Source organism: Rhodococcus sp. Z6_132, from assembly GCF_058133635.1.
Genome location: NZ_JBYUNP010000003.1, coordinates 395380 through 506020, shown reverse-complemented (window position 1 = coordinate 506020; position 110641 = coordinate 395380). Strand labels below are relative to the sequence as shown.

113 protein-coding genes and 1 pseudogene (2 of these 114 running past the window's edge) are annotated in these 110641 nt (G+C 72.5%); 44 read left to right on the top strand and 70 right to left on the bottom strand.

Going from position 1 to position 110641, the window contains the following annotated elements; genetic code table 11:
• The 7 genes from AC3YO9_RS15540 to AC3YO9_RS15510 all read right to left on the bottom strand — a co-directional run.
• Window positions 1-105 carry the beginning of a RecB family exonuclease gene (locus AC3YO9_RS15540; RefSeq protein ID WP_489983811.1) on the bottom strand. It extends 801 nt beyond the left edge of the window, so the window shows 105 of its 906 coding nt (coding positions 1-105); its start codon is at window positions 103-105; its stop codon lies off the left edge, out of view.
• A complete protein-coding gene (locus tag AC3YO9_RS15535) occupies window positions 102-974 on the bottom strand; it encodes a PHP domain-containing protein (RefSeq protein WP_127782292.1) in 873 nt (290 codons plus the stop codon). Before AC3YO9_RS15535 ends, AC3YO9_RS15540 begins: the two co-directional genes overlap by 4 nt.
• A gap of 93 nt (window positions 975-1067) precedes the next feature.
• Window positions 1068-1571, bottom strand: coding sequence for a MaoC family dehydratase (locus tag AC3YO9_RS15530; protein WP_127782291.1), 504 nt, complete (start codon window positions 1569-1571; stop codon window positions 1068-1070).
• 165 nt (window positions 1572-1736) lie between these two features.
• The gene (locus AC3YO9_RS15525) at window positions 1737-2312 is read right to left on the bottom strand and encodes a suppressor of fused domain protein (protein WP_127782290.1); all 576 of its coding nucleotides are present in this window, start codon (window positions 2310-2312) and stop codon (window positions 1737-1739) included.
• 31 nt (window positions 2313-2343) lie between these two features.
• Window positions 2344-2859 carry a YflT domain-containing protein gene (locus AC3YO9_RS15520; RefSeq protein WP_127782289.1) on the bottom strand — a complete coding sequence of 172 codons (516 nt, stop codon included), beginning with the start codon at window positions 2857-2859 and terminating at the stop codon, window positions 2344-2346.
• A gap of 87 nt (window positions 2860-2946) precedes the next feature.
• A complete protein-coding gene (locus tag AC3YO9_RS15515) occupies window positions 2947-4146 on the bottom strand; it encodes an acyl-CoA dehydrogenase family protein (RefSeq protein WP_127782288.1) in 1200 nt (399 codons plus the stop codon).
• A gap of 215 nt (window positions 4147-4361) precedes the next feature.
• Window positions 4362-4919: a Dps family protein gene (locus AC3YO9_RS15510; RefSeq protein ID WP_127782287.1), complete on the bottom strand. Its 558-nt coding sequence runs from the start codon at window positions 4917-4919 to the stop codon at window positions 4362-4364.
• 180 nt (window positions 4920-5099) lie between these two features.
• On the opposite strand from AC3YO9_RS15510, the gene AC3YO9_RS15505 reads away from it, so the two are divergent.
• Genes AC3YO9_RS15505 through AC3YO9_RS15480 form a run of 6 tightly spaced genes read left to right on the top strand, consistent with a single transcriptional unit; the run spans window position 5100 to window position 10949 of the window.
• Entirely contained in the window at window positions 5100-6968 is a 1869-nt protein-coding gene (locus AC3YO9_RS15505) for a vWA domain-containing protein (protein WP_489983810.1), read from the top strand.
• 50 nt (window positions 6969-7018) lie between these two features.
• Complete coding sequence (locus AC3YO9_RS15500) at window positions 7019-7552, top strand: DUF4190 domain-containing protein (RefSeq protein WP_489983809.1); 534 nt, start codon at window positions 7019-7021, stop codon at window positions 7550-7552.
• A 13-nt stretch (window positions 7553-7565) separates the two neighbouring features.
• The gene (locus tag AC3YO9_RS15495; protein WP_127782283.1) at window positions 7566-7925 is read left to right on the top strand and encodes a hypothetical protein; all 360 of its coding nucleotides are present in this window, start codon (window positions 7566-7568) and stop codon (window positions 7923-7925) included.
• Window positions 7926-7967: 42 nt separating this feature from the next.
• A complete protein-coding gene (locus tag AC3YO9_RS15490) occupies window positions 7968-9266 on the top strand; it encodes a magnesium transporter MgtE N-terminal domain-containing protein (RefSeq protein ID WP_127782282.1) in 1299 nt (432 codons plus the stop codon).
• The gene (locus tag AC3YO9_RS15485) at window positions 9259-9777 is read left to right on the top strand and encodes a DUF1003 domain-containing protein (protein ID WP_127782281.1); all 519 of its coding nucleotides are present in this window, start codon (window positions 9259-9261) and stop codon (window positions 9775-9777) included. The genes AC3YO9_RS15490 and AC3YO9_RS15485 overlap by 8 nt, the downstream gene beginning before the upstream one ends.
• A 29-nt stretch (window positions 9778-9806) precedes the next feature.
• Window positions 9807-10949: an Mrp/NBP35 family ATP-binding protein gene (locus AC3YO9_RS15480; RefSeq protein ID WP_127782280.1), complete on the top strand. Its 1143-nt coding sequence runs from the start codon at window positions 9807-9809 to the stop codon at window positions 10947-10949.
• 73 nt (window positions 10950-11022) lie between these two features.
• Here the strand turns inward: AC3YO9_RS15480 and tatB are convergent, their stop codons facing one another.
• From tatB to sigE, 4 genes are all read right to left on the bottom strand, one after another.
• Entirely contained in the window at window positions 11023-11475 is a 453-nt protein-coding gene (gene tatB, locus AC3YO9_RS15475) for a Sec-independent protein translocase protein TatB (RefSeq protein ID WP_127782279.1), read from the bottom strand.
• Between the two features lie 25 nt (window positions 11476-11500).
• Window positions 11501-13009, bottom strand: coding sequence for a S1C family serine protease (locus AC3YO9_RS15470; RefSeq protein ID WP_489983808.1), 1509 nt, complete (start codon window positions 13007-13009; stop codon window positions 11501-11503).
• A 91-nt stretch (window positions 13010-13100) separates the two neighbouring features.
• A complete protein-coding gene (locus AC3YO9_RS15465; RefSeq protein WP_489983807.1) occupies window positions 13101-13730 on the bottom strand; it encodes an anti-sigma factor family protein in 630 nt (209 codons plus the stop codon).
• A gap of 89 nt (window positions 13731-13819) precedes the next feature.
• Window positions 13820-14449: an RNA polymerase sigma factor SigE gene (gene sigE / locus AC3YO9_RS15460; protein ID WP_489983806.1), complete on the bottom strand. Its 630-nt coding sequence runs from the start codon at window positions 14447-14449 to the stop codon at window positions 13820-13822.
• A gap of 238 nt (window positions 14450-14687) precedes the next feature.
• On the opposite strand from sigE, the gene AC3YO9_RS15455 reads away from it, so the two are divergent.
• Window positions 14688-15338, top strand: a complete 651-nt coding sequence (locus AC3YO9_RS15455; RefSeq protein ID WP_206518104.1) for an O-methyltransferase — start codon at window positions 14688-14690, stop codon at window positions 15336-15338.
• A gap of 92 nt (window positions 15339-15430) precedes the next feature.
• Here the strand turns inward: AC3YO9_RS15455 and glgC are convergent, their stop codons facing one another.
• On the bottom strand, window positions 15431-16654 hold the full coding sequence (gene glgC / locus AC3YO9_RS15450) for a glucose-1-phosphate adenylyltransferase (protein ID WP_489983805.1): 1224 nt from the start codon (window positions 16652-16654) through the stop codon (window positions 15431-15433).
• 95 nt (window positions 16655-16749) lie between these two features.
• On the opposite strand from glgC, the gene glgA reads away from it, so the two are divergent.
• Window positions 16750-17910 (top strand): glycogen synthase, encoded by a 1161-nt coding sequence (gene glgA, locus AC3YO9_RS15445; protein ID WP_489983804.1) that lies wholly within the window; start codon window positions 16750-16752, stop codon window positions 17908-17910.
• Window positions 17911-17920: 10 nt separating this feature from the next.
• Here glgA and AC3YO9_RS15440 read toward each other — a convergent pair whose 3' ends face one another.
• From AC3YO9_RS15440 to AC3YO9_RS15430, 3 genes are read right to left on the bottom strand one after another with little or no spacing between them, the layout of a single operon-like run.
• A complete protein-coding gene (locus AC3YO9_RS15440) occupies window positions 17921-18796 on the bottom strand; it encodes a putative RNA methyltransferase (RefSeq protein WP_489983803.1) in 876 nt (291 codons plus the stop codon).
• Complete coding sequence (locus AC3YO9_RS15435; protein WP_489983802.1) at window positions 18786-19121, bottom strand: hypothetical protein; 336 nt, start codon at window positions 19119-19121, stop codon at window positions 18786-18788. The genes AC3YO9_RS15440 and AC3YO9_RS15435 overlap by 11 nt, the downstream gene beginning before the upstream one ends.
• On the bottom strand, window positions 19067-20035 hold the full coding sequence (locus tag AC3YO9_RS15430) for an MFS transporter (protein WP_489983801.1): 969 nt from the start codon (window positions 20033-20035) through the stop codon (window positions 19067-19069). The genes AC3YO9_RS15435 and AC3YO9_RS15430 overlap by 55 nt, the downstream gene beginning before the upstream one ends.
• Before the next feature lie 113 nt (window positions 20036-20148).
• Between AC3YO9_RS15430 and AC3YO9_RS15425 the strand changes: the two genes are divergently transcribed.
• Complete coding sequence (locus AC3YO9_RS15425) at window positions 20149-20700, top strand: RNA polymerase sigma factor (protein WP_489983800.1); 552 nt, start codon at window positions 20149-20151, stop codon at window positions 20698-20700.
• Window positions 20693-22027, top strand: a complete 1335-nt coding sequence (locus AC3YO9_RS15420; RefSeq protein WP_489983799.1) for a VOC family protein — start codon at window positions 20693-20695, stop codon at window positions 22025-22027. The genes AC3YO9_RS15425 and AC3YO9_RS15420 overlap by 8 nt, the downstream gene beginning before the upstream one ends.
• Here the strand turns inward: AC3YO9_RS15420 and AC3YO9_RS15415 are convergent.
• The 10 genes from AC3YO9_RS15415 to dapE all read right to left on the bottom strand — a co-directional run bounded on the left by AC3YO9_RS15415 (window position 22009) and on the right by dapE (window position 29791).
• Window positions 22009-23529 (bottom strand): leucyl aminopeptidase family protein, encoded by a 1521-nt coding sequence (locus tag AC3YO9_RS15415; protein ID WP_489983798.1) that lies wholly within the window; start codon window positions 23527-23529, stop codon window positions 22009-22011. The genes AC3YO9_RS15420 and AC3YO9_RS15415 overlap by 19 nt on opposite strands.
• A gap of 132 nt (window positions 23530-23661) precedes the next feature.
• Window positions 23662-23829: a DUF3117 domain-containing protein gene (locus AC3YO9_RS15410; RefSeq protein WP_127782270.1), complete on the bottom strand. Its 168-nt coding sequence runs from the start codon at window positions 23827-23829 to the stop codon at window positions 23662-23664.
• Window positions 23830-24000: 171 nt separating this feature from the next.
• Entirely contained in the window at window positions 24001-24588 is a 588-nt protein-coding gene (locus AC3YO9_RS15405) for a DNA-3-methyladenine glycosylase I (protein WP_489984081.1), read from the bottom strand.
• Between the two features lie 32 nt (window positions 24589-24620).
• A complete protein-coding gene (locus AC3YO9_RS15400; RefSeq protein WP_489983797.1) occupies window positions 24621-25103 on the bottom strand; it encodes an SRPBCC family protein in 483 nt (160 codons plus the stop codon).
• Window positions 25100-25441: a DivIVA domain-containing protein gene (locus tag AC3YO9_RS15395; protein ID WP_127782268.1), complete on the bottom strand. Its 342-nt coding sequence runs from the start codon at window positions 25439-25441 to the stop codon at window positions 25100-25102. Before AC3YO9_RS15395 ends, AC3YO9_RS15400 begins: the two co-directional genes overlap by 4 nt.
• Window positions 25442-25489: 48 nt before the next feature.
• On the bottom strand, window positions 25490-26416 hold the full coding sequence (locus AC3YO9_RS15390; RefSeq protein WP_489983796.1) for a glucosyl-3-phosphoglycerate synthase: 927 nt from the start codon (window positions 26414-26416) through the stop codon (window positions 25490-25492).
• Entirely contained in the window at window positions 26413-27303 is an 891-nt protein-coding gene (gene folP / locus AC3YO9_RS15385; RefSeq protein WP_489983795.1) for a dihydropteroate synthase, read from the bottom strand. Before folP ends, AC3YO9_RS15390 begins: the two co-directional genes overlap by 4 nt.
• Window positions 27304-27311: 8 nt before the next feature.
• A complete protein-coding gene (locus AC3YO9_RS15380) occupies window positions 27312-27851 on the bottom strand; it encodes an LOG family protein (protein ID WP_489983794.1) in 540 nt (179 codons plus the stop codon).
• Complete coding sequence (locus AC3YO9_RS15375; RefSeq protein WP_127782264.1) at window positions 27848-28672, bottom strand: LOG family protein; 825 nt, start codon at window positions 28670-28672, stop codon at window positions 27848-27850. The genes AC3YO9_RS15380 and AC3YO9_RS15375 overlap by 4 nt, the downstream gene beginning before the upstream one ends.
• 30 nt (window positions 28673-28702) lie before the next feature.
• A complete protein-coding gene (gene dapE / locus AC3YO9_RS15370) occupies window positions 28703-29791 on the bottom strand; it encodes a succinyl-diaminopimelate desuccinylase (RefSeq protein ID WP_489983793.1) in 1089 nt (362 codons plus the stop codon).
• A 62-nt stretch (window positions 29792-29853) separates the two neighbouring features.
• Between dapE and dapD the strand changes: the two genes are divergently transcribed.
• Window positions 29854-30801, top strand: coding sequence for a 2,3,4,5-tetrahydropyridine-2,6-dicarboxylate N-succinyltransferase (gene dapD, locus AC3YO9_RS15365; RefSeq protein WP_241249858.1), 948 nt, complete (start codon window positions 29854-29856; stop codon window positions 30799-30801).
• Between the two features lie 104 nt (window positions 30802-30905).
• Here dapD and AC3YO9_RS15360 read toward each other — a convergent pair whose 3' ends face one another.
• The 10 genes from AC3YO9_RS15360 to AC3YO9_RS15315 form a co-directional block, all read right to left on the bottom strand.
• Window positions 30906-31421, bottom strand: a complete 516-nt coding sequence (locus AC3YO9_RS15360) for a DUF4333 domain-containing protein (RefSeq protein WP_489983792.1) — start codon at window positions 31419-31421, stop codon at window positions 30906-30908.
• 183 nt (window positions 31422-31604) lie between these two features.
• Window positions 31605-32717: a succinyldiaminopimelate transaminase gene (dapC, locus tag AC3YO9_RS15355; protein WP_127782261.1), complete on the bottom strand. Its 1113-nt coding sequence runs from the start codon at window positions 32715-32717 to the stop codon at window positions 31605-31607.
• Entirely contained in the window at window positions 32714-33040 is a 327-nt protein-coding gene (gene fdxA, locus AC3YO9_RS15350) for a ferredoxin (protein WP_489983791.1), read from the bottom strand. Before fdxA ends, dapC begins: the two co-directional genes overlap by 4 nt.
• A 70-nt stretch (window positions 33041-33110) precedes the next feature.
• Window positions 33111-33887, bottom strand: coding sequence for a hypothetical protein (locus tag AC3YO9_RS15345; RefSeq protein WP_489983790.1), 777 nt, complete (start codon window positions 33885-33887; stop codon window positions 33111-33113).
• The gene (locus AC3YO9_RS15340) at window positions 33887-36451 is read right to left on the bottom strand and encodes a bifunctional FO biosynthesis protein CofGH (RefSeq protein WP_206518102.1); all 2565 of its coding nucleotides are present in this window, start codon (window positions 36449-36451) and stop codon (window positions 33887-33889) included. Before AC3YO9_RS15340 ends, AC3YO9_RS15345 begins: the two co-directional genes overlap by 1 nt.
• Window positions 36448-36819, bottom strand: a complete 372-nt coding sequence (locus tag AC3YO9_RS15335) for a hypothetical protein (protein ID WP_127782258.1) — start codon at window positions 36817-36819, stop codon at window positions 36448-36450. Before AC3YO9_RS15335 ends, AC3YO9_RS15340 begins: the two co-directional genes overlap by 4 nt.
• A complete protein-coding gene (mshB, locus tag AC3YO9_RS15330) occupies window positions 36816-37700 on the bottom strand; it encodes an N-acetyl-1-D-myo-inositol-2-amino-2-deoxy-alpha-D-glucopyranoside deacetylase (RefSeq protein WP_489983789.1) in 885 nt (294 codons plus the stop codon). The genes AC3YO9_RS15335 and mshB overlap by 4 nt, the downstream gene beginning before the upstream one ends.
• The gene (locus AC3YO9_RS15325; RefSeq protein ID WP_489983788.1) at window positions 37697-39415 is read right to left on the bottom strand and encodes an ABC transporter family substrate-binding protein; all 1719 of its coding nucleotides are present in this window, start codon (window positions 39413-39415) and stop codon (window positions 37697-37699) included. Before AC3YO9_RS15325 ends, mshB begins: the two co-directional genes overlap by 4 nt.
• Window positions 39416-39545: 130 nt before the next feature.
• Window positions 39546-41462 (bottom strand): translational GTPase TypA, encoded by a 1917-nt coding sequence (gene typA, locus AC3YO9_RS15320; RefSeq protein WP_489983787.1) that lies wholly within the window; start codon window positions 41460-41462, stop codon window positions 39546-39548.
• 183 nt (window positions 41463-41645) lie between these two features.
• A complete protein-coding gene (locus AC3YO9_RS15315) occupies window positions 41646-42038 on the bottom strand; it encodes a (deoxy)nucleoside triphosphate pyrophosphohydrolase (RefSeq protein ID WP_127784661.1) in 393 nt (130 codons plus the stop codon).
• 456 nt (window positions 42039-42494) lie between these two features.
• Between AC3YO9_RS15315 and AC3YO9_RS15310 the strand changes: the two genes are divergently transcribed.
• The gene (locus tag AC3YO9_RS15310; RefSeq protein ID WP_489983786.1) at window positions 42495-42785 is read left to right on the top strand and encodes a 4a-hydroxytetrahydrobiopterin dehydratase; all 291 of its coding nucleotides are present in this window, start codon (window positions 42495-42497) and stop codon (window positions 42783-42785) included.
• Here the strand turns inward: AC3YO9_RS15310 and AC3YO9_RS15305 are convergent.
• Together AC3YO9_RS15305 and AC3YO9_RS15300 are read right to left on the bottom strand one after the other, a co-directional pair.
• Window positions 42727-43971 carry a mannosyltransferase gene (locus AC3YO9_RS15305; protein ID WP_489984080.1) on the bottom strand — a complete coding sequence of 415 codons (1245 nt, stop codon included), beginning with the start codon at window positions 43969-43971 and terminating at the stop codon, window positions 42727-42729. The genes AC3YO9_RS15310 and AC3YO9_RS15305 overlap by 59 nt on opposite strands.
• A 44-nt stretch (window positions 43972-44015) precedes the next feature.
• Window positions 44016-44450, bottom strand: a complete 435-nt coding sequence (locus AC3YO9_RS15300; protein ID WP_489983785.1) for a MarR family winged helix-turn-helix transcriptional regulator — start codon at window positions 44448-44450, stop codon at window positions 44016-44018.
• 92 nt (window positions 44451-44542) lie between these two features.
• Between AC3YO9_RS15300 and AC3YO9_RS15295 the strand changes: the two genes are divergently transcribed.
• Together AC3YO9_RS15295 and AC3YO9_RS15290 are read left to right on the top strand one after the other, a co-directional pair.
• A complete protein-coding gene (locus AC3YO9_RS15295; RefSeq protein WP_489983784.1) occupies window positions 44543-45103 on the top strand; it encodes a GNAT family N-acetyltransferase in 561 nt (186 codons plus the stop codon).
• 44 nt (window positions 45104-45147) lie between these two features.
• On the top strand, window positions 45148-46167 hold the full coding sequence (locus tag AC3YO9_RS15290; RefSeq protein WP_489983783.1) for a PHP domain-containing protein: 1020 nt from the start codon (window positions 45148-45150) through the stop codon (window positions 46165-46167).
• A gap of 12 nt (window positions 46168-46179) precedes the next feature.
• Here the strand turns inward: AC3YO9_RS15290 and AC3YO9_RS15285 are convergent, their stop codons facing one another.
• Both AC3YO9_RS15285 and AC3YO9_RS15280 read right to left on the bottom strand, forming a co-directional pair.
• Window positions 46180-47046: an MBL fold metallo-hydrolase gene (locus AC3YO9_RS15285; protein ID WP_489983782.1), complete on the bottom strand. Its 867-nt coding sequence runs from the start codon at window positions 47044-47046 to the stop codon at window positions 46180-46182.
• Between the two features lie 10 nt (window positions 47047-47056).
• Window positions 47057-47422: a PaaI family thioesterase gene (locus tag AC3YO9_RS15280; protein WP_127782249.1), complete on the bottom strand. Its 366-nt coding sequence runs from the start codon at window positions 47420-47422 to the stop codon at window positions 47057-47059.
• A 108-nt stretch (window positions 47423-47530) separates the two neighbouring features.
• On the opposite strand from AC3YO9_RS15280, the gene AC3YO9_RS15275 reads away from it, so the two are divergent.
• Complete coding sequence (locus AC3YO9_RS15275) at window positions 47531-47947, top strand: hypothetical protein (RefSeq protein WP_127782248.1); 417 nt, start codon at window positions 47531-47533, stop codon at window positions 47945-47947.
• A 201-nt stretch (window positions 47948-48148) separates the two neighbouring features.
• Entirely contained in the window at window positions 48149-49756 is a 1608-nt protein-coding gene (amt, locus tag AC3YO9_RS15270; RefSeq protein ID WP_489983781.1) for an ammonium transporter, read from the top strand.
• 140 nt (window positions 49757-49896) lie between these two features.
• Here amt and AC3YO9_RS15265 read toward each other — a convergent pair.
• The 7 genes and pseudogenes from AC3YO9_RS15265 to AC3YO9_RS15235 form a co-directional block, all read right to left on the bottom strand.
• Window positions 49897-50220 (bottom strand): annotated as a pseudogene (locus AC3YO9_RS15265) (monovalent cation/H(+) antiporter subunit G); the annotation flags it as partial.
• Window positions 50217-50477 carry a monovalent cation/H+ antiporter complex subunit F gene (locus tag AC3YO9_RS15260; protein ID WP_127782245.1) on the bottom strand — a complete coding sequence of 87 codons (261 nt, stop codon included), beginning with the start codon at window positions 50475-50477 and terminating at the stop codon, window positions 50217-50219. The pseudogene AC3YO9_RS15265 and the gene AC3YO9_RS15260, both read right to left, overlap by 4 nt.
• Window positions 50474-51025 carry a Na+/H+ antiporter subunit E gene (locus AC3YO9_RS15255; protein ID WP_489983780.1) on the bottom strand — a complete coding sequence of 184 codons (552 nt, stop codon included), beginning with the start codon at window positions 51023-51025 and terminating at the stop codon, window positions 50474-50476. Before AC3YO9_RS15255 ends, AC3YO9_RS15260 begins: the two co-directional genes overlap by 4 nt.
• Window positions 51022-52536, bottom strand: coding sequence for a Na+/H+ antiporter subunit D (locus tag AC3YO9_RS15250; RefSeq protein WP_489984079.1), 1515 nt, complete (start codon window positions 52534-52536; stop codon window positions 51022-51024). The genes AC3YO9_RS15255 and AC3YO9_RS15250 overlap by 4 nt, the downstream gene beginning before the upstream one ends.
• A gap of 56 nt (window positions 52537-52592) precedes the next feature.
• Window positions 52593-53120 (bottom strand): Na(+)/H(+) antiporter subunit C, encoded by a 528-nt coding sequence (locus tag AC3YO9_RS15245; protein WP_489983779.1) that lies wholly within the window; start codon window positions 53118-53120, stop codon window positions 52593-52595.
• Window positions 53117-56146 (bottom strand): Na+/H+ antiporter subunit A, encoded by a 3030-nt coding sequence (locus tag AC3YO9_RS15240; RefSeq protein WP_489984078.1) that lies wholly within the window; start codon window positions 56144-56146, stop codon window positions 53117-53119. Before AC3YO9_RS15240 ends, AC3YO9_RS15245 begins: the two co-directional genes overlap by 4 nt.
• 159 nt (window positions 56147-56305) lie before the next feature.
• Window positions 56306-56797 (bottom strand): VOC family protein, encoded by a 492-nt coding sequence (locus tag AC3YO9_RS15235; protein ID WP_127782241.1) that lies wholly within the window; start codon window positions 56795-56797, stop codon window positions 56306-56308.
• 214 nt (window positions 56798-57011) lie between these two features.
• Here AC3YO9_RS15235 and AC3YO9_RS15230 point away from each other — a divergent pair, with 214 nt between their 5' ends.
• Window positions 57012-58307, top strand: a complete 1296-nt coding sequence (locus AC3YO9_RS15230; protein ID WP_489983778.1) for a lipase family protein — start codon at window positions 57012-57014, stop codon at window positions 58305-58307.
• A 28-nt stretch (window positions 58308-58335) separates the two neighbouring features.
• Here the strand turns inward: AC3YO9_RS15230 and AC3YO9_RS15225 are convergent, their stop codons facing one another.
• Window positions 58336-58695 (bottom strand): winged helix-turn-helix transcriptional regulator, encoded by a 360-nt coding sequence (locus tag AC3YO9_RS15225; protein ID WP_489983777.1) that lies wholly within the window; start codon window positions 58693-58695, stop codon window positions 58336-58338.
• A gap of 78 nt (window positions 58696-58773) precedes the next feature.
• On the opposite strand from AC3YO9_RS15225, the gene AC3YO9_RS15220 reads away from it, so the two are divergent.
• Complete coding sequence (locus AC3YO9_RS15220) at window positions 58774-59394, top strand: malonic semialdehyde reductase (RefSeq protein ID WP_489983776.1); 621 nt, start codon at window positions 58774-58776, stop codon at window positions 59392-59394.
• A gap of 112 nt (window positions 59395-59506) precedes the next feature.
• Here the strand turns inward: AC3YO9_RS15220 and AC3YO9_RS15215 are convergent, their stop codons facing one another.
• Genes AC3YO9_RS15215 through AC3YO9_RS15185 form a run of 7 tightly spaced genes read right to left on the bottom strand, consistent with a single transcriptional unit; the run spans window position 59507 to window position 65760 of the window.
• Window positions 59507-60637 (bottom strand): acyl-CoA dehydrogenase family protein, encoded by a 1131-nt coding sequence (locus AC3YO9_RS15215; protein ID WP_489983775.1) that lies wholly within the window; start codon window positions 60635-60637, stop codon window positions 59507-59509.
• 1 nt (window position 60638) lies between these two features.
• On the bottom strand, window positions 60639-61856 hold the full coding sequence (locus tag AC3YO9_RS15210) for an acyl-CoA dehydrogenase family protein (RefSeq protein WP_489983774.1): 1218 nt from the start codon (window positions 61854-61856) through the stop codon (window positions 60639-60641).
• Between the two features lie 53 nt (window positions 61857-61909).
• A complete protein-coding gene (locus tag AC3YO9_RS15205) occupies window positions 61910-63118 on the bottom strand; it encodes a DegT/DnrJ/EryC1/StrS family aminotransferase (RefSeq protein WP_489983773.1) in 1209 nt (402 codons plus the stop codon).
• Window positions 63119-63159: 41 nt separating this feature from the next.
• Complete coding sequence (locus AC3YO9_RS15200) at window positions 63160-64344, bottom strand: lipid-transfer protein (protein ID WP_489983772.1); 1185 nt, start codon at window positions 64342-64344, stop codon at window positions 63160-63162.
• Window positions 64341-64769 carry a hotdog family protein gene (locus tag AC3YO9_RS15195; RefSeq protein ID WP_489983771.1) on the bottom strand — a complete coding sequence of 143 codons (429 nt, stop codon included), beginning with the start codon at window positions 64767-64769 and terminating at the stop codon, window positions 64341-64343. Before AC3YO9_RS15195 ends, AC3YO9_RS15200 begins: the two co-directional genes overlap by 4 nt.
• On the bottom strand, window positions 64766-65209 hold the full coding sequence (locus tag AC3YO9_RS15190; protein WP_127782232.1) for a Zn-ribbon domain-containing OB-fold protein: 444 nt from the start codon (window positions 65207-65209) through the stop codon (window positions 64766-64768). The genes AC3YO9_RS15195 and AC3YO9_RS15190 overlap by 4 nt, the downstream gene beginning before the upstream one ends.
• On the bottom strand, window positions 65206-65760 hold the full coding sequence (locus tag AC3YO9_RS15185) for an FAS1-like dehydratase domain-containing protein (RefSeq protein ID WP_489983770.1): 555 nt from the start codon (window positions 65758-65760) through the stop codon (window positions 65206-65208). Before AC3YO9_RS15185 ends, AC3YO9_RS15190 begins: the two co-directional genes overlap by 4 nt.
• Before the next feature lie 170 nt (window positions 65761-65930).
• On the opposite strand from AC3YO9_RS15185, the gene AC3YO9_RS15180 reads away from it, so the two are divergent.
• The gene (locus AC3YO9_RS15180) at window positions 65931-66545 is read left to right on the top strand and encodes a TetR/AcrR family transcriptional regulator (RefSeq protein WP_489983769.1); all 615 of its coding nucleotides are present in this window, start codon (window positions 65931-65933) and stop codon (window positions 66543-66545) included.
• A 20-nt stretch (window positions 66546-66565) separates the two neighbouring features.
• Here the strand turns inward: AC3YO9_RS15180 and AC3YO9_RS15175 are convergent, their stop codons facing one another.
• Together AC3YO9_RS15175 and AC3YO9_RS15170 are read right to left on the bottom strand one after the other, a co-directional pair.
• A complete protein-coding gene (locus tag AC3YO9_RS15175) occupies window positions 66566-68245 on the bottom strand; it encodes an AMP-binding protein (protein ID WP_489983768.1) in 1680 nt (559 codons plus the stop codon).
• Window position 68246: 1 nt separating this feature from the next.
• Window positions 68247-68939 (bottom strand): PaaI family thioesterase, encoded by a 693-nt coding sequence (locus AC3YO9_RS15170; protein WP_489983767.1) that lies wholly within the window; start codon window positions 68937-68939, stop codon window positions 68247-68249.
• 162 nt (window positions 68940-69101) lie between these two features.
• Between AC3YO9_RS15170 and AC3YO9_RS15165 the strand changes: the two genes are divergently transcribed.
• Window positions 69102-69440, top strand: a complete 339-nt coding sequence (locus AC3YO9_RS15165; RefSeq protein ID WP_127782228.1) for a hypothetical protein — start codon at window positions 69102-69104, stop codon at window positions 69438-69440.
• 1 nt (window position 69441) lies between these two features.
• Here AC3YO9_RS15165 and AC3YO9_RS15160 read toward each other — a convergent pair whose 3' ends face one another.
• Complete coding sequence (locus tag AC3YO9_RS15160) at window positions 69442-70377, bottom strand: SDR family NAD(P)-dependent oxidoreductase (protein ID WP_489983766.1); 936 nt, start codon at window positions 70375-70377, stop codon at window positions 69442-69444.
• A gap of 448 nt (window positions 70378-70825) precedes the next feature.
• Between AC3YO9_RS15160 and AC3YO9_RS15155 the strand changes: the two genes are divergently transcribed.
• Window positions 70826-71986, top strand: a complete 1161-nt coding sequence (locus AC3YO9_RS15155) for a multidrug effflux MFS transporter (RefSeq protein WP_489984077.1) — start codon at window positions 70826-70828, stop codon at window positions 71984-71986.
• 38 nt (window positions 71987-72024) lie between these two features.
• Here the strand turns inward: AC3YO9_RS15155 and AC3YO9_RS15150 are convergent, their stop codons facing one another.
• From AC3YO9_RS15150 to AC3YO9_RS15140, 3 genes are all read right to left on the bottom strand, one after another.
• A complete protein-coding gene (locus tag AC3YO9_RS15150; protein WP_489983765.1) occupies window positions 72025-73314 on the bottom strand; it encodes an MFS transporter in 1290 nt (429 codons plus the stop codon).
• Window positions 73315-73409: 95 nt separating this feature from the next.
• A complete protein-coding gene (locus AC3YO9_RS15145) occupies window positions 73410-74540 on the bottom strand; it encodes a polysaccharide pyruvyl transferase family protein (RefSeq protein WP_489983764.1) in 1131 nt (376 codons plus the stop codon).
• A 56-nt stretch (window positions 74541-74596) separates the two neighbouring features.
• The gene (locus AC3YO9_RS15140) at window positions 74597-75622 is read right to left on the bottom strand and encodes an MsnO8 family LLM class oxidoreductase (RefSeq protein WP_489983763.1); all 1026 of its coding nucleotides are present in this window, start codon (window positions 75620-75622) and stop codon (window positions 74597-74599) included.
• Between the two features lie 127 nt (window positions 75623-75749).
• Here AC3YO9_RS15140 and AC3YO9_RS15135 point away from each other — a divergent pair, with 127 nt between their 5' ends.
• The 4 genes from AC3YO9_RS15135 (at window position 75750) to AC3YO9_RS15120 (ending at window position 80083) form a co-directional block, all read left to right on the top strand.
• Window positions 75750-76169 (top strand): YciI family protein, encoded by a 420-nt coding sequence (locus AC3YO9_RS15135; RefSeq protein ID WP_489983762.1) that lies wholly within the window; start codon window positions 75750-75752, stop codon window positions 76167-76169.
• Complete coding sequence (locus tag AC3YO9_RS15130; protein ID WP_489983761.1) at window positions 76142-77443, top strand: RNA polymerase sigma factor; 1302 nt, start codon at window positions 76142-76144, stop codon at window positions 77441-77443. Before AC3YO9_RS15135 ends, AC3YO9_RS15130 begins: the two co-directional genes overlap by 28 nt.
• Before the next feature lie 606 nt (window positions 77444-78049).
• The gene (locus tag AC3YO9_RS15125; RefSeq protein WP_489983760.1) at window positions 78050-78553 is read left to right on the top strand and encodes a hypothetical protein; all 504 of its coding nucleotides are present in this window, start codon (window positions 78050-78052) and stop codon (window positions 78551-78553) included.
• A 594-nt stretch (window positions 78554-79147) separates the two neighbouring features.
• Window positions 79148-80083: a patatin-like phospholipase family protein gene (locus tag AC3YO9_RS15120; protein ID WP_489983759.1), complete on the top strand. Its 936-nt coding sequence runs from the start codon at window positions 79148-79150 to the stop codon at window positions 80081-80083.
• Between the two features lie 24 nt (window positions 80084-80107).
• On the opposite strand, the gene AC3YO9_RS15115 is transcribed toward AC3YO9_RS15120, so the two are convergent.
• A complete protein-coding gene (locus AC3YO9_RS15115; RefSeq protein WP_489983758.1) occupies window positions 80108-80704 on the bottom strand; it encodes a CGNR zinc finger domain-containing protein in 597 nt (198 codons plus the stop codon).
• Between the two features lie 95 nt (window positions 80705-80799).
• Here AC3YO9_RS15115 and AC3YO9_RS15110 point away from each other — a divergent pair, with 95 nt between their 5' ends.
• From AC3YO9_RS15110 to AC3YO9_RS15100, 3 genes are all read left to right on the top strand, one after another.
• The gene (locus AC3YO9_RS15110) at window positions 80800-81867 is read left to right on the top strand and encodes an LLM class flavin-dependent oxidoreductase (RefSeq protein WP_489983757.1); all 1068 of its coding nucleotides are present in this window, start codon (window positions 80800-80802) and stop codon (window positions 81865-81867) included.
• 44 nt (window positions 81868-81911) lie between these two features.
• Window positions 81912-82541: a cysteine hydrolase family protein gene (locus tag AC3YO9_RS15105; protein WP_489983756.1), complete on the top strand. Its 630-nt coding sequence runs from the start codon at window positions 81912-81914 to the stop codon at window positions 82539-82541.
• A gap of 68 nt (window positions 82542-82609) precedes the next feature.
• Window positions 82610-84073: a flavin-containing monooxygenase gene (locus AC3YO9_RS15100; RefSeq protein WP_489984076.1), complete on the top strand. Its 1464-nt coding sequence runs from the start codon at window positions 82610-82612 to the stop codon at window positions 84071-84073.
• On the opposite strand, the gene AC3YO9_RS15095 is transcribed toward AC3YO9_RS15100, so the two are convergent.
• Window positions 84066-85574, bottom strand: a complete 1509-nt coding sequence (locus AC3YO9_RS15095; RefSeq protein WP_489983755.1) for an MFS transporter — start codon at window positions 85572-85574, stop codon at window positions 84066-84068. The two genes, AC3YO9_RS15100 and AC3YO9_RS15095, sit on opposite strands and share 8 nt — an antisense overlap.
• Complete coding sequence (locus AC3YO9_RS15090; protein ID WP_489983754.1) at window positions 85567-86217, bottom strand: TetR/AcrR family transcriptional regulator; 651 nt, start codon at window positions 86215-86217, stop codon at window positions 85567-85569. Before AC3YO9_RS15090 ends, AC3YO9_RS15095 begins: the two co-directional genes overlap by 8 nt.
• Before the next feature lie 131 nt (window positions 86218-86348).
• Here AC3YO9_RS15090 and mftG point away from each other — a divergent pair, with 131 nt between their 5' ends.
• Window positions 86349-87878, top strand: a complete 1530-nt coding sequence (mftG, locus tag AC3YO9_RS15085) for a mycofactocin dehydrogenase MftG (protein WP_489983753.1) — start codon at window positions 86349-86351, stop codon at window positions 87876-87878.
• On the opposite strand, the gene AC3YO9_RS15080 is transcribed toward mftG, so the two are convergent.
• Complete coding sequence (locus AC3YO9_RS15080; RefSeq protein WP_489983752.1) at window positions 87879-88433, bottom strand: MarR family winged helix-turn-helix transcriptional regulator; 555 nt, start codon at window positions 88431-88433, stop codon at window positions 87879-87881. It lies immediately after the preceding gene.
• A 122-nt stretch (window positions 88434-88555) separates the two neighbouring features.
• Here AC3YO9_RS15080 and AC3YO9_RS15075 point away from each other — a divergent pair, with 122 nt between their 5' ends.
• The 3 genes from AC3YO9_RS15075 (at window position 88556) to AC3YO9_RS15065 (ending at window position 90685) form a co-directional block, all read left to right on the top strand.
• Window positions 88556-89188: an FMN-dependent NADH-azoreductase gene (locus tag AC3YO9_RS15075; RefSeq protein WP_489983751.1), complete on the top strand. Its 633-nt coding sequence runs from the start codon at window positions 88556-88558 to the stop codon at window positions 89186-89188.
• A gap of 256 nt (window positions 89189-89444) precedes the next feature.
• Window positions 89445-90074, top strand: a complete 630-nt coding sequence (locus tag AC3YO9_RS15070) for a class I SAM-dependent DNA methyltransferase (RefSeq protein WP_489984075.1) — start codon at window positions 89445-89447, stop codon at window positions 90072-90074.
• Between the two features lie 155 nt (window positions 90075-90229).
• Window positions 90230-90685, top strand: coding sequence for a hypothetical protein (locus tag AC3YO9_RS15065; protein WP_489983750.1), 456 nt, complete (start codon window positions 90230-90232; stop codon window positions 90683-90685).
• Between the two features lie 138 nt (window positions 90686-90823).
• On the opposite strand, the gene ychF is transcribed toward AC3YO9_RS15065, so the two are convergent.
• Window positions 90824-91903, bottom strand: coding sequence for a redox-regulated ATPase YchF (gene ychF, locus AC3YO9_RS15060; protein WP_489983749.1), 1080 nt, complete (start codon window positions 91901-91903; stop codon window positions 90824-90826).
• 115 nt (window positions 91904-92018) lie between these two features.
• On the opposite strand from ychF, the gene AC3YO9_RS15055 reads away from it, so the two are divergent.
• Entirely contained in the window at window positions 92019-92405 is a 387-nt protein-coding gene (locus AC3YO9_RS15055) for a hypothetical protein (RefSeq protein WP_489983748.1), read from the top strand.
• Window positions 92406-92409: 4 nt separating this feature from the next.
• Here the strand turns inward: AC3YO9_RS15055 and hrpB are convergent, their stop codons facing one another.
• On the bottom strand, window positions 92410-94911 hold the full coding sequence (hrpB, locus tag AC3YO9_RS15050; RefSeq protein WP_489983747.1) for an ATP-dependent helicase HrpB: 2502 nt from the start codon (window positions 94909-94911) through the stop codon (window positions 92410-92412).
• Between the two features lie 110 nt (window positions 94912-95021).
• Between hrpB and AC3YO9_RS15045 the strand changes: the two genes are divergently transcribed.
• From AC3YO9_RS15045 to AC3YO9_RS15025, 5 genes are all read left to right on the top strand, one after another.
• On the top strand, window positions 95022-95480 hold the full coding sequence (locus AC3YO9_RS15045) for a hypothetical protein (RefSeq protein ID WP_489983746.1): 459 nt from the start codon (window positions 95022-95024) through the stop codon (window positions 95478-95480).
• Window positions 95481-95566: 86 nt separating this feature from the next.
• Window positions 95567-96250 carry a GOLPH3/VPS74 family protein gene (locus AC3YO9_RS15040; RefSeq protein ID WP_489983745.1) on the top strand — a complete coding sequence of 228 codons (684 nt, stop codon included), beginning with the start codon at window positions 95567-95569 and terminating at the stop codon, window positions 96248-96250.
• 94 nt (window positions 96251-96344) lie between these two features.
• Entirely contained in the window at window positions 96345-98759 is a 2415-nt protein-coding gene (locus AC3YO9_RS15035; protein WP_127782206.1) for a phosphoketolase family protein, read from the top strand.
• Window positions 98756-99838, top strand: a complete 1083-nt coding sequence (locus tag AC3YO9_RS15030) for an acetate/propionate family kinase (RefSeq protein ID WP_489983744.1) — start codon at window positions 98756-98758, stop codon at window positions 99836-99838. Before AC3YO9_RS15035 ends, AC3YO9_RS15030 begins: the two co-directional genes overlap by 4 nt.
• Window positions 99839-99910: 72 nt before the next feature.
• On the top strand, window positions 99911-100603 hold the full coding sequence (locus AC3YO9_RS15025; protein ID WP_489983743.1) for a DUF2470 domain-containing protein: 693 nt from the start codon (window positions 99911-99913) through the stop codon (window positions 100601-100603).
• A gap of 10 nt (window positions 100604-100613) precedes the next feature.
• Here AC3YO9_RS15025 and AC3YO9_RS15020 read toward each other — a convergent pair whose 3' ends face one another.
• Both AC3YO9_RS15020 and AC3YO9_RS15015 read right to left on the bottom strand, forming a co-directional pair.
• Window positions 100614-103571, bottom strand: coding sequence for an AAA family ATPase (locus AC3YO9_RS15020; protein ID WP_489983742.1), 2958 nt, complete (start codon window positions 103569-103571; stop codon window positions 100614-100616).
• Window positions 103568-104707 (bottom strand): exonuclease SbcCD subunit D, encoded by a 1140-nt coding sequence (locus AC3YO9_RS15015; protein ID WP_489983741.1) that lies wholly within the window; start codon window positions 104705-104707, stop codon window positions 103568-103570. Before AC3YO9_RS15015 ends, AC3YO9_RS15020 begins: the two co-directional genes overlap by 4 nt.
• Before the next feature lie 79 nt (window positions 104708-104786).
• Here AC3YO9_RS15015 and AC3YO9_RS15010 point away from each other — a divergent pair, with 79 nt between their 5' ends.
• Both AC3YO9_RS15010 and AC3YO9_RS15005 read left to right on the top strand, forming a co-directional pair.
• Window positions 104787-105980 (top strand): DNA recombination protein RmuC, encoded by a 1194-nt coding sequence (locus AC3YO9_RS15010; RefSeq protein WP_489984074.1) that lies wholly within the window; start codon window positions 104787-104789, stop codon window positions 105978-105980.
• A 25-nt stretch (window positions 105981-106005) separates the two neighbouring features.
• The gene (locus AC3YO9_RS15005; RefSeq protein WP_489983740.1) at window positions 106006-106569 is read left to right on the top strand and encodes a DUF6542 domain-containing protein; all 564 of its coding nucleotides are present in this window, start codon (window positions 106006-106008) and stop codon (window positions 106567-106569) included.
• Here AC3YO9_RS15005 and AC3YO9_RS15000 read toward each other — a convergent pair.
• Complete coding sequence (locus AC3YO9_RS15000; protein WP_489983739.1) at window positions 106566-107546, bottom strand: 4-hydroxy-3-methylbut-2-enyl diphosphate reductase; 981 nt, start codon at window positions 107544-107546, stop codon at window positions 106566-106568. The genes AC3YO9_RS15005 and AC3YO9_RS15000 overlap by 4 nt on opposite strands.
• Before the next feature lie 75 nt (window positions 107547-107621).
• Between AC3YO9_RS15000 and AC3YO9_RS14995 the strand changes: the two genes are divergently transcribed.
• From AC3YO9_RS14995 to AC3YO9_RS14985, 3 genes are read left to right on the top strand one after another with little or no spacing between them, the layout of a single operon-like run.
• Complete coding sequence (locus AC3YO9_RS14995) at window positions 107622-108173, top strand: lipid droplet-associated protein (RefSeq protein WP_127782199.1); 552 nt, start codon at window positions 107622-107624, stop codon at window positions 108171-108173.
• Between the two features lie 42 nt (window positions 108174-108215).
• Window positions 108216-109487, top strand: a complete 1272-nt coding sequence (gene xseA / locus AC3YO9_RS14990; RefSeq protein ID WP_277601716.1) for an exodeoxyribonuclease VII large subunit — start codon at window positions 108216-108218, stop codon at window positions 109485-109487.
• Window positions 109484-109702 (top strand): exodeoxyribonuclease VII small subunit, encoded by a 219-nt coding sequence (locus AC3YO9_RS14985; protein WP_127782198.1) that lies wholly within the window; start codon window positions 109484-109486, stop codon window positions 109700-109702. The genes xseA and AC3YO9_RS14985 overlap by 4 nt, the downstream gene beginning before the upstream one ends.
• 16 nt (window positions 109703-109718) lie before the next feature.
• Here AC3YO9_RS14985 and AC3YO9_RS14980 read toward each other — a convergent pair whose 3' ends face one another.
• Window positions 109719-110288, bottom strand: a complete 570-nt coding sequence (locus AC3YO9_RS14980; protein WP_489983738.1) for a DUF4245 domain-containing protein — start codon at window positions 110286-110288, stop codon at window positions 109719-109721.
• 207 nt (window positions 110289-110495) lie between these two features.
• On the opposite strand from AC3YO9_RS14980, the gene glpX reads away from it, so the two are divergent.
• A protein-coding gene (glpX, locus tag AC3YO9_RS14975; protein WP_127784653.1) for a class II fructose-bisphosphatase crosses the window boundary here: on the top strand, window positions 110496-110641 show its 5' portion. It continues 844 nt past the right edge of the window; 146 of the gene's 990 nt are visible here — the first part of the coding sequence; its start codon is at window positions 110496-110498; its stop codon lies beyond the right edge, outside the window.

Genomic DNA, 110641 nt, shown 5'->3' with positions numbered 1-110641 from the left:
GGTGCCCAGCTTGGACGGGGTGACCTTGACCAGCCTCGTGGGCATCCCGTCGAGGCCCAGCTGGTCGCTGCCCCCGGGGCCCACCGCCCGACGGCGGCCGCTCACCGCCGCACCACCGTGGCGCCGGTGGCGGCATCCAGCAGCTGCTCGTAGTCCTGCGGCCCAGTGGTGTGCGTGCCGAGGCGCACCACCTTGTTGCGCCCGTGGTAGTCGCTGGAGCCGGTGGTGAACAGCCCCAGCTCGGCGGCCAGGCTGCGCAGGTGGCGGCGGTCACGGTCGTCGTGGTCCACGTGGTCGACCTCCACCCCGCCCAGCCCTTCCGGGACCAGCTCGGCGATGGCGTCGTCGGTGAGCATCGCGCCGCGGCTCTGCGCCCGGCAGTGGGCCAGCACGCTCACCCCGCCGGCGGCGGCCACCAGGTGCACCCCGCGCAGCAGCGGGGTGTCCTCCTTGTGCACGTAGTAGCGGCCACGGCTGGACAGCAGGTCGCTGAACGCCTCGCCCACCGAGGAGACCACCCCGGCCTCCATGAGTGCGCGGGCCAGGTGCGGCCGGCCCGCCGAGGGGCCCGCCGCCGACAGCACGGCGTCGGGGTCGACCGGCAGGCCGTCAGCAGCCATCCGCTCCGCCATCACCCGCAGCCGCCGGGTGCGCTCCCCGCGCAGCCGGAGCCGCTCGGCGGCCAGCTCGGGGTGCTCGGGGTCGAACAGGTAGGCCAGCAGGTGCACCGCGACCTGGCGCCCACCCGCGCCGGGCCCGAAGCCCTCGGCCGGGGAGGCGCAGGACAGCTCCATGCCCGGCACCAGGGTGAGGCCCTCCGGCAGCGCAGCAGCAGCCTCCGCCCACCCGGAGGTGGTGTCGTGGTCGGTCAGCGCCACCACGTCCAGCCCCGCGGCGGCGGCGGCGGTCACCAGCTGGGCGGGGGTGTCGGTCCCGTCCGAGACCTTCGAGTGGGTGTGCAGGTCGATGCGCACGCGTCCTCACTCCTTCCTGGTCCCTGGATCGGCTGTCCTACCCGGCGGGCACGTGCCCGTCGGGTAGGACAGAAAGCGACTGTCGCTGGTGCGCTAAGCCTTCGGCTCGGGGCGGCCGGGCTGCTCGCCGCCGCGCGCCTCGCCGTAGGAGCGCTTGGGCACCATCACCTTGCGGCGGAAGATGCAGACCACGGTGCCGTCCTGCTTGTAGCCCTTGGTCTCCACGTACACCACGCCGCGGTCGTCCTTGGACTTCGACGGGGTCTTGTCCAGCACCTCGGTCTCGCCGTAGATGGTGTCGCCGTGGAAGGTCGGCTTCACGTGGCGCAGCGACTCCACCTCGAGGTTGGCGATCGCCTTGCCGCTGACGTCGGCGACGCTCATGCCCAGCAGCAGCGAGTAGATGTAGTTGCCCACCACGACGTTCTTGCCGAAGTCGGTGGTCTCCTCGGCGTAGTTGGTGTCCAGGTGCAGCGGGTGGTGGTTCATGGTGATGAGGCAGAAGAGGTGGTCGTCGTACTCGGTGACCGTCTTTCCGGGCCAGTGCTTGTACACATCGCCGACCTCGAACTCCTCGTAGTACCGACCGAACTGCACCGTCTACCTCCAGGCTGGGTTCCACGGGGCGCAGTGCCCCGGTTGATCTTTGTCCGACGTGACGTCTCAGTGTGACGGAGTGAGCCAGGCCATCGTGCGGCGACCCGCGGGCGGCCGGCCCGCCGCGCTACCCGGTCGCGGGGAGCCCGAGGTGGCCGGGGGCCGTCACAGCGTGACTGCGGAGCGGCCGGGGTCGCGGACGTCCACGCCCGCCTCCTCCCACGCCTCCCGCAGCGCCTGGGCGCCGCGCAGCCGGACCCAGGCCGCCTCGGTGCCGGTCACCGGCACCACCTCGAGGAAGCGCACCGGGTCCATCGGCTCGGCCAGCGCCAACTCCGGGACGTCGCTCTCGCCCAGCACCACCGCGGTGAAGGCCGAGCCCTCCCAGAGCGGCTCGCGCAGGTCGATCAGCGCGTCGGGCTGCAGCACCAGTCCCTCGACGACGGGAGCAGCGGCCAGGATGGCCAGCGTGCGCACCACGCCGTCGACCCCACCCCGCACTGACAGCACCAGCTCGGCGCGGGGCCCGTGCACGCTGTCGGTCATGATCGCCTCGGGGTCACCCATGGGGTGGCGCGAGCAGCCCACGGTGGCGTAGCGAACCATCCGGTCGGAGTCGGGCCCGAAGCGCAGCACGTCCAGCGACTGCACCCCGAGAAAGGTCACCGACGCCCGCTCGGGAGCCGGCCCGACGATGTGGGTGCGCAAGTGGACGTCTACCTGGTCGAGCACCTCAGCCATTGCCCCATTGAACCAGTCGTGTCGTGCTGGCTCAGCCCTGGTTGCCCATCGACAGCTTGCTCAGCAGGTCGCGGGCCCGCTCGGCGGTGCGCGGCTCGCACAGCACGTCGTAGCGTCCCGCGACCAGCTGCATGGTGGAGGAGAAGTCCCGCTGGCCCTTGGTGGCGCCGTAGGTCATGGCTCCGGAGATGAGGCCGAACACCACACCCACGACGATGCCGGTGATCAGCGGCACCGCCAGGCCGCCCTCGCCGAAGAGGCTGAGCAGCAGTCCCACGAACACGCCGAGCCAGGCGCCGGAGGCGGCACCGGCCCCCAGCACCTTGGGCCAGGTCAGCCGCCCCAGCACCCGCTCGACCTGCATGAGGTCGACCCCGACGATGGTCACGTCCTCCACTGAGAACTCGCGGTCGGACAGGTAGTCCACCGCCCGCTGAGCCTCGGCGTAGGTCGGGTAGGAGCCGATGGGCCATCCCGTCGGTGGGGTCGGCATCGACAACCCCTTGCCCTGGTTGGACAGCGCACGGTTGGACATGGGGCTGGTCATCGGTTCAGCTCCTTATCGGGATACGGACTGCAGTCTCTCCGGTGCAACGAACCGAGCACGCGTTTCGTGCCCGGTTCGTCGTCCGGATCAGCGCCGCTGCGCGTACTCCTTCAGCAAGCCCCGACTGATGATCGTCTTCTGGATCTCGCTGGTGCCCTCACCGATGAGCAGGAACGGCGCCTCGCGCATGAGGCGCTCGATCTCGTACTCCTTGGAGTAGCCGTAGCCGCCGTGGATGCGGAAGCTCTGGGTGGTGACCTCGGCGCAGTACTCGCTGGCGAGCATCTTGGCCATGCCGGCCTCGACGTCGTTGCGCTTGCCGGTGTCCTTCAGCCGCGCGGCGTTCACCATCATCAGGTGCGCGGCCTCCACCTTGGTGGCCATCTCGGCCAGCTGGAAGGCGATGGCCTGGTGCTGGGCGATGGGCTTGCCGAAGGTCTCGCGCTGCTGGGCGTAGGCCACGGCGAGCTCGAAGGCGCGGATGGAGATGCCGCAGGCCCGGGCCGCCACGTTCACGCGACCGACCTCGACGCCGTCCATCATGTGGCCGAAGCCCTTGCCGGGCACGCCGCCGAGGATGTCGCTGGCCTTGGCCTGGTAGCCGTCGAACACCAGCTCGGTGGTGTCCACGCCCTTGTAGCCCATCTTCTCGAGCTTGCCGGGAATGGTGAGACCCGGCTTCACCTCGCCGAAGCCGGAGGGCTTCTCGATGAGGAAGGTGGTGAGGTTCTTGTACGGCTTGTCCGCACCCTCGTCGGTCTTCACCAGCGCGGCGATCAGGGTGGAGGAGCCACCGTTGGTCAGCCACATCTTGGCGCCGTTGATGGTGTAGTCACCATCAGCGTTCTTGGTGGCCTTGGTGCGAATGGCGGCGACGTCGGAGCCCAGGCCCGGCTCGGACATGGAGAACGCGCCGCGGACCTCGCCGGTGGCCATTCGGGGCAGGTAGTACTCCTTCTGCTCCGGCGTGCCGTGGTGGATCAGCATGTAGGCGACGATGAAGTGGGTGTTGATGACGCCGGAGACGCTCATCCAGCCCCGGGCGATCTCCTCGACCACCAGCACGTAGGTCAGCAGCGACTCGCCGAGGCCGCCGTACTCCTCCGGGATCATGAGGCCGAACAGCCCCATCTCCTTCATCCCGTCCACGATCTCCTGCGGGTAGGTGTCGGAGTGCTCGAGCTCCTGGGCACGGGGAATGATCTCCTTGTCCACGAAGTCACGGACGGTGGAGAGGATCTCCTGCTGGATCTCCGTGAGGTCCGCAGTCTGGGCGAGCCGTGCCATAGAGAACACCTTTCCAAGGGGTCGGACGCCGCAGCGTGGTGAGCGCTGCGACGGGTTGCCGGCGAACGTGTCGGAGCGCCGGCTGCACACCGGGTCCCGTACAAGTTACTCGCCAGTATGGCGGCTGCACCCACAACGCCGCGAGGGGGTGTGCTGATGCACACCCCCTCACGAGCACGCCACGGGTGGCGTGCGGAAAAGCCTTGTCGCCCAGGTCAGACCGCGTCGGCTGCGTCCTTGGCCGCCTCGGCCTCGCTGCTCGCACCGTCGGTGGACAGCTCGCCGCCGGCGCTCTCCAGGTGGGCGCGGATGAACCAGTGGAAGAGCTCCAGCTCGCCGGACTGGCCGGTGAGCAGGTCCTCGGTCACCGGGTCCAGCTCGCCGACCTCCTCCATCGCCTTGCGGTGGTCACCGATGACGCCGGTGTAGACCACGTCCAGGGCACCGAGGTGGGCGATGGAGCCCGCACGGTTGACGGAGTAGTCGTCCCAGGTGCGGTCGCGCACCAGCGCGCCCGGGGTGCCGTTGGGCGAGGCGCCCAGGGTCGCGATGCGCTCCGCGACCGCGTCGGCCATCGCACGGACCGCCTCGACCTGGGGGTCGAGCATCTCGTGCACGGCGATGAACTGCGGGCCCACCACGTTCCAGTGCACGTGCTTGAGGGTCAGGTGCAGGTCGTTGAGTGCGTAGAGCCGCTTCTGGAGGGTCGCGGCCACCGTCGCGCCGTCCTCTGGGTTCATTCCGGGAACTGTGTAATGAAGTGAATTGGCCATGCCTGCACCATACTTCTTCGCCACGACGCGCGCCGGAGGAGTCGACGGCCGAACGCATCTTCGCAGATGAGGCGGGACAAGGCCGCGCCGGTGTGCAAAGATCGCGACGCCCGAAATGCGTGGTTCCGCTGTGGCCAGACGATCGGGTTCATCAACTCTCGCTGATACCCAGGGAGCACGATGCGTTCACGGTTGCGCGGTCCACTCGGTCTCGTCCTGGCCGCCCTGCTCACCTCGACGCTGGGCCAGCTGACCGTGGCCCCGCCGGCCGGGGCGCAGGGCGCCACCGCCCCGGCTGCGCTAGTCGTGCTGGACGTCTCCGGATCGATGGCCGCGCCCGGCCAGGGCGGCGCCGCCCTCATCGAGCAGGCGCGCACCGCGGTGAGCAGCACCGTGGCCGCGCTGCCAGCCGGCTCGCAGGTGGGCCTGCGGGTGTACGGCTCGACGGTGGGCAGCGAGGAGTCCAACAAGGCCGCGGGCTGCCAGGACAGCAGGCTGCTGGTGCCGGTGGGCCCGGTGAACCCCGCTGCGATCAACGCCGCGCTGGGCAGCGTGCAGCCCAGCGGGTGGACGCCCATCGGGCTGGCCCTGCAGCAGGGCGCCAAGGACCTGCCGAGCACCGGTCCCCGCACCATCGTGCTGGTCTCCGACGGGCTGGACACCTGCGCTCCCCCGGACCCCTGCGAGGTGGCCAGGCAGCTCAGCGCCGACGGCGTGCCGGTGACCGTGGAGGCCATCGGCTTCAACCTGCCCGCCGGCGACCCGGCTCGCGGCCAGCTGCAGTGCATCGCCGGCGCCACCGGCGGCGAGTACCGCGACGCCGCCGACGCCGGCCAGCTCGCCGCGGCCCTGACCAGCTCCTCCCAGCGCGCCCTGCGGGGCTTCAACGCCGCGGGCGCCGCTGCCGGCGGTGGCGCCAGCCCCGTGGACGCGCCGTTCCTGCCCACCGACGGCAGCGCCGTGCGGGACACCATCGCACCGGGCCAGACCAAGTACTACGCCCTGCCCACCGCCGTGGACGACCGCCCGGAGACCTCCACCACCCTGGGCAACGACCAGCCCGCGACGGTGGCGGACAAGTCCTGCAAGGGCGAGCTGACCAGTGCCATCCTCAGCCCCACCGCGAGCACGGTGGACAACGCGTCCAAGTCCTTTGACGGCCGGCAGTCGGTGACCGCGGTGAACAACCTCAGCGAGCGCACCAACGCGGTGCCCCCGCTGAGCAAGGACGCCTCGTACCCCAACCACGTCGCCGGCACCTGGTACCTCAAGGTCGAGCTCACCCGGCAGACCTGCTCCGGCGGCCAGCCTCCGCTGCCCCAGCGCGACTACCAGCTCCAGGTGAGCGTCAAGGGCCTCAGCGCCGCCTCGCCCGCCCCCGCCACCCCGCTGGTGGCCGGCAGCGCGTCCACCAACGCGCCCAGGCTGAGCCCCGCGACCCCGGTCCGCGACACCCTCCGCTTCGGCGAGACCGCCTGGTACGCCGTCGACGTGGCCAAGGGCCAGCGCCTGCGCGGGCTGGTGCTGGTGGGTGGCGACCCCTCCGCCGTGGACAACGCCTGCACGGGCTCCGGCACCGTCCAGCTCGTCAACGGCCGCGGCGACCGGGTGGACACCGACATCTTCAGCTTCGACGGTCGCAAGCCCGCCTCGGCGGAGAGCGTCACCTCCAGCAACGAGGCCGTGGGCGAGACCAAGTCTGACTCCAGCAGCATCGCCGCGCCCGGCACCTACTACCTCACCGTCACCCTCGCCCAGGGCTCCTCCTGCACCGGCAAGCTGCCGGTGAGCGACCTGGAGTACCCGATCCGGGTGGAGGCCAGCACCGCCGCCTTCACCGCGCCCGTCACCGCCACCCCCACGCCCACCGCGGAGCCGGTCGCGGCCACCCCGGAGGCCGCCCCCGCCGAGCACGACTCGGGCACCAGCCCGTGGTTGTGGGTCGCACTCGGCGTGATCCTGCTGGGGGCAGCAGCGGTGGCCCTGGTCGTGGTCCTCGTGCGCCGGTCCGCCGCCGCCGGCCACCAGGGTCCCGGACAGCCGTACTGATTGACCCCGACGACTAGACGCGCTCCGCCCGGAACTGCTGAACTGGACCGATGAGCACCCCACGCGGCGACGACACCCCGCCCAGCGATCCCTTCGCCAAGGCGCCCCGCCAGGACCCCTATGCGGGTGGCGGGCAGGACCCCTACGCCGGCGGGGGCTACCCGGAGCAGCAGTCCTACGCCGAGCCCGGATACGGACAGCAGGAGTACGCCCAGCCTGGCTACGGGCAGGAGCACGGCCAGCAGTACGGGCAGCAGTACGGGCAGCAGTACGGGCAGTACGGCGCTGAGCCCTACGGCCAGCAGTACCCCGGCTACCCGCAAGCCGCCCGTACCAACGGGATGGCCATCGCCGCGCTGGTCACCGCGCTGGCCGCGATCCCGGTGACTGGGGGGCTGCTGTCGTTCGTCGGAGCAATCCTCGGCCACGTGGCCATGAGCCAGATGAAGCGCACCGGCGAGGAGGGACGGGGCATGGCCCTCGCCGGCATCATCATCGGCTGGTCGGTCACCGCGCTCTGGGTGCTGTTCGCCGGGTTCATCATCCTCGTCGCCATGGCCGCCTCCGACACCTCCACCTACTAGACGGCCTGCCCCGATGACCGCGACCGTCTCCAAGCCCCAGCTCGACGCCGCGCTGCGCAAGGCCGCGGCGGTGTGGGTGCAGCCCCAGGGCCACCCCAGCCGGCTGGTCTGGGGCGTGTGGTTCGCCCGCCCGCCGCTGGCGGGGTCGCTGCTGGTCGCCACCGGCGGCACCGAGCAGCAGGTCCCCGGCCTGGTCGACGGTGCTGAGGTGCAGGTGGTGGTGGCCGCTCCCGGCAGCCGCAGCCGCCTGGCCGAGATCTCGTGCACCGCCCGGCGCATCGAGCCCGACGCCGCCGCCGCCACGGCGCTGCGCACCGCCCGGCGCAACGGGGCGGCCCACTGGCACGAGGTGTTTCAGCTCCAGCTCGCCTGAGCGGGTCCGTGGCGTGCGGGGACCAGGCGATAACCTGGCCGCATGGCAGCCGTGAGCAAGGTCTTCGTCGCCCGGATGGCTGGGCTGCCCGTGCTGGGCCCCGACGGGGAGACCGTCGGCCGCGTGCGTGACGTGGTGATCACCATGCGCATCTCCCGGGAGCAGCCGCGCGTGCTGGGGCTGGTGGTCGAGCTGGCCACCCGACGGCGCATCTTCGTGCCGATGCTGCGGGTCACCGCGATCGAGCCCACCTCCATCAACCTCAACACCGGCAACGTCAGCCTGCGCCGCTTCGTCCAGCGGCCCACCGAGGTGCTGGTGCTGGCCCAGGTGCTCGACTCCCCGGTGCAGGCGGAGTCCCCCGAGCTCACCGGCGACGTGGTGGTCACCGACGTCGCCATCGAGGCCACCCGCACCCGGGACTGGGTGGTGAGCAAGGTGGCGGTGCGCCCGCGCCGGGCCCGGCTGGGCCGCCGTGGCGCGGTGACCGTGGTCAGCTTCGACGAGGTGGAGGGGCTCACCCGCAAGGCCCTGGCGCAGCCGGGGCAGAACACCGACCACCTGATGGCCCAGTTCCAGGACATGCGCGCCGCCGACGTGGCGCACGCGCTGCGCGAGCTGCCCACCAAGCGGCGCATGGAGGTCGCCGAGGCCTTCGACGACGAGCGCCTGGCCGACGTGGTGCAGGAGCTGCCGGAGAAGGACCAGACCGAGCTGCTCATGCACCTCAAGCTGGAGCGCGCCGCCGACGTGCTGGAGGCGATGGACCCCGACGACGCCGCCGACCTGCTGGGCGAGCTGCCCGACAGCGAGGCCGAGGCGCTGCTGGGCCTGATGGACCCCGAGGAGTCCGAGCCGGTGCGCCGGCTGCTGCAGCACTCCCCCGACACCGCCGGCGGCATGATGACCCCGCAGCCGCTGGTGCTCACGCCCAACGCCACGGTGGCCGAGGCGCTCGCCCGGGCCCGCAACCCCGACCTCACCCCCGCCCTGGCCAGCATCATCTTCGTGGTGCGCCCGCCGACGGCCACGCCCACCGGCCGCTACCTCGGGTGCGTGCACCTGCAGCGCCTGCTCCGGGAACCGCCGGCCAACCTGGTGAGCGGGGTGCTGGACACCGGCCTGCCCACCCTCTCGCCCACCTCCACCCTGTCGGAGGTCACCCGCTTCTTCGCCACCTACAACCTGGTGTGCGGCCCGGTGGTGGACGAGGAGAACCACATGCTGGGCGCGGTGGCGGTGGACGACCTGCTCGACCACCTGCTGCCGGAGGACTGGCGCCTCACCGAGACCCACCTGACCCGGCCCGACCTGAACGCGGAGGGAGCTCGCCATGCCTGACACCTCCGCCGCCCGCCAGCGCCTGGGCACGCCGCGCGGCAGCCGGCGCTTCCAGCTCAACGTCGACCCCGACTCCGTCGGCCAGGTCGGCGAGCGCTTCGCCCGCTTCCTGGGCACCGGCCGCTACCTGGCCATCCAGACCGCCGTGGTGATCGTGTGGATCACCATCAACGTCGTCGCCGTGGCCTGGCGGTTCGACCCGTACCCGTTCATCCTGCTGAACCTGGCCTTCTCCACCCAGGCCGCCTACGCCGCCCCGCTGATCCTGCTGGCCCAGAACCGGCAGGAGAACCGGGACCGGGTCTCGCTCGAGGAGGACCGGCTGCGCGCGGCGCAGACCAAGGCCGACACCGAGTTCCTGGCCCGGGAGATCGCTGCGCTGCGCATCGCCATCGGCGAGGTGGCCACCCGCGACTACCTGCGGCGCGAGCTGGAGGACCTCAAGACGTTGCTCGTCGAGCACGACCTGGACGCCGGCACGGCCACGGCACCACAGGGCGAGCGGGCCTGAGCGCGGCGGGCTCGGCGCGTCCCCCTACCATGGCGCCAGTGGAACCCAGTGAAGACGCCATCCGTACCGCGCTCTCCCGTGTGAACGACCCCGAGATCCGCAAGCCCATCACCGAGCTGGGCATGGTCAAGGACATCGTGATCGGCCCCGACGGGCGGGTCGACGTGGGCGTGTACCTCACCGTCGCCGGCTGCCCCATGCGCAGCGAGATCATCGATCGGGTGACCACCGCGGTCGCCGACGTCCCTGGCGTGGGCGCGGTGAACGTGGAGCTGTCGGTGATGGACGACGCCCAGCGCACCGAGCTGCGCAAGAACCTGCGCGGCGACTCCGCCGACCCGGTCATCCCGTTCGCCCAGCCGGGCTCGCTCACCCGGGTCTACGCGGTGGCCTCCGGCAAGGGCGGCGTGGGCAAGTCCAGCGTCACGGTCAACCTGGCTGCGGCGATGGCCGCCAAGGGCCTGTCCGTGGGCGTGCTGGACGCCGACATCTACGGCCACTCCATCCCCCGCATGATGGGCACCGACGCCGCGCCCACCCAGGTGGAGAAGATGATCATGCCCCCGCAGTCGCACGGGGTGAAGCTGATCTCCATCGCCCAGTTCACCCCGGGCAACGCCCCGGTGGTGTGGCGCGGACCCATGTTGCACCGCGCGCTGCAGCAGTTCCTGGCCGACGTGTTCTGGGGTGACCTGGACGTGCTGCTGCTGGACCTGCCGCCGGGCACCGGTGACGTGGCCATCTCGGTGGCCCAGCTCATCCCGGGGGCGGAGATCCTGGTGGTCACCACCCCGCAGCAGGCCGCCGCCGAGGTGGCCGAGCGAGCCGGCGCCATCGCGCTGCAGACCCGCCAGCGCCTGGCCGGCGTGGTGGAGAACATGTCGTGGCTGGAGCTGCCCGACGGCACCCGGATGGACGTCTTCGGCTCCGGCGGCGGCGCCGCGGTGGCCGAGCGGCTCACCCAGGCCGTGGGTGCCGACGTCCCGCTGCTGGGTCAGATCCCGCTGGAGACCCGGGTGCGCGAGGCCGGCGACGCCGGAGTGCCCATCGTGCTCAGCGCGCCGGACTCCCCCGCCGCGATCGCGCTCCAGTCGGTGGCCGACAAGCTGTCCCGCCGGGCCCGTGGGCTGGCCGGGATGTCGCTGAACGTGAGCCCGTCCCGCAGCGCCTGACACCAGCGCGTCCCGCCGGCACGCTGCTGGCCAGCCAACCCCGCGCCACCTGAGCCGCGCCTCGTGCGTGGGCTCAGGTGGCGTCGGCGTCGTAGGGCGGCCGCTCGTCCCTGGCCAGCGGCGCGGGGCGGGTCTCCGGGTTCACCCGGGTCTTGGTCAGGTCTGCGCCGGGCTTGGTCATGTCCACCGCGCCCCGGGCGTCCTGCACAGCCTCGGTGACCTGACCGGCCGGGGAGCTCGGCCCGAACAGGAACGACTCGTCGCCGTCGAAGAGGTGCTTGGTGATGGCAGTGCGGGGGTTGAGGTTGCGCAGCTCCTGCAGGTCGGCCAGCGGCTTGCGCAGGTCGTCGAACTCCGGGCCCAGCTCGTCCTTGAGCTGGTCACGCGCACCGGTGGCGTACTCGCGCACCTGCTTGAGGGTGCGGGCCAGCCAGGCTGCCGCCGACGGCAGGCGCTCCGGGCCGAGGATGAACAGGCCTGCGACCGCCAGGACGGCGAACTCGGCCCAGCCGATGTTTCCGAACACGGGCCCAGCCTACGGCCCGACGGGCTCAGTCGGAGTCCGGAGTGACCTGGATGTCGATGGTGCGACCGGCCCGCACCACGCGCAGGGGCACCGGCTCGCCGATGGTCCGCTCCTGGATGGCCACGGTGAGCTCCTCGGCGCCGGCGATGGCGCGGTCGCCCACCTGGACGATGACGTCGCCCTCGGCCAGCCCGGCCCGCGCGGCGGCGCTGCCGTCCTGCACGTTGGCCACCGCGGCCCCGTCGGTGGAGCCGTCGGTCACCGAGCGGACGTTCACCCCGATGGTGGGGTGGCGCATCGAGCCGGTGCGGATGATCTCCTGAGCCACGGCCGTCACCTGGTCCACGGGGATGGCGAAGCCCAGGCCGATGGACCCACCGGAGTCCCCGCCGGAGGTCCGGATGGCGGAGTTGATCCCCACCACCCGACCCTCGTAGTCCACCAGCGGACCGCCAGAGTTGCCGGGGTTGATGGCGGCGTCGGTCTGCAGCGCGTCGATCACCGCATCAGTGTCGGTGCCGTCGCCGGACAACCGCACCGGACGCTGCTTGGCGCTGATGATGCCGGTGGTGACGGTGCCGGCCAGGCCCAGCGGAGAGCCGATGGCGATCACCGGGTCGCCGACGTTGAGCTGGTTGGAGCGGCCCAGCTGCGCCACCGTGAGGTTGGGGGTGGTGGCGCGCAGCACGGCCAGGTCGGTCTTGGTGTCGCGACCGACGATCTGCGCCCGCTGCCGGGTTCCGTCGGAGAACACCACGTCCAGGGTGGCGCCGGAGGGGTTGGTGGCCGCCTGGGAGATGACGTGGTTGTTGGTGACGATGTAGCCGCCGCCGTCGATGACCACGCCGGACCCGCTGCCACCGGTGTCCCCGGCACGAACCTCCACCGACACCACCGAGGGCAGCACGGCGGCAGCCGTCGCCGCCACTCCGTTGGCCGGCGGTGCCGCGCCGTCGTCGACCTGGGCCAGGGTGACGTTGGCGTCGGTGAGCGCGGAGGTGACGTCGGCGGTGCCGCGCCCGACGAGGCCGCCGATCGCTCCCACCGCCAGCGCCAGGACCACCAGCGCGGCCAGGGCGCTCGGGCGGACTCGGGAGCCCAGCAGCAGCTCACGAGCACCCAGCTTCGCCGTGGGCGGGCCAGGTTCGGCCTCCGGCTCGGTGTCCTCGCCGAGCGCCGGTGGCCCAGGGCGCGCACCGGAGCGGGCGTCGCGCCAGGGGTCGCTCTCCGCCAGCTCGGTGGGCGCGACGGTCTCCGGGGCCCCGCGCTGCAGGCTCGCCTGCGCGCCGGGGGGACGGCCGAACGCCTGGGCGAGCGCCGGGTCCGGCGGCGGGGCGGACACCATCCGCGGATCGCGACGGCGCTGGGCAGCGCCAGCGAAGGAACCAGCCACGCCGTGGGGGCGGCCGAAGACCTGGGCCTGCTGCGGGTCGATCGGAGGACGCTGCACGCGGCGCGGCTGGAGGCGCGGCGGCTGGCTCCCCTCGGAACCGCGCTCGCCCGCACGAGGGGAGCTCACGCCCGGTTCGGTCATGTTCGGCGGATACCCCTCATCGGTGTCGACGGCGTCCGGGCGCCCTTGCAGAGTCCCGTGGCAGCCAGGATAGGGGGCTAGCCTGCCCGACCTACGGTGAAGTCCGCGTCTGCCCTGCCCAGGAGGTGGCGCTGACGCTGGCGCCGATCGCGCGTGCGGGGACCTTGGCCGACTGCAGGGTCGCGCCCACCACGGCCGGCGAGCTGCTGGCGCGCGGGGTCGGCGCGCTGCGGGGTCCGGCAGCAGGAGAAGTCACCACCATGGTGAGCGCGCCCACCGCCAGCGCGGACACCGTGGCCACGGCCAGCGGGACCGCGCCCCGGTTGCTGCGGCGCGGCGGGGGGGTGCTGCGCCGACCCGGGCTGTGCTCTCGGGTGACCTGCTGCTGGGGAACCTGGCGCTGGGAAACCTGCTGGGGACGGGTGCGCTGCTGGCTCTGCGGTATCCCGCACAGCAGGCTCTGCAGCCCGGCCGGCACCGCCAGCGGGGCCGCGGAGCGCACCGCTGAGCGCGCCCGCTGCTGGCCGTCCACCTCGGCCGCGCACTCCGGGCACGTCCCCAGGTGGGCAGCGGCACGCTGGTGAGCGGTCATGGTCAGCTCGCCGTCGACGTAGGCCACGACGGCCTCGGAGGCGAGGTGCTCGGTCGAGGATCGGCCGGCGGAGGCCCATGCGCTGCGCAAGCGGCTCGCGCCGCGAGAGCCGGGGGCGTCCTGGCTCATCCGCAACCTCCTCAGTGCTGTCTCTCGGTGCTTCTCTGGTCGTGCTCGGTGCTCTCACGACCCCGTGCCCGGGCCGAGCGGGGCAACGCTCAACCGGCGGCTGCCGAGTACGCGCCCATCCTGCCCTTGCGCTCCAGGGCGGCCCGCAGCGCTTGCCGGCCCCGGTGGATCCGGCTGCGCACCGTCCCCATCTTCACCCCCAGCGTCGCGCCAATCTCCTCGTATGACAACCCTTCGATGTCACAGAGCACCACGGCGGCCCGGAACTCGGGCGGGAGAGCGTCCAGCGCCTCCTGCAGGTCGGAGTCGAAGTGGGCGGAGGCGAACGCCTGCTCGGGGCTGGGCTCGTCGCCGGGAACCCGGTCGTAGTCCTCCGGGAGGGCCTCCATGCGCACGCGGTTGCGGCGGCGGACCATGTCCAGGAAGAGGTTGGTGGTGATGCGGTGCAGCCAGCCCTCGAACGTGCCCGGCTGGAAGCTGGACAGCGAGCGGAACACCCGGATGAAGGTCTCCTGGGTGAGGTCCTCCGCATCGTGCTGGTTGCCCGAGAGCCGGTAGGCCAGCCGGTACACCCGGTCGGCGTGGTCACGCACCACCTCGTCCCAGGTGGGCAGGACCCACTCGGTGTCCTCGGGGCTGAAGCCGGCAACGTGGGCGGTCGCAGCCGGCGAGCTGTCAGTGGACGGGACGTCCTGGCGGCGTTCGCTGGCGGGTGTCATGTGGTGGTGGCTGCCTCCGGTCAGTGCCTGGGGCCGTGTCGTGGACACCAGGCGTTCTGTTCAACACACATGAGGTTCGCGCTGTTCCGCTCGACCGGTTCGCCTCATGCCTGCGTCGAAGCCTCGAGCATTCCCGCTCCGGGTGAGACGACGATGAGAACCACCTGTGCGACACCTGAGAGTGGCGATGACAGCGCGCCTACACCTCTTGACCGCACCGTGACGATAACCTCGCTAGGTGACTTCTAGCGTGCCACCGAACCCAGCCGAGCGCACCTTTGCCCACGTGGAGAGCTCCGTCGTGGAGGACGAGGTGCTGCACTCGGCCCGGGAGCGCGCCGAGGACCTTGGCGCCAAGCCCGTGACAGCCTCGGCGGGCGCCACCTTGTCCTTCCTCGCCAGCGTCATGGCGGCCCGCACCGTGGTGGAGGTCGGCACCGGAACCGGGGTCAGCGGACTCTGGCTGCTGCGCGGCATGCGCCCCGACGGCGTGCTCACCACCATCGACATCGAGCCGGAGCACCAGCGGGCCGCGCGCCGGGCGTTCAGCGACGCCGGCTTGTCCTCGCACCGCTTCCGGCTGATCAACGGTCGCGCGCTCGAGGTGCTGCCGCGCCTCACCGACGGCGGCTACGACCTGGTGTTCGTGGACGCCGCTCCGGCCGACCACCCGCGCTACCTGGCCGAGGCGACCCGCCTGCTCCGTCCGGGCGGCGTGGTGGTGCTGCACGGCTCGCTGGCCGGGGGCCGCATCGCCGACCCGGCCCAGCGTGACCCGGCCACGGTGGCCCTGCGCGAGACCGAGCGCCTGATCGCCGAGGACGACCGCTTCGTCTCGGTCCTGCTGCCCGTGGGCGAGGGCCTGCAGGCCGCGATGCTCACCAGCTAGCCAGCTCCACCCCGCTTCCGACGAAGGCTGAGCGCACCCACGGGGCGCGCTCAGCCTTCGTTGTTCAGCCGTCGTCGTTCAGCCGTCGTCGTTCAGCCGTGGTCGACGCGCAAGCCCTTGCCCACCACCACGATGCCGCCGGGGCTGACGGTGTAGCGCTGCCTGTCGTGCTCGTGGTCCACCCCGATGATCACGCCCGGGTCGACCACCACGTTCTTGTCCAGGATCGCGTTGCGCACCACCGCGCCCCGGCCGATCCGCACGCCGGGCATCAGCACGCTGCCGTCCACGCTGGCGCCCTCGCTGACCACCACGTCCGAGCTGAGCACCGAGTTGCGCACCGTCGCACCGGAGATGATGCTGCCGGCACCCACGATGGACTCCTGCGCCAGGCCGCCGTGCACGAACTTCGCCGGGGGACGCATCTCCGTGGCCGAGCGGATCGGCCAGCGCTGGTTGTAGAGGTTGAACACCGGGTGCACCGACACCAGGTCCATGTGCGCGTCGTAGAAGGCGTCCACCGTCCCCACGTCGCGCCAGTAGCCGCGGTCGCGCTCGGTGGCCCCGGGCACCACGTTGTCGGCGAAGTCGTAGACGTGCGCGAGGCCCGCCTCCACCAGGGCCGGGATGATGTCCCCGCCCATGTCGTGGTCGGAGCCGTCCTGGCCGGCGTCGGCGTGGATGGCCTTGAGCAGCACCTCGGTGGAGAACACGTAGTTGCCCATGGAGGCGAAGGTGACGTCCGGGTCGTCGGCGGTCCCCGGCGGGTCCACCGGCTTCTCCAGGAAGCGGGTGATCTTGCCGTCGGCGTCGGCGTCGATGCAGCCGAAGGCGTGGGCCTCGCTGCGCGGCACCCTGATGCCCGCCACGGTGACGCCGGCGCCGGACTCGATGTGGCGCGCCACCATCTGCTCGGGATCCATCCGGTAGACGTGGTCGGCGCCGAACACCACCACGTGCTCCGGGCGCTCGTCGTCCACCAGGTTCCAGGACTGGTAGATGGCGTCGGCGCTGCCGGTGTACCAGCGCGGCCCGAGGCGCTGCTGGGCAGGGACCGGGGCGATGTACTCACCGGTGAGACCGGACAGCCGCCACGTCTGGGCGATGTGCCGGTCCAACGAGTGCGACTTGTACTGCGTGAGCACGCAGATCCGGGTGTAGCCGGCGTTCACCATGTTGGAGAGCACGAAGTCGATCAGTCGGTAGGCACCCCCGAACGGCACCGCGGGCTTGGCCCGATCTGCAGTGAGGGGGTAGAGACGCTTGCCCTCACCACCCGCAAGGACGATCCCGAGCACGTTCGGCTGACTACGCACAGCGCAAATCTAGCCGTTCCGCCCGCTTCGAGCCACACGGCGTCCACCCACGGTGCGGCGTGGCGTCTCGGCGGCGAGACGATACGGTTCGTGGTGTGCGAGTAGCTGTGTTGACCAAGGAGTACCCGCCCGAGGTGTACGGCGGGGCCGGCGTGCACGTCACCGAGCTGGTGACCCAGCTCCGGGCGCTGTGCGAGGTGGACGTGCACTGCATCGGCGCCCCACGCCCTGGGGCCGTCGCGCACTCCCCTGCGCCCGAGCTGGCCGGCGCCAACCCCGCCCTGGCCACCCTGTCGGCGGACCTCTCCATCGTCAACGCCGTGGCGGGAGCCGACCTGGTGCACTCCCACACCTGGTACACCGGCATGGCCGGCCACCTCTCGGCGCTGCTGCACGGGGTGCCGCACGTGCTCACCGCGCACTCCCTGGAGCCGCGCCGCCCGTGGAAGGCCGAGCAGCTCGGTGGCGGCTACCGCGTCTCCTCCTGGGTGGAGCGCACCGCCATGGAGCACGCCGACGCCGTGATCGCCGTGAGCGAGGGCATGCGCGCGGACGTGCTCGCCTGCTACCCGTCCCTGGCGCCGGAACGGGTGCACGTGGTGCGCAACGGCATCGACACCGAGGCGTACCACCCTGGGGCGGGCACCGAGGTGCTCGAGCGCCTGGGCGTGGACCCGGACCGGCCGGTGGTGGTGTTCGTCGGCCGCATCACCCGACAGAAGGGCGTGGGCCACCTGGTGGCGGCCGCCCACCACCTGCACCCCGACGCCCAGCTGGTGCTCTGCGCCGGCGCACCGGACACCCCTGAGCTGGCCACCGAGATCGAGCAGGCCGTCACCGAGCTGTCCGCCACCCGCAGCGGGGTGTTCTGGGTACGGGAGATGCTGCCCGCCGGCGACGTGCGCGAGCTGCTGGCAGCCGCCACGGTGTTCGTCTGTCCCTCGGTGTACGAGCCGCTGGGCATCGTGAACCTGGAGGCGATGGCCTGTGGCACCGCGGTGGTGGCCTCGGACGTGGGCGGCATCCCCGAGGTGGTCGACGACGGGCGCACCGGCCTGCTGGTGCACCACGACGCCGCCGACCCGGAGGCGTTCCGCCGCGACCTGGCCGCGGCGGTGAACGAGCTGGTCGCCGACCCCGCCCGTGCGGCCAGGATGGGTGCCGCCGGCCGCGAGCGGGCCATCGCCGAGTTCTCCTGGGCGTCCATCGCCGAGCAGACCCTGGCCGTGTACCGGACCGTGCTGCAGCAGCCCTAGCTCCCAACCCCTAGCCGTGCTGCGGGGCGGCGCTGCCCACCCGCACCAGCGGCTGGTACACCGAGACCACGGTGGACGCGGTCACGGTCAGCGGGTCCTCCAGCCCCGCCACCCGCTCCGCCAGCTCCGCGGCGCTGGTGTGGAAGGCCGACGGCCCCATGCCCACCAGGTCCTGCACGTCCTGGTGGCGCAGCGTCATCGTGAACTCGAGCATGGTGTGGCGGCGCCGGGCGAAGTAGCCCTGCATCGCCTGCTCCAGCCGCTCCGGCTTGCGCTCGTCCACGTGCAGCAGCCCCAGCGGCCCCACCAGCTCGGCCAGGTGGTTCGGGGTGGGGGTGACCACCACCAGCGACCCGTCGTCGGTGAGCGCGCGGTGCAGCTCGCCCGCGCTGCGCGGGGCGAACACCGTCAGCGCCACCGACACCGCGGCGTCGGCCACGGGCAGCTGGCGCCAGGCGTCGGCCAGCACCGAGCCGGCCCGGGGGTGCGCCCGAGCCGCCACCTTCGCGGCCGCCTTGGAGGCGTCCACCGCCACCCCGCAGGCCGCCGGCGCCTGCTCCAGCGCCGCGGCCAGGTAGTGGCCGGTGCCCGCCCCGACGTCGAGCACGCAGCCACCGGGGTGGCGCTGCTGCACCCGTGCCACCTCGCCGGCCACGGCGTCCATGATCGGCTGGTAGTGCCCGGCGTCGAGGAAGCGAGCGCGGGCGGCGACCATCGCGGCGCTGTCGCCGGTGGCGGCCTGGCCCCCACCGGTCAGCAGGGCCACGTAGCCCTGGCGGGCGAGGTCGAAGCTGTGGCCGGCCGCGCAGCGCAGCGCCGGCCCCACCTGCTCCAGGGATTGCGTGCAGTGCGGACAGGCGAGCACGGCAACGACGTCAGGGAGCACCGGCCCAGTCTCTCACCGGCCGTGGCCGCACCAGTCGGGCCGCCGCCCCCACGCACGCCAGCGCCAGCACCAGGAAGCCGAGCACCACCACCGTCAGCGCGGTCCAGCCGTGGTCGGTGAAGGGCACCCCCACCGCCCAGCCGCCGATGCTCGAGCCCGCGTAGTAGGCACACAGGTACAGCCCCGACGCCTGGGCCCGGGCCCGCCCCTGCGCCCGGGCGGCCACCCAGCCGCTGGCGGTGGCGTGCGCGGCGAAGAACCCGCCGGTCATCAGCACCAGCCCCACCAGCACCGCGGGCAGCGCCGCCACCAGCATGAGCAGCACGCCCAGCAGGGTCCCACGATCCACCCCGCCAGCACCGCGGGGCGGCCCAGGCGCACGGTCATCCGCCCGGCCAGCGGCGCGGTGAGCGAGCCGACGGCATAGGCCAGGAACAGCAGCGCCACCAGGGCCGGCGCCACGTCGAAGGGCTCGTCGGTGAGCCGGAAGCCGAGGTAGTTGTAGACCCCGACGAAGGTGCCCATGAGCAGGGCGGCGACGGCGTACATCCAGCGCAGCGCGGGGTCGGCGAGCGCGGCCCCCACCCCGCCGAGCAGCGGCCGCAGCCGCAACGGCTGCGGCCGGAAGCGCCGCGAGGCGGGCAGCAGCACCACGATGGCCACCGTGCAGACCACCGCGACCGCGGCGTTGGCCGCCAGCCCCACCCGCCAGGTGCTCACGTCCGCGACCAGTCCGGACACCAGGCGCCCCGTCATGCCGCCGATGCTGTTGCCCGCGATGTAGAGGCCCATCGCCCCGCCCAGCGCCCTGGCGGACATCTCCTCGCCCAGGTAGGCCATCGCCGTGGCCGGCAGCCCGGCGAGCGCCACGCCCTGCACGGCTCGCATGCCCAGCAGCGTGCCGAAGCTGGGGGCCAGCGGCAGCAGCACGCCGACCACCGCGGCCACCCCCAGCGCCAGCAGCATGGTGCGGCGCCGGCCCACCGCCTCCGACAGCGTGGCCAGCGGCAGCACCGCCAGCGCCAGGGCGCCGGTGGCGACGGAGACGCTGAGGCTGGCCTGGGTGGGCGAGAGCGCGAGGTCCGCGCCGAGCTGGGGCAGCACGGCCTGGGTGTCGTAGAGCAGGCCGAAGGTAGCCACGCCCGCCAGGAAGAGGGCCACGGAGATGCGCCGGTAGTCGCCGGTACCCGCCTCGACGGGGTCCGGGAGGTCGGTCCCGCGGCCCAGCGTCGACGTCATGCCTGCACGGTAGGAGCCCCCAACTCGTTAGTCCACCTCAGCACCTTGCGGGCAGGGCAGAAAACAGCGCTCCGGGGTGTCGGAACCTGGCCGTCCGGGACGACTATCAGGGCATGGGTGGCAGCACAGGTGCGTCGACGACAGCGGGCACGGCCCTGCTGGCGCTCTACGACGAGGCGCTGCCCCACGTCTACGGCTACCTGGTGTCGCGCTGCGGGCAGCGGGGCCTGGCCGAGGACCTCACCTCGGAGACGTTCCTCGCCGCGGTGGAGGCCACCCGCAAGCCTTCCGGTGCGCCGGCCCCGCTGACGCAGGCGTGGCTGATCGGCGTGGCCCGGCACAAGCTCGCCGACCACTGGCGCAGGCAGCAGCGCCTGCGCGAGCACCAGCAGAGCACCACGGTGGACCTGGCCGAGGACCTGACCGACGACCCCTGGGACGCCCAGCTGGACCGCCTGCTCGCCCGGCAGACCCTGCGGGGGCTGAGCCCCGCGCACCAGGCTGCGCTCACTCTCCGCTACGTGGACGACCTCCCCGTGCAGGAGTGCGCCGCCGTCCTCGACCGCACCGTGCACGCCACCGAGGCGCTGCTCGTCCGTGCCCGCCGGGCCTTTCGCGCTGCCTATCCCGCCGCTGCCACCGGAGAGGAGGGACCCCGTGCCTGACCCACGCCGCCCGGACCGCAGCAACGGAGCCGACCCGTTCGACGCCCTGGCCACCCCGATCGACGCGCTGTCCCCCGACCCGGACTTCGCCACCGCGCTGCGCGACCGCGTCGCCGCTGCTCTCGCCCGCCCGCAAGGAGCCACCATGTCCGACTCGTCCGAGCTCGACCTGTCCCCCGACCCCCCCGTGGAGGAGATGCTGGAGCCGTCGCTGGACCGGCGCGCCGAGGGCTTTCCCCGCCCCGGTGCGCTGCCGTACCTCACCGTGAGCGGCGCCCAGCAGGCCATCGACTTCTACGTCGAGGCGTTCGGTGCCCGACTGGTCGGCGAGCCCATCCGCATGCCCGACGGCCGCATCGGCCACAGCGAGCTGGCCATGGGCGGCGGCGTCGTCTACCTGGCCGAGGAGTACCCGGAGCTGGGCCTGCGCGCTCCGCAGGCCGGTGCGACGTCGGTGAGCCTGATGCTCCCGGTGGCCGACGCCGACGCGGCCCTGGCCCGCGCCCTGCGGGCCGGCGCCACGCTCGAGCGCCCGCCCGGCGACAACCACGGCCGGCGCGGCGCCGTGCTGGTGGACCCGTTCGGCCACCGGTGGATGCTCAGTGCCCCGGTCCCCACCCGTCGCTCCCCCACCGAGCCGGTGCACCAGGGCGACATCGTCGCCGTCACCTGGCGCACGCCCGACGCCGAGCGGGCGGAGCGGTTCTACCGCGCCGTCCTGGGCTGGAGCTTCTCCGCCACCGCCCCGCGGGTGCGCAACGTGACCCGAGCGCACGGGGTGGAGGGCGGCCACGACACCAGCACCCTGTACTGCTGCTTCGCCGTGGACGACGTGCAGGTCGCCGTGCGCACGGTCCGTGCCGCCGGCGGCACGGCCGAGGCCCCCGAGCACACCCCGGGTGGGCTGGTGGCCCGGTGCACCGACGTGCAGGGCGCCCCGTTCGCCGTGCAGGAGCAGTCCTCGCGCGAGGATCGCCCACCGTTGACCGGCACCGTCACCGGAGACCTCTGCTACGTCACCTTCCGGCCACGCGGAAGCTCCGCGCCGGTGCGGGACTTCTACCGCAGGGTGCTCGGCTGGACGCTCGTCCCTGGCCAGGCGCCGGACGGCTGGGAACCGGTGGGCGTGCACCCCATGGCCGGGATGGCCGGCGGCGGGGACGGCGCCACGGTGCCCATGTGGAAGGCCGTGGACGTGCCGGCCGCGGTGGACCGGGTGCGCGCCGCCGGGGGAACGGTGGTCGCCGGCCCCGAGCGCCAGCCCTACGGCGTCACCGCGGAGTGCCTGGACGACCAGGGTGGGCGGTTCTACCTGGGCGACGTCTGAAGCAGCCGCGGGCGGCTGGCGGTCGGCGCCATGGCCCGCACCAGCTCCACCAGGGTGCGCGCGGCGAAGCCGGTGGCCACCGGTGCCACCTCGTCGTAGCCCTGCTCCGCGCGCGCCGGGCCGGCGATGTCCAGGTGCGCCCACGGCAGCCCGGCGGTGAACTCTCGCAGGAACAGCGCCGCGGTGATGCCACCCGGCCCGGGCGGACCCTGTCGCAGGTCGGCGATGTCGCTCACCACCGCCTCTGCGTGGTCGGCCAGCAGCGGCATCCGCCACCACTGCTCCCCCACCCGGGCGCCGGCCGTGCTGATCTGCTGGGCCAGCTCGTCGGTGGTGGCGAACAGCCCGCCGGTGCGCAGCCCGAGCGCCACCTTCATGGCGCCGGTGAGCGTGGCGACGTCCACCATCGCGTCGGGGCTGAGCGTGTCGACGGCGTAGGCCAGCGCATCGGCCAGCACCATGCGGCCCTCCGCGTCGGTGTTGCTCACCTCGGTGGTGCGCCCGCCGTAGTGGGTGACCACGTCGCCAGGGCGGTAGGCCGAGCCCGAGACGTGGTTCTCCGCGCAGGGCACCAGCCCACTCACCCGGATGGGCAGCTCCAGCTCGGCCACTGCGCGCAGTGCCGCGATCACCGCAGCGCCACCGGACATGTCCGTCTTCATCAGGTGCATGCCCTCGGCGGGCTTGATGGAGATGCCACCGGTGTCGAAGGTGATGCCCTTGCCCACCAGCACCACGTGGGTGCTGGCACCAGCCGGCTGCCAGCTCAGCTCCAGCAGCCGCGGCGGGCGCGAGGACCCACCACCGACGGCGAGCACTCCACCGAAGCCGTTGTCGGCCAACCACTGCTCGTCGCGGACGATGGCGTGCAAGCCGCTCACCTCGGTGCACGCCCGCTCCGCGGTCTCCGCCAGCCACTGCGGGCTCTTCACGTCCGAGGGCATCCCGGCCAGGTCGCGGGCCAGGGCAGTGGCTCGGCCCAGCACCGAGCCCAGGCGCACGGCGTCGCGCAGCTCGTAGGTGGCGGTGGTGATGAGGGCGACCGAGCCCAGCCGCGGCCCGTGGTCGCTGCCGGTGACGCGCAGCTGGTGGCTGCCGAGCACCAGGCCGGTGACCAGCGCGCTCACCTGCTGCGGGTCGACGGTGGGGGGAAGCCACAGCTGCAGCGCCGCTCCGTGCCCCGCGCTGCCGGTGCGGGCGAGGCGGTCGTCGACTGCCCGCACCAGCCGGGCCCCCGCCGTGCGCCAGGCCCGCTCGTCGGCGTCGCCGGTGCCGAGCAGCCAGAAGTGGTCGGTGTCGGCTCCGGGCAGGGCCACCACCTGGGTGGCGCCGGCGTCGGCGGTGAAGCCCAGCTGTGCCAGCACCGTCGAGTCCTGCCGCGGCAGGTCGCCACCCTCGCCCACCACGACCGTGCCCGCGTCGCCGGGAGTGCAGGTGACCACCTGGGGCACCCCGTCCTCGGCGGCGCCGACCAGCTCCACCTGGACCAGGTCGGTGGGCACACGGGGATGGACGCTGGGAGGCACTGCTGCACGACCTTTCACCGGAGAACATGCACCGGACGACGCGGGACCCCACGGCCGTGCTCGACCGGGGGCCCCGTACGCGTGGCGAGCCGCTTGGCCCGTCAGGATCTAGCTGGTCACGCCCTTGAGCTCGTCACCGAGGGCTGAGGCCTCGTCGGGCGTCAGCTCGACGACCAGTCGGCCGCCGCCCTCGAGCGGAACGCGCATCACGATGCCCCGCCCCTCCTTGGTCGCCTCGAGGGGTCCGTCTCCGGTCCTGGGCTTCATGGCCGCCATCGTGTGCCCTCCGCATCGTTGCTGGCCTGCTGTGTACCGGCCGCCGCTCTCCTACCGTCCCATTGTCCCCTATTGGTGCGCTGGTGGGTAACTGAGGCCGCACGGCGCGGCGCGGCGCGGCGTGTGCACCACACCGCCCAGGAGCAGCCGGACCGGGCCCGGTCACCCGGGTCAGGCGTCCCGGGGCTGCCAGCGGGGGTCGGCGAGCCAGCAGCCGGGGTGGTGGTCGTTGACCATGCCCACCGCCTGCATGAGGCTGTGCGCGGTGGTCGGTCCGACGAAGCGGAAGCCACGCCGCTTGAGCTCCTTGGCCATGGCCACCGACTCCGGCGAGGTGGCGCGCGGGGTCCAGGTGGCCGGGTCCCAGGACTGGTCCGCACCTGTCGGCGCCGGCGCGAACGACCACAGCAGCGCGTCCAGGTCGTCCACGTCCAGCACCGCCCTGGCGTTGCTCACGGTGGCCTCGATCTTGGCCCGGTTGCGCACGATGGACGCGTCGGCCAGCAGCCGCTGCACGTCGGCGTCGCCGAAGCCGGCCACCCGCTCCGGGTCGAACCCGGCGAACGCCCGCCGGAAGTCCTCCCGCTTGCGCAGCACCGTGATCCAGGACAATCCGGCCTGGAACGCCTCCAGGCACAGCCGCTCGTAGAGCGCGTCGCGGCCGTGCACCACCCGGCCCCACTCCTCGTCGTGGTAGCGGCGGTAGATCTCCGGCGCATCCCCCCACGCGCAGCGCCGCACCCCGTCCTCGCCCTGCACCGACCCGGCGGGCAGCACCAGCGGATGCTCGCTCACCCTGGGCCCGCCTCCCCTGGGCCCGCCTCTCCTGGGCCCTCGCAGCGCCGGGCCAGCCGCCGCAGCGACGACCGCACCCCGGCGGTGAAGGGCGCGCGGACCAGCGGCCACCCCAGCGCGCCGAGCACCCCGAGGGGCAGGTCGAGCTCCTCGCGCCACACCACGGTGCACTCGTGGGCACTGCGGGGCACCACGGCGAACACGCCGGCTCCGCGGACCACCCGGCCGGTGTGGTCGACCACGCAGCGTCGCGGTGGGTCCCACTCGGTGATCACCATGGTGTCCAGGAAACCCAGCGGCCCCGCACCGCTGAAGGCCGCGAGCTGCGAGCCCACGCCGCGCCCGTCACCAGCGCTCACCCGTACCCGGGTGCCCAGCATCCACTCGTGCTGGCTCGGCCAGTCCACCAGCGCGTCCCACACCTTCTGCGCCGGGGCGGCCACGTCCTGGTGCAGCTGCAGGGCGGTCCGCGTGCTCACTCGCGCTCCGCCGCGGCGTCGCGGCTGCCGCCCTCGCGCCGGTCGCCGGCACCGCTGGGGCGGACCTGCGCGAGCTCGGCGCGCAGCTGGTCGACCTCGCCCGCGAGCCGGGCCAGCGCCCAGTCCACCTCGGCGGCCTTGTACCCGCGCAGCACCTGCTGGAACCGCAGCGCCCGCACGTCGTCGCCGCGGACGTCGTGCTCGGGCAGCTCGGTGACGGTGCGCCCCGGCGGCAGCGGCGCCAGCTCCTCACCGCGGCCGAACACCGTGGCGGCCACCCAGAAGAGCACCCCGGCGACGACCACCATGACCAGCAGGTAGATCAGCGCGGTACCCATGCTCCGATGATCGCACGGGCGCTGCCGCCCCGGGCTGGCGCTGGCGGCCTAGCGCTGCTGGGCGAGCACCTCGCGCATGGGTGGGCGGTCGGCGAGCGCCACCTCGTGGCCCACGCCGTGCCACTGGTGCTCGCGCTGCTCGAACTGGGTGAGCCCGTGCCCGGTGTCGGCCACCCCGCAGCGGCGCAGCGCGGTGCCCAGGATCTGCCTGCTCATCACACCCAGCTCCAGCAGCGAGCGGTTGCGGTGCTTGCGGACGCCGAGGTTGACCTGGGCGATGGCGTCGAGCCCGCAGCGGGCGTAGGTGTCCAGCAGCAGCCCGATCTCCACGCCGTAGCCGGGGGCGAAGGGCACGCTCTCCAGCAGCTCCCGGGTGGCGGCGTACTCCCCGCCCAGCGGCTGCACCACCCCGCTCAGCTCCGGGCGCAGCGCGGCCAGCAGCGGGCGCGCCATCAGCTCGGTGACGCGGCCGCCGCCGGACTCGCTGTGCTCGCCCTCCACCCGCAGCGGCCGGCGGTAGAAGCCCTTGACCAGGGCGGTGCCCGGCCGGGTGAGCAGCGGCCCGAGCAGCGCGGGCACGAAGCCGGGGTCGGTCTCCACCAGGTCGGAGTCCAGGAACACCACCAGGTCGCCGGTGGTGGCCGCGAGCGAGCGCCACAGCACCTCGCCCTTGCCCGGCACCGGGTCGACGCCGGGCAAGGCCTGCTCGCGGCTGACCACCCGGGCCCCCGCCGCGGCTGCCCGGGGGGCGGTGGCGTCGGTGGAGCCGGAGTCCAGCACCACCAGCTCGTCCACCAGCGTGCCCAGCAACGGGTGCACGGCAGCGACCACCGCGGCCACCGTCTCCTCCTCGTCCAGCGCGGGCAGCACCACCGACACCGTCCGTCCGGCCTTGGCGGCCACCAGCTCGGCAGCGGTCCACGGCGGCTCGTGCCAGGTGTGGGTGGTGAACCAGCCCGGCTCCGGCGCGCTCACGCCAGGCCCCGGGTGGTGCGGGCCGGCGGGCGCTGCCCAGCGATGGCCGCCACCATCTCCACCACGCGGCGGGTGGCACGCACCTCGTGGGCGCGGAAGACCCTGGCCCCGGCCGCGGCGGCCAGCGCGGTGGCGGCCAGGGTGCCCTCCAGCCGCTCGGTGAGCCCCACGCCCAGGGTCTCGCCGATGAAGTCCTTGTTGGACAGCGCCATCAGCACCGGCCACCCGGTGGCGACGAGCTCGTCGGTGCGTCGCAGCAGCTCCAGGCCGTGGAAGGTGTTCTTGCCGAAGTCGTGGGTGGGGTCGACCAGGATCGAGCCGGGATCGACCCCCAGCTCCTGGGCCCGGCGAGCCTGGGCGGAGACGTCGGCGATGACGTCAGCCACCACGTCGGCGTAGTGCACCCGGTGCGGACGGGTGCGCGGGCGGGCGCCGCCGGTGTGCGAGCAGACCAGCCCGGCGCCGTGCTCGGCGGCCACCTCGGCCAGGTGCGGGTCGTAGCCGGCCCAGGTGTCGTTGACCAGGTCGGCCCCCGCCTGGCAGGCCAGCCGGCCGACCTCGGCCCGCCAGGTGTCCACGCTGATCACCACGTCCGGGTGCCGCTCGCGCACCCGCTCGACGAAGGGCACCACGCGGCGCGCCTCCTCGGCTGCGTCCACCAGCACGCCGGGGCCGGCCTTCACCCCGCCCACGTCCAGGATGTCGGCACCCTCGGCCACCGCGCGATCAGCCGCGGCGAGGGCGGCGTCGTCGGCGAAGTGGGCACCGCGGTCGTAGAAGGAGTCGGGCGTGCGGTTGAGGATCGCCATCACCAGCGCGCGGTCAGCTGGCACCCGACGTCCGCAGAACCTGGTGGTCGGGGCTCCGGTGGTCGGCACAGGGGTCATCGACACCCTCAGGCTCGGGGCGCGCAGGCCTGCAGCGCAGTCTGCACGTCGCGGGTGACCACCAGGTGGTCCAGGCCGCGCTGGGACACGAAGCCGGCCGGCATGCTCCGCAGCCAGCTGAGCAGCCCGTCGTAGTGGCCGGTCGGGTCCAGCAGCACCACCGGGCGGTCGTGTATGCCCAGGTAGCCCGAGGTCCACACCTCGAACAGCTCCTCCAGCGTGCCCAGCCCACCGGGCAGGGCCAGGAAGGCGTCGGCGCGCTCGTCCATCAGCCGCTTGCGCTCGCGCATGGTGTCGGTGACCAGCAGCTCGTCGGCGGCGGCGTCGGCGTGCTCGGCGGCCATCAGCGCCTTCGGGATCACCCCCACGGTGGGCCCACCGCCGCGGCGGGTGGCCCGGGCGAGGGCGCCCATCATCGAGGTGTTCCCGCCACCCCACACCAGGCCCCAGCCGCGGGCGGCGATGCCGGTCCCCACCTGCTCGGCGAGGTCGAGGTAGCTGGGGTCGACCGGCCCGGAGGCGCAGTAGCCGGCCACGAACCGGGTCACGACTGCAGTCCGCTGGGCAGGTCGTCGGCGGAACCGGGCTCGTCCAGGTGCCGGGTGGTCAGCGCGCCGGTGCGCCGGGACTCCACGATGATGTCCACCACCTCGTCCACGTCGTCGGTGCAGTGCAGCAGGCTCATGTCGACCTCGGAGATGTTGCCCGCGGCCAGCACCGAGCTGCGGATCCAGTCGATCAGGCCCGACCAGTAGCTGGTGCCGAACATGATGATCGGGAACCGGGTGATCTTGCGGGTCTGCACCAGCGTGAGGGCCTCGAACAGCTCGTCCAGCGTGCCGAAGCCGCCGGGCAGGCAGACGAAGGCCTGGGAGTACTTCACGAACATCGTCTTGCGGGCGAAGAAGTACCGGAAGTTGATGCCCAGGTCGACCCACTGGTTGAGCTGCTGCTCGAACGGGAGCTCGATGCCCAGGCCGATGGAGCTGCCGCTGGCGTCGCAGGCACCGCGGTTGGCCGCGGCCATCACGCCCGGGCCGCCGCCGGTGATCACCGCGTACCCGGCGGTGGCCAGCGCCTTGCCGATGGCGCGGCCCTGGGCGTACACCGGGTCGTCCTCGGGGGTGCGGGCGGAACCGAACACGGTGACCGCGCTGGGCACCTCGGCGAGCGCGCCGAAGCCCTCCACGAACTCGCTCTGGATGCGCAGCACCCGCCACGGGTCGGTGTGCACCCAGTCGCTGGGGCCGCGGTGGTCCAGCAGGCGCTGGTCGGTGGTGCTGAGGTCGTTGTTGCGCTCACCCCGCACCTGCACCGGCCCGCGGTTGCGCACCCCGCGGGGCCCTGCCCCGTGATCCTCTGCTGCCATGGGGAAAGGGTAGCCAGGTGCCACCACGCGCTAGGTCAGGTAGGCCCGCAGCACGTCGGCACAGCGGGTGATCTGCTCCACGGGCACGTGCTCGTCCCGCTTGTGCGCCAGGTTGGGGTCACCCGCGCCGTAGTTCACCGCGGGCACCCCGAGGGCTGCGAAGCGGGAGACGTCGGTCCAGCCCAGCTTGGCCTGCGCCACGCCCCCGGCGGAGGTGACGAACTCGGCGGCGGCGGGTGCGGCCAGCCCGGGCAGCGCACCGGCGGCGGAGTCGGTCACCTCGAAGCCGAGGCCGTCGATGCCGGCGAACACCGCGCGGACGTGGTCCTCGGCCTGGGCCTGGCTGCGGTCGGGGGCGAAGCGGAAGTTGACGTCCACCTCGCAGCGGTCGGGCACCACGTTGCCGGCCACGCCGCCGCTGATGCGCACCGCCTGCAGGCCCTCGCGGTACAGGCAGCCGTCGATGTCCACCTGGCGGGCCGAGTAGGCGGCCAGGCGGTCGAGCACCGGCGCCATCGCGTGCACCGCGTTGCTGCCCAGCCACGAGCGGGCCGAGTGCGCCCGGGTGCCGGTGGTGCTCAGGCGCACCCGCATGGTGCCCTGGCAGCCGGCCTCCACCGTGCCGTCGGTGGGCTCGCCCAGGATGGCCAGGTCGCCCACCAGCCACTCCGGCAGCTCCCGCTCGATGCGGCCGAGGCCGTTGTGCACGGCCGCGATCTCCTCGCAGTCGTAGAACACCAGGGTGACGTCGCGAGCGGGCTCGGGCACGGTGGCCGCCAGGTGCAGGAACACCGCGTCGGTGGACTTCATGTCCACGGTGCCGCAGCCGTGCAGGAGGTTGCCCTCGCGGCGGCTGGGCACGTTGTCGGCGATGGGCACGGTGTCCAGGTGCCCGGCCAGCACCACCCGGCTGGGTCGGCCCAGCTGGGTGCGGGCTAGCACGGTGTTGCCGCTGCGCACGATCTCCAGGTGCCCGGCCTGGCTGCGCAGCGCCTGCTCGACGGCGTCGGCCAGGGTGCTCTCCTGCTGGGAGACGCTGGGGATGTCCACCAGCACGGCCGCGAGGTCCACGGGGTCGGAGCTGAGATCGAGAGCGGGAGTCACGTCACGGGGAGCCACCCATGCAGGTTATCGGTGCGCCGGTAGCGTTGTGCGGCGTGAGCACACAACTGGAGCCCGGCGTGACCGGAGCACAAGCAGACGGAGTGGCCAGCGTCCTCGCCGACGGGACCGTGCTGGACGTGTGGTTCCCGCAGCCGCAGCTGGGCGCGCACCAGGCGTCCGCGAGCGCCCGGCTCACTGCCGAGGAGCTCGACCCCGCCCTGGCCGCGATGCTGGGCACCGACGAGGCCCGCGGCGTCGAGGTGATGGGGGTGCGCACCACCATCGCCGACCTCAGCGCCGCGCCGATCGACGCGCGCGACGTCTACCTGCGCCTGCACCTGCTCTCCCACCGCCTGGTGCAGCCGCACGGAGTGAACCTGGACGGCCAGTTCGGGCTGCTGTCCAACGTGGTCTGGACCAACCACGGGCCCTGCGCGGTGGAGGGCTTCGAGCTCACCCGCGCCCGGCTGCGCGCCCGCGGCCCGGTCACCGTCTACAGCGTGGACAAGTTCCCGCGCATGGTCGACTACGTGGTGCCCTCCGGGGTGCGCATCGGCGACGCCGACCGCGTCCGGCTGGGGGCGCACCTGGCCGCCGGCACCACCGTGATGCACGAGGGCTTCGTGAACTTCAACGCCGGCACCCTGGGCTCGTCCATGGTGGAGGGCCGCATCTCCGCCGGCGTCGTGGTGGACGACGGCTCCGACGTGGGCGGCGGTGCGTCGATCATGGGCACCCTCTCCGGCGGCGGCACGGAGACCATCTCCCTGGGCAAGCGCTGCCTGCTGGGCGCCAACTCCGGCATCGGCATCTCCCTGGGCGACGACTGCGTGGTGGAGGCCGGCCTGTACGTCACCGCCGGCACCAAGGTCACCGGCCCGGACGGCACCGCGGTGAAGGCGCGCGAGCTGTCCGGGCAGAACGGGATGCTGCTGCGGCGCAACTCCGTCACCGGTGCGGTGGAGGTGGTGGCCCGGGAGGGCTCCGGCGTGGCGCTGAACGAGGCCCTGCACGCCAACGACTAGGCAGCCGCACGAGCGGCGCACCTGCCGCGACACAGCACCGCCCGGACGCACGTCGCGTCCGGGCGGTGCTGTCTGCGCTCGAGGTGGGCGCGGCGTCCGAGCCGCTACTTGGGCTCGATGTCGAAGAGCGCGGTGTTGCCGCTGACCGAGGTCACCCGGAGCCCAACCTCGACGTTCGTCTCGCCCCGCACCGTGCAGGTCATGGTCTCGCCGACCTCAGCCTTGAGGTCACCCGGGCAGGTCACCGAATCGGGGGTGCCCAGCCCGTTGGCCGCGAACTGCTGGCTGATCTGGGACTCCACGGAGTCGCGGTCCACCATCTTGGCGCCGCGCACTCCGACGAGCACGATCGCCAGCACGCTGAGCGCGAGTAAAACGAATCCCAGGATGACGGCGACGGTGGCGAGGGTGCGGCCCTTCTGCCCGGTGCGCTTGGTCTGCGCGCGCCCGACGAAGCCGAGCACGATGCCCACCGGGGAGAACACGAACGCGAAGACCATCGCGAGGATCGCCACGGTGTTGGTGCCGGGGGGAACCGGCGCCTGGCCCTGGTGGGACGGGAACGGCTGCGCCTGCGGCGGAGGGGGGAACGCGCCAGGGGTACCCGAGCTAGTGGTCATGAAAGCCTTCCAGGGCAGGGCTGCTCAAGACCCCACGACGGCCCGAGCAGCAACGACGCAGGGACGAGGTGCCCGTGCAGCGCACAGTAACTGCCATGTGCCGCTCTGTGTCAAGCAAGACTGTTCTGAAGTCTTGCCCGATCATGAAGCGCCGCAACGACACTGCCGCTGCGCAGGCGCCGGTCAGCCCTGCAGGCGAGCGACCGCGGCGTCGATTCGCTCGTCGGTGGCGGTGAGCGCGATCCGCACGTGCTGTCCGCCGGTGGGGCCGTAGAACTCCCCCGGCGCGACGAGCATGCCGCGCTCGGCGAACCAGGCCACGGTGGCGCGACAGTCCTCGTCACGGGTGGCCCACAGGTACAGCCCGGCCTCGGAGTGCTCCACCTGCAGCCCCGCGGCTCGCACGGCGGGCAGCAACCTCGCCCGCCGGCTGCGGTAGATCTCCCGCTGCGCCGCGGCGTGGGTGTCGTCGGACAGCGCCGCCTCCATGGCCGCCTGCACCGGCCGAGGCACGATCATGCCGGCGTGCTTGCGCACCTCCAGCAGCTCGGCCACCAGTGCCGGGTCGCCGGCGACGAACCCGGCGCGGTAGCCGGCGAGGTTGGAGGTCTTGGACAGCGAGTGCACCGCGAGCAGCCCGGTCAGGTCGCCGTCGTTGACGTCGGCGTGCAGCACCGACCGTGGCTCGGCGTCCCAGGCCAGCCCCAGGTAGCACTCGTCGGAGACCACGACGGTGCCCCGCTCGCGCGCCCACTCCACCACCTTGCGCAGGTGCGGCACCCCCAGCACCGCACCGGTGGGGTTGGACGGGGAGTTGAGGAACAGGACGGCCGGCTGCCCGGAGCCCCGGGTGGCCGGGCCGAGGCGGGTCACGCTGTTGGAGCGGACCACCTGGGCGCCGGCCAGCTGGGCGCCGACCTCGTAGGTGGGGTAGGCCAGCTCGGGCACCACCACGGTGTCCGCCGGCCCCAGCCCCAGCAGGGTCGGCAGCCACGCGATCAGCTCCTTGGAGCCGATGGTGGGCAGCACCGCGTCAGCGGAGACCCCGTGCACGTCGTGGCGGCGGGCGAGGGCCTGCACGACGGTCTCCCGCAGCGAGGTGGTGCCCCACGTGGCGGGGTAGCCCGGGATGTGGGCAGCAGCGGTCAGCGCGTCCTGGATGACCTCGGCGACCGGGTCGACCGGGGTGCCGACCGAGAGGTCGACGATGCCGTCGGGGTGCTCACCGGCGCGCTGGGCGGCGCCGGTGAGCGAGTCCCACGGAAAGCTGGGGAGGCTGAGGTGCTTCCTGCTCACTCGCCGTCATTCTGCGGCGGGAGGCTGGCCACCGGCTCCGGGTCGAAGTCGGTCTTGCCGACCTTGGCGGCGCCACCGGGCGAGCCGAGGTCGACGAAGAAGTCGGCGTTGACCTTGGTGTAGCCCGACCACTGGTCCGGCACGTCGTCCTCGTAGTAGATGGCCTCGACCGGGCAGACCGGCTCACAAGCACCGCAGTCCACGCACTCGTCGGGGTGGATGTAGAGCATGCGCCCACCCTCGTAGATGCAGTCGACGGGGCACTCTTCGATGCAGGCCTTGTCCAGCACGTCCACGCAAGGCTCAGCAATCGTGTAGGTCACTGCGGTTCTCCTGATCTCGCCGGGGGCTACTCGTGAGCAAGTATCCCCGAATGATCCTTCTGGTGTGAATTCACCCCGTCGTGTGTCGCGAGCTGCGTACCCACTTGTCCGCCTTGCGTACTGCGCGCTTGAGGGCGGAGTGCTCGCTGAGGTAGTCCCCCGCCAGCCCGACCACCGGCACCTTGCCCAGCGCCCGGTAGGGCAGGCGGCCCTGCGGGCGCTTGTCCAGCTCGCCCAGGATGCCTCGCAGCACCCGCGCGTAGCGCCACAGCGCCCGGGCCGCACCGACCAGCGCCCCCCGCTCGGGGGCGCTGCCCTTGCCCGGCTGCTCCTCCTGCTTCGCCGCGGTGCCCTCCACCAGGGCCCGGCTGACGTCGCGGTCGCACAGCACCCAGGCGAGCATGCGCACCTGCTCCACCTCGTCGGTGACGCCCCACTCGCGGGCCACCGCGCACAGCAGCATCGCCTGGCTGGCGCTGCCCAACGCCGGCTGCAGCGGCAGCCGGTCGGCCACCACCCCACCGAAGCCCGGGATGGCGACGATCAGCGTGGTGAAGCGTCCCACCCGGTTCATCCACCAGGTGGTGCGCTGCTGCGGCGTCATGGACTGCCACGCCGCCGTGCCGGGGAACTCCACCTGGTAGAAGGCGTCCACCGCCTTGCCCACCGCCCGGTTCTTGAGGCTGGTGCTGCGCACCTCGGCCACCTCGGGGTCGGGCCGCTCGTGGGTGCGCGCCTTGAGGTGGAACGGGTCGGTGTGGGTGAGCGCGTCCAGCACCGGTCCGCTGCCGTGCACCACCACCTTCAGTGCGCTGACCACGTACGCGTCGGTGATCGCCGGCGCCATCACTGCCCGCTCGCCATGGCGGGAACCTCGCGGCGGCCGTAGCCGGTGGTGCGCTCGTGGATGGGCCGGCCGATGCCCGCGGCGATCTCGGTCAGCTCCTGCACCGTCTTGGCCGAGCCGTGCTGCGAGCCCGCCATCCGGGAGATGGTCTCCTCCATCAGCGTGCCGCCCAGGTCGTTGGCCCCGCCGTTGAGCATCGCCTGGGTGCCGGCGGTGCCCAGCTTGACCCAGCTGGTCTGGATGTTGTCGATGCGCCCGTGCAGCATGATCCGCGCCAGCGCGTGCACCGCCCGGTTGTCCCGGATGGTCGGTCCCGGACGGGACGCCCCCGCCAGGTACAGCGGCGACGACTGGTGCACGAACGGCAGCGGCACGAACTCGGTGAAGCCGCCGGTCTGGTCCTGGATGCCGCGCAGCACGTTGAGGTGGCCCACCCAGTGCCGCGGGTGGTCGACGTGGCCGTACATCATCGTGGACGAGCTGCGCAGCCCCACCTCGTGCGCGGTGGTCACCACCTCGATCCAGGAGCTGGTGGGCAGCTTGCCCTTGGTGAGGATCCAGCGGACCTCGTCGTCGAGGATCTCCGCGGCCGTGCCGGGGATGGTGTCCAGCCCCGCATCGCGCAGCTCCACCAGCCAGTCCCGGATGCTGGCCCCGGAGTGCGCGGCCCCGTTGACCACCTCCATCGGACTGAAGGCGTGCACGTGCATGCCCGGCACCCGCTCCTTGACCGCGCGGACCAGGTCGGCGTAGCCGCCGGCGGGGATCTCCGGGTCGATGCCGCCCTGCATGCACACCTCGGACGCGCCCAGGTTCCAGGCCTCCTCGGCCCGGTCGGCCACCTCGGTGAGGCTCAGGGTGAACGCGTCGGCGTCGCCCTTGCGCTGGGCGAAGGCGCAGAAGCGGCAGCCGGTGTAGCAGATGTTGGTGAAGTTGATGTTGCGGTTCACCACGTAGGTGACGTCCTCGCCCACGGTCTCCCGGCGCAGGTCGTCGGCCAGCGCGCACAGCGCCTCCAGGGCCGGGCCCTCGGCGGTGGCCAGGGCCAGGTACTGCTCGTCGGTGCACCCGGCCGGGTCGTCGGCGGCGGCCCGCAGCGCGGCGGTGACGTCCCCACCCAGCAGGGCGGGGGCGTCGATGGCCAGCACCTGCTCGCGCACCGTCTCCCAGTCGCCGAAGGCCGAGCCCAGGTCGGAGCGGGTCTCGGTGTTGCGGCCGTCGGTGTCGATGGCGCTGTGCAGGTCGGTGCGCCCGCTGGACTCCCAGGAGGCGTCGGGCTCCTGCCACGGCAGCCCGGTGGGCACCGCTGCGGCGTCGGCCAGCCCGTCCGGTGCGGCCAGCGCGCGCACGTGCGCGCTGATGCGGGGGTCGATCCACGGCGAGCCGGCCAGCACGTACTCCGGCTGGGCGGCCAGGCGCTCGGTGAGGGTGAACCCGGCAGCCGTGCTCGCCGCGGCGAGGGCGTCCAGCTGGGGCCAGGGCCGCTCCGGGTTGACGTGGTCCGGCGTCAGCGGGGAGACACCGCCGAAGTCGTCCACGCCCGCACCCAGCAGGGCGGCGCAGTCGTCCAGGTCCACCAAGTTCGGCGGGGCCTGCACGCGCATCGCCGGGCCCAGCAGCAGCCGGGTGACGGCGATGGTGGCCCGGTAGTCGTCCAGCCCCGCGTCGGGCGCGGCGCGCATGGCCGTGTCGTCCTTGGCCCGGAAGTTCTGCACGATCACTTCCTGCACGTGCCCGAAGCTCTTGTGCGCCTTGCGGACGGCCAGGATGGAGTCGACGCGCTCGGTGAGCGTCTCGCCGATGCCCACCAGGATGCCGGTGGTGAAGGGCACGCCCAGGCGGCCGGCGTCGGTGAGGGTGCGCAGCCGCACCTCGGGGTGCTTGTCCGGGCTGCCGTAGTGGCACTCGCCCTTGGTGGTGTGCAGCCGCAGCGAGGTGGTCTCCAGCATCATCCCCATGGACGGCGCCACCGGCTTGAGCCGGGAGATCTCCTCCCAGGTCATCACGCCCGGGTTGAGGTGGGGCAGCAGACCCGTCTCCTCCAGCACCCGGACGGACATGGCCCGCAGGTAGGCCTGGGTGGAGTCGTAGCCGCGGGAGTGCAGCCACTCCTGGGCCTCCGGCCAGCGGTCCTCGGGCCGGTCGCCCAGGGTGAACAGGGCCTCCTTGCAGCCCAGCGCCGCACCCTGCGCGGCGATCTCCAGGACCTCGTCGGGGTCGAGGAACATGCCGTGCCCGGCGGCGGCGAGCTTGCCGGGCACGGTGACGAAGGTGCAGTAGTGGCAGCGGTCCCGACACAGCCGGGTGAGCGGGATGAACACCTTGCGGGAGTAGGTCACCACACCGGGCCGGCCGGCAGCGAGCAGACCGGCGTCACGCACGCGGGCCGCAGCCGCGCACAGCGTGTCCAGCTGCTCCCCGCGGGCGTGCAGCAGGGTGTGGGCCTCGGTGGCGTCCAGGGTCTTGCCGTCGGTGGCGCGCCGCAGCGCGCGCCGCAGCGCCGACTCCGAGGGCGTCACCTCGACCGGGGGTGGGGTCGGAAGATCCACGGGCTCAGTTGTCACGACCCCGATACTGCCCGTTGCCTCGCAGCCTCGCCCAGGTGGCCACCCAGTACCACCACCGCCGGCACCACTCCGAAGCCGAACAGCGCCATCAGGCGCCAGTCCTGCGGCGGAACCTGGTCGCCGCCGGGACCCCCGGTGGCCAGCGCCAGCACCACCAGCACCCACCCGACCAGCGGCAGGGCGGCCACGCCGGTTCGCGGCGTGAGCCTGCCCGCCAGCCAGACCAGCCCGGCGTTGGTGAGCGCCGCGGCGAACGCACCCACCGGCAGCGGGACCACACCGACGTACACCGGCAGGAAGAGGGACTCGAGCACCGCGAGCACCGCGGCGTAGAGGACCAGCAGGCCCAGGCAGAGCCGGGTCACGGGGTGATCCCCGCGAAGAGGTCGTGCTCCCGGCCGTCGGGGCCCAGCTCACCGGCCTCGCCGCGCACCCGCACGTAGTGCTCGGCGAGCAGCACCGGCTGGGCGATGTTGTTGGACAGGGCGAGCTCGGTGCCGCTCGGCGCCACGGTGACCTGCGTGGCGTGGGCGCGCATGGCCGCCAGCTTCGCCTGCCGCACCGCGTGCACGTCGATCACGGCGTCCACGTCGGCGTCGGGCACGCTGGGCAGCTCACCGGGCTCGGGCAGCCGCCAGCCCTGCGGCAGGTCGGTCATCCCGGCGATGCCCGCCGTCAGCGCGCGGTGCTCCACCACCGTCCAGTACACCTTGGGCACCTCCCACGCAGGCCCCGCGTCGGCGAACATCGCCGGGTCGGCGGCATGGTCGAGGGCGTCGGTGGTCAGTCGGTGCACCTGCACGTGGTCGGGGTGGCCATAGCTGCCGTGGGGGTCGTAGGTGACCACCACGTGCGGGCGCACCCGGCGGATCACCTCGGTCATCGCGTGCGCGCCCGCCAGCCCGGCGTGCACGAAGGCGCGGGGGTTCTCCGCCGACGGCGTGCCCGCCATGCCGGAGTCGCGCCACCGCCCGGCCCCGCCCAGGAAGTGCGGCCCGCCCACGCCCAGGGCGTGCAGCGCCCGGCTCAGCTCGCTGATGCGGTAGCCGCCCAGCTGGTCGGCCTCCCCGGCCACCAGCCCGGCCCAGCGCGCCCCGATCACCTCGCCCTCCTCGCCAAGGGTGCAGGTGAGCACCGTGACCTCCACCCCGCGTGCGGCGTAGTGGGCGATGGTGCCGCCGGTGGTCAGGGTCTCGTCGTCGGGATGGGCGTGCACCAGCAGCAGCCGCGGGCGCAACAGGCTCATCGGTCGTTCCGCGACCACGTGGCGGCGTCGGCGAACGGGCCGCCCCGCAGCCCGATGGGCTCGTCCACGCCGGTGACCTGCTTGCGCACGGCCAGCACGGTGCTGTCCTGGTACAGCGGCAGCACCGCGTGCAGCGCCCACAGGCGCGGCTCCAGCTCGGCCAGCGTGGCGGCCACGTCGACGGCGCCGCTCAGTGCGGCGTCGATCTGCGGCTGCAGCGAGGGGTCGCACACCCCGGAGACGTTGCCCAGCCGGGTGGTCGGCGTGCTGCGGGTGCCGGTGGGACCGGCAGCTGCGGTCGGGGTGGGCGCACCGGCGGGAGCCACACCAGCCGAGCCGGTGCAGCCGAACGTCGACGCCAGCGTGGTGGCCGGGTCCCCGCCGGCGGGCGCCCGGCCGACGAGCATGCCGATCTCGCCGCTGCCCAGGCGGTCGCCGTAGAGCTCGCTGGAGGTGACGATGGAGGCCTTGGCGTTGATGCCCGCGCTGGTGAGCTGGTCGGCCACGGCCTGCGCGACCGAGGTGGCGGCGCTGTCCTCCTTGGCCGCCCCCACCATGACCGTCAGCGGCGTGCCGTTCTTCAGGTAGCGACCCGCCTGCAGGCTGTAGCCGGCCCGGCCCAGCGCCTCCACCGCGGCGGTGACGGTGCCCCCGGCGGGGCGGGTGGCGATGTAGCCCGGCTCCGACGGCGCCAGCACCTGGGCGTCGGCGCGGAACTGCCCCACCGCCCGGCCCGCACCGATCATGCTCAGCGCGTCCACGTCCAGCAGCCCGAGCAGGCCCTCTCGGACGTTGACGTCGGACAACCCGCTGGCGCCCACGTCCACGGCCACCCGCATGGTGGAGGGCTGGGCCACGGTGAGGGTGCGCACGTCGGGGATGGCCGCCAGCTGGGTGCGGGTGGCGTCGCTGCCGTGCAGCTGGGCCATCTGCGCGTCCTTGGAGCGCAGCGACTCCGCCAGCTGGTTGGGGGTGCCGTCGCGGCGCAGCAGGATCGAGTCCAGGGCGGTGGGGGTGTCCCAGAAGCGGTCGTTGCGCTCCAGCAGCACCTCGCCGCGGTCGCGGTCGACGCTCTTGACCTTGAACCGCGAGCCCGACACCGGCAGCCCGTCGTCGAGGGCCGCGGTGAACCCCCCGGGCAGGTCCTTGAGCAGGTGCGCGGGCAGCAGCGAGCGGAACAGCTGCTGCCACGCCGGGTAGTCGGCGGCGAAGGACACCGTCACCGTCTTGCCGCCGGCGGAGGAGGCGACGTCGGTGATCAGGTCGTAGCCGGCCGCGTCGGCCACCCCGGGCTGGGAGATCATCTGCTGCCACAGGTAGCGGAAGTCCTCCGCCGCGATGGGAGCCCCGTCCGACCACTGCGCCTCGCTGCGCAGCACGTAGGTCACCTGGAACGGCGCCGTCGGCTTGGTGGTGGCGGCCGGGGTGGCCGAGACGGCGATGGAGGGATCCAGCGTCCACCCCGAGCCGGTGGCCTCCGGGAGGAACACCGAGGGCAGCACCAGGCCGCTGACGGCGTTGTTCACCGGGGAGAGGTCAGCCAGCTGGTGCGGGTTGAACCCCGGGCCCACCTCGTCGATGGCCACCACCACCGAGTTGGTCACCGTCGCCTTGGGCGGCGGCGTGACGGTGGTGGCCGTGCTGACCACCACCGGCGCCGGCTGGGCGGTGCAGGCCGGAGTCAGCGCGACCAGCGCAAGAGCTGCGGCCCCCACCCAACGCCCGCCTCGGCGGGCACCGTGCCGACCGCGCACCTGTGCATCTCCCTGCTCACCGTGACCGGCCCCCGCACGCGCGGGGGCCGCCTGCTGCACCGGTTCGCCCGGTGCGTCCGCCCAGACTAGATCAGCTGGCTGCCTTGTCACGGAGCTTGTCGCGGGAGCGGGTGCGGGCGCGCTCGTTGGCGTCCAGCACCAGCTTGCGCACGCGCACCACGTCCGGCGCGACCTCGACGCACTCGTCAGAGGCGCAGAACTCCAGCGCGCTCTCCAGGGTGAGCACGCGGGGACGGGCCAGCGCCTCGAAGGTGTCCGAGGACGACTGCCGCATGTTGGTGAGCTTCTTCTCGCGGCAGACGTTGATGTCCAGGTCCTCCGAGCGGGGGCTCTCGCCCACCACGTGACCCGCGTAGGTGGCCGTGCCCGGCTCCACGAAGAAGGTGCCGCGGTCGGAGAGCTGGATCATCGCGAACGGGGTGACCACGCCGGCGCGGTCGGAGACCAGCGAGCCGGTGTGGCGGCTGCGGATCTCGCCGGCCCACGGCTCGTAGCCGGCGGAGTAGGTGTTGGCGATGCCGGTGCCCCGGGTGTCGGTGAGGAACTCGGTGCGGAAGCCGATCAGGCCGCGGGCGGGGACGACGAACTCCATGCGCACCCAGCCGGTGCCGTGGTTGACCATCTCCTCCATCCGGCCCTTGCGGGCGGCGAGCAGCTGGGTGACCGCGCCGAGGTGCTCCTCGGGGACGTCCACGGTGAGGTGCTCGAAGGGCTCGTGCATCTTGCCGTCGACCATCTTGGTGACCACCTGGGGCTTGCCCACGGTCAGCTCGAAGCCCTCGCGCCGCATCTGCTCCACCAGGATGGCCAGCGCCAGCTCACCGCGGCCCTGCACCTCCCAGGTGTCCGGACGGTCGGTGTTGAGCACCCGCAGCGACACGTTGCCGATGAGCTCGGAGTCCAGCCGGCTCTTCACCAGGCGGGCGGTGAGCTTCTTGCCACCGTTGCGCCCGGCCAGCGGGCTGGTGTTGATGCCGACGGTGACCGAGATGGCCGGCTCGTCGACGGTGATGGGCGGCAGGGCGACGGGGTTGTCCACGTCGGCCAGGGTGTCGCCGATCATGATGTCCGGGATGCCGGCCACGGCGACGATGTCGCCGGCCTCGCCCAGGTCGGCGGCCACGCGCTCCACACCCTCGGTGCGCAGCAGCTCGGTGATCTTGACCTTGTGGGTCTCGGTCACACCCTCGGCGCTGGTGCGCATCCAGGCCACGGTCTGGCCCTTGCGCAGCTCACCGGCGTGGATGCGGACCAGGCCGATGCGGCCCAGGAAGGACGAGGCGTCCAGGTTGGTGACGTGCGCCTGCAGCGGGGCGTCCGGGTCGCCCTTGGGCGCCGGGACGTACTCCATGAGCAGGTCGAACAGGGCCTCCAGGCCCTCGGCGTCGGGCACCTCGCCGTCGGCGGGCTGGGTCATGCTGGCCTTGCCCGCGCGGGCGGAGGCGTAGATGACCGGCAGGTCCAGGGCGAGCTCGGCGGCGTGCGCCGCCTCGTTCTCCAGGTCCGAGGCCAGGTCGAGCAGCAGGTCGTGGACCTCCTCGACCACCTCGGTGATGCGGGCGTCGGGACGGTCGGTCTTGTTCACCACCAGGATGACGGGCAGCGAGGCGGCCAGCGCCTTGCGCAGCACGAAGCGCGTCTGGGGCAGCGGGCCCTCGCTGGCGTCGACCAGCAGCACCACGGCGTCGACCATGGACAGCCCGCGCTCCACCTCGCCACCGAAGTCGGCGTGGCCGGGGGTGTCGATGACGTTGATCACCACGTCGCCGTCGGGCGTGTGCCGACGCACCGCGGTGTTCTTCGCGAGGATGGTGATGCCCTTCTCGCGCTCGAGGTCACCGGAGTCCATGACTCGGTCGACGAGCTCCGCCCGCTCAGCGAAAGCGCCCGACTGACGCAGCATGGCGTCGACGAGGGTCGTCTTGCCGTGGTCGACGTGGGCGACGATGGCGACGTTGCGGAAGGCGGTGCGGGGCGCACTAGTCACTGGGTAGGTTCTCCTGAAAGCTCTAGAGTCCACGGTCCGAGAAGGGTCTCGATCCGTGGTCGGGGTGGCCGTCGACCTGGGCGCATGCGCGGACTTTTTGTGCTTCTCGTCCGTCGCGCACCACTCAGCCACTGCGGCGACAAACATCTTACCCGCTCACACGAACTTTTCCCGCACTGCAGGTCACTCGACCAGCAGCGGGGCCAGCTCAGCGCGCCAGCCCCGGTCGTTCACCACCAGGTCCAACCGGCTGAGCTCGCCGGCTCCCACCCACCGCAGCGCGGCGTGCTCCCTGGCCTCGGCGGGGCCCCGGACCAGCTCGGCGCGGTAGGCGCGCAGCACCCGACCGTCGGGCAGCAGCACGTCCGCGCCAACCTGCTCGCCCGGCTCCACCACCACGCCGAGCTCCTCGTCGAGCTCGCGGACCAGCGCCTGCTGCGGGCTCTCTCCCGGCTCCACCCCTCCGCCCGCCAGCTCCCACTTCCCGGCGAGCGCGGGCGGGCGTCGCCGCTGGGCCACCAGCAGCCGACCGTCGGCGACCACGGCACCGGCCACCACCTCCCGGGCGGCGGCCATCGCGGTGGCGGCGGCGCTCACGTGGTCCACCCACTCCCCCAGCACGGCCTGCACCCAGCCGCGAACCAGACCACCCGACGGACCCCGCACCTGGGCCACCAGGCGGGTGCCCGCCGTGGTGGGCGCGAGCGTGACGGTGACCTCCAGGGACGGCAGGGGGCCACGCTGCCGGCTCAGCCGCAGCTGGTGCAGCTCGGCGACAGCCACCCGCAGGCGGAGGGTGACCGGCAGGCGCCGGGGCCGCACGGCCACCACGTCCCCGGGGGCGAGGAGACCCTGTGCTCGCGGTACCTGCACCCGGGCGTGTCCGCCCAGCGCGGCGGCCACCACCACCGAGCGCACGGCGCCGGCCGTGGTGGCCAGCGGCGCCGCGACGTCGCGCTCCAGGCGTGCGGTGGTCACCGGCGCCGTCCGGGCTGTCCGTGCCGGCAGTGCCGGCCCGTGCCACCATCAACCATGGCGACCTTGCTGACCCAGGCGGAGATCGAGTCGGCGCTGCACGAGCTGCCCGGCTGGGCCTTCACCGACGACCGTCTGCAGCTGACCACCGAGCTGGCGAGCTTTCCCGCCGTGCTGGCGCTGGTGGCCGCGGTGGGCGAGGTCGCAGAACAGCGCAACCACCACCCGGACATCGACATCCGCTGGCGCACCGTGACCTTCGCGTGCACGACGCACAGCGCCGGTGGCGTCACGCAACGGGACGTGGAGCTGGCACAGCAGGTTGCGGCACTGCTGGCCGAGGCCTGACCAGACGCCGCTGCAACCCCATGAGCACCAGGATGAAGGCGGTGCCGGCCGGGTAGATCGCGCCGGAGATCGACTCCAGCAGGGGCCGCTCGAACTCCCAGATGCTGGGCTGCTGCAGCAGCAGCAGCGCGATCACCCCGATCAGCATGACCACCACCCACACCAGGCTCGCGACGAAGGCCAGCCTGGTCTGGCGCAGCGGGCCGTGGGCCAGCCACAGCACGGCGGGCACCAGCCACACCCAGTGGTGGCTCCACGAGATGGGCGAGACCAGCAGCCCGAACAGCTGGACGATCACCAGGGTGCCGAGCCGGTCGTCGGCGGCCAGGCCCCGCCAGGCCCACACGCACAGCGCCGCGGCCAGCAGCACCGCCACCACCCACACCGGACCGGTGCCCACGTCGTGGCCGGCGAAGCGGCTGAGCACCCCACGCAGCGACTGGTTGATGGCCGAGCCCACCGGGCCGATCCGGTCCGCCTTGCCCAGCAGCTCACCGAAGTAGGTGCGGGTGGCGTCCGGGATGGCCAGGAAGCTGATGGCGATGGTGGCGGCGAAGGCCACGGCGGAGAACACCGCCGCCAGGTAGCGGCGCTGGGCCAGGAAGTACAGGCCGGTGATCGCCGGCGTCAGCTTCACCCCGGCCAGCACGCCGACGATGCCGCCGGCCAGCCACCACCGGCTGGTGGTGGCCGCGGCCAGGCCCCCCAGCACCAGGAAGACGTTGACCTGGCCGTAGTCCAGCGTGGTGCGCACCGGTTCCATCCAGATCCCCACCGCGGCCCACAGCATGGCGGCGTTGCGCCAGAAGGGCTCGGCCGAGCGCTCCGCACCCAGCAGCAGCGTGAGGCTCAGGCGCACCACGCCCCACAGCGCCACCATGGTGACCACCAGCCACAGCACGGCCAGGGCGGTGATGGGCACGTAGTGCAGCGGGAAGAACAGCAGCGCCGCGAACGGTGGGTAGGTGAAGGGCAGCGGGAAGTTGGGGGTCATCTCCGAGAACGTGAAGGTGTAGAGCTCCCCGCGCTCGAGCGACTGCGCGCCGAAGCTGTAGACGCGCAGGTCCACCATGTTCAGCCCGGTGCGGGTGAGGAAGCTGAGCACCAGGCGCGAGGCACCGGAGACGAGGAGGACCAGCGGCGCCAGCCACCAGTGCGACTGCACCAGCGCGAGGGCCCGGGACATGACCTGCTGGAGTCGCACCCGCTCACCCTAGAGCCTCGTCGGCCTCAGTCCTGAATGCGGTTGAACTGCACCAGCAGCTCCCCGAACCGGCTCACGTCCTCCGCCGACCAGTCGTCCAGCAGCCGGGCGAAGCGCTGGCGCCGGGCGGTGCGGGCGTGCGCCAGCCGCACCAGTCCGTCGTCGGTCATCGACAGCTTGGCCGAGCGGCGGTCGGCGGCGTCCTCCATCCGCTTGATCAGGCCCAGCTTGAGCAGCAGCCCCACCTGACGGCTCAGCGTCGGCTTGCCCACGCCGTAGAAGGCGGCCAGGTCGGTGAGCCGGACCTCGCCCACCTCCTCCACCCGCTGCAGCAGCGCGTAGGCCGCCGGTTCCAGGCCGGGGTGCACCTCGCGGGCGAGCTCGCCAGAGAACGAGCGGGCCCGACGGAAGAGCACCGCCAGCTCGTGCTCCACGATGTCGTGCGGGTGCCGGACGCTCACCTCTCCAATGTATAGCGACTCAGGTCACACCGGTCGGGCCCGCGAACCCGCACGGGCCCGCTACATCCCGGTGGCGTAGGACTAGCACCGTGGTGACCGATTCCCCGACCTTCCGCACCGCCCAGGACACCGATGCCGAGGCGGTCGCGGCGCTGGTGCAGCTGGCCTACCGCGGCGAGCAGAGCCGGTCCGGGTGGACCACCGAGGCGGACCTGCTGCAGGGCCAGCGCACCGACGCCGGGCAGGTGCGCCAGCTGCTGGCCCGGCCGGGCACCCAGGTGCTGCTGCTGTGCGCGGCGGACGGGGCCCTGCTGGGCTGCTGCGAGCTGACCGGCCCCACGCCCGGGCAGGACACTCCCGGGCAGGCCTATTTCGGCCTGTTCAGCATCCGCCCGGGGCACCAGAGCGAGGGCCTGGGCCGGCTGCTGCTGGCGGAGGCCGAGCGCCGCGCCGTCACCGAGCTGGGCTGCGCCACGATGGAGCTGACGGTGATCACCCAGCGTGCCGAGCTGATCGCCTGGTACCTGCGGCGTGGCTACCGGCGCACCGGCGAGCGGCGCCCCTTCCCCTACGGCGACGAGCGGTTCGGCGTGCCGCTGCGCGACGACCTGGAGCTCGAGGTGCTCACCAAGGTCCTGGCGCCGAGCGGCTGATCTTCCTCTGGGCTAGCCCCGCCCACCTTGGCTAGCCTCACCCCATGAACGCGGTGACGGCCCTGCGACGGATCGCCTTCCTGCTCGAGCGTGCCCGCGAGGCCAGCCACCGGGTGCAAGCCTTCCGCAACGCCGCCGACGTCGTCACCCGGCTCTCCCCCACCGACCTGGACCGGAGGGTGGCGGCAGGGACGCTCACCGACCTCGGCGGCATCGGCCCCAAGACCGCCGCGGTGATCACCCAGGCGCACACCGGGCACACCCCCGACTACCTGGTCCGGCTGGAGGAGTCCGCCGGCCACCTGGTGGAGGGCGGGGAGAAGCTGCTGGCGCAGCTGCGCGGCGACCTGCACTGCCACAGCAGCTGGAGCGACGGCGGCAGCCCGGTGGAGGAGATGGCGGCGACGGCGGTCGAGCTGGGCCACGAGTACCTGGCCATGACCGACCACTCCCCGCGGCTGACCGTCGCCCGGGGCCTCACCGCCGAGCGGCTGCGCGAGCAGCTCGCCCTGGTGGCCACCGTCAACGAGCAGCTGGCCCCGTTCCGGCTGCTGTCGGGCATCGAGTGCGACATCAACGTGGACGGGACGCTGGACCAGACCGACGAGCTGCTGGGCGAGGTGGACGTGGTGGTGGCCTCCGTGCACTCCAAGCTGCGCACCGACCGAGCCGCCATGACCGCGCGGATGCTGGCCGCCGTGCGCAACCCGCACACCGACGTCCTCGGCCACGTCACCGGCCGGCTGGTCACCGGCGACCGGGGGGTGCGCCCGGAGAGCGACTTCGACGCCGAGGCGGTGTTCGCCGCCTGCGCCGAGCACGACGTGGCGGTGGAGATCAACAGCCGCCCCGAGCGCCTGGACCCGCCGCGTCGGCTGCTGCGCCAGGCGGTGGCCGCGGGCTGCCTGTTCAGCGTGGACACCGACGCCCACGCCCCCGGCCAGCTGGACTGGCAGGCCTACGGGTGTGCACGGGCCGAGGAGTGCGACGTCGACCCCGACCGGGTGGTGAACACCTGGCCGGTGGCGGACCTGCTGGCCTGGACCGGGCGCTCCCGCCCCTAGTCCGCCCCAGCGCTAGTCCGGCTCGTGCTCCAGCCGGGCCAGGTACCGCTCGGCGGAGCGCTGCACGGCCAGCTTGGCGTCACCGGTTACCACCCGCCGCCACCAGCCGCCGTAGATGGTGTCGAACGGCCACGGCTCCAGCAGCCGCAGCGCCCGGTCGATCACCGCGGGCGACTCGGGCACGTGGTTGGGGTAGCTGTACATGAAGGAGACGTAGCGCCGGTCCATCACCACGGTGAGGATGTCGCCGGTGCACAGCGCAGGCCCGGCGAGGGTGACGCCGCCGGCGTCGCGACCGTCCCAGTGCAGCACCGTGCCGCCGGCGAAGTGCACCCCGGCCCGCAGCAGGGTCCGACCCGGCAGCACCTCCAGGGTGTCGCCGGTCCACGAGACGATGTTGCCGTCGCGGCAGACCCACTCTGCGTCGGCGGCGTGCAGGTACACCGGCACACCACCGAAGGCCTCGCTCCAGGCGATCGCCGAGGAGTAGAAGTGCGGGTGCGAGACGGCCACCGCCGCGATGCCACCCTGCTCGGCCACCGCGGCCACGGTCTCCGCGTCGAGGTAGGACACGCAGTCCCACAGCAGGTTCCCGCCCTCGCCGGGCACCAGCAGGGCCCGCTGCCCGATGGCGAAGGACGGTTCGGTGCCGACGCCCCACAGCGCGCCCTCCTGGCGCAGCACCGTCTGGTGGCCCTGCTCGGCCAGCTCGGCCAGCGTGGTCCAGCGCTGGCCGTCCCAGCCCACGTACTGCCGCTCGTCCTCGCACACGACGCAGCGGCCGTCCACCACGAGCAGCGGGTCGTACTGCACCCCGCAGGTCACGCAGATCGGGTGGACGTCGTCGGTCGCGGGGTCACCGCCGCCGGGGCCGGACACGGGTCGGACCTCAGCGGTGCAGCAGGGCGAAGGTGGCCAGGGCGTGCACCACCGACTCCTCGCCCTGCAGCACCTCCGCCTCGCACACCATCAGGTGCTCGCCCTGGGTGCGGATCTTGCCGACCGCCCGCAGCTCCCCCGGCTTGGCCGGCCGCAGGTAGGTGATGGTCAGCTGGCTGGTCGCCGGGGAGTCGTCCTCGCCGGTGCGGCTGCGCACGGCCAGGCCCATCGCGGTGTCCACCAGGGTCGCGAGCACCCCGCCGTGCACGGCTCCGGCCGGGTTGAGGTGCTCCTCGGTCGCCGTGAAGTCCAGCTCCGCCCGACCGTCCTCGGTGGTGCCCGGCTGCAGTCCCAGCTGCTCCGCAAAGCCCGTCATGTGCTGCTCCTCGGTGTCGGTCGCGCTCCGGCCCGGTGGCCAGGCGCCCCATCCTTCCGGACAACCGGGGCCCGCGGCGCGCTCGGGGCCCGGCGATATCCTCGATCAGTGGCACGCAGGGACGACGACGACCAACGACCCGCGCTGGGCCGCTTCCGCGGGGCGCGCTACGCACGCACCTGGCTGACCATGCTGTTCGGCATGACGATGGCCTGGCTGGTCATGTTCACCATCGCCTCGCACAGCATCGCCTGGGTGGTGCTGGTGCCGCTGGCCGCGCTGGGCATCGCGGCCATCTGGCTGGTCCCGCTGACGGTGGTCACCCCGGACGGGCTGCGCCTGGTGATGCGGCGCATCTTCGTGCCGTGGTGGGAGGTCCGCTGGGTGCTCGACCCCCGTCCTGGCGACGAGCAGGCCCGCATCGAGCTGCGCGACGGCTCCGTGTTCAGCCTGCCCGGCGTGCCGCCGCAGGCGGTTCCTGGGCTGCGCATCACCTGGGCCCAGAACCGGGTGCGCCGCCGCTGAACCAAAACCCCGTCCGCCCGCCCGTTTGTGGTGAATTCCCACACTTTGGTTGCAATTTTTCTGCCGGTAGACTAATGAGGCCCGTGCAGCGCCGAGGCGGGGAGCGCTCGGCGACAGCTCCCGTGAACCAGACACGAAACTGGTGGTCGCCATGTACCGAAGCTGCAGCCCGTCACCGGCACTCGACCTCGGGACCTGGCGATGAACGCCGGCGACACCGCGTGGGTGCTCGTCTGCGCGGCGCTCGTCATGTTCATGACGCCGGGCCTGGCGCTGTTCTACGGCGGGATGGTGCGCGTCAACAACGTGCTCACCATGATCATGCAGAACATCATTCCGCTCTGCGTCATCTCCCTGACCTGGGTGATCGTCGGCTACACCCTGGCGTTTTCCAACGAGGGCAACTCCGTCATCGGCAACGTCGACGCCTTCTCGCTGCTGGAGGTGGACGCCCCGCAGTTCCACACCGTCGCCGGAGCGGTCACCATTCCGGCGCTGGCCTTCGTGGCGTTCCAGATGATGTTCGCGGTCATCACCCCGGCGCTGCTCACCGGCGCGGTGGCCGGGCGGCTCAAGTTCTTCGGCTGGGTGTGCTTCCTGGTGATCTGGTCCATCGTCGTGTACCCGCTCGTGGCGCGGTGGCTGTGGGCTCCACAGGGCTGGTTGGCCGACCTGGGCGCCCAGGACTGGGCCGGCGGGATGGTGGTGCACGCCTCGGCGGGCGCAGCCGCGATCGCGGTGCTGCTGGTGGTCGGCCGGCGCAAGGGGTGGTCCAGCACCGCCTCCTCCCCCAACAACCTGCCGCTCATGCTGGTCGGCGCCGGGATCCTGTGGTTCGGCTGGTTCGGCTTCAACGCCGGTGACGGCCTGCAGGCCGACGCAGTAGCCGCGCAGGCCATGATGAACACCCACATCGCCGCCTCCGCCGCCATGCTCACCTGGCTGCTGGTGGAGCAGCTCACCAGCGGCCACTCCACCCTGGTGGGCGCCGTCTCCGGCGCGATCGCCGGGCTGGCCACCATCACCCCGTGCGCGGGCTTCGTCAGCACCGGCGGCGCCGTCGCCATCGGGCTCATCGCCGGCCTGCTGTGCAACCTGGCGGTGCGGCTGAAGTTCCTGCTGCGCTACGACGACGCGCTCGACGTCATCGCCGTGCACTTCCTCGGCGGCGTGCTGGGCACCTTGCTGCTGGGGTTCTTCGGCAGCAGCGACATCAACCCCGTCGGCGCCGACGGGGTGTTCTACGGCGGTGGCGGCAGCCTGCTGTGGCACCAGGTGGTGGCCCTGGTCAGCGTGGTGGTCTTCTCGCTGGTGGTCAGCTGGATCATCGCCATGGCGGTGCAGCTCACCATCGGCCTGCGCGAGCCCCTGGACGAGCAGGACCACCTGGACGAGGTGCAGCAGGGCGCCACCGGCTACGCGCTGGGCGACGTCACCAGCCGGCTCACCGAGTCGGCGGTGCCGGCCCGCACCAACGGCCACCGGCTCACCCCCGCCGACGCCGGCGGCGACGGGCACGGGGCCCTGCGCCTGGTGACGGCCACGGTGCGCAGCGAGCAGGTCGACGAGCTGCGCGACGCCCTGCTGGCGGCCGGCGCCCAGTCGCTGGAGCTCACCAGCGCCGCGGTGTACACCGGTGAGCTGCGCTCGGCGATGTTCCGCGGGAGCCTGCAGCAGTCCAGCTTCCACGACCGGCTGCGGGTGGAGGTGCTGGTGGACCAGGCGCGGCTGCCGGAGGTGGTGGCCGCCCTCAACCGCGCCGGGGTGGAGCCGCGGTCCCTGCACCAGCAGGAGGTCAGCACCCTGTAGCCCGGCTAGCTCCGGCCCACTCCGTTGGGGGACTGGGCGTGCACGGGCTCCTCGCGCACGGCCGGCTCCGGGCGGGGCTGGGCCACCGGCGGCGGCACCTCGCACTCGCACATCGCCTCGCCGGCACCCTCGTCCTCGGCCAGCTCGTCGGCCACCAGCAGGTCGGCGCGCACGCAGCGGTCCCGCTCCCGGTAGGCCGCGCGACTGAGCCGGTGCGCGACCACCGAGGCGGTGATCAGCTGGAACATCCCGGCCAGCACCAGCATCCCCACGTCGACGTTGCCGCGCAGCCGGATGGTGGCGCCGGCCAGCACCAGCAGCAGGCCGAGCACCTGCGGCTTGGCGCCGGCGTGCATGCGCGACATGGTGTCGGGGAAGCGCACCAGGGCGATCGAGGCGGTCAGGGCTAGCAGCGCACCGCCGAGCAGGGCGATGCCGGCGATCACGTCGAGGAAGGTGCTCACTGGTCGTCCCTCACTCGGAAGCGGGCGACGCTCACGCTGCCGACGAAGCTCAGCAGCGACAGCGCCACGATGGCGGGCACCGTGGAGGAGTCCTTGGTGACCGCGGCCTGCGCGCCCAGCGCGCACAGGATGACGGCCACCAGCACGTCCACCGCCACCACCCGGTCCAGCGTGGTGGGGCCACGCACGATGCGGACCACGGTGAACGCACCGGCCAGGGTGAAGATCACGGCGAGCACGACGGCGAGCACGGTCATCGCACACCTCCCCCGCTCGGGGACACCGCGCTCGGCTCGTCCGGGGACTCGAACGCCGCGATGAATCGGTCCTCCAGGCGTCGGACCTGCTCCTTGAAGCGCCGGATGTCCTTCTCCGAGCGGACGTCGAGGACGTGCGAGTAGATCACCCGGTTGGTGCGGTCGATCTCCATCACGATCGATCCCGGCACCAGGGTGAGCGTGGTGACGGTGAGGGCCAGCACCAGCTCGGACTCCACCCGCATGTGCGTGCGCACCACGGCGCTGCGCGGCGGTGGTCCGGGGCGGATGGCCAGCAGCGCCACCTGGGTGCTGGAGACCACCAGGTCCCACACCACGTGGGCGACCAGCTTGACCAGCGCCCACAGGTGCACCCGGCTCTCCACCGGCACCGGGGGCAGCGGCAGCAGGGTGCGGATGACGATGGCCACGACGATGCCGCCCAGGATGTTCGCGGCGGAGATGTTGCCCCACAGCAGCACCCAGACGAAGGCGAGCCAGGCGACCACGGCGGCGCCGTGCAGGGAGTTGCGGCGCAGGATCTTCATCGGCCCGCACCCGGCCCCAGCACCGTCTCGACGTAGTGCGCCGGCTGGCGCAGGTCGGTGGCGGCGCGGTCGGTGATGCCCACCAGTGGGCCGGCGAGCACGGTGAGCAGCATGCTCACCCCGATGATGCCGACGGTGGGCACCAGCATGCTGGCGGGCATGGGCCCGACCTTCTCGGCCACCGCGGTGTCCGAGGCGGCGGGGACCTTGGCCAGCGGGCCGGTCTCGGCCAGCTCCCCCTCGGGAGCATCCTCGCGGGGCCGCCAGAACGCCTTGGTCCACACCCGGGCGACGGCGTAGAGGGTGAGCAGGCTGGTGAGCACGCTGCCCACCACCAGCGCCCAGGCGAGCACGCTGCCGTCGGCAACCCCGGCCTGCAGCAGCGAGGTCTTGCCGATGAAGCCGGAGAACGGGGGGATGCCACCCAGGTTCATCGCCGGGATGAAGTAGAGCACCGCCAGCAGGGGGCTGGCCACGGCCAGGCCGCCGAGGCGTCGCAGCGACGTGGAGCCACCTTGGCGCTCCACCAGCCCGGCCACCAGGAACAGCGAGGTCTGCACGACGATGTGGTGCACCACGTAGTAGATGGCGCCGGACAGGCCCGCCTGCGATGACAGCGCGATGCCGAACACCATGTAGCCGATGTGGCTGACCAGGGTGAAGCTCAGCAGCCGCTTGATGTCGTTCTGGGCCAGCGCGCCCAGGATGCCCACCAGCATGGTGAGCAGCCCGGCCACCATCAGCACCCGGTCCATCGCCCCACCCGGGAACAGCAGCGTCTGGGTGCGGATGATGGCGTAGACACCCACCTTGGTGAGCAGGCCGGCGAACACCGCGGTGACCGGTGCCGGTGCGGTCGGGTAGCTGTTGGGCAGCCACGCCGACATGGGGAACACCGCGGCCTTGAGGCAGAACGCCACCAGCAGCACCGCGAAGATGGCGTTGCGGGTTCCCTCCGGCACGTCGGGCATCCGCTGGGCGATCTGGGCCATGTTCAGCGTGCCGGTGGCGGCGTAGACGAAGCCGATGCCGGAGAGGAACACCAGCGACGACAGCAGGTTCACCGCCACGTAGGACACCCCTGCGCGGATCTGCTCCGCCGAGCCGCCCACCGTCAGCAGCACGTAGCTGGCCGCCAGCAGCACCTCGAAGCCCACGTAGAGGTTGAACAGGTCGCCGGCCAGGAAGGCGTTGCTCACGCCCGCCGACAGCGCCAGGTAGGTGGGCTGGAAGATCGACACCGGACGTTGCTCGTCGCCGTCGCTGACACCCTGGCCCACCGCGAACAGCAGGACGGCCAGCAGCACCACCGCCGAGACCACCAGCATCAGCGCGGAGAGCCGGTCCACCACCAGGGTGATGCCCACCGGAGCGGCCCAGCCGCCCACCTGCACCGCGGCCATGCCGTCGCGGTCGACGAGCACCAGCAGGGCCACCGCCACTGCGAGCACGGCGGTGAGCACGACGATGCTGATCAGCCGCTGCGCGCGGGGCCGGCGGCCCATGACCATGGTGGCGGCAGCACCGAGCAGCGACAGCAGCACCGGCAGCGGAGCGAGGGTGGCGATCACTGCGGCTCCCCCCGGGTGCGGCCGCCCGGCCCGGGCACGCCGTCGGCGCCCACCGGTTCGGGGTCCTCGACCTCGAACTCCGACGGGTCGAACTCCGACTCGTCCACCTCGGGGGCGGGCTCACCGGTGACGGGGTCGTCGGAGCGGTCCCGGTCCGGGGCCTCGGCCAGGCTGCGGCGGGAGATCTTCGCCGACTCGGGGTCGTTCTCCACCAGGTCCTGCCGGTTGAGCCGGAACGCGCGGTAGGTCAGCGCCAGCACGAACGCGGCGAGCCCCATGGTGATGACGATCGAGGTGAGGATCATGCCCTGGGCCAGCGCGTCGGTCATCGGGCGCTCACCAGCGCGGCCCACGATCGGGGCCGCCCCGGAGGGCCCGCCCGAGGTGAGCAGCAGCAGGTTGGTGGCGTTGCCGATGAGCAGCACCCCCAGCAGCAGCCGGGTGACGCTGCGCTCGATGAGCAGGTAGATCCCGCAGGAGTAGAGCACCCCGATGACGACGAGCATCCCCAGGTTTGCGGTCATCGGTTCCACTCCTTTCGCTGTGTGTGAGCCGTGGGGTCGCTGCCGGTCCAGTCCCCTGCGTTGGCCGCCTCCAGCGACTCGCGGTTGTCCGCGTCGCGGACCTCCTCCGCGGACTCCTCCTGCAGGTCCAGGCCGGCGCCGAGGCTGCGGAGCACGTCCAGCACCAGGCCGATGACGATGAGGTAGACGCCGATGTCGAAGAACAGCGCGGTGACCAGCTTGACGTGGCCCAGCACCGGCAGCGTCACCTCGATGATGGCCGAGGACAGCACCGGCGCACCCAGGAGCACCGAGGCTCCGGCGGTGATGCCGGAGATCAGCAGGCCCAGGCCGAGGATCAGCCCGGCGTCCACCGGCAGCGTCTCGCCCAGCTCGTAGCGGCCGCCGGCGAGGTAGCGCACGGCCAGCGCCAGCCCCGCGACCAGGCCACCGGCAAAGCCGCCGCCGGGGGCGTTGTGGCCGGCGAAGAGGAAGTACACCGACAGCACCATGATCGTGGGGAACACCAGCCGGGCGGTGATCTCCAGCATCAGCGAGCGGTAGCGCGGGTCGATCACGTCGCCACCGCGCAGCCAGGTGGTGCCCTCCTGCGAGCGCGGTGAGCTCTCCGGGAAGCCGGGCTCCTGCGGGGAGCTCGGGGTGGGCTGGTTCTCCGGGGCCGGCAGCGACCCGCCGTCGCTGTCGTCGACGTCCGACACCCGCGGCGCGGTGCCCACTCGACGGTGGCCGAACACCAGGCTGGCCACGCCGGTGGCCGCCACCAGCAGCACCGAGATCTCGCCGATGGTGTCCCAGGCGCGGATGTCCACCAGCAGCACGTTGACCACGTTGCGCCCGCCCGCCTCCAGGTACGACAGGTCGGGCAGCTGCACCGAGATCGGCAGGGCGCTGCGGGCGTTGAGCGCGTACGCCCCCAGCACGGTGAGCAGCGTGCCCACCGCGATCGACAGCGCGGCACGCGGCCCCCGGCGGCCGATGGAGTTGCTGTCCAGCATCTCCGGCGGCAGCTTGCGCAGCACGAGCACGAAGGTCACCAGCAGCAGCGTCTCCACCAGGAACTGGGTGAGGGCGAGGTCTGGGGCGCCGTGCAGCGCGAAGATGACGCCGCTGGCGTAGCCGGTGACGCCGACCAGCAGCACGCCGGCGAGGCGGTTGCGCACCTGGGTGGCCGCCAGCGCGGCCACCACCGCCAGCAGCCCGATCACCACCTGCAGCGGCGCGTCCCACAGCTTCAGCCGGAGACCGGTGTCGGTGCCGATGGCCAGGAACACCGAGGGCAGCACCAGCAGCACCAGCAGGATGGTGGTGAGGTGCAGCGGCAGCGAGCCGCGCTGCGTGGTGCCGGTGAGCTTCTGGGACAGCACGTCGGCCTGGCGCAGCACGCCGTCGTAGATCCGGTCGGCGTTGCCCAGCGGCGGGCTGGCCCACTGCAGGCGCACCACCTGCTCCCGCGCCACGAACAGCAGGCCACCCCCGAGGAAGGCCGCTCCGGTGAGCGCCAGCGCCGGGCCGAGGCCGTGCCACAGGGCCAGGTGGTAGGACTGGGAGCCGGGCAGGGTGTCGGCGTAGTCGGCGAAGATGTCGCTGATGAGGGGCGAGAACAGCCCGTCCAGCAGACCGGTCACGGTGAGCACGGCGGGTGCCACCAGGAACAGCGGGCTGGGGGCGTGCAGCTTGCGCACCTTGGCGCTGGGCTCCGCCTCGCCCTTGGCGCCGAACGCGCCCCAGACGAAGCGCAGGCTGTAGGCCACCGTCAGCGCCGAGCCGGCGACCAGGCCCACCAGGGTGACGGTGGAGGCCGTCGCGGCGCTCAGCCCCCAGGTGGCCGGCAGGCCGGAGTGCAGCAGCGCGTCGAAGGCGGCCTCCTTGCCCACGAAGCCGATGAAGGGCGGGACGCCGGCCATGCTCGCGGCCGCAGCGATGGCGATCACCGCCAGCAGCGGCTGCTTTCGGCCCAGCCCGCTGAGCTTGCGCAGGTCCCGGGTGCCGGTGGAGTGGTCGATGATGCCGACGACGAGGAACAGGGTGGCCTTGAACAGGGCGTGGGCCACCAGCATGGCCATCCCCGCCAGCGCCATGTCCCGGGTGCCCGCACCCACCAGCACGGTGAGGAAGCCGAGCTGGCTGACGGTGCCGAAGGCCAGCACCAGCTTGAGGTCGTTCTCCCGCAGCGACCGCCACCCGGCGATGAGCATCGCGGCCAGGCCGAGGGTGATCACCAGGGGCCGCCACGCGGCGGCGTCGGCGAAGCCCGGTGCCAGCCGCGCCACCAGGTAGATGCCGGCCTTCACCATGGCCGCGGCGTGCAGGTAGGCGCTCACCGGGGTGGGAGCGGCCATCGCGCCGGGCAGCCAGAAGTGCAGGGGGACGATGGCCGACTTGCTCAGCGCACCGACGAGCACCAGCACGATGCCCACACCGGTGAGCCAGCTGTGCGAGGTGATCAGCCCGGGGCCGGCGGCTACCACGTCGGAGAGCAGGTAGCTGCCGGTGAGCCGGCCCAGGATCACGATGCCCACCAGCATCGCCAGGCCACCACCAGTGGTGACCAGCAGCGCCTGCGTGGCGGCCCGACGGCTGCGGGCCTTGCTGGCGTAGTGACCCACCAGCAGGAAGGACAGGACGGTGGTGAGCTCCCAGAACATGTAGAGCAGGAGCATGTTGTCGCTCAGGACCAAGCCGTACATGGCCCCGGCGAAGGCCACCATCAGACCGGCGAACAGCCCGAGGCGCGGCTCGTCGTCGTCGAAGTAGCGGGAGCAGTACAGCAGCACCAGCGCACCGACCCCGGTGACCAGCACGCAGAGGATCGAGGCGAGCGGGTCCAGCCGGAGGACGAAGTTGAGGTCCAGGCCAGGTATCCACTGGTGGTAGATCTCCTGGACGGTGCCCATGGTGCGCACCGACCACACCAGGCCGGCGGCGGGAACAGCGGCCAGGACCAGGAACGCCCTGCGACCCATCCAGCGCACGAGCGCAGGCGCGAGCAGCGCCGCGGCGGCATGGATGATCAGCAGTACGAGCAGGGGGAGCTCCGTCAGTGAGTCACACAGCCGGACGCACACGGTCCGGCAGCACGGGCGGGAGGTTTATCCACATCTTACCGGTGGATGCTGCCCTGCTCACGGGCAGTGCTGATAAATCGGACACATCGGACCACGCCGACTGCTCAGCCGCGTGCCGCCTCAGCCCGGGTGCCGCACGGAGTCGAACAGCGCCACCATGTCCGGGGACAGGCGCAGCAGCTCGACGTGCGGGGCGCCGCCCGCGGTGCCGTCGAGGTAGGCGAACTCCATGCCGGTACCGGGGAAGGTGCCCGACTGGGTGACCGTCAGCCCCTGGGCACGGGCCTGCTCCAGCGCCGCGTCGAAGTCCTCGGGCACCCAGGCCACGTGGTGCAGCCCGGGGCCGCTGGTCTGCAGGTGCTCGGTGTAGAGGCTGGGCCCGGACACCGGCCGGATGAGCTCCACCTGCTGCTCCCCGAAGTAGCCCAGCGCCACGTCGATGACGAAGTCGGCGGGCTCCCCGCGGTACGTGGCGTGCTCGGGCCCGAACACCACGTTGGGAACCCGCATCCAGTGCGGCACCCCGAGCGTGTCCGTGAACCACTGCTCGGCGGCCTCGAGGTCCTCCACCACCCAGCAGATCTGGAAGATCGGTCCACTCACCAGGCTCATGCGCACCTCCGGCCACCGCCAAGGGCCTCGCTGGCCCCCGCCACCGTCCATCCAGCCACGTCGAGGTGAGCAGGACAAGGGCAGGTCACCGGCCACCGAGCGCGGCGGCGCCGTGGTGCGTGACTCAGGCCACTTGCTGTGTCACGGTGAGCCCGGGCAGCCCGCTGCCGCGGCAGTCGTCGCGCACCTGTCCCGCAAGGAGAGGTGAGGACCCATGCTCGCTCGGCACCGGTTGCGGACCATCCCCGTCATCGCCCTGGCCGCAGTGGGGCTGACGGTGCTGGCCACCACGCCCGCCGGCGCCGCCGCTCCCGGAGACGCTGCCCTGGGCGGGGCTGCGTTCTACACGCCACCCGCGGAGCTGCCCGCGACCAACGGCGACCTCGTCCGCCACCGGCCCGCCACCGTGGCCTACCTGGGCGTGCCCGCCACCACGATCATGTACAAGAGCACCGACGCGAACGGCGAGGCCGTGGCTGTCACCGGAACGGTGCTGCAGGCCACCGCCCCGTGGCGTGGCGGCGGCGACCGCCCGCTGATCAGCTACGCGGTGGGCACCATCGGCCAGGGCGACCAGTGCGCGCCGTCGGTGCTGCTCGGCCAGGGCTTGGAGTACGAGGCGATCACCCTGCCCTCGCTGCTGGCCGCGGGCGCCAACGTGGTGGTCACCGACTACCTCGGCCTGGGCACCCCCGACCGGGTGCACAGCTACCTCAACCCGGTGGAGGAGGCGCACGCCGTGCTCGACGCCGCCACCGCAGCGCAAAACCTGGGCCGCGAGGTGCCTGGCCTCGACGTCCCCGCCGACGGCCCGGTCGGCATCTACGGCTACTCCCAGGGCGGGCAGGCGGCGGGGGCTGCAGCCGAGCTGCACTCCACCTACGCCCCGCAGGTGAACCTGGTGGGCAGCGCGGTGGGGGCTCCCCCGGCCGACGTGGTCCCGGTGGCGATGGGCAGCGACGGCACCATCCTCTCCGGGGCGCTGGGCTACGCGATCAACAGCCTCGCCGCCAACGACCCCCAGCTGGCGGCCGCCTTCGACGCTCGGCTGAACCAGCGCGGGAAGGACTTCGTCCAGGCCGTGCGCACGCAGTGCCTGGGCGAGACCATCCTGCGGTTCGGCTTCCAGCAGTCCGGCCAGTACACCGTCGACGGTCAGCCGTTCACCTCCTTCCTGTTCACCGAGCCCTTCGCCTCGGCGCTGGCCGACCTGCGGGTGGGTCGGCACACCCCGGACGCCCCGGTCTACCTCTGGAGCGGCACCAACGACGACGTGGTCCCGATCGGGCAGGTTCGCCAGCTCGCCGCGGACTGGTGCGCCCAGCCGGGCACCCGGGTGCAGCTGCAGGAGATCACCCTGCCGGCGGTGTTCCCCGGGGTCGGCATCGGCCACGCGCTGCCGTTCGTGCTCGGTGCGCCCGACGCCCAGCGCTGGCTCTACGAGCGCTTCGTGGCTGCGGCCACCGGCAGCACCGAGCCGGCGCCGAGCACCTGCGTTCCGCAGGGCTGAGCTGCAGCAGGGCTGAGCCGCAGCGCGGTCAGCTGTTGGGGCAGCCGCCCTCGGGCAGGTTGTCCCTGGCCCAGGCGGTGAGCTCGCTCAGCGCCGGCAGCAGCGCCTGACCGGCGGGGGTGAGGCTGTACTCCACCGCCACCGGCGGGCCCTCCGCGACGGTGCGCTGCACCAGCCCGGCCTTGCTCAGCTCGCTGAGCCGCTCGGAGAGCACCGAGTCGCTGATGCCCCCCACCCCGCGGCGCAGCACGGCGAAGCCGGCCGGCCCGGCCAGCAGGGTGGCGAGGATGACGCCGTTCCAGCGCTTGCCCAGGAACCCGAACGCCCGCGCGAGCGCGGCGTCACAGACGCGCGGCTCGTGCAGGGGGGCACTCTCAGCTGGACTCACCACACCATCATAGGCAGGTGCTAGCGTCTCTCTTGTTGCTTGTTTTTTCGAAGCCAATAGGAAGTAGGTAGCACCCACGTGACCTCCACGACGAGCTCCACCGCCGGTACCGCGATCGACGAGCTCAGCCGTCAGATCCTGTTCACCGAGGCGCGCACCGCCAACGCCTTCACCGACACCCCCGTGACCGACGACGAGCTCGCCGGCATCTGGGACCTGGCCAAGTGGGCGCCCACCGCCGCCAACACCCAGCCGATGCGGGTGCTCTACGTGCGCACCGACGAGGGCAAGGCGCGGCTGCTGCCGCACATGGCCGAGGGCAACCAGGCCAAGACCGCCTCCGCCCCCGCGGTCGCCGTGCTCGCCGTGGACAGCCGCTTCCACGACCACCTGCCCACCGTCTTCCCGATCAACCCGGGGATGCGCGACGCCTTCGAGGCGGACGAGGCCATGCGCACCGGCATGGGCACGTTCAACGCCGCGCTGCAGGCCGGCTACTTCATCCTGGCCGTGCGCGCGGCCGGCCTGGCCGCAGGCCCGATGGCCGGCTTCGACCACGCCGGCATCGACGCGGAGTTCTTCGGCGACGGCCGCTGGCGCTCGCAGCTGGTGGTCAACATCGGCCACCCCGCCGCGGAGAACGCCTGGTTCGACCGGCTGCCCCGCCTGGAGCAGGCCGACACCCTCACCTGGGCCTGACTCCCCCGCTCCCCCCGGCGTTCAGGGCCCGCATCGCCGGCAACGGCCCCCAAGAAGGGCGTTGCGGGCCCTGAACGCCTCGAAGCTGAACGCCCGAAGGGGGACGCTGGGCTCAGGCTGGGGAGCCGATCGCGCCGCCGTGCTCGAGCACCTCGGCCAGCTCTGCCTCCACCGCGGCCGCGCTGCCCAGGGTGAAGGCGATCTGGCGGCCCCACAGGAAGTAGCGGTGGATCGGGTAGTCGATGTCCGCGCCCATGCCGCCGTGCAGGTGCTGGGTGGCGTGCACCGCGCGGAGCCCACCCTTGGCCGCCCACCACTTGGCCACCAAGGTGGCCGCCCGCGCCTCCTCCTCCTGCCCGGCGTCCATCAGCCAGGCCGCCTTCTGGGTGGTCAGCCGGATGCTCTCGGTGTCCAGGTAGGCATCCGCCGCGCGCACCGCCACGGCCTGGTTGGTGGACAGCGGCCGACCGAACTGCACCCGCTCGGACGTGTACCTGGCGGTCATCGCCAGCGCCTCCTCGCACACCCCCAGCTGCAGCGCCGCGAGCGCCAGCTGGGCCCGTCGGCGCACCCAGGCGGTGATCTCCGCGCCGTCGCCGGGCAGCACGTCCTCCTGGCCCACCGCCACCCCGGACAGGCTCAGCGCCGCCGCGCTCTCGTGGTTGGTGACGTGCACCGGGGTGACCGTGACGCCGGCGCGGTCGGTGGGCACCACCACCACCATCACCTCGCCGGAGGGCAGCAGCACCGGGGCGAGCACCGCGGCGGCGCGCTGCGCGGCGGGGACCACCGGCACCTCCCCGTGCAGGGTCCAGCCCTGCCCCGCCGGCTCGGCCCGCAGCACCGCCGCCACCCCGGCCGGCACGTCGAAGGCGCCGGTGACCAGGGTGGAGCCGTCCAGCAGCTGCGGCAGCCAGCGCTGCTGCTGCTCGGACGAGCCGTGCTCGGCCAGCGGCAGCACGGCCATGCTCAGCACCGCCCACAGCGGCACCGGGGCCACCCGGCGGCCCTGCTGCTCCAGCAGGGTGATCATCCCCAGCGTGCCCAGCCCGGCGCCGCCGTGCTCCTCGCCCACCGCGATGCCCACCAGGCCGGCCTCGCTGAGCACCCGCCACAGCTTCTCGTCGAAGCCGCTGCCGTCGCGCTCGGCGGCGCGGAGCCGGTCCACCTCGCCGAGGTCGGTGAAGATCTGCCCGGCCAGCTCGCGCACGGAGGCCAGGTCGTCGTCAAGCTCGAACTCCATGTCAGCTCTTTCCACTCGTGCTGGGCTGCTTCGGGTCCTCGCGGCGCCGGGCGGCCAGGGCCATGCCCAGACACTTGGCGGCCACGATCTCGCGCATCACCTCGTTGGTGCCACCGCCGAAGGTGTTGTTCTGCGCCCGTCGGGCCAGTGCCTCCACCCGGCCCTGGATGGCGGCGCCGTGGCTCTCGGCGCGGAGCAGCCCCTCGGCGCCCAGCACCTCCTGCAGCATCCCGTAGGCGTTGACCACGGCCTCGGTGCCGAAGATCTTGGCCGCCGCGGAGTCCCCACCGCCCAGGGTGCCGGCGGCCACGTCGGCCACCAGCCGCAGGTTCATCAGGTCGGCCGCGCTGAGCAGCGTGTAGACCTCGGCCAGCTTGGCGCGCACCCAGGGCTGGTCGTAGGGCCGCCGGCCGTCCGGGTGCGTCTCCTTGGCCCAGGCCAGCACCTCGGCGAACAGCTCGTTGGCCACCCCGCCGCGGGCGGCCAGCGCCACCCGCTCGTGGTTGAGCTGGTGGGTGATCAGCTGCCAGCCGGCGTTGAGCTCGCCGACCACGTTGGTCAGCGGCACCCGGACGTTGTCGTAGTAGGTGGCGGCGGTGCTGATGCCGCCCACGGTGTGGATCTCGGTGACCGAGAAGCCCGGGGCGCTGGTGGGCACCAGCACCACCGAGATGCCCTGGTGGCGCGGGGCGTCGGGGTCGGTGCGCACCGCCAGCCAGATCCAGTCGGCGAAGACGCCGGCGCTGGTGAAGATCTTGTTGCCGTTGATCACCAGCTCGTCGCCGTCGATGGTGGCCTTGGTCTGCAGCGAGGCCAGGTCGGTGCCCGCGCCCGGCTCGGTGTAGCCGATGGCGAAGATCAGCTCGCCGGTGAGGATGGGCGGCAGGAAGTAGTCCTTCTGCTGCTGGGTGCCGTGCTTCATCAGCGCCGGCGCCACCGTGTTCAGGGTGACCAGCGACAGCGGGGCGTTGGCCCGGATCACCTCGTCGTAGAAGACGTAGAGGGCCTCCGGGTCCTCCCCCCGGCCGCCGTACTCGGCGGGAAAGCCCAGCCCCAGCCACCCGTCCCGGCCCATCTGGCGCAGGATCCGGGTGAAGACCGGCCCGCCCTCGGTCTGGTGGACCAGCGCGCGGCGGTCCTCGTCGTTGATGGTGGCGGCGAAGTAGTCGCGCAGCTCGCGGCGCAGCTGCTTCGACTCGGCGGACAGGTCCAGGTGCATCGGGGTGGCTCCTGCGGGTGGTGGGGGAAGTGGTCAGGTCGTCCGGCGCGCGGCTACTGCCACTTCGCGGCGAAGCGGTGGATGCTCTCGGCGATGCGCTCCACCTCGGCGTCGGTGAGGCCGTGGCTCATGCCCAGCGTCATCCCGCGGGCGAACACCGCGTCGGCCTCCGGCAGGCCCTCCTCCGGCTGGCGGAAGTCGACGCCGCCCATCATCGGGTGGCGGGTGATGTTGCCGCTCCACACCGTGCGGGTGTCGATGCCGTCGCCCTCGATGGCCTCCTGCAGGTCGCTGCGGGTGAAGGGCGCGTCGGCGTTGATCATCACCGGGTAGCACAGCCAGGCGGTGTCCAGGCCCGGTGTCTGCACCGGGGTGGTGAACAGCTCCGGGTGGGCGCCGTAGGCCGCGGTGTAGGAGGCGAACGTCTGCTGACGACGCCGGTAGTTGGCCGGCAGCTTGTCCAGCTGGACCACGCCGTAGGCCGCACCCAGCTCGGAGGGCTCGAAGTTCCAGGACAGCTCGTCGAAGATGAAGTCGTTGTCATAGTCCACCCCGTCCAGCTCCTCGCGGAACACCCGGCCGGTGCCGGTGCTGCCGAAGAGGTTGGGCTCGGAGCGCCGGCCCCAGCGGCGCAGCAGGAGCGCGCGGTCGCGCAGCGCCACGTCGTCCACCATGACCATGCCGCCGGTGCCGGCGCAGGTGATGATGTGGGCCATCGAGAAGCTGGTCACGCTGATGTCGGCGCGGGTCCCGGTGGGGGTGCCGTGCAGGCGTGGGCCCAGCGCGTCGCAGGTGTCCTCGATGACCTTGAGCCCGTGCCGGTCGGCGACCGCGCGGATGGCGTCCCAGTCGGGGCAGTTGCCGGCCAGGTTCGGGATGAGGATGGCCCGCGTCTTGTCGCTGACCATCGCCTCGATCTTGGCCACGTCGACGTTGAAGGTGTTGGGCTCGACGTCGACGAACACTGGGACCAGCCCGGCCCGCACGATGGGGGCCACGTCGGTGGAGAAGGTCAGCGGCGAGGTGATGACCTCGCTGCCGGCGGGCAGGTCCAGCAGCTCGATGGCCAGGTACAGCCCCGAGGACCCGGAGTTGCACATCACCCCGTACGCCTTGCCGCTGAGCTCGGCGACGCGGGTCTCCATCTCGTGCACGTTCTTGCCGATGCGCAGCCCCTGGTGGCCGCTGCGCAGCACGTCCACGACCGCCTGGATCTCCTCCTCTCCGTGGGTGGCGCGGGCGTAGGTGATGCGCTCGGTCATGGTGGTGCTCCTTCAGGGGTCAGGGGTGCGGCGCGGGCGCCTCAGCGGTCGGCGGAGAGCACGATGGCGCTGTGCGGCACCGGCGAGCCGCCGGTGACCAGGACGTTGTCGAGGGACTTCGACGGCTGGTTGGTGGAGGTGCCGCGGATCAGCCGCACGCCCTCGGCGATGCCGTTGACGCCGTGGATGTAACCCTCGCCCAGCTGTCCGCCGTGGGTGTTGATGGGCAGGCGTCCGTCGAGGTCGGCGTGGCCCTCGCGGAGGAAGTCCTTGGCCTCGCCGCGCCCGCAGAAGCCGTACTCCTCCAGCTGCAGCAGCACCATCGGGGTGAATGCGTCGTAGAGGATCGCGGCGTCGATGCTCTCCGGGCCGCCGCCGGACTGCTGCCACAGCTGCCGGGCCACCAGCTCCACCTCGGGCATCCGGTCGATGTCGTCGCGGTAGTAGCTGCTCATGGAGATCTGCTGCGGCCCCACCCCCTGGGCGGCCCCGGCGATGAGCGCCGGCGGGTGCGGCAGGTCGCGGGCGCGCTCGGCGCTGACGATGACCAGGGCCTGGCCGCCGTCGCTCTCCTGGCAGCAGTCGAGCATCCGCAGCGGGTCGGCGATCATCCGCGAGGCCTGGTGGTCGGCGAGGGTGATCGGACGGTTGTGGAACCACGCCTTGGGGTTGTTGGCGGCGTGCTTGCGGGAGAGCACCGACACCCGCCCGAAGTCCTCGCTGGTGGCGCCGTAGCGCTCCATGTAGGTGCGCGCCAGGAACGCCTCCTGCTGGGCCGGGGTGAGCAGCCCGTAGGGGTTGATCCAGTTGCGGTACTCCTGGTCGGTGTTGGCGTTGTAGGCGAACGGCGGCGGGCCGGCGCCGAAGCGGTGGCCGGAGCGCTCGTTGAACGCGCGGTAGACCACCACCACGTCGGCCACCCCGGAGGAGACCGCCAGCGCCGCCTGCTGCACCGGGGCGCAGGCGCCGCCGCCGCCGTGCGGGATGCGGCTGAAGAACGTCAGCTCGGGGATGCCCAGCGCCCGGGCCACCGCGATCTCCGGGTTGGTCTCCATGGTGAACAGCGCGAAGCCGTCCACCTCCTCCACCCCGATCTGGGCGTCGGCGAGCGCGGCCAGCGTGCTCTCGCAGGCCAGCTGCCACTCGGAGCGGCCGCTGTTCTTGGAGAACTCGGTGGCCCCGATGCCGACGATCGCCGCGTCCCGGGAAAAACCTCGCGTGCTCATGCTGCTCCTCCTGCAGTGGGGACCACGGTGGCGGTGGCGGTGACGTGGACTCCGCGGCTGGTCTCCCCGCGGAGGGTGAGGGTGACGGCGTCGCGGTCCACCGCGGTCACCTCGCCGGTGAGGCGCAGGGTGTCGCCGGGGAAGCTGGGCACGCCCAGGCGCAGGGAGATCCTGGCGATCCGGGAGGCCGGGCCCGACCAGTCGGTGACGTAGCGGTCCAGGAAGCCGTTGGTGGAGTTGATGGACAGGAAGATGTCCGGGGTGCCGCGGTCCTGGGCCTTGCCCGGGTCGTGGTGGACGTCCTCGAAGTCCTGCGAGGCGATGGCCGCGGCGACGATGAGGGTGCGGTCCAGGTCCAGCTCGAGCACCGGCAGGGTGTCGCCCACCGCGGCCTCGGGAAAGCGGGCGGTGGTGGCGGCGCTCATGCCGCACCGCCGGCGGGCTTGCGCAGCTGGGGCAGGACCGCTCCGTGGGCGTGCTCGGCGAAGCCGATCTCCAGCTCCAGGCCCGGCCTGAGCTCGGCGTGGTCCACCCCGGCGATGTCGGCGACCAGCCGGGTGCCCTCGGGCAGGTCCACCAGGCCCACCGCGAGCGGGTACTCGAACGCGGGGTCCTGCGGGTGGTGGATGACGGTGTAGCTGTGCAGGGTGCAGCGGCCGCTGGCGGTCACGGTGTCCCAGTCGAAGGAGCGGCACTGCGGGCAGGCCGGCGCCGGGGGGTGGCGCAGCGTCTCGCAGCTGGTGCAGCGCTGGATCTCCAGGCGGCCCTGCGCTGCGGCGGTGAAGAAGAACTCGTTGTCCTGGGTGACCACCAGGTGCGGCACCGTGGTGGAGCGGGCGGGCGTGTTCTCGGTCGGTGCGCTCATGCCGCGCCCTCCTGGGTGCTGGGGTTGAAGCGGAGCAGGCGGAAGCGCTCCTCCACGAGGAGGTCGTCGTGCTGGTTGACGTACTTCTTCAGCAGGGTGATGAAGCAGCCCTCCCCCAGGCCGGTCTTCTTCACCGGCGAGATCGCCTCGATGGTGAAGTGCGTGGTGACGTGGTCGCCGGGGTGGATCTCCTGCAGGTACTCCTGCTCGAGGTTGGTGGCGACCACCGAGGTGAAGCCGGCGTCGTCCAGCAGCTGCAGCAGGCGGGAGTAGGCGAAGTCCTCCCCCACTCCCTCGCTGCGCATCCGCTGCACGTCGCGGTAGCGGCGGTAGCCCGACATCACCCAGGTCGAGGCCATGGCCGGTGGGCACACCACGTCCGGGCGCCCGGTGGCGCGCGCGGCCTCGGCGTCGACGTAGACGGGGTTGTGGTCGTCGTGCGCCTCCACCCAGTTGCGGATCATCGGGGCGTTGACCTCGTACCGGGCGACGCGGGGCGGCTCCGCCTCCACCCCCAGGAACTGCTCGAACTGCTTCTCCAGGCTCTGCACGGCGGACCCTTCTAGTTGAGCAAGCGCTTGATCAGACAGTAGCACCGGAGCAGGCCCGCCGGCGCAACCGCGCGCACCACGCGGTGGCACAGCACGCCAGGAGGGCGACCTGCCCTAGCATCAACGGCCGGCATCCTCAGCAGAGGTGCCGCAGACAGTGGGAGACACCGGTGGCCGCCACACCCGATCGACGCGCGATGATCCTGTCGTCCTCCGCGGAGCTGTTCGCGGAGAAAGGCATCGCCGCGACGACCGTGCGCGACATCGGCGAGACCGCCGGGGTGTTCTCCGGCAGCCTCTACCACTACTTCAAGTCCAAGAACGCCATCGCCAGCGAGATCCTGCGGCTGTTCATGGACGACATCCTGGAGCGCTTCGACCGCGTGGACCGGGGCACCAGCTCGCCGGCGGAGACCGTCCGCGGGCTGATCCGGGAGACGCTGCTGGTGATCGACGAGCACCCCCACCCCACCGCGATCTACCAGAACGACCGCCAGTACCTGCGCGACAACGGGCTGCTCGAGCCCATCGACACCGCCTCCCGCGGCGTGCGTGCCCACTGGCTCACCGCGATCGAGACCGGTGCCGCGGACGGCACCTTCCGCACCGACATCCCGGCCGAGGTCTTCTACCGCACGGTGCGCGACACCCTGTGGGCCACCAACCACTGGCCCAACCGGCGCGGGCACACCGTGGAGGAGTTCGCCGAGCTGATGACGACGTTGTTCTTCTCCGGCTTCGCGGTGCCGGGGAAGGGCTCCGCGGTGCCGGAGAAGCAGGGCTGACCCGGCACCGCGCCCGCTGCTCAGCCGACCTGCTGCTCCAGCGGGGCGGGCAGCAGCGCCAGCCGCCCGTGCTCGCGGAACTCCGCCTCGAGCTGGGTGCGCCGGGCGTCGTCGAGCGCCACGTACTCGCTGGTGCGCCCCACCCGCTCGAAGACGTGGTCGGCGGTGTTCCACGCCTGCGCCCGCAGCGGGGCCTTGTTCACCTTGTTGCTGCCGGTCAGCGGCACCTGCTGCACCACGCGGACGAAGCGGGGCCACCACTTGGCGCCCATCTCCGGCTGGTCGGCCAGGAAGGCGCCGAAGACCGCCGGGTCGAACGACGCCCCGGCGCTGAGCTCCACCGCGCACATCACCTGGTCGCCGGTGCGCGGGTCGGGCACGGCGTACACCGGCGCCGCCGTGACGCCGGGGACGCGCTGCAGGATGCGCTCCACGGGTGCGGCGGAGAAGTTCTCCCCGTCCACCCGCAGCCACTCCGAGGAGCGGCCGGCGAAGTAGAAGTAGCCGTCCTCGTCGCGGTAGGCGAGGTCGCCGGACCAGAAGTCCGCACCCTTGACGCGGTCGGCCATGGCACCCGGGTTCTGGTAGTAGCCCTCGAAGGTGTGGGCCAGCCCGACCGCCACTATCTGTCCGGTGGCCTCGGGGTTGAGCAGGCGCCCGGACTCGTCGAAGCGCGCGCGGGGGCACTCCTGCCCGCTGTTCTCGTCGTAGACGCGGATGTCGGCGTTGTTCTGCGGCAGGCCCAGCGCGCCGGTCGGGGTGTCCGGCGTCTTGCCGATGCGGAAGACGCCCTCGCTGAGCCCGTAGCCCTCCACCACGTCGCAGCCGAAGCGCTCCCGGAAGCGGGCGGTGTCCACCTCGGAGGCCTCGGTGCCGAACGCCAGCTGCAGCGTGCTGGTGCGGTCGCGCGGGTCCTCCGGCTGGTTGAGCACGTAAGACAGCGCCCGGCCCACGTAGTTGACGAAGGTGACGCCGTAGCGGTGGATGTCGGCGGCGAAGCGGGTGGCGGAGAACTTGCGGGTGAGCACCACGGTGCCGCCGACGGCCATGGCGGGGGCCAGGTTCAGCATCACCGCGTTGCCGTGGAACAGCGGCATGCACAGGTAGGCCACGGTGGAGCGGTCCATCCGCACCCGGTCCACCAGCGCCCCGGTGAGGCGACCGAGACGGCCCTGACCGACGATCACCGCCTTGGGGGCGCCGGTCGAGCCGGAGCTGAACATCAGCAGCGCCAGCTGCTCCGGGCCGGGCAGCGCCGCGGGCAGCGCGGCGCCCCGATGCGGCGCCAGCAGCTGCTGGTAGCTGGGGTCGTCCACGTCCAGCACCCGCTCGGCGGGCACCGGCTGACCGGTGCCGGTGACCAGGTGCTTGAGCCGGGACTCGGTGACGATGACGTCGATGTCGGCGTGGGCGATGTCGTGGGCGAGCTCGGGCCCGCTGCGGCTGGCGTTGATCCCCACCACCACCGCACCGGCCAGCGCCCCCGCGCCGAGCCAGAAGACGAAGTCCGGGACGTTCTCCAGCAGCACGCCGACGTGCACCTGCCGGTCCGCGGGCACCGGGGCCAGCGCCGCGAGCGCCGCCGCGCGGTCGGCGGACTCCTGGACCACCTGGTCCCAGGTCCACTGCTCGTCGCCGAAGCGCAGACCCACCGCCTGGTCGCCTGCTCGGGACCGAACGATCTCGGCGAACGTCTCCACGTCAAACCTCCACGTCGGGTGCGGTGAGCCGGCTGCCGGCGGCCGACCTGGCCGCCAGCTCGGCGCGGGTGATCTCGATGAACAGGCCACGAGCCTCGACGGTGCGCACCCCGTCCACCTCGATCCAGCCCTCGGCCACCGTCTTGCGGCCGCTGACGTCGAGGATGCGGGCGTGCAGCTCGACGCTGGCGTCCAGCGGGGTGCGGTGCAGGTAGCGCAGGTCCAGGGTGGCGGTGACCACGAGCTTGCCCTGGGCCTGCAGCAGCACCCCGAGCATGCAGTCCATGAGGTGCGCGCTGAAGCCGCCGTGCAGGTGGTCGGGCGGGCCCTCCAGCAGGGCGTCGGTGCGCAGGGTCGCCCGCGCGGTCGTGCCGTCGAAGAAGACGTCGATCGGGATGCCCTGCGGGTTGTACCGGAACAGCGCCCACGGCTGGTCCAGCCCGGCGGCCTTGGCGGCAGCGGGGCCGGGGAAGGGCGCGCGGATCACCCGGGGGCGGCCCTGGCCCCCCATGTCCGCGACAGCCGCCCGCAGCCGCGCGGCGTGCGCGCGCAGCTGGGCGGGCTCGGCCTCGCTGGTGGCCACGGCGAGCATCACCTCGCGGGCCGCGCGCACCAGGTCCTCGGCGGCCTCCCGGTGGTCGGCGTCGAGGGCGGGCGTGGTGGCCAGGCCCGGTGCGCCTGCTGTGGTCGTCATCAGGGCGGTGTGCTCCGTCGGTTCGGCCGGGGCCGGCGGCCCCGGGCTTGGTGCGGTGCGGGTGGTGCGGTTCCTGCTGTTGAGCAAGCGCTTGATCGGACCTTAGCACCGGCCCCGTCCGCGGCCCCGACGCCACTCCGTCTCCGGGCGCATACTCGAGAGATGAGCGATCCCGCAGAGCACGACCTCGAGCTGACGACGAGCGCGCTGAAGGCCGGCCCCACCGACCTGGGACTGGCCGGCGGAGTGCTGGAGATCGAGCGGTGGCAGAACCGCCTCGACGGTGTCGAGGGACCGCTCCTGGAGGAGATAGGCGGCATGCTGGCCGAGCTGCGCGGCGAGCTCGAGAGCGACGCACCCGACCCGGCCGTGGCCGCGGACCTGATGCGTCGCCTGGGCAACCAGTGCGTGCTCATCGCCGAGCAGATGCCGCCGGGCAACATGCACGCTCGCCTGCGGGAGCTGGGCAACGAGCTGATCGAGGGCGCTGCCGAGGTCTAGCTCAGCCGGGCACCGCCGGGGCGAACGGTCCCGGGTCACCGAGCAGCTCGGCGTAGCGGATCAGGTCGCCCTGCCCGCTGGTCGGCGTCTGCAGGTCGTGGCCCGCCATCACCTCGGCAAAGTGGTCCCGGAACGACTCCGGCGACGGGTCGTCCTCGAAGTGTCCGCGCGTGGTCGCGAACAGCACCCGGGACGCCCGCCCCGCCCCCACCAGGAACGTCTCCCCGGACACCGGGACCGAGCGGTGGCACAGCAGCAGCGCGAAGGCCGCCACCTTCTCCGGGGCGAACCAGCGCTGCAGCCAGTCGGTGTACACCGGGTCCGGCGCGGCCGCGGTCATCCGGGTGTGCGCCACCGGCATGAGGACGTTGATCGCGATGTCGCGGTCGCGGTTGTCGGTGGCCAGCACCCGGCTCAGCCCGATCACCCCACCCTTGGCCGCGGCGTAGTCGCCGGAGCCGGGAGTGCCCAGGAACGAGGAGGAGGCGGTGTTGACCACCCGGCCGTAACCGCGCTCCAGGAAGTGCGGCCACACCGCCCGCAGCACGTTCACCGTGCCCATCAGGTGGGTGGACAGCACCGCCTCGTAGACCTCGGGCGGCGAGAAGGCGCCGCGGCCGAAGATGCCCGCGTTGTTCAGCACGACGTCGACCTGGCCCCACTCCTGCAGCGCGTGGTCGACGATCGCCGCTGCGCCGTCGACGGTGGCCACCGAGTGGGTGTCCGCCAGCGCCTGCCCGCCCGCGGCCCGGATGGCGGCGGCCACCCGCTCCGCCGCACCAGGATCGCCGTCCCCGGCCACCCCCGGCGTGCCGAGGTCGTTGACCAGCACCCGCGCGCCGCGCTCAGCGAGCAGCGCGGCGTGCGCCGCCCCCAGCCCGCCGCCAGCTCCGGTGACGACGGCCACCTGACCGTCCAGTCGCAGCTCGTCCGACACGGGGCCTCCTGAGGTGGGTGGTGTTGTCCGAACGTAGGCCAGACCATCCCGAGAAGGAACATGTCGCACCGGCACACGCCGATCAGCGGGTGCGTTGGTAGCGACCAGGACTGCAGATCTCAAGCCGGGCAGGCGTGAGAATCAGCACCGTTGACGAGTTTCCGGACACCCGCTCGGCGGACCTACCATGGTGTTCCCGGCTCGGTTCCGCTGTAGACCGACGACGGGCGCACCCCCCGAGGTGCGCCTGTGATGAGTCCGGCCCCCGCCGACTCCGCTCCCGTGGTTCCTGCTTGTCCGGAAGGCACCCATGTCTGCGTCAACCTCGGCTGCGTCAACCTCTGCTGCGCCACCTACTTCTGCGCCAACCCGGCCGCGGAGCCCCGTCTCCACCCCACTCATCCTCATCCTGGCCCTGCTCACCGCGGTGTCCCCGCTCGCCACCGACATGTACCTGCCGGCGTTTCCCGAGATGGCGGACGAGCTGGGCACCAGTGCCACCAGCATCCAGCTGACCCTCACCGCGTTCCTGCTCGGCATGGGCGTGGGGCAGCTGCTGATCGGACCGCTGTCGGACTCCATCGGGCGTCGCAAGCCGCTGCTGGTGGGCTCGGTGGTGTGCCTGGTGGCCACGGTCGCCTGCGCGGTCGCCCCCAACGTCGAGCTGCTCACCGTCGCCCGCCTGGTGCAGGGCCTGAGCGGCGCGGCCGGGGTGGTGCTGGCCCGCGCGATCATCTCCGACACCGCGCGGGGCGCCGCCGCGGCCAAGCTGATCGGCGTGATGATGGTGATCATGGTGATCGCGCCCGTGGTCGCCCCGCTGGCCGGTGGAGCGATCGTGGCCAGCACCAGCTGGCGCGTGGTGTTCTGGGCGCTGGCCGCCCTCACCGCGCTGATGCTGCTCGGTGCGGTGACGCTGGCGAAGGAGACCCTGCCGCCGAGCGAGCGGCACCCGGGTGGCTTCGCGTCCGTCGTCCAGGGCGCGCGCACGGTGCTCGCCAACCGCAGCTACGTCGGCTACCTGCTCACCTTCTGCTTCTCCTTCGCGGCGCTGTTCGCCTACATCTCGGCGTCGCCGTTCGTGGTGCAGAACGTGCTGGGCTTCTCCGAGGGCCAGTTCTCCCTGGTCTTCGGTGGCAACGCCCTGCTGGTGGTGCTCACCAGCAGCGTCGCTGCGGCGCTGGCCGGCCGGGTGTCCTACCGCCGCATGGTCGTCGGTGGCGTCACGGTGATGACGCTGGCCTCCGTCGGCCTGCTGGTGTCCGCCCTGAGCGGGCTGCCCACCGTGCCGACGCTGGTGCTGTTCGCGATCTTCCAGGGCTCGCTCGGCTTCATCTTCTCCAACGCCACCGCCCTGGCGCTGGCGCAGGTCACCTCGCACGCCGGTACCGGCTCGGCGTTCCTCGGCTTCGTGCAGTTCCTCCTGGCTGCGGCCATCACCCCGCTGGTGGGCATCGGCGGGGAGCACACCGCGGTCCCGATGGCCGTGGCCATGCTGGTGTGCACCGTGCTGTCCATGCTGGCCTTCGCCACGCTCACCCCGAGGGCTGAGACGCCGGTGGTCGAGCAGACCGAGGCACTGCCCACTGATCGAGCACTGACCCACTGATCGAGCACTGACCACCGCCGACGGCGGGTGCCAGGGCGCTACCGCGCCTCGGTGCCCGCCGTCGGCAGGTACGGGCCTTCCTGCTCCTCCACGGGCGCCGCGTCCGCCGCCCACCGCCCGTGGCCGAGCACGGCCGCCAGCAGGCACCAGCCCAGGAACGCCACCGTCGCGCAGACCATCGCGGCGTCCACGTTCCACGCCGTGGTCAGCCCACCGATGCACAGCACCAGCACCCCGCAGAAGCCGTAGGAGGTGGAGGCGTACACCGAGGTGCGCCGTCCCTGCATCACCGGCGAGAGCCCCTGGGTGAGCAGGCGCAGGCCGAAGGCGTAGCAAAAGCCTTGGGCGGCACCCCAGAACAGGCAGCCCAGGATCATCAGCCACAGCGCGTCCGCCAGCAGGCCGGCGCAGCTGAGCACGGTGCCCACGGTCAGGATGGCCAGGGCCTGCGGAGCGGTGAACGCCCGGCCCAGCGCGCGCAGCAGGTGCGGCGTGGCCCAGGCCGCCGCGAGCAGCACCACGCCGGCCACCACCCCCAGCAGCAGCGAGTCGCTCGCTGACCCGGAGCGCAGCGCGGAGGGGAACACTCCCAGCGCGATGCCCCCCACGGTCCAGCCCGCGGCACCGAGCACGTAGCCCGCGGCGGCCCGCCGCCCGAGCCGGGGACGCGGCAGCACCGACGCGGTGTCCTGCGGTGCCGGCAGGTGCGCCAGCGCCACGGCGAGCACGGCGCGGTTGCGCCACAGCACCACGCTGAGCGACGTGGCGGCGAGCACCAGCAGCACCGCGTGCGCCTGGTAGATCAGCTCGGTGGGGCGCGGCAGCAGGTCGCCCACCAACGCGGCGAGCACCAGCCCCAGCAGCGACCCGGCGATGGCGCCGCTGGCGGCGATGGTGCGACCCCGCTCCCCCTTGCCCACCACCGCCAGCGTGGCCGCCGAGCCGGTCGCCAGCCCCACCGCCAGGCCGGCCGTGGCCCGCCCGGCGAAGAGCAGCCCGACGCTGTCCGCGCCGACGGACAGCAGCGCGTCGCCCACCACCCCGATCAGCAGGGCCACCGGCAGCAGCAGCCACGACAACCGCGCCAGGTGGGTGCGACTCATGAGCACGAAGACGGCGATGAGCGCGACGAAGTACATGACGAACAGCGCCGAGGTGGTCAGCGCGGACAGCCCGAGCCGCTCCTGGTACAGCGGCAGCAGCGGAGCAGGGATGTTGGAGCCGATCACCACCACGGTGAACGCCACTGAGGCCATCACCCCGAGCTGGGCACGGCGGCGGGCAGTGGCCGGCTCGGACAGCGGCGCCCCGACCAGATCGTTCGGCATGCGAAGGAGACTACGGTCGCGGCGCCGCCGGGGCGCGGCCGATGTGCTGGCGCGCCGCCGTGCTGGCGCGGCGCGCGGGGCCTGCGAGCGCCCCGCTAGACCCCGAGCACCTCGGGGGTGCGGGCCAGCGGGTAGAGCAGGTCGGCCTCGGCACGCTTGCGGGCGGCCAGATCCGGCAGCACCTCGGCGAGGCTGCCCGTCCCCTGCGGCACCTGCAGGGGGCCGGGACCGTCGGCCACTCCCCAGCCGCTGCCCAGCCGACGCAGCGAGTGGTGCTTGACGTCGTAGTAGCCGTGGCGGATGGGCACCGCGACCCCCCGGGCGCCGGCTGCGGAGGCCAGCAGGTGCAGGTGGAAGCGGGTGGTGATCCACTCCTGCTCGGCGGAGACGGGCAGTCCGCGGGTCCACACGTCGGAGAAGGGCACGAAGTGCTCGTCCGGGATGAGGTCGGCGAGCCGGTCGTAGGCCAGCCGGTCCACGCCGGGAATGGCCTCCACGTAGTGCACTGCCTTGCCCTGCCGGGCGGCGTGCTCGACGAGGGGACGAGCGGCCGTGACCACCTCGTCGAACCGTCCCTCGTCGGCCATGTCGCTCTGGATGCACACGTACAGCCCCGCCGGCGGGGCTGCGCGGCGCGCGATCTCCGCCTGCGCGCCGAGGAAGGCGTCGTCCAGTCCCAGCGGCAGGTGGTGCGCCTGGGCGCTGGCGTCGTCACGCACAGTGACGTGGTCGAAGTTCGCGAACAGCTCCGGGGCGGCGTCGACGGCCGCGGGCATGAGCCCCTGCCCCGTCGCGTACAGCGGGGCACCGGTGAGCTGCTTGACCGCCTTCATGCCCTCCACCAGGCCGGCGTGGTGCGGCCAGACGCCGTTGACGTAGCCACCGCCGATGAGGTGCATCGACCGGACGCTGCGCAGCCGCAGCAGACCCAGGTCGTAGTGCGGTGAGCCGAGGTCGTGGATCAGCGCCGCCACCCGCGGCCCGACCTCCTCCACCGGCAGGTGAGCGGCATCGCCGACGGCCCGCCACAGCGTGTTGGTGGTGCGCAGCCGTGGGTGCAGGCCCTCGAACAGGTTCTGCGCCATGCCCGGCTGCGGGCAGTCCAGCCAGACGTCCACCGCCGGGGCCACCTCGGCGAGGTGCCGCAGCCAGGACGCTGCGATCAGCTCGTCACCGAAGTTCGGGTATCCGGCGGAGCCGATCAGGTAGTACGGCGGTGCAAGCACCTGGTGATCGTAGATCCGGACATCCGTTACTCAGCGTCACCACGCCGAGGGGGACGTCAGCTGTTTCGCGGGGTCAGGCCGAAGGTCTCGGCCAGCAGCTGGTGTGAGCGGATCCGGTCGGCGGGGTCGGCGATGAGGTTCTGCACCATCACCTCGTCCGCCTCGCTCTGGACCATCATCTGCTCCAGCGTGGCGCGCACCTGGGCGGGGTCACCGGCGACGAACTGCGGCCACCGGCCGTCCACGATCGTCGTCGGCTGCGCCTTCTCCGTCGGGCTCAGCTCGCGGGCGGCCTCCTCGGCCGAGGGCAGGAGTGCACCGCCACCCACGGTGCGCAGCCGGGCGTAGTAGCCCTTGGCCGAGCCGACCAGGTGCTGCGCGTGCGCGGCGCTCTCCCCCACCGTGACGTTCACCGCGAGGATGGCCCGCGGCTTCTCCAGGCCGAAGCCCTGCGGCTGGAACTGCTCGCGGTAGTGCCGCAGCGCCGGGGCCGCGCCGGTGGGGTTGATGAACCCGGCGAAGGTGTAGCCGATGCCCAGGCCCGCGGCCAGGGCCGACCCGCTGGGGCTGGAGCCGAGCAGCCAGGTCTGCGGCTTGCCCGCCGGCGTGTGCACCAGCGGCTTGTCGGCAAAGGGGTGGTCGGACGGAAACGCCTCGTAGAGCCAGGCGAGGGTCTCCAGCACCTGCTGCTGGTGATCGGCCTGCGCGGGGTGCTGACGGTCCCGCTGCAGCGCCAGGTCGATCGCCGGACCCGCGGTGGCCCGGCCCATCCCGAGGTCCACCCGGCCGGGGAACATCGCCGCCAGCTGGGCGAACATCTCGGCCACCTTGAACGGGCTGTAGTGGTTCATCAGCACCGCGCCCGAGCCGATGCGGATGCCGCTGGTCTGCATCCCGGCGGCGGCGATGAGCAGCTCCGGGTGGTGGGAGGCGCCCATCCGGCTCAGGTGGTGCTCGGCGAACCAGATGCGGTGAAAGCCCACGGCGTCGGCGTGGCGCGCGACGGCCAGGGAGTCGGCGATGCCGTCCTGCTCGGTGGTGCCGGGCGCCACGGTGCCCAGGTCGACGATGGACAGCTTCACGGGGGGCTCCTGAGCGTGGACGGTGCGGCACCTGATTGTGCCGGGCCGGGTGTCGATCTGGGGGTTCCCCCGTTCGACCTGCAGGTGAGAGGGTCCACCCAGGGCCCTCCCAGGGAAGGGGATCACCATGAAGTACATGCTCATCATGCGCGGCACCGACGAGGGCTACGCCGCCATGCAGGACGTCGACATGAACGAGATGCTCGAGACGATGGGCCGCTTCAACGAGGAGATGATCGCGGCCGGGGTGATGGTCGCGGCCGAGGGCTTGGACGACCCGTCCACGGGGGTGGTCGTGGACTACTCCGCCCAGCCGCCGGTGGTCACCGACGGGCCCTACGGCGAGACCAAGGAGCTCTTCGGCGGATTCTGGATCCTGGACGTCGCGTCGCAGCAGGAGGCCGTGGAGTGGGCCAGGCGGGCCCCGATGGCGGGGGCGGGGATGAAGACCGAGATCCGGCGCATCGCCAGCATCGACGAGTTTCCGCAGGACAACGAGTGGGTCAAGCGGGAGCGGGCGTGGCGCGAGGAAACCGGCCAGCTCTGAGCCCGGCCGGCACCGGACGCCAGGCCGTGGAGGCGGTCTGGCGGATCGACTCCGCGCGGATCGTGAGCACCCTGGCCCGGTTCACCGGCGACTTCGCCCTGGCCGAGGACCTGGCCCAGGAGGCGCTGGCCGAGGAGGCGCTGGCCGAGGCGCTGGTGACCTGGTCCCGCGAGGGCACGGCGCGCAACCCCACGGGGTGGCTGCTCACGGTGGGGCGGCGCCGGGCGATCGACACCTACCGACGTCGCGCCGCGCTGGACGAGCGGTACGCCGTCCTCGCCCGCGAGGCCGGCGCTGCCGCCGGCTCGGCCTCCGAGGACGGGCTGCTGTGGGACCCCGATCGCGTCGACGACGACGTGCTGGCGCTGATGTTCCTCGCCTGCCACCCGGTGCTCTCCCGGGAGGCGCAGGTGCCGCTGACGCTGCGGGTGCTCGGTGGGCTGACCAGCGACGAGATCGCCCGGGCGTTCCTGGTGCCCACCGCCACCGTGCAGGCCCGCATCACCCGGGCCAAGAAGACCATCGCCGCCGCACAGGTGCCGTTCGTGCTGCCCGCGCCCGAGGAGCGCCGCGAGCGGCTGGGGTCGGTGCTCAGCGTGCTGTACCTGATCTTCACCGAGGGTTCGGCTGCCACATCCGGCGCGGAGTGGATCCGCCCGGACCTGGCCCACGAGGCGGTGCGCCTGGCCCGGGTGGTGGCACGGCTGACGCCCGAGGAGGCGGAGACGCACGGGCTGCTGGCGCTGCTCGAGCTCACCGCCGCCCGCTTTCCCGCGCGGGTGGGTGCCGACGGTGAGCCGGTGCTCCTGGCCGAGCAGGACCGGCGGCACTGGGACACCTCCGCCATCCGTCGCGGCCGGGCGGCACTGGCCCGGGCCAGCCGCACCGGCCGTGGCCTGGGCCCGTACGGGGTGCAGGCGGCGATCTCGGAGTGCCACGCGGTGGCACCCTCGGTGGAGGCGACCGACTGGGAGCGCATCGTGCTGCTCTACGAGGTGCTCGGCCGGCTGGGGCCTTCTCCGGTGGTGGAGCTGAACCGCGCGGTGGCGGTGTCGATGGCGCAGGGCCCGGCGGCAGCGCTCGCGATCGTGGACGAGCTGGCGGCGGCAGGCGCGCTGCCGGGCTCGCACCTGCTGCCGAGCGTGCGGGGTGAGCTGCTCACCCGGCTGGGGCGCACCGCCGAGGCGCGGCACGAGCTGGAGCAGGCGGTGAAGCGCTGCCGCAACGAGCGCGAGCGCGGCATTCTGCAGGGCAAGCTCGCGGCATTGCCCTGACCGATGCTTCCGAGCCGCCTTGGAGGGTGCACCGATACGGCTGAGAGCCGCAAAACGATCTGGAGTGCAGGTGGTCCACTGAAGGAGGCTTATGGCCAGCCGGTGCGGCGCGGCCCACTCTGGCGGTTCGTAGAGTGCCGCGAAGGGGCACACTGACCACGGAGCGAGAGTGAGATCGCCATCTTCTGCCACGAACTCGGCTTCAGCCAGATTTCCTCCGTAGGCAGTCGGCCTAGCATGCAAGGCGAGCACCGTATGCGGGTCGCACTACGATGCACGACCCGTATCGCGCCCTTCCCCCTCACCTGCACGACGGCGAGCCTTCGTGCACTTTGTTAAGCGTGTCGCTATTCAAAGTGCTTTAGTGCGGATTGATCGAACCCGTTGAGGATGAAACGCCAGAGGTCAACGCCCCAATCGGCCCTCTCCCCAACGTCGGGTCTGCTGGACATCGAGCGCCCCAGCGACCTCTTGCTAGCGCTCCCCGGGGTAAGGCGAGTTCGCGACGACGAGTCCAAGAAGCCTGCGATAGCACAGGCCGAGCCGAGCCCCGAGGCATACTGTGACCCCTACCGCAGCACGCGGACTTGAGCTGGAGGCATAACAGTGACCCTCATCGCCCTACAGCCCGCTGGTGGCGCGGCTGCTCAGCGAAACTACCAAAACACCGTCACCACCCCCGTTCCTCTAGTCGAATTAAGCGACTTGAACCGTACTGATCGATCAAGGCTCCAACGCGCGTTTCCCTCAGGGGCGGCCCGGCTTTGGGGCGTGACACCTGCGCTGAATAGGAGCAACATCAGCAAGCATGCCAAGTTGAGTGCTGGTGACTACGTCGTCTTCGTCGAGAATGGCCACGCCTTTGCGGGAGCATCCATTCGATATACGTTTCGCAGCGAAGTTGTCGCGGAGCGCCTGTGGAAGCGGGATGAGAAGGGTCAAACCTGGGAACTTATGTTCGCCATTGATGACATTCGTCAACTCGACGTGCCAGTCTTGGACATAAATCGTGCTGTAGGTTACAAGGAGAACAACAGTATCCAGGGATTTACGGTACTGGACGATGCCCGCAGCACTGCAGTGATAGACCTGCTTCGCCTACGGCACTGATTAATGGCACAGGGGCCGATGAAAGCACGAGCTGCGCCAGGAGCAGTTGCCGACCTCCAAGGTACTCAAGGCATATAACCACATCCAGGCGCCGCGGATCACCACCCACCGGTGGACCCGCGGGCACTCGCGGCCGGGTGCCGCTGTCCGCGCCCAGCGACTCAGCCCGACCCGCACCTGCTCGATGACGTCGGACTGGAGCTTGGTGCCGACTGCGACCGCTCGCCGGAGTCCACCTTTGGGTCGAATAGACCGAACCTCCATGTGCGGGCACCGTCCAAGACGTACCGCACGGCTTCGTCGACCGCCTTCCGGAGCAAGTGGCCCAGCGGCTGTGCCCTGAGCCACGCGTACGCCGCCGCTCGCTCGGCGTCGCGCCGCGATCCGAAGGGAGCGCAGCACAAGCTCACTTCAGGTCGCAGGTCTGCCAGAACGTTTCCGCAGCCATAAGCCGCCGGACTCCAAATACTTGAGTAAGCCTCTGTCCGTACGGTCAACACTCGAGCCGAGGGGGTCCATGACAGTGCAGCGCATCCGGGCCGCGCACCCGCAGTCCACAGTGGTCACCGTTGTCCGTTCCCAGGTACCCAGGCAATGACGAGGACAGCGCTGGTCCTCGGCTGCGGCGGCACGATCGGTGGCGCCTGGATCATCGCCACGCTCAAGGCGCTCGCCGACGAGTCGGGGTTCGACCCCGCCCAGGCCAGCGTCGTGCAGGGCACCTCAGCCGGGGCGGAGCTGCTCACCATGCTGGGCGGCGGAGCCACGGTCGATGACCTCGTGGCGATGCAGCGAAAAGAGAGCGACGATCCCCGTCTGCGTCGGCACCTCGACAACACCCCGTCCGGACGACCGCCTCTTCCACGGCTGCCCCTGCTGAACCCGTCCCTGCTCAAGACCCAGTCGGGCCTCGCCGCTCTCACCGGCCTGGTGCCGCGGGGCACGGGCAGCCAAGCCTGGCTGCAGCAGCTCGCCGACGACTTCACCGACTCCACCGGGCACCTCGCTCGGCCCGTCCGCATGGTGGCCTACGACTACCAGCGGGGTGAGCGGGTCGCCTTCGGTGCGCCCGACGCCCCGCCGGCAACCGTGTCGGAGGCCCTGCGCGCGTCCTGGGCGATTCCCGGCTGGATGCGACCGGTCACCATCGGTACCAGGAGCTTCGTCGATGGTGGCGCCGCGTCCACCGCGTCGGTCGACCTCATCTCCCCTGCCGACGCCGACCGCATCATCGTCATCGCCCCCATGGCGTCACCCCGGGGAGTCCGTGGCCCGGGACTCGGCGGCCTGGTCGAGGACCGCGCCCTGCGCCGCCCAATGTCGTCCAGCCTCGCCGCCGAGATCGCCCAAGCACGCGCGCGCGGCCAGCAGGTGGTGCCGATCCTGCCGACCGCCGCCGACCTCGCGGGCCTGGGCGCCAACTTCATGCGTCGGGGTCGGCGGCGACGCGCGTTCGAGTCGGCGATGCTCACCACGCCAGCCACCGTCCGCGCGGCGCTGGAGGCCGACAAAGCCGCCCATAACCGTTGAGCCCTGCAGACGGCCAGCGGCCGCTCAGCTGGTCTGCTCGCTGAGCACCGCGCGTCGGCGGGCATAGGCGCGCGCAGCACGCACGCGGTCTCCGCACCGGTTGGAGCACCACTGGCGTCGTGCGTGTGTGCGCAGGAAGAACCATTGGCAGGAGTCCGACTCGCACGCGGCGAGCAACGACGCCTCGTCGCCGGCCAGCAGGGCAGCGGCATCCTCGGCGATCACCGCCATCGCGTTCTCCACCACCTGCGTCGCCGGGTGGTCGGCGCCGCGGGAGAACCCTGACGTCGGGTCGTGACGCAGGAGCATCGCCCCCGGAGCGCTGGTCAGCGCCCGGTTGAGGGCAGCCACCGCCTCAGGCCTGGGCGGGCGCCCAGCGACGTGCGCGGTGAAGAGCTCGCGCAGCTCCGCGCGCAACTCGGCGAGCCGGCCGCGGCAGTGCTCGTAGAGCACGGCCTCCGGCGCGACCAGGTCGCGGTCGACCAGCCAGGCCGTCGCAGCCACCGGGTCGGCCAGGTCGTCGTGACGCCTGCCGCCGGGCTGGTCGGTGACGCTGTTCACCAGGGCGAGGCTGGGGTGCTCCTGCACGCCCGGCACCACCGGTTGTGAGTTCTCCACCATGCGTTACACGGTATCAGGTGGATTTTACCGTGATACTGCTGCTAGCCTCCGGCCACGTCAAACGTTAGACATTTCCATGAGATCTGAGGTCATGCATGCAGCTGCCACCCCCTTCCGGCACGGCGCCCGTCGCCCTGTCCGTGCTCGCCAGCGGCGGCACCGGCGTCGGGACCACCGCGACCCAGGGACTCGCCAGCACCGTCTCGCTGGCCCGGGCAGCAGACGTGCTCGGGTACCACCGGTTCTGGCTGTCCGAGCACCACGCGATGGGCGCGACGTCGGTGTCCTCCCCGCCGCTGATGGTCGCCCGGCTCATCGCCGAGACGGCGCGCATCCGTCTCGGCGCAGGCGGGGTGATGCTCCCCAACCACGCTCCCCTGCTGATCGCTGAGCAGTTCGGGATGCTCGAGGCGCTGGCCCCCGGCCGCATCGACCTCGGGCTGGGGCGCGCCCCGGGCACCGACGGAGCAACTGCCGCGGCCCTGCGCCGCGGAGCCGACGCCAACGACGGGTTCCCCCAGCAGCTGCTCGAGCTGCTGGGCTTCCTGGGCGAGGCGTTCCCAGCCGGACACCCGTACCGGAACGTCCACGCGGTGCCCGGTCCGTGGCAGGCCGCCCAGAACCGGGTGCCCTCGGACTCGGTCGGACCGGACGTGTGGGTGCTGGGCTCCTCGCCGTACTCGGCGCAGCTGGCCGCGCAGCTCGGCCGGCCCTACGCGTTCGCGCTGCAGTTCGGCGACGCCGACGTCGACACGGCCCTGCGCATCTACCGGGAGACCTTCCGGCCCTCCGACGTGCTCGATCACCCCCACGCCCTGGTCAGCGTGCCCGTCGCGATCAGCGATGATCCGGCCGAAGCACAGCGCCAGGCAGCGACGTCGGCGATGGCGATGCTCCGGATGTTCAAGGGCCAGGGTTACCTGCTCCTGCCGCCGGAGGAGGTCGAGGCGTACTCGGCCACATCGCAGGAGCGGCAGATCCTCGACGCCTACACCAGCCGCAGCTTCCACGGCACCCCTGCCGCGGTGGCCGACCGTCTCGAGCGCCTGCATGAACGCACCGGCGCCGACGAGCTGATGCTCGTCGTCAGCGGGCACTCGGCAACCCTCGACGAGCACGGGATCGAGCTCCTCGCCGACCACTACCACCTCCCGCGCGCGTGACGACCCGTCCGCTCGCACCCCACCCCGACACCCTGGAGAACGACATGACCACACCCCGCCGCGCCCTGATCGTCATCGATGCCCAGCAGGAGTACTTCGACGGGCTGCTCCGGATCCAGCACCCCGACCCAGACGAGTCCGTTGCGCGCATCCAGGTGGCGATGGACGCCGCCGAGCACGCAGGTGCTCCGGTCGTGCTCGTCCAGCACGGGCTCCCCGCCGAGGCCCCGGTCTTCGCCTCCGGATCGGCCACCTTCGCCAACCACCCCGACGTCGCCGCCCGCGAGAACCAGGTGTCCAAGCGCATCACCAAGCAGCTCTCCAGCGTCTTCGCCGGCACCGATCTGGAGGCGTGGCTGCGGGAGCGCGACGTCGACACGATCACCCTGGTCGGCTACATGACCAACAACTGCGTGCTCGCCTCCGCCGCCGGCTCGGAGGGCCTCGGCTTCTCCGTGGAGGTCCTCTCGGACGCCACCGGCGCGATCGACCTGACCAACGACGCCGGCAGTGTGCCCGCCCGGCAGGTGCACGAGACCCTCATGGCGCTGCTCCACTCGAGCTGGGCCGCGGTGGCCGACACCGACACCTGGGTTGCTGCGCTGCAGGCCGGCAAGCCGTTGCCCAAGAGCGACCTGGTCACCTCAGCGGCACAGGGCCGCGACGCACGCTGAGCCCCACGCTCCCAGAGCTGCCAGTAGCGTGGAGCCCCGTGACCTTCTGGCCGCGGGGCTCCACGCCCATGACCGTCGAGCGACCCCGCCCGCGCATCGTCATCATCGGCGCCGGACTCTCCGGCATCACCGCGCTGCACGTGTTCACCGAGCACGGGTTCACCGACGTGACCGTGGTGGACAAGGCCTCCGACGTGGGTGGGGTGTGGCACTGGAACCGCTACCCGGGTCTCACCTGCGACGTGCCGTCCCAGCTGTACCAGTTCCGCTTCGCGCCAAAGCCCGACTGGTCGCACGTCTGGGCCAGCGGCGCCGAGATCCAGCAGTACCACCGCGACGTGGTCAGCGACCTCCACCTCGACCGCCACCTGCGGCTGAACACCGAGGTCGTGTCCGCGCAGTGGTCCGAGGAACGCTCCTCGTGGACGCTCACCACCGCCGAGGGCGAGCACCTCGAGGCCGAGGTCGTCATCTGCGCGACCGGCATCCTTCATCACCCGGCCACCCCGGAGATCCCCGGCCTGGACACCTTCACCGGCCCGGTGGTGCACACCGCGCGCTGGGACAGCGAGCTCGACCTGCGCGACCGCACCGTCGCCGTGGTGGGCACTGGCTCCACCGGGGTGCAGATCGTCTCGGCCCTGCAGCCGGAGGCCGCCGCGATCACCCACTTCGTACGCACTCCACAGTGGATCCTCTGGGCACCCATGTCGCTGCGCCAGCTCGAGGCCGTCGGCACACTGCTGCGCCGGTTCCCTGCCCTGCACCACACGCTCTACGACACGCTGCTGCGCGGCTCGGGATTCCTGGCCGACGTCACCACGCGCCCGTCCTGGCGGCGCCGCCTCGTCCAGGCCTACGCACGGCTGTCCCTGCGCGCCCAGGTGCGCGACCCCCAGCTGCGCCGCCAGCTCACGCCCGACGACGAGCCGCTCTGCAAGCGGCCAGTGGTCTCCGGCACCTACTACCGCGCCATCCAGCGCCGCAACGCAGCGCTGGTCACCGAGAAGATCGTCGAGGTCACCCCTGCGGGCATCACCACCGCCGACGGCGCCCACCACCCGGCTGACGCCCTCGTGCTGGCCACCGGGTTCGACGCGCACAGCTACATGCGGCCGATGACGATCACCGGGCCCGGGGGCACCACCTTGGACGAGCTCTGGGCCCAGGGCCCGCGCGCGTACCGGATGACGGCGATCCCGGGCCTGCCCAACCTGTTCACGATCCTCGGGCCGAACTCGCCCACCGGGTCCATCTCGCTGCAGTACTCCGCCGAGCGCACCGCGCGGTATCTGCTGCACCTGCTCGAGCTGCTCGCCACCGGCACGGCGAGGTCCGTCACGGTGACCGAGGAGGCCACCGACGAGTTCAACCAGAGCGTCGCCGACGCCATGGGGTCCACGGTGTGGAACACCGGCTGCAGCTCGTGGTACCTGACGGAGCACGGCACCGTCGACCTGTGGCCCTTCGACAAGCCAACCCTGGCCGCGATGCTCGACGAACCCACGCTCGAGCACTTCACCCTCAGGTAGGGGTGCGGGCGGACTCTTCCTCGCGGACCGGGCCGGAGGCCGGGTCCGGGGACGTGGACGGGTCCGGCGCAGCGACCTTGTTGACGCGGATGAGCGCCAGCGACGCGACGAGCGCCAGCACGGTCACCACGACGGCCGCCTGGAAGGCGGACTGCTGACCGGCCACGAAGACCTCCGTCTGGCCCGTCGCGGTGCCGGCACCGCTACCCAGCTCGCCGGCGCGATCGGTCGCGGCGTGCGCGAAGACCGTGCCGAAGACCGCGAGCCCGATGGCGCCGCCGACCTGCTGACCGGTGTTGAGCAGCGCCGAGGCCAGGCCCGTCTCGTGCGGCGCGACGCCGTTGACGGCGGTCATGGTCAGCGGCACGAAGCTGCAGCCCATGCCCACGCCGAGCAGCAGGAGGCCGCCCAGGAACGGCCAGTAGCTGCTGCTCGCGTCGAGCTGCGCGAACGAGACCATCCCCGCGAGGGCGAAGATCGGACCGATGGTGAGGAACGGGCGGATGCCGATCCGCGGGATGAGGCGGCGAACCACGACGACGGACAGGAACATGATCGTCGTCGGCATGGGCAGGAAGCCGATGCCGGTGCGCACCGGGCTCCAGCCGTGCACGTTCTGCAGGTACTGCGCCAGGAAGTAGAACGTCGTGAACATGCCCGCGGCCAGGAACAACATGATCAGGTACGCGCCGGTGCGGTTGCGGTTAGCGAAGATGCGGAACGGCATGAGCGGGTGGGTCGCGAAGTGCTCGATTGCGACGAAGGCGACCAGCAGCGCCGCGGCGATGCCCAGGGTCACCACCGTCGACGTGGAGCCCCAGCCGTCGCTGGCGGCCTTGGTCAGGCCGTAGACCAGGGTGGACATGCCGGCGGTGACGGTGATGGCGCCCGGCAGGTCGAGCTTGGTGCCCGAGCCCTGGGACTCGTGGAGCACGCGCGGCGCCAGGAGCAGCACGATCGCGCCGATCGGGACGTTGATGAACAGCGCCCAGCGCCAGCTGGCGTAGTCGGTGAGGATCCCGCCGAGCAGCAGCCCGAAGGCGCCTCCCGAGGCCCCCATGGCCGCGAACACGCCGAAGGCACGAGACCGTGCCGCCGGCTCGGTGAAGGTGGTGGCCAGCAGGGCGAGCGCGGTGGGGGCGGCGATGGCACCACCGGCACCCTGCGCGGCCCGGGCGATGATCAGCATCGCCTCGCTGTTCGCGAGGCCGCCGACCAGCGAGGCGGCCGCGAAGAGCGAGACGCCAATCATGAACATGCGCCGCCGGCCGAAGAGGTCACCGGTGCGTCCACCGAAGAGCAGGAGCCCGCCGAAGGCCAGCGAGTAGGCGGTGACCACCCAGGTGAGGTTGTCCAGCGAGAAGTCGAGATCGGCGCGGATGCTGGGCAGCGCCACGTTCACCACGGTGGCGTCCAGGACGACCATGAGCTGCGCCACGCAGATCACGGTCAGGGCGAGACCGCCGTTGCGGGTCGCTTGTGAGGGTGGTGCGTCAGTCATGGGGGTTCTCCACATCAGTGGGTGCGATGGGCCGCGGGGGACGCCCGAGCACCGGGAGCAGCACGCTGCCCACCACCTGCTCGGCGTAGGCGCGGCCGGCGGGCTTGCCGGTCATGAGTGCTCGCTGCAGCATCAGCGACGGCACCAGGCTCGCCGCCATGGCGATGTCGACCTCGGGGCCCAGCTCGCCGCGGCCCCGGGCACGCTCGAGCACCGTGGTGATGCGGGCGATGCGGGGCTCGGTGAAGCGGGTCGCGAACGCCTCGAGCAGCTCGGGCTCGCGGGGCAGGGCGGAGCAGATGCTCACCATCACCTGCTGCAGGCGCTGCGTGCGCGGGCTGCAGGAGGCGGCGGTCAGCAGCTCGATGTCGCCCTCGAGCGAGCCGGTGTCGATGGTGTCGACGACGGGCTTGAGCGACATCATCGCGTCGATGACGAGCTCGGCCTTGCTGCCCCACCGGCGGTACACCGTCGCCTTGCCGACGCCCGCCGCGGTGGCGACGCCCTCCATGGACAGGCGGTCGTAGCCGTCCCGGACGAGGACGTCGATCGTCGCGTCGATGATCGCGTGGTCGCGGCTCGGGTCCCGAGGACGGCCCCGCCGGGGCTCCTGCGCGGCTGCATCGGTGTCGCTGATCTGCACGCCGCCGAGGCTAACACGATACGGAACGGGTGCGTATCGTAAAGAACAGGCAAAACAGCGGCCTCGCCGTAGGGTGAGCGCCAGTGCCACTTCTCGTCTCGGGTGATGGAGCGATCAGGAGACAGCAGCGGATGAGCGCGTGGGACGTCGTCGTCATCGGAGCGGGCGGCAGCGGTGCGGTGCTGGCGGCCCGGCTCAGCGAGGACGCCGGCCGGCGGGTGCTGCTCCTGGAGGCCGGCCCGGCACCGACCCGTCGCAGTGCGTTCCCCCCTGGTCTGCTGGATGCCCGCCGGGTACCCGGCGCTGAACCAAGCGCACCCACCAGCTGGCGCTTCCCCGCGAGCCTGGCCCACGGTCGCCCCTGGGTGGTCACCCGGGGCCGGGTGCTGGGCGGCTCGACGACGACCAACGGCGGCTACTTCGTGCGGCCACGGCCCGAGGACCTCGACCGCTGGTCAACCGCCGGCGGCACGACGTGGAGCTGGGATGCCGTCCTGCCCTTCCTCCGCACCCTCGAGCACGACCTGGACTTCGGCTCGGCTCCGGAGCACGGATGCACCGGGCCGATGCCGGTGCGGCGTCCAGCGCTGGACTCCCCCGCCGCTGCCGCCTTCGTCGCCGCAGCGACTGAGCTGGGACACGCCACCGAGCCGGACAAGAACGCCGCCGGGGTGGGCGGCGTCGGCCCGGTGCCGGGCAACGTGGTCGACGGCGTGCGGGTCAACACTGGCCTGGCCTACGTGGTGCCTGCGCTGTCCCGCCCCAACCTCACCGTGCTGGGCGGCACGCTGGTGCGCCGAGTGATCATCGAGCACGGCGTGGCCACCGGGTGCGAGGTCGAGCGCGACGGTCGGGTCGAGACCGTGTCCGCCGGCGAGGTGGTGCTGGCCGCAGGGGCGGTCGGGTCGGCGCACCTGCTGGTGCTCTCCGGCATCGGCCCGCGCGCCGTGCTGGACCGGCTCGGGCTGCCGGTGGTGCGCGACGCCCCCGTCGGGGGTTTCAGCGACCACCCCCAGGTCGTGGTCGAGTGGCAACCCCGGGTCGACCTGCCCGCACCCGGGGGCTCGTGGACGGGGGCCGCGCTCAACGTCTCGCTCGACGGCGGACCGGCCTCGGGCGACACGGAGGTGCTGCAGTCCCTCGTGCCCCTGCCCGTGCTGGCCGGCGGACCGCCCGTGTCCGGGGCTCCCCTGCCGCTGCTGGTCTCGGTCCACGCACCGACGCGGTCCGGCCGGGTCGAGGTCCGGTCGGCGGATCCTCGGCAGACGCCGTTCCTCGACTACCGCTACCTCGCCACTGCTGATGACCGCCGGCGGATGCGGCAGGCCGTTCGGGCGTCGGTCGACGTCCTCACCGCCCGCGCCTTCCGAGACGTGTCAGCCGGCGTCGTCGACCTCGACGTCGCCACCGCCTCGGACGACGACGCGCTGGACGGCTGGATCGCCGCCCACCTCAGCACCTCTTTCCACACGTGCGGCACCGCCCCGTTCGGCGCGGCCGACGACCCGGCCGCGGTGGTCGCGCCGGACGGGCGGGTGCACGGGGTCCGCCGGTTGCGGGTGGCCGACACCTCGATCCTGCCGACGGCCCCGCTGCGCGGCCCGGCGGTCAGCGCCGTGCTGGTGGGAGAGGTGATCGCCGACCAGATGCGGAAGGCCTGATCAGCGACCCTGGGCGCGAGCCTTCAACGCCTGGTCGGCCGGTGCATCAGCCCCCGCCGCATGCAGGTCGACCATCAGGTCCACCAGCTCGGCGGTCTGCGGATCGGCCGCGGCCACGAGCTTGCGGAGCAGGTCGCGCAGCTGGTCGAGCTCGTCGGGGCTCAGCACGTCCACCACCAGGCGGCGCACCTCCACGACGTGCCGCGGCGCCGCCTCGACGACCTTGGCGTGGCCGGCGTCGGTGAGCACGGCGTCGACAGCCCTCGAGCTCCCTGTGCCGGCCCGGCGCTGCACCCAGCCGGCCCGCTCCATCCGCTTGATGGCGTGCGACAGCCGTGACGGTGTTCCGTGGGAGTACGAGGCGAGCAGCGACATCTGCATGGCTCGCCCCGGTGCGGCCGACAGGGCGCCCAGCACCGTGTACTCGAAGTAGCTGAGCCCGGAGTCGCGCTTGAGCTGGCTCTCCACGGCGTCCGGCAGGACGGTCATGGCCGCGCTCACGACGAGCCAGTCACGCAGCTGCGCCGGTGACAGCCACGGCGTTTCCTCGCTCATGGGAGGCAGCATAGCCCGCGAGTTGACCGTTCAACTCAACCCTGCCATGCTTCTCGCGAGTTGAACGTTCAACTCGCTGCCCGGGGAGATCACCGGGCACTCCGACCCGGAAAGAGACCACCATGACCCTCCTGCGCATCGACGCGACGATCCTCGGCCCGCTGTCCGCCAGCAGCGAGCTCGCCGACCTGGTGCTCGCCGCCTGGACGGCCGAGCGTCCCGACGACACCGTGGTGACCCGTCACCTCGGCACCGACCCGCTGCCCTCGGACGTCTGGGCCACGGCCATCGACTGCAACCACACCCCGGAGGACCAGCGCACCGACGCCCACCGGGCGGCGCAGGCCGTGACGCAGACGCTGCGTGCGGAGCTGACCTGTGCCGACCACGTCGTGCTGGCGTTCCCGCTCTACAACTGGGGCGTCTCCCAGCACGTCAAGACCTGGATCGACCTGGTCCTCGCCAGCGGCGCACCCGACGACCGCATCCTGGACGGCAAGCCCGTCGTCCTGCTGGTGACGCGGGGTGGCAGTTACGCCCCCGGCACACCCAAGGAGGGCTGGGACCACAGCGTCGGCTACCTGCGCCGGGTGCTGGAGGAGGTGTGGGGGGCCAACCTCACCGTGGTGGAGCGCGAGTTCACCCTCGTCGGCATCAACCCCGCCCTGGACCAGTTCGCCGAGGTGGGCGGCGAGCTCAAGCGCGCCGCGCACGAGGCTGCCTCCGCCGCGGGCAAGGCGCTCGCCGCGAGCTGAGGGGCGGCCGTCGCGACGGACGGTCCTTGGCGGTTGCGGCGTGCGGGTGAACCGACCCCTCCACCCCTTGCACAGAAGGCCCGCTGTGACCGAGAGCGAAGAAGTGCGTCGCATCGGACGTGAGCTCTGGACCCGTCTCGAACATGACCTGGGCCCGGCCTATCGCGCTACCTTCGCGCATGGATAGCCGTGCCCGCAGACCGCCATCGAAGGACGCGGAGACGGCAAGTTCAGTGGGCGCTAGGTTCTGCCGGTGATGGAACAGCCCGGGTACGACGCTCTGGCCGAGTTGTACGACCAGACCTTTCCAGCGGCCTACTCGACTGACCTGGAGCGATTGGCGGTGGAGCTGTTCGCCACTGAGGTTTGTCGCGTTGAGGCGAGGGGCCCCGTCCTCGATGTCGGATGCGGAACGGGACACCATTCTCACGGCCTCGCCTCGAGAGGTTTGCGGGTCATCGGCATCGATCCGTCCGAACAAATGCTGGAACGTGCGCGTCGACGGTTTCCCGACCTCGCGCTGATCCAGGACGATGCGCGTCTACGCGCGGTAGGGCCCGGTCCAATTTCTGGCGTCCTCGCCCGTTACAGCCTCATCCACGTACCACCGGACCAGCTCGCAGACGTTCTCGCCTCGTGGGCCGCTCGGTTGCAGCGTGGCGGCGTGGTACTCACGGCCTTTCAGGCGCTCTCGTCCCAAGACGTCGAGGATGTGGAGGAGTTCGACCACGCTGTGGCGCGTGCCTGGCGCTGGCAGCCTGATGCGATGTCGGCAGCGCTGGCAGACGTCGGCTTGACCGAGCGCTGGCGGATCATCACCCAGCCCACGACTGGCCACCACCGGTTTCCGGAGTGCCACCTCCTGCACGTCCGAGATGGGCCCTGAACGTCAGGTGGGCGCGAGCCGCATTGCATCCATCCACGCGGCTGCCGCGCGCTGCTAGGCCCACTTGGTGAAACCGATTGCTGATTGACGACGTCGGCCAGTAGCTGAAGCAATCGTCAGGATTCCGATTAGTAGCAAGAACTAGTCTGCGGGTAATGAAAACCCCCGGCCTTGCTCCCGTCCCCCTCCTCCTTCTGATCGTGCTCGCTGGTTGTAGCGGTAGCGGTAGCGATGATGCAGACGCGACCCCATCGGCCAGCACCGCTGCCACGACGGCCACTCCGACCTCCAGTTCTGCGCCCCCAACGACGCTGGAGGATGACCTCACGAAGGCAATCAGCGACTACTCGACGGCCTACCTAACCGGGGACGGCGCGGCGGCGTACAACCTGCTGTCTCAGCGTTGCCGAGGGGTACTTCCGTTGTCAGAGTTCGCCGGCCTGACCGAGCTAGCGCAGAACCTCTACGGTGACGTGAAGATCGAGAGCGTCGACGTCAAGATCAACGGTGACAAGGCGATGGCGACGTACACGTACGCCGTCCCGGCTATCAACCAGACAGACGAGCCCTGGCTGATCGAAGGATCCGGTTGGAAGAACGACGACTGCTGACGGCTCCACCTGACTGCCGAAGATCCTGAATCCGGCTCGCCGTCGTGGATGCAGAATTTGGGCGCCGCCATGGCCCATGCATGAACTCTTGCGGGTTTGCCGGACCCGCAACGCTCCGAACTGCTCAAACACGCCGTCTCAGACGTTGAAACGGAACTCCACCACGTCGCCGTCGGCCATCACGTAGTCCTTGCCCTCCATGCGCACCTTGCCCGCGGCCTTGGCCGCCGCCATGGAGCCAGCCTCGACGAGGTCGTCGTAGGAGACCACCTCGGCCTTGATGAAGCCGCGCTCGAAGTCGGTGTGGATGACGCCGGCGGCCTGCGGGGCGGTGGCGCCCTTGGGGATCGTCCACGCCCGGGCCTCCTTGGGCCCCGCCGTCAGGTAGGTCTGCAGCCCCAGGGTGTGGAACCCCGTGCGGGCCAGCTGGTGCAGGCCGGGCTCGGCCTGCCCGATGGACTCCAGCAGCTCCAGGGACGACTCCTCGTCCAGCTCCAGCAGCTCCTGCTCCACCTTGGCGTCCAGGAACACCGCGTCGGCCGGGGCCACCGCGGCGCGCAGCTCGGCCACCCGGGCGTCGTCGGTGAGGACGCTCTCGTCGGCGTTGAACACGTAGAGGAACGGCTTGGTGGTGAGCAGGCTCAGCTCGCGCAGCAGCTCCAGGTCCAGCTCCTTGGCCGCGGAGTACAGCGTGCGGTCGTCGCTCAGCACGGCCTCGGCCGCCTTGGCCGCCTCCACCACCGCCTTGCGGTCCTTCTGCGTGCGCGCCTCCTTCTCCAGGCGTGGGATGGCCTTCTCCAGCGTCTGCAGGTCGGCGATGATCAGCTCGGTCTCGATCACGGAGATGTCGGCCAGCGGGTCCACCTTGCCGTCGACGTGCACCACGTCGTCGTCGGCGAACACCCGGACCACCTGGCAGATGGCGTCGGCCTCGCGGATGTTGGCCAGGAACTTGTTGCCCAGGCCCTGCCCCTCGCTGGCGCCCTTGACGATGCCGGCGATGTCCACGAACGACACCGTGGCCGGGACGATCTTCTCCGAGCCGAAGATCTTGGCCAGCTCGTCCAGCCGCTTGTCCGGCAGCGGCACCATGCCCACGTTCGGCTCGATGGTGGCGAACGGGTAGTTCGCCGCCAGCACGTCGTTGTTGGTCAACGCGTTGAACAGGGTGGACTTGCCGACGTTGGGCAGACCGACGATTCCAAGGGTGAGGCTCACGGTCTGTGGAGTCTACGGCGCTGACGGGCAGTGTTCGGGCGGCGGTCGGTGCTGGTTGCCGCGCGGCCCCTCCCCCGCGTGCAGTCTGTCCCGCGATGGGCAATGCTGCGTGCCTATGACCACGCAGGCGCAGCGCCGCCCGGTCCGTCCCGCGCGGCAGTGGGGCCAGGGCCTGTCGATCGCTGCCGCGCTCACCCTGGCGGCGGCCTACGCCGCCCTGGTCGCCTCGTTCTTCTACCTCGGGCCGGTGGCCGACGGGGTGTTCGACAACGCCCAGACCCCGCAGCAGCAGGCCGACACCGAGGCCGCGATCATCCCGTTCTGGTCGCTGCAGGCGGTGGCCTTCGTCCTGTGGGTGGCCTCGATGGGCATGGCGCTGGTGGCGCTGGCCCGCCTGGACCTGCGCCGGCAGCGGCGCCTGCCGGCGTGGACCCTGGGCATCGGGGTGCTGGCGCTGCCGGCCGTCCTGCTGGTGTTGTTCCTGTTCGCTTCCCTGCTGTAGCTGCCTAGCGCCGGGGCGAGACCCGCCGGGTCGGGGTGGCCGTCAGCGGGTCCTCCGGCCAGGGGTGGCGCGGGTAGCGCCCGCGCAGCTCGGCCCGCACCTGCGGGTAGCCCTGCCGCCAGAACGACGCCAGGTCCGACGTCACCGCCACCGGCCGCCCCGCCGGCGAGAGCAGGTGCAGCACCACCGCCACCCGCCCGTCGGCCACCCGCGGCGACTCGGTCCAGCCGAAGGCCTCCTGCACCTTCACCGCCAGCACCGGCGGCTCGTCGGCCAGGGCGTACTCCAGGCGCACCTTCGACCCCGACGGCACCGGCAGCCGCTCGGGCACCAGCTCGTCGAAGCGCGCCGCCGCCGGCCAGGGCAGCAGCCGGCGCAGCGCGGCGGCGACGTCGATGCGCGCCAGGTCGGCGGTGCGCCGCACCTGCAGCAGGTCCGGGCCCAGCCAGGCGTCGAGGTTGGCCAGCAGCGCCTCCTCGCCGACGTCCGGCCAGGGTGCACCCAGGTAGCGGTGCGCGCAGGCCAGCCGGGCCCGCAGCTGCTCGGCGTCGTGGGTCCAGCGCAGCACCCTCAGCCCGGTGCTGGCCAGGCCCTCGCGCACCGCGGCCAGCACGGCGGCGGGGTCCGGGTCGGCCAGCGGCGTCTCCCGCAGGGTGATGGCGCCGAGGCTCTCCCGCTGCCGGGCCAGCAGCGCCCCGTCGCGCCACTGCACCTGCACCTGCTCGTGCACCATGGCCGCGGCCACCTCGCGGGCGGTGGCCTCGTCCAGCGGTGCGGCGGAGCGGATGCGGGCGGCCACCCGGCCTCTTGGGCGGTCGGCCACCGCCACGGCGAGCCACTCGGTGCCGCGCAGCGGTGATCCGGCGTCCAGCACGGCCCCGGTGCCGCCGGCCAGGAGGTAGTCGGCGGAGCCCGGTGCGCGGGCCTTGGCGATGCGGTCCGGGTGGGCCAGGGCCACCACGGTGCCCACGGCCAGGTCGTCCGGCAGGTCGGTCGTGGCGCTCCCGCCGCCGCGGCCCAGGCGCTGGATCTCGGCACGCCAGCGGGCGGTGGCCGCCCGGTCGGTGCCGCGGCGCAGCGACCGCCAGCGGGCCACCAGGTCGTCGTCGCGGCCGGTGAGGGTGTCGTCGGACAGCAGCGCCACGATCTCGCGGGCCCGCCCCGGCCCCACCAGCTCACCGCCGTCGAGCAGGGCACGGGCCAGCCGCGGGTGCGCGCCCACCGCCGCCATCCGCTGCCCCCGCGCAGTGATCCGGCCGTCGGCGTCCAGCGCACCCAGCTCGGTGAGCAGCGTGGTGGCCGCGGCCAGCGCTGGCTCGGGCGGCGGGTCGAGCAGCGCGAGGCCCCGCCCACCGGGAGCGCCCCAGGCCGCCACGGTGAGCACGAACCCGGTGAGGTCGGCGGTGGCGATCTCGGCCGGGGTGTGGGCGTCGAGGTGGGTGTGCTCGACCGCCGACCAGCAGCGGTAGACGCGGCCGGGGCCCTCCCGCGCGGCCCGCCCGGCGCGCTGGGCGGCCGAGGCCTGCGACACCCGGGTGGTGACCAGCGCGGCCAGCCCACGGCGGTGGTCGGTGCGGGGCTGGCGGGCCAGCCCGGCGTCCACCACCACCCGCACGCCCGGCACGGTCAGCGAGCTCTCCGCCACCGACGTGCTCACCACCACCCGCCGGCGCTCCCCCACCCGCAGCGCCCGGTCCTGCTCGGCGCTGGCCAGCCGCCCGTAGAGCGGCAGCACGTCGGCCGCCACGCCGTGCAGCCGCCGCACCACGCCGTGCACCTCGGCCTCGCCGGGGGCGAACACCAGCACGTCCCCGGGCGCCTCGGTGAGCGCGCGGCGAACCACGTCGGCCACGTGGTCGAGCAGCCGCGGGTCCACCCGTGCGTCGGCCAGCAGCGGCAGCGGGCGCTCCGGCGGTGCCCACACCACGTCGAGCGGGTAGGTGGTGGCCTCGGCGATGATCACGGGGGCGCCGCCCAGCGCGGCGGTCAGCCGGTCGGTGTCCGGGGTGGCCGAGGTGGCCACCAGCAGCAGGTCCTCGCGCAGGGTGGCCCGCACGTCCACGCCGAAGGCCAGCGCCAGGTCAGCGTCGAGGTGGCGCTCGTGCACCTCGTCCAGCACGATCGCGCCGACGCCGGGCAGCTCCGGGTCCCGCTGCAGGCGCTGCAGCAGCAGCCCCGTGGTGACCACCTCCACCCGCGAGCCCGGCGTGCGCTCCCCGCGCATGGCGTAGCCCACCCGCTGGCCCGGGCGCTCCCCCACCAGCGCGGCCAGCCGGTGCGCGGCCGCCCGCGTGGCCAGGCGTCGCGGCTCGGCCACCACCACGGTGCCATCGACGGCGTCGGCCAGAGCCAGTGGCAGCAGTGACGTCTTGCCCGAGCCCGGCGGGGCCACCAGCACCGCCGTTCCGTGGCTGCGCAGCGCGGCCACCAGCTGCGGCAAGGCGGGGCGCACCGGCAGGTCGGCGCCGGGGGCCGACCTGGGCGGGAGCAGAGCGTCAGCGGGCACGGGGCGACGGTAGCCGCCGGTCACCACCGCACCCGGTTGCCTAGGTCCGGGCAGCGAACCAGGTAGCGCTACTCACGACACCGGGCGCTGGTGCGGCAAGGGTGAGGGGCATGAGCAGCCACCCGTTCCCCGCAGCCACCGACCACCAGCCGCTGCCCGCGCAGTGGCGGCCCGAGCCCGTGCAGGCGGTGCTGGCCCGCAAGGAGCGGCAGGCCGTCGTCGCGATCCTGCTCATGGTTCTCGTGCTCCCGCTGTGTGCGGTGGCGGTGGAGCTGTTCGGCACAGTGCTCAACGAGGCCGTGGTGTACACCGAGCCCGGCTCACCTGAGGAGGCGGCCGCGGCCAGCGCAGGTCGCTGGCTCTGGGCGGTTGCCCTGCCCACGTTCGTGCTGTGGGTCATCGCCCTGGCCCAGGCGTTCAACGCCCTCTCGCGCCCCGGCCCGAGGCATGACCAGCCCCGGCCGGGCAACCGGTACCTGGCCATCACTGCCATCGTCCTGGGCTTCGCCTTCCTGCCCGCTTGGACGGTGCTGCGGTTCGCGATCGCCGTCGTCGCCGCCTCCTCGTAGCCCAGGCCAGCCAAGACGTTTCGTCAGCCGTCGGCAGCCGTGTCCAGCCACCCCTCGTCCAGGCCACTGTGGAATGATCAGCTGGCATGACGGACCAGCTGCTCCTCGCTGAGGAGCTCTTCCTGCTGACCCATGACGACACCTCGGGCAAGGCTGACGTCACCCTCGCGTTGGACGAGGGCCTGGCCGGGGCGCTGCTGCTGGACCTGGCCGCGGAGTCGCTGCTGGGCGCCAAGGGCAAGACCGTCGTCGCGGCACCGGGCACGCCCGCACACCCGCTGCTGGCCGCAGCCCACGACGAGCTGCTGGCCGCCGACCGTCCCCGTTCCGCCGGACACTGGGTGCGCAGGCTCCCCACCGCACTGAAGCCGCTGGCGCCCACGGTCGGGCGCTCCCTGGTGCAGCGAGGGCTGCTCACCGAGGAGCACCGCAAGGTGCTCAAGCTCTTCCCCACCACGACCTGGCCGACGGTGGACAGCGGCCCGGAGAAGGTGCTGCTCGCCCGGCTCGGCTCGGTGCTGGTGGACGGCACCACACCCGACCCGCGGACGGCCCTGCTGATCGCGCTGCTGCACCCGCTGGACCTGGCGGGCAGGGCGGTGGACAAGCCGCACCGCAAGGCAGCAAAGGCCCGGGCCAAGGCGATCTCCCAGGAGACCCAGGCCAGCGCCGCGGTGTCCGGCGCCGTGGCCCAGTCGGTGCAGGCGGTGCAGGCCGCCGTGCTCAGCGCGGTCACGATCACCACCGTCGCCGCCTCCGGGTCCTCGTGACCCGACCAGTCCCCACACACCCAGTCCAGGACCAGTGCGCGAACCCACGTCCTCGCGCATCCTTGGTACTACCGACGACGACGGAGGCCCCTTGATGAGCAACCCGGACACCGCGAGCTACCCGACCTCCGAGCTGCAGCGAGACCTCCGCTGGTGGGACGCGGCGAACTACCTGACCGTCGCCCAGATCTACCTGCAGAACAACGTGTTGCTGCGCGACCCGCTGACCATCGAGGACATCAAGCCGCGGCTGCTCGGGCACTGGGGAACCAGCCCGGGACTGTCGATGATCTACACGCTGCTCAACCGGCTGATCAAGAAGACCGACGTGGACTGCCTCTACGTGGCCGGGCCCGGCCACGGCGGCCCGGCCCTGGTGGCCAACGTCTACCTGGAGGGCACCTACTCCGAGGTCTACCCGAAGATCTCCGAGGACGCCGAGGGGCTGCGCCGGCTGGCCCGGCAGTTCTCCACCCCCGGGGGCGTCCCCAGCCACGTCAGCGTGCAGACCCCCGGCAGCATCCACGAGGGCGGCGAGCTGGGCTACGCGCTGATCCACGCCGCGGGGGCGGCGTTCGACAACCCCGACCTGGTGGTCGCCTGCGTCATCGGCGACGGCGAGGCCGAGACCGGCCCGCTCGCGGGGTCGTGGAAGCTGCCCGCCTTCCTCAACGCCCGCCGTGACGGCGCGGTGCTGCCGATCCTGCACCTCAACGGGTACAAGATCGCCGGACCGACGGTGCTCGGCCGCACCTCCGACGGCGACGTGCGCCGCTTCCTGGCCTCGCAGGGCTGGGACCCCATCATCGTCGAGGGCGACGACCCCACCATGGTCTTCCCCGCCTTCTACCAGGCACTGACCGACGCCTATGCCCGGATCAAGGCCGCTCAGGACGCCGCCCGCACTCCGGGTGCCGAGCACGAGTTCGTCCAGTGGCCGGCCATCGTGCTGCGCACCCCCAAGGGGTGGACCGGCCCCGACGTGGTGGACGGCAAGCAGGTGCAGGGCACCTTCCGGTCCCACCAGGTCCCGCTGTCGGACATCATCCACAACCACGAGCACCTGCAGACGCTGGAGAAGTGGCTGCGCTCGTACTCCCCCGACACCCTGTTCGACGCCGAGGGCAAGCTGGTCGAGGACGTCGCCAGCCTCGCCCCCGAGGGTGACAAGCGGATGGGTGCCACCCCCTACGCCAACGGCGGACGGCTGCTGCGGGCGCTGGACGTCCCGCCGATGGAGAACTACGCCCTGGACCTGCCCGCGCCCGGTCAGGTGATGCACCAGACCACCAAGCCGCTGGGCGCGATGATGCGCGACATCTACCAGCGCACCACCACCGCCGACGGTGGCGGCACCTTCCGACTGTTCTCCCCCGACGAGACGGCCAGCAACCGGCTGCAGGACGTCTTCGAGGTGACCGATCGGTGCCTGCAGCTGCCCCTTCTGCCCACCGACGACCACATCTCCCCGGACGGGCGCGTGATGGAGGTGCTCAGCGAGCACCTGTGCCAGGGCTGGCTGGAGGGCTACCTGCTCACCGGCCGGCACGGGCTCTTCGCCACCTACGAGGCGTTCGCCATGGTCAGCGCGTCCATGCTGGTGCAGCACGTCAAGTGGCTGCAGCACGCCAACCAGCTGCCCTGGCGCCAACCGGTGGCCTCGCTGAACATCCTGCTGACCTCCACCGCGTGGCGCAACGACCACAACGGGTTCAGCCACCAGGGCCCCGGCCTGATCGACACCGCCATCCCGCTCTCGCCCGAGGTGGTGCGGGTCTGGCTGCCGCCGGACGCCAACACCTTGCTGTCCATCAGCGACCACTGCTTCCGCAGCCACGACCACGTCAACCTGATCGTGGCCGACAAGCAGATGCACCTGCAGTACCTGAACATGGAGGAGGCCAACGCGCACTGCGCCGCTGGTGCCGGCATCTGGGAGTGGGCGGGCACGGAGAACGCGCCGGCCGCCATCGGTGCACCGGAGGACCCCGACATCGTGCTGGCCTGCGCCGGGGACGTGCCGACGCAGGAGACGCTGGCCGCCGCCGAGCTGCTCCGCACGTGGGTGCCCTATCTGCGGGTGCGGGTGGTGAACGTGGTGGACCTGATGGCGCTGCTGGCTCCCGGCGACCACCCGCACGCCTACAGCGAGCAGCGGTTCATCGACCTGTTCACCCGTGACACCGACGTGGTCTTCGCCTTCCACGGCTACCCCCGCGCGGTGCACGAGCTGATCCACGGCCGCACCAACGCCGCACGCTTCCACGTCCGCGGCTTCAACGAGCAGGGCACCACCACCACGCCGTTCGACATGGTGGTGCTCAACGGGATGAGCCGCTACGACCTGGTGCTGGAGGCGCTGCGCCGCTCCCGCCGGGTGCCGGAGAACGGGGAGAAGCTGGCGGCGCACTGCCGGGAGATGCTCACCAAGCACCACGGCTACGTGCGCGAGCACTTCGAGGACATCCCGGAGATCGCGCAGTGGACGTGGGCCGGTGAGCCGGTGTGACCGCGGCAGTACTCGCCCTCAACCCGGGCTCGTCGTCGCTGAAGGCGACCGTGCGCACCGACGAGGTGGTGGTCAACGCGCACGTGCAGCGGCTGGGCACCGACCGGGCCGAGCTGTGGTTCACCGACTCCGCGGGCACCTCGGAGAAGGCGCCGCCGGGACGGACGCTGACCGACGCAGTGCAGGCGGTGGCCGCCGAGCTGCGCCGGCGCGGCATCGACGTCGCCGCGGTGGCTCACCGGGTGGTGCACGGCGGCCCCACCCTGCTGGAGCCGACGGTGATCACCGACGACGTGGTGGCCACCCTGGCGTCGGTGACGCCGATGGCGCCGCTGCACACCCCGGGCAACCTGGAGTCCATCGCCGCCGCCCGCGCCACCTGGCCGCAGCTGAGCCACGTGGCCTGCTTCGACACCACCTTCCACAACACGATGCCGGACGAGGGCAAGCGCCTGCCGCTGCCCGACGACCTGGTGGCGCTGGGCATTCGCCGCTACGGGTTCCACGGGTTGTCGGTGCAGAACGTGGTGGACCGCATCCCCGACCTGGGCAACGCCGTGGTGGCCCACCTGGGCAGCGGCTGCAGCGTGACGGCGGTGTCGCAGGGCCGCTCGCTGCACAACACCATGTCCTTCAGCCCCACCGGGGGGATGATCTCGGCCACCCGCAGCGGCGACCTCGACCCCGAGGTGGCGCTGTTCCTGGTGGAGCAGCACGGCTGGAAGGTGCCCGACCTGCGCATCCTGCTGGACAAGCGGTGCGGGCTGGCGGGGGTCTCCGGCGGCACCACCGACATGCGCGACCTGCTGGCGCAGCGCACGGAGAACGCCGCCGCCGACCTGGCCGTGCGGGTGTTCACCCGCAGCGCCGCGCAGGCCATCGCCTCGGCCGCCGCGGTGCTGCCGGGCTGGGACACCCTGGTGTTCACCGGTGGCATCGGGGAGCACTCCCCGCAGGTGCGCGAGGCGATCTGCGACCGCCTGCGCCACCTCGGGCTGCCCCGGCTGCTGGTGAGCACCGCCGACGAGGAAGCGGTGATGGACGACATGGCCAGGAAGGTGCTGGCCGGCCAGCTCTAGAGCGGGATGACCCTTGACACAGCGACGCGGACCATATTAGGTAAGGTTGCCCTAACTACCGGAGCCGCCGCCATGTCCACGCCCAGTTCTGCCGAGCTCGCCCGTACCGCTGTCGCCCGTGCCCGGGTGGCGGTGCTGACCACCTATCCGCGCAACGCCCGCTCGGTGCTGGCCACCGTGCAGGTCAGCGACGCCGACGGCGCCCTGCTGCTGCGGCTGCCGCGGCACACCCTCGCGGCCCAGACGCTGGAGCGACGTCCGCTGGGCACCGTGCGGCTGTCCCCCGAGGGGTGCGAGACCGTCACCATCCAGGGCGCCGCCCGGCGCCTGCAGCGCGCCGACGACCAGGGCCTGACCCACTACCGGCTCGACGTCGGCGCGGTGCGCGTGGGCGAGCGGGTCGGCGAGCCGGTGGACGTGGACGAGTACTGGGCGGCGACGGCCGACCCGTTGCGCGACGAGGCGCCGGCGATCCTGGACCACCTGCGCCACCACCACGGCGCCGACCTCACCGCCTGCGTGCGGGCCCACGGCCACACCGGCGTGCTGTGGGCCGACCCGCGCCGGTTGGACCGCTACGGCCTGGAGCTGAGCATCCTCGACGACGCGGGCGCCAACACGCTGCGGCTGAGCTTCGACCGGCCGGTGCAGTCGGTGGCCGAGCTGTCCCCGGGCCTGGCGATGCTGCTGCGCGGCCCCGGCGGCTGTGGCCACCGGCGGGCCGTGCAGCAGCCTGCCGAGCCCGACCACCGGCACCAGGCCTAGGCGCGGCGCGCTACGCCGAGCTCATCTGCAGGTGTGAGCCGGTGCGCCCCTTGCAGACCAGCAGCCGGTTGGGGATGCGCTGGCGCAGCTCGTCCACGTGGCTGACCAGGCCCACCACCCGGCCGCCGGCGCGCAGCTCGTCGAGCACCGCCATCACCTCCTCCAGCGTCGAGGCGTCCAGCGAGCCGAAGCCCTCGTCGATGAACAAGGTGTCCAGCAGGATGCCGCCCGCCTCGGCCGCCACCACCTCGGCCAGGCCCAGCGCCAGCGCCAGCGACGCCAGGAACGACTCCCCGCCGGAGAGCGTCTTGGCCGAGCGCACCGCGCCGGTGTAGTCGTCGCGGATGTCCAGCCCCAGCCCGCCGCGCGTGCCCCGCGATCCGGGTGCGTCGGAGTGCACGAACTCGTAGCGGTCCCCGGACATCCGGCGCAGCCGCACCGACGCCACCGCCGCCACCTCCTCCAGGCGGGCGGCCAGCACGTAGGAGTGCAGGGAGACGCGGCGGCTGTTCTGCCCCAGCCCGTTCACCACGTCGGCCAGCGCGGCCAGCTCGGCGTGGCGGGCCAGCTCCGGGCCCAGCGCCGCGCAGTGCTGGTCCAGCTCGGTCTGCAGCCGGCGCACCTCCTTGCGCCGGCGGGAGGCATCGGCTGCCGCCCCGGTGGCCTGGGCCAGCGCAGCCTCGGCCGTCTCGCACGTGTTCTGCGGGGTGTCCAGGTCGACCTCCGCGTCGGGCACGGCGGCCACCTCGGGCTCGGCGAGCACCGCGCGGGCTGCGGCCTCGGCGCCGCGGGCCTGCTGCAGCTGCTCTTCCAGCGCGCGGACCTCGGCGTCGGACCGCACGGCGGCCAGCGCCGTCGTCAGCTCGCCCAGCCCGGCGTCAGCGGCGGCACGCTCAGCCTTGGCCTGCGCCTGCTCGGCCTGGCGCTCGGCGGCGCGAGCGGCCACCTGTGCGCTGAGCAGCGCCTCCGCGGCCTCGGCCAGGCGCTGCAGGCGCACCCGGCGGGTGTGCACGTCGGCGTCGGGCCCACAGGCATCGCTCAGCCGAACCTTGGCGGCGGCCATGCGCTCCTCCGTGGCCCGCACCCGCTCCCGGTGGGTGTCGATGGCGCTGCGCACCGTCGCGGCCTCGGCGTCCAGCCGGCCGCGCTCGGCCCGCAGCGCGGTGAGCAGCTGCGCGGCCGTGTCGGCCTCGTCGGCCAGTGCCTGGGTACGGGCGTGCTCGGCGTCGATCTCGGCCTGGGTGGCCAGCAGCTCCTCCAGCGTCACGCCGCCAGTGCGGACGGTGAGGCTGTCGACGGTGCGGTCGAGCTCGTGCAGTGCCCCGGTGGCGGCCTCCGCCGTCGCGGCAGCCCGCTGCTCCACCTGGTGCGCGGCGTCCTCCTCGGCACGGGTCACCCGCTGCTCGCCGGCGGTGGCCGGGGCCGGGTGCTCGGCGGAGCCACAGACCGCGCAGGGCTCGCCGGGAAGCAGGGTGCTGGCCAGCTCGGCGGCCATGCCGTCCAGCCGACGCTCACGCAGGTTCAGCCAGTGCTGCTTGGCCTCCTGGTGGGCCTCGATCGCGTGCAGCTGCGCCTGCCGGGCCTCCGCGGCCTGCAGCCGCACCTTCTCCAGCGTGCCGGCAGCCTGGGCGGCCTCGGCCGCGCGGGTGCGCTGCGCCGCCAGGGCGGGGACCGCGTCGGCGGCGCGGCGGGTCTGCCCCAGGTGCTGCTCGGCGGTCTCGATCGCGCCGGGCAGGGCCTCGAGCTGCTGGCGCAGCTGCTCCAGGGCGGCGGTGGCGGTGCCGATCTCCGTGCGCAGCCCGGCCAGTGCGGCGACGTCGGCCTCGGTCCGCTCGGCCAGGTCGACCAGCTCGGTGAGCCGGCCGATCTCCGCGCGCCACTGCGCCAGGGAGTCGCCCAGCTCGGCCTCCAGCCCGCAGGCCCCGTCCACGTCGTTGCGCACGGTCTCGCTGAGCTGGGTGACCTCCGCACCGAGCGTGCGGGCGCGGGCGCGGGCCTCCCGGGCGTCGGCGACGGCCAGCTGCACCGGGTGCGCCTTGCGTGCGGCGCTCAGCTCCTGGTCGAGCACCCGCAGCCGGGGCCGGTCGGCCTCCAGCGCGGCCAGCTCGCCCTGCGCCCGCCGACGGCGCTGCAGCAGGGCCGCGCGCTCCCGGGCCGCCGACAGCGCGGTGCTGGCCTTCTTGGCGGCCACCCGCGCCGCCTCCAGGTCGACGTCGCCCTGCACGGCTGCGGTCTCCGCGGCGTGCAGCAGCTCGGCGGCCCACTCCTGCGGATCCTGCTCGGCGCCGGGCTCGGCGTCGTCCACCCCGGCGGCGGTCGCGAGCTTGCCGAGCAGCACGGTGCGGGCGGCCTCGGACTGCGCCACCCGGGCGGCGCTGGTCCGGCGCTCCTCCCGGAACCAGGCCTCCACGTCACCGAAGCGGCCGGTGTCGAACAGCCGTTGCAGCAGGGTCGCCCGCTCCTCGGTGCTGGCCCGCAGGAACCGGGCGAACTCCCCCTGCGGCAGCAGCACCACCTGGAAGAACTGCTCCGCGCTCATCCCCAGCAGGTCCGACACCGCCGCGCCGATCTCGTCCAGCCGCGTCAGGCCCTCTGACCCCGGCTCGTCCACCCAGGTGAGCGAGGCCTTGGCCTGCTCCTTGGTGGAGCCGGTGCCGCGCCGCTTGGGCCGCTGGTACTCGGGGCTGCGCACGATGCGCATCCGCCGCCCGCCCACGGTCAGCTCCAGGGTGACCTCGGGGCGGGCGCCAGGTGCGGCGTGGTCGGACAGCAGCCGCTTGGCCTCGCTGCGCGCGCCGGGGACCCGGCCGAACAGCGCGAAGGCCACGGCGTCGAGGACGGTGGTCTTGCCCGCGCCGGTCTCCCCGTGCAGCAGGAACAGCCCGTCGGCGCCGAGGGTGTCGAAGTCCACCTGCTCGGTGCCGGCGAACGGGCCGAAGGCGCTGACCTGCAGCGAGTGCAGCCTCATCGCGACTCCTTGCCCAGGGCCGCGGCGAACGCCCGCTCCAGCAGGTGCGCCTCGGCCGCGGCCGGTGCGGCGCGGACGTCGGTGAGGAAGGAGTGCGCCACGTCGGCGTCGCTGCGCCCGCGGACCCGCTCGGCGTAGCGCATCGCCGGCTGTCCCCCGGGCCGGCACCACTCCAGGTGCACCGCCCGCGGGAAGCGCTTCTGCAGCTGGCGCATGGCGTCCAGCGGCCGGACCTCGTCGGTGAGCACGGCAGAGACGTAGTGCTCCTCGGCCGCGGCGTGGGCGGGGTCGCTGAGCAGGTCGGGCAGGGTGCCCTGCAGCTGGCTCAGCCCGTGCACCACCGGCAGGTCCAGCCGCTGCACCGCACCCAGCCCGGTGGCGTCGAGCTCCACCAGCCAGGTGGCCTTGCGGTGGTTGCGCTCGCCGAAGGAGTACGGCAGCGGGCTGCCGCTGTAGCGGACCCGCTCGGTGAGGGTCTGCGGGGAGTGCAGGTGGCCCAGCGCGACGTAGTCCACCCCGTCGAAGACGCTGGCGGGCACGGTCTCCACCCCGCCCATGGAGATGCTGCGCTCGGACCCGGTGCTCTCCCCGCCCACCACGAAGGCGTGCGCCAGCACCACGCTGCGCGTGCCCGGGCGCTGGGCGAGGTCGGCGCGCACCCGGTCCATGGCCACCTCCAGCACCGCCGCGTGGCTGCGCGCCGCGGGCTCGGCCAGGGCGTGGCGGGCGGTGTCCGGCTCCAGGAACGGCAGCCCGTAGAACGCCACGGGGCCGTGCTCGTCGGTGCAGAGCACCGGGGTGTCCAGCTCGGCCACCCGGGTGCGCAGGTGCAGCCCGCCGGCGGCGGCGAAGGACGCGGCCGCACCCAGCCGGGGCGCGGAGTCGTGGTTGCCGGACGTGGCGATGATCACCGCGCCGGCGTCCCGGATGCGCTCCAGCGCCCGGGTGCACACCGCCACCGCCTCCGCGCTGGGCACCGCACGGTCGTAGACGTCGCCGGCCAGCAGCACCACGTCCACTCGCTGGTCAGCGACCTGATCGGCCAGCGCAGCCAGCACCTGCTCCTGGTCGGCCAGCAGGTCCACGCCGTGGAAGGTGCGGCCGACGTGCCAGTCGGAGGTGTGCAGGATTCGCATGCCCAGCACGCTAGGGCACGGCTCCGACAGAACTGGGGTGGTGCCGGGAGTGTCGGTGCCCACGTCCACGATGGGCGCCATGGACCTGCTCACCGCCCTCGCCCTGCTCGTCGTGCTGCTCATCGGAGCGGCGCTGGGGTGGTTCGCCAACGCCGCGCGCAGCGGTGCCCGGCTGGCCGGTGCCGAGGCCGCGCTGGAGGCCGGCCGGGCCAACGAGGAGGCGGTGCGCCGCTCCATCAGCCTGCTGAGCGAGGACTCCGCCCGCCGGCAGTCCGGGGCCATCGGCAGCGAGGTCGCCGGGGTGGTCGGACCGCTGCGCGAGGCGGTGGGCGCCCTCGCCGCGCACCTGGACGCCGTGGAGCGCTCCCGGCTGGAGGCCTACTCGGGCCTCCGCGAGCAGGTGGCCGGCATGCACCGCACCTCCTCGCTGCTGTCCAGCCAGACCAACCAGCTGGTGACGGCGCTGCGCGCCCCGCAGGTCCGCGGGCGCTGGGGCGAGCTGCAGCTGGAGCGGGTGGTGGAGCTGGCCGGGATGGTGGAGCACTGTGACTTCGCCACCCAGGTCTCCACCACGCTGGACGACGCCGACGGACCGGTGCGGCTGCGGCCGGACATGGTGGTGCGCCTGGCCAACGACCGCAACATCGTGGTGGACGCCAAGGTCCCCTTCGCCGCCTACCTCGACGCCACCGAGGCCACCGACGAGGCCGAGCACCGCGCCCTGCTGAGCCGGCACGCCCGCCAGCTGCGCACCCACGTCGACCAGCTCTCCAGCAAGACCTACTGGAAGGCGTTCAGCCCGAGCCCGGAGTTCGTGGTCCTCTTCGTGCCCGGCGACCCGTTCCTGGAGGCGGCGCTCACCGCCGACCCCGAGCTGCTCGAGCACGCCTTCGCCCGCAACATCGTCATCGCCACCCCCACCACGCTGATCGCGCTGCTGCGCACGGTGGCGCACACCTGGCGGCAGGAGTCGCTCTCGCGCGACGCCGCGGTCATCCACCAGCTCGGCCGGGAGCTGCACGGGCGGCTGGCCACGGTGGGGGGCCACCTCGACAAGCTGGGCTCCCAGCTCGGCCGGGCGGTCGACTCCTTCAACGCCACCGTCAGCTCGATGGAGAGTCGGGTGCTGGTCACCGCACGCCGGCTCAACGACCTGCAGGTGTCCACCACCGAGGTGCCGCAGCCGACGCAGATCGACCGGCTGCCGCGCCGGGTGATGGCCGCAGAGCTGCAGGACACCGCGTCGCCGGAGCGGCAGGAGCACACTGCCTAGCAGTGCCGGACGGTAAGGTTGCGCCGTGAGCACCACCATCCCACCCGCGCGACGGGTCCCCCTGGCCGACCGCTCGGTCGTGGCCACCAAGACCGGGGTGCCGTGGTGGGGGGCAGTCCTCGGCGCGTTCGCGATGACCGGCACGGGTATCGCCATCGACCTGACCCTGGGTGACACGCTCACCAAGATCTTCCTGGTCTTCTACGCCGTCGGGTGCGTCGCGGCGGTGCTCGCGGTCCAGCACCGCGGGATCTTCGCCGCCATGGTGCAGCCGCCGCTGATCCTCGCGGTCACCGTGCCGCTGGTGGTGCACAGCCTCGGCAGCTCCGCCCGCGGCGGGTTGCGCAACGAGATCATCACCCTCGCGCTGCCGCTGATCAACGGCTTCCCCACGATGGCCGTCACCACCGCGGTCACCGTCGGGCTGGGCGTGGCGCGCATCCTCATCCAGCGTCGGGCCTACCCCAGCGACACGCCGGAGCGCATCGAGTCGGACCGGGAGAGCTACCGGCCGCGCCGCCAGCTCATCCAGCGGCCCACCGCCCCGACCAGCAGCAAGACCCGGTCCGAGGCCACCGCCGGCCGCTAGCGGGGGCCGCGGCCCTTGCGCAGCTCGTGCGGCAGCGCGAACACCAGCGTCTCGTTGGCCGTGGTCACCGGCTGCACCTCGCCGTAGCCCCGCTCGGCCAACCGGTCCAGCACCCCGCGCACCAGGATCTCCGGCACCGAGGCGCCCGAGGTGACGCCCACGGTCTGCACGCCGTCCAGCCAGGCGTCGTCGATCTCCTCGGCGTAGTCCACCAGGTAGCTGGCCCGGGCACCGGCACCCAGCGCCACCTCCACCAGGCGCACCGAGTTGGACGAGTTGCGCGAGCCCACCACGATCACCAGGTCGCACTCCGGCGCCATGGCCTTCACGGCGACCTGCCGGTTCTGGGTGGCGTAGCAGATGTCGTCGCTCGGCGGGTCCTGCAAGAGCGGGAAGCGCTCGCGCAGCCGGGCCACCGTCTGCATGGTCTCGTCCACGCTGAGGGTGGTCTGCGACAGCCAGATCACCTTGGACTCGTCGCGCACGGTCACCTTGTCCACCGAGGCGGGACCGTCCACCAGCTGCACGTGCTCCGGCGCCTCCCCGGCGGTGCCCTCCACCTCCTCGTGGCCCTCGTGGCCGATGAGCAGGATGTCGAAGTCGTCGCGGGCGAAGCGCTTGGCCTCCTGGTGCACCTTGGTCACCAGCGGGCAGGTGGCGTCGATGGTGCGCAGGTTCCGGCCCGCGGCCTCCGCGTGCACCGCGGGCGACACGCCGTGCGCGGAGAACACCAGCAGCTCGCCCTCGGGCACCTCGTCGGCCTCGTTCACGAAGATGACGCCACGGTCGGACAAGGTCTGCACCACGTGCCGGTTGTGCACGATCTCCTTGCGGACGTACACCGGCGCACCGTGCTTCTCCAGCGCCCGCTCCACCGTCTCCACGGCGCGGTCCACGCCGGCGCAGTAGCCGCGGGGCTCAGCCAGCAGGACGCGCTTGGTGGAGCCGGCAGGTCGGGCATCAAGTACAGACGACATGGCCCCAGCCTACGGTGACACGCTGCGGCGGTGGCCAGTTGTGTGTCTCACCAGCGGATGAGGCACTCTGGTGCCATGCCTCGTATCCCACTCGCCGTGCGGGTCGCCGCCGGGCTCGCGGCCGCCACCGCCACGGAGGTGCGCAACCTCCCCAGCACCGTCGTCTCGCTCCCGGTCACCGCCGTGAGCCAGGTCCTGCAGAACCTTATGCGGGTGCAGCAGCAGGTGACGGCACTGGCCATCCGCGGTGACGAGGTGCTGTCCTTCCTGCACCCCGCCCAGGAGAAGCCGGAGTGGGCCACCTTCGACGAGCCCATCCAGCGCCCAGAGGCGCCGTCGGAGTCGGTGCGCCGCAGCGGGAACGGACGGTTCGCGCTGTACTCCAACGTGCCGGTGGACGCCACCACCGCGGACAGCGACGACACCGAGGAGTCCGGCTCCGCAGTGGGCGCCGAGGAGCCGGTGAGTGGCTACGACACCATGACGCTGGCCCAGCTGCGCGCCCGCCTGCGCACGCTGACGCTGGTCGAGCTGGAGGCGCTGCTGGCCTACGAGCAGGCCCAGCGCGCCCGGGCCCCGTACCTGACGATGCTGGACAACCGCATCAGCACCGTGAACGCCCAGTGAGCCTGACCTCGCAGTGAGTCGAGTCACCACTGCTCGTTGCTCGTGACCGCCCCCAGCACCCCGGAACAGCCGTGGCCGGTGCGCACCGTCTCCATGAAGGTGGCGCAGTGGATCCAGCGTCTGGGTGACGTGTGGGTGGAGGGCCAGCTCACCCAGATCAACGCCCGGCCCAACACCGCCACCGCGTTCCTGGTGCTTCGCGATCCAGCCGCCGACGTCTCCCTCACGCTGACCTGCTCGCCGCGGCTGCTGCAGGCCAGCCCGGTCCCGCTCACCGAGGGCAGCCGCGTGATCGTGCACGGCTCCCCCACCTTCTACGCCGGCCGCGGCACCTTCTCGTTGCGGGTGGACGAGATCCGCCCGGTGGGCATCGGCGAGCTGCTGGCCCGCATCGAGCGGCTGCGCCGCCTGCTGGCCGCCGAGGGGCTCTTCGACGACCGGCTCAAGCGCCCACTGCCCTTCCTGCCCGGCACCATCGGCCTGGTCACCGGGCGGGCCAGCGCGGCCGAGCGGGACGTGCTCAGCGTGGCCGGTGCCCGGTGGCCGGCGGTGCGCTTCGCGGTCCGCAACACCGCCGTGCAGGGTCCCACCGCCGTGGCGCAGATCTGCGCCGCGCTCACCGAGCTCGACCGGGACCCCGAGGTGGACGTCATCGTGCTGGCCCGCGGCGGGGGCAGCGTGGAGGACCTGCTGCCGTTCTCCGACGAGACCCTGTGCCGGGCCATCTCGGCCTGTCGCACCCCGGTGGTCAGCGCCATCGGCCACGAGCCGGACAACCCGCTGTCGGACCTGGTGGCCGACGTGCGCGCCGCCACCCCCACCGACGCCGCCAAGCGCCTGGTGCCCGACGCCGCCGAGGAGAGCCGCCGGGTGGCGGAGATGCGGGCTCGCAGCCGGGCCGCGCTGCAGGCGTGGGTGGTGCGCGAGTCGCGCTCGCTCGCGCAGCTGCGCAGCCGCCCCGTGCTGGCCGACCCGCTGCGCACCATCGACAACCGGGCCGAGGAGATCACTCGGCTGCGGGCCGGCGGGCGTCGGGACGTGCGCCGCCACCTCGAGCGCGCGGAGACCGCCGTGGCCCACCTGCGGGCGCGGCTGTCCACCCTCGGTCCGGCCGCTACCCTGGCCCGCGGCTACGCCGTGGTGCAGCGCATCGACGACAGCGGCGCGGCCCACGTGCTGCGCTCCACCGCCGACGCCCCCCTCGGCTCCGCGCTGCGGGTGCGGGTGGCCGACGGCGCCGTGCACGCCCGCGTCGTGCCCGCCAGCACCAGCCAGGACACCACCCCGCCCGACCTTCCGGAGGCCCCGCAGTGACCACCCCGCCCCACGAGCTCGGCTACGAGCAGGCGCGCGACGAGCTGGTGGAGGTGGTGCGCCTGCTGGAGCAGGGCGGGCTGGACCTGGATGCCTCGCTGGCCCTGTGGGAGCGCGGCGAGGCCCTGGCCAAGCGCTGCGACGAGCACCTGGCCGGTGCCCGCGCCCGGGTGGAGCAGGCCCTGGCCAAGGGCGCCAACGGCTCCGGCTCCTAGGCCGCTCCGGCCGGGCTCAGCCGTTGAGCGGTTGGGCCTCGGCGGCCGCAGCGGCCAGCGTCTGGTAGTCCTCCGCGCTGCCGCTGCCGGTGATGAGCAGCCGCACGTCGCCCAGGTCGGCCACCCACACCGCCTCGGCGTCCTGCTCGGGGTACACCACCCAGCTGCGCCCGCCGGCCTCCCTGGTGCCCGAGGCGCTGCGCACGCCACCCACCTGGCTGGCCAGCAGGGCGTCCTCGCCGGCGGTGCTCTGCACCAGGCGCAGGTAGCGCCCCGAGCCGGTCATCCAGCCGACGGTGGCGCTCGGGCCACCCTGCGGGCCGGACACCTCGCCGCGGCTGGCGGAGTTGCCGTGCCACTCCGGGGGCAGCTGGGGCAGGCGGACGGGGAAGTCCAGCACGGCGGCGTCGGTGCGCAGCTCGGCGGCCACGTCCACGTTCAGCGGCGGACCCTCGGTGGGACCACCCGGGCTGAAGCTGCAGGCCCGGGAGAGCCCGGCCAGCGCCATGACGATCAGGACCAGCGGAATGATCGTGATGAACATGTCACCGCTGGTCTGGAGGTGGCGGGGCTTGTCGGCAGGCACCGCTCCATCATCGCACCGCTCAGCACGCCTACCACCAGCCTGTGGCCCGTCCACCGGCCCAGGGTGAGGCGGGCAACACCTCCTTCTGCGAGAATCACCGCAAACCCCGCGTCCCGCGCGCCGACCAGGAGGCCCTCAGTGACCAACCCGACCGAGCAGGTTCCATCGACCCAACGCCGCCGGGAGGCGCCGGATCGCAACCTCGCGATGGAGCTGGTCCGGGTCACCGAGGCTGCGGCCATGGCGGGTGGCCGCTGGGTCGGCCGCGGCGACAAGAACGGCGGTGACGGCGCCGCCGTGGACGCCATGCGCAAGCTCATCGGCTCCGTCTCCATGCGCGGCGTGGTCGTCAT

What these genes read in the sequence shown, in the direction of transcription:
- AC3YO9_RS15525 (WP_127782290.1), bottom strand. Translation starts at nt 2,312, where the DNA reads ATGGCTGAGGTGCTCGACCAGGTAGACGTCCACTTGCGCACCCACATC.
- AC3YO9_RS15520 (WP_127782289.1), bottom strand. Translation starts at nt 2,859, where the DNA reads ATGACCAGCCCCATGTCCAACCGTGCGCTGTCCAACCAGGGCAAGGGG.
- AC3YO9_RS15515 (WP_127782288.1), bottom strand. Translation starts at nt 4,146, where the DNA reads ATGGCACGGCTCGCCCAGACTGCGGACCTCACGGAGATCCAGCAGGAG.
- AC3YO9_RS15510 (WP_127782287.1), bottom strand. Translation starts at nt 4,919, where the DNA reads ATGGCCAATTCACTTCATTACACAGTTCCCGGAATGAACCCAGAGGAC.
- AC3YO9_RS15505 (WP_489983810.1), top strand. Translation starts at nt 5,100, where the DNA reads ATGCGTTCACGGTTGCGCGGTCCACTCGGTCTCGTCCTGGCCGCCCTG.
- AC3YO9_RS15500 (WP_489983809.1), top strand. Translation starts at nt 7,019, where the DNA reads ATGAGCACCCCACGCGGCGACGACACCCCGCCCAGCGATCCCTTCGCC.
- AC3YO9_RS15495 (WP_127782283.1), top strand. Translation starts at nt 7,566, where the DNA reads ATGACCGCGACCGTCTCCAAGCCCCAGCTCGACGCCGCGCTGCGCAAG.
- AC3YO9_RS15490 (WP_127782282.1), top strand. Translation starts at nt 7,968, where the DNA reads ATGGCAGCCGTGAGCAAGGTCTTCGTCGCCCGGATGGCTGGGCTGCCC.
- AC3YO9_RS15485 (WP_127782281.1), top strand. Translation starts at nt 9,259, where the DNA reads ATGCCTGACACCTCCGCCGCCCGCCAGCGCCTGGGCACGCCGCGCGGC.
- AC3YO9_RS15480 (WP_127782280.1), top strand. Translation starts at nt 9,807, where the DNA reads ATGGCGCCAGTGGAACCCAGTGAAGACGCCATCCGTACCGCGCTCTCC.
- AC3YO9_RS15470 (WP_489983808.1), bottom strand. Translation starts at nt 13,009, where the DNA reads ATGACCGAACCGGGCGTGAGCTCCCCTCGTGCGGGCGAGCGCGGTTCC.
- AC3YO9_RS15465 (WP_489983807.1), bottom strand. Translation starts at nt 13,730, where the DNA reads ATGAGCCAGGACGCCCCCGGCTCTCGCGGCGCGAGCCGCTTGCGCAGC.
- sigE (WP_489983806.1), bottom strand. Translation starts at nt 14,449, where the DNA reads ATGACACCCGCCAGCGAACGCCGCCAGGACGTCCCGTCCACTGACAGC.
- AC3YO9_RS15430 (WP_489983801.1), bottom strand. Translation starts at nt 20,035, where the DNA reads ATGACGTCGACGCTGGGCCGCGGGACCGACCTCCCGGACCCCGTCGAG.
- AC3YO9_RS15425 (WP_489983800.1), top strand. Translation starts at nt 20,149, where the DNA reads ATGGGTGGCAGCACAGGTGCGTCGACGACAGCGGGCACGGCCCTGCTG.
- AC3YO9_RS15410 (WP_127782270.1), bottom strand. Translation starts at nt 23,829, where the DNA reads ATGGCGGCCATGAAGCCCAGGACCGGAGACGGACCCCTCGAGGCGACC.
- AC3YO9_RS15395 (WP_127782268.1), bottom strand. Translation starts at nt 25,441, where the DNA reads ATGGGTACCGCGCTGATCTACCTGCTGGTCATGGTGGTCGTCGCCGGG.
- folP (WP_489983795.1), bottom strand. Translation starts at nt 27,303, where the DNA reads ATGACCCCTGTGCCGACCACCGGAGCCCCGACCACCAGGTTCTGCGGA.
- AC3YO9_RS15375 (WP_127782264.1), bottom strand. Translation starts at nt 28,672, where the DNA reads ATGGCAGCAGAGGATCACGGGGCAGGGCCCCGCGGGGTGCGCAACCGC.
- AC3YO9_RS15360 (WP_489983792.1), bottom strand. Translation starts at nt 31,421, where the DNA reads ATGACCACTAGCTCGGGTACCCCTGGCGCGTTCCCCCCTCCGCCGCAG.
- AC3YO9_RS15345 (WP_489983790.1), bottom strand. Translation starts at nt 33,887, where the DNA reads ATGGCGCCGGCGATCACCGACGCGTACGTGGTCAGCGCACTGAAGGTG.
- mshB (WP_489983789.1), bottom strand. Translation starts at nt 37,700, where the DNA reads ATGAGCCTGTTGCGCCCGCGGCTGCTGCTGGTGCACGCCCATCCCGAC.
- AC3YO9_RS15315 (WP_127784661.1), bottom strand. Translation starts at nt 42,038, where the DNA reads ATGGCCGCCGCCCGGGAGGTGGTGGCCGGTGCCGTGGTCGCCGACGGT.
- AC3YO9_RS15310 (WP_489983786.1), top strand. Translation starts at nt 42,495, where the DNA reads ATGGCGACCTTGCTGACCCAGGCGGAGATCGAGTCGGCGCTGCACGAG.
- AC3YO9_RS15305 (WP_489984080.1), bottom strand. Translation starts at nt 43,971, where the DNA reads ATGTCCCGGGCCCTCGCGCTGGTGCAGTCGCACTGGTGGCTGGCGCCG.
- AC3YO9_RS15290 (WP_489983783.1), top strand. Translation starts at nt 45,148, where the DNA reads ATGAACGCGGTGACGGCCCTGCGACGGATCGCCTTCCTGCTCGAGCGT.
- AC3YO9_RS15280 (WP_127782249.1), bottom strand. Translation starts at nt 47,422, where the DNA reads ATGACGGGCTTTGCGGAGCAGCTGGGACTGCAGCCGGGCACCACCGAG.
- amt (WP_489983781.1), top strand. Translation starts at nt 48,149, where the DNA reads ATGAACGCCGGCGACACCGCGTGGGTGCTCGTCTGCGCGGCGCTCGTC.
- AC3YO9_RS15260 (WP_127782245.1), bottom strand. Translation starts at nt 50,477, where the DNA reads ATGACCGTGCTCGCCGTCGTGCTCGCCGTGATCTTCACCCTGGCCGGT.
- AC3YO9_RS15255 (WP_489983780.1), bottom strand. Translation starts at nt 51,025, where the DNA reads ATGAAGATCCTGCGCCGCAACTCCCTGCACGGCGCCGCCGTGGTCGCC.
- AC3YO9_RS15250 (WP_489984079.1), bottom strand. Translation starts at nt 52,536, where the DNA reads ATGGTCATGGGCCGCCGGCCCCGCGCGCAGCGGCTGATCAGCATCGTC.
- AC3YO9_RS15245 (WP_489983779.1), bottom strand. Translation starts at nt 53,120, where the DNA reads ATGACCGCAAACCTGGGGATGCTCGTCGTCATCGGGGTGCTCTACTCC.
- AC3YO9_RS15235 (WP_127782241.1), bottom strand. Translation starts at nt 56,797, where the DNA reads ATGAGCCTGGTGAGTGGACCGATCTTCCAGATCTGCTGGGTGGTGGAG.
- AC3YO9_RS15230 (WP_489983778.1), top strand. Translation starts at nt 57,012, where the DNA reads ATGCTCGCTCGGCACCGGTTGCGGACCATCCCCGTCATCGCCCTGGCC.
- AC3YO9_RS15215 (WP_489983775.1), bottom strand. Translation starts at nt 60,637, where the DNA reads ATGGAGTTCGAGCTTGACGACGACCTGGCCTCCGTGCGCGAGCTGGCC.
- AC3YO9_RS15210 (WP_489983774.1), bottom strand. Translation starts at nt 61,856, where the DNA reads ATGCACCTGGACCTGTCCGCCGAGTCGAAGCAGCTGCGCCGCGAGCTG.
- AC3YO9_RS15205 (WP_489983773.1), bottom strand. Translation starts at nt 63,118, where the DNA reads ATGACCGAGCGCATCACCTACGCCCGCGCCACCCACGGAGAGGAGGAG.
- AC3YO9_RS15200 (WP_489983772.1), bottom strand. Translation starts at nt 64,344, where the DNA reads ATGAGCACGCGAGGTTTTTCCCGGGACGCGGCGATCGTCGGCATCGGG.
- AC3YO9_RS15195 (WP_489983771.1), bottom strand. Translation starts at nt 64,769, where the DNA reads ATGAGCGCCGCCACCACCGCCCGCTTTCCCGAGGCCGCGGTGGGCGAC.
- AC3YO9_RS15190 (WP_127782232.1), bottom strand. Translation starts at nt 65,209, where the DNA reads ATGAGCGCACCGACCGAGAACACGCCCGCCCGCTCCACCACGGTGCCG.
- AC3YO9_RS15170 (WP_489983767.1), bottom strand. Translation starts at nt 68,939, where the DNA reads ATGACGACCACAGCAGGCGCACCGGGCCTGGCCACCACGCCCGCCCTC.
- AC3YO9_RS15165 (WP_127782228.1), top strand. Translation starts at nt 69,102, where the DNA reads ATGAGCGATCCCGCAGAGCACGACCTCGAGCTGACGACGAGCGCGCTG.
- AC3YO9_RS15155 (WP_489984077.1), top strand. Translation starts at nt 70,826, where the DNA reads ATGTACCTGCCGGCGTTTCCCGAGATGGCGGACGAGCTGGGCACCAGT.
- AC3YO9_RS15150 (WP_489983765.1), bottom strand. Translation starts at nt 73,314, where the DNA reads ATGCCGAACGATCTGGTCGGGGCGCCGCTGTCCGAGCCGGCCACTGCC.
- AC3YO9_RS15135 (WP_489983762.1), top strand. Translation starts at nt 75,750, where the DNA reads ATGAAGTACATGCTCATCATGCGCGGCACCGACGAGGGCTACGCCGCC.
- AC3YO9_RS15120 (WP_489983759.1), top strand. Translation starts at nt 79,148, where the DNA reads ATGACGAGGACAGCGCTGGTCCTCGGCTGCGGCGGCACGATCGGTGGC.
- AC3YO9_RS15115 (WP_489983758.1), bottom strand. Translation starts at nt 80,704, where the DNA reads ATGGTGGAGAACTCACAACCGGTGGTGCCGGGCGTGCAGGAGCACCCC.
- AC3YO9_RS15110 (WP_489983757.1), top strand. Translation starts at nt 80,800, where the DNA reads ATGCAGCTGCCACCCCCTTCCGGCACGGCGCCCGTCGCCCTGTCCGTG.
- AC3YO9_RS15105 (WP_489983756.1), top strand. Translation starts at nt 81,912, where the DNA reads ATGACCACACCCCGCCGCGCCCTGATCGTCATCGATGCCCAGCAGGAG.
- AC3YO9_RS15100 (WP_489984076.1), top strand. Translation starts at nt 82,610, where the DNA reads ATGACCGTCGAGCGACCCCGCCCGCGCATCGTCATCATCGGCGCCGGA.
- AC3YO9_RS15095 (WP_489983755.1), bottom strand. Translation starts at nt 85,574, where the DNA reads ATGACTGACGCACCACCCTCACAAGCGACCCGCAACGGCGGTCTCGCC.
- mftG (WP_489983753.1), top strand. Translation starts at nt 86,349, where the DNA reads ATGAGCGCGTGGGACGTCGTCGTCATCGGAGCGGGCGGCAGCGGTGCG.
- AC3YO9_RS15080 (WP_489983752.1), bottom strand. Translation starts at nt 88,433, where the DNA reads ATGAGCGAGGAAACGCCGTGGCTGTCACCGGCGCAGCTGCGTGACTGG.
- AC3YO9_RS15075 (WP_489983751.1), top strand. Translation starts at nt 88,556, where the DNA reads ATGACCCTCCTGCGCATCGACGCGACGATCCTCGGCCCGCTGTCCGCC.
- AC3YO9_RS15070 (WP_489984075.1), top strand. Translation starts at nt 89,445, where the DNA reads ATGGAACAGCCCGGGTACGACGCTCTGGCCGAGTTGTACGACCAGACC.
- AC3YO9_RS15065 (WP_489983750.1), top strand. Translation starts at nt 90,230, where the DNA reads ATGAAAACCCCCGGCCTTGCTCCCGTCCCCCTCCTCCTTCTGATCGTG.
- AC3YO9_RS15055 (WP_489983748.1), top strand. Translation starts at nt 92,019, where the DNA reads ATGACCACGCAGGCGCAGCGCCGCCCGGTCCGTCCCGCGCGGCAGTGG.
- AC3YO9_RS15045 (WP_489983746.1), top strand. Translation starts at nt 95,022, where the DNA reads ATGAGCAGCCACCCGTTCCCCGCAGCCACCGACCACCAGCCGCTGCCC.
- AC3YO9_RS15040 (WP_489983745.1), top strand. Translation starts at nt 95,567, where the DNA reads ATGACGGACCAGCTGCTCCTCGCTGAGGAGCTCTTCCTGCTGACCCAT.
- AC3YO9_RS15035 (WP_127782206.1), top strand. Translation starts at nt 96,345, where the DNA reads ATGAGCAACCCGGACACCGCGAGCTACCCGACCTCCGAGCTGCAGCGA.
- AC3YO9_RS15025 (WP_489983743.1), top strand. Translation starts at nt 99,911, where the DNA reads ATGTCCACGCCCAGTTCTGCCGAGCTCGCCCGTACCGCTGTCGCCCGT.
- AC3YO9_RS15020 (WP_489983742.1), bottom strand. Translation starts at nt 103,571, where the DNA reads ATGAGGCTGCACTCGCTGCAGGTCAGCGCCTTCGGCCCGTTCGCCGGC.
- AC3YO9_RS15015 (WP_489983741.1), bottom strand. Translation starts at nt 104,707, where the DNA reads ATGCGAATCCTGCACACCTCCGACTGGCACGTCGGCCGCACCTTCCAC.
- AC3YO9_RS15010 (WP_489984074.1), top strand. Translation starts at nt 104,787, where the DNA reads ATGGACCTGCTCACCGCCCTCGCCCTGCTCGTCGTGCTGCTCATCGGA.
- AC3YO9_RS15000 (WP_489983739.1), bottom strand. Translation starts at nt 107,546, where the DNA reads ATGTCGTCTGTACTTGATGCCCGACCTGCCGGCTCCACCAAGCGCGTC.
- AC3YO9_RS14995 (WP_127782199.1), top strand. Translation starts at nt 107,622, where the DNA reads ATGCCTCGTATCCCACTCGCCGTGCGGGTCGCCGCCGGGCTCGCGGCC.